Annotated in this window: 104 protein-coding genes, 1 tRNA gene and 5 pseudogenes (1 of these 110 cut by a window edge); 61 read left to right on the top strand and 49 right to left on the bottom strand. The window is 69.9% G+C overall.

All coding sequences use genetic code 11. The features are described 5' to 3' along the window. Positions 1-1180, top strand: partial view of an amylo-alpha-1,6-glucosidase gene (locus tag ACFY10_RS48350; protein ID WP_390671786.1) — the 3' portion only. The gene continues 557 nt to the left of window position 1, outside the view; the window shows 1180 of its 1737 coding nt (coding positions 558-1737); its start codon lies off the left edge, out of view; it ends in the stop codon at positions 1178-1180. A gap of 146 nt (positions 1181-1326) precedes the next feature. Continuing rightward, complete coding sequence (locus ACFY10_RS48345; protein ID WP_390671845.1) at positions 1327-3105, top strand: RICIN domain-containing protein; 1779 nt, start codon at positions 1327-1329, stop codon at positions 3103-3105. Between the two features lie 62 nt (positions 3106-3167). On the opposite strand, the gene ACFY10_RS48340 is transcribed toward ACFY10_RS48345, so the two are convergent. Beyond that, the gene (locus tag ACFY10_RS48340; RefSeq protein WP_390671844.1) at positions 3168-4169 is read right to left on the bottom strand and encodes a glycoside hydrolase family 43 protein; all 1002 of its coding nucleotides are present in this window, start codon (positions 4167-4169) and stop codon (positions 3168-3170) included. A gap of 68 nt (positions 4170-4237) precedes the next feature. Then, positions 4238-4969 carry a TetR/AcrR family transcriptional regulator gene (locus ACFY10_RS48335; protein ID WP_390671785.1) on the bottom strand — a complete coding sequence of 244 codons (732 nt, stop codon included), beginning with the start codon at positions 4967-4969 and terminating at the stop codon, positions 4238-4240. Positions 4970-5181: 212 nt separating this feature from the next. On the opposite strand from ACFY10_RS48335, the gene ACFY10_RS48330 reads away from it, so the two are divergent. Further along, positions 5182-7005, top strand: a complete 1824-nt coding sequence (locus ACFY10_RS48330) for a glycoside hydrolase family 15 protein (protein ID WP_390671784.1) — start codon at positions 5182-5184, stop codon at positions 7003-7005. Here the strand turns inward: ACFY10_RS48330 and galE are convergent. The 7 genes from galE to iolC form a co-directional block, all read right to left on the bottom strand. Next, entirely contained in the window at positions 6953-8053 is a 1101-nt protein-coding gene (galE, locus tag ACFY10_RS48325; protein WP_390671783.1) for a UDP-glucose 4-epimerase GalE, read from the bottom strand. The two genes, ACFY10_RS48330 and galE, sit on opposite strands and share 53 nt — an antisense overlap. A gap of 95 nt (positions 8054-8148) precedes the next feature. Then, the gene (locus tag ACFY10_RS48320) at positions 8149-8934 is read right to left on the bottom strand and encodes a GntR family transcriptional regulator (RefSeq protein WP_390671782.1); all 786 of its coding nucleotides are present in this window, start codon (positions 8932-8934) and stop codon (positions 8149-8151) included. 35 nt (positions 8935-8969) lie between these two features. Then, positions 8970-10463 carry a CoA-acylating methylmalonate-semialdehyde dehydrogenase gene (locus ACFY10_RS48315; RefSeq protein ID WP_390671781.1) on the bottom strand — a complete coding sequence of 498 codons (1494 nt, stop codon included), beginning with the start codon at positions 10461-10463 and terminating at the stop codon, positions 8970-8972. Between the two features lie 29 nt (positions 10464-10492). Next, positions 10493-12370: a 3D-(3,5/4)-trihydroxycyclohexane-1,2-dione acylhydrolase (decyclizing) gene (gene iolD / locus ACFY10_RS48310; RefSeq protein ID WP_390671780.1), complete on the bottom strand. Its 1878-nt coding sequence runs from the start codon at positions 12368-12370 to the stop codon at positions 10493-10495. Then, positions 12370-13260 (bottom strand): 5-deoxy-glucuronate isomerase, encoded by an 891-nt coding sequence (iolB, locus tag ACFY10_RS48305; RefSeq protein ID WP_390671779.1) that lies wholly within the window; start codon positions 13258-13260, stop codon positions 12370-12372. Before iolB ends, iolD begins: the two co-directional genes overlap by 1 nt. A gap of 30 nt (positions 13261-13290) precedes the next feature. Continuing rightward, complete coding sequence (locus ACFY10_RS48300; protein WP_390671778.1) at positions 13291-14178, bottom strand: deoxyribose-phosphate aldolase; 888 nt, start codon at positions 14176-14178, stop codon at positions 13291-13293. 12 nt (positions 14179-14190) lie between these two features. Continuing rightward, positions 14191-15153 (bottom strand): 5-dehydro-2-deoxygluconokinase, encoded by a 963-nt coding sequence (iolC, locus tag ACFY10_RS48295; protein ID WP_390671777.1) that lies wholly within the window; start codon positions 15151-15153, stop codon positions 14191-14193. 294 nt (positions 15154-15447) lie between these two features. On the opposite strand from iolC, the gene ACFY10_RS48290 reads away from it, so the two are divergent. The 5 genes from ACFY10_RS48290 to ACFY10_RS48270 are packed head-to-tail and all read left to right on the top strand — an operon-like array spanning position 15448 to position 20426. Then, the gene (locus ACFY10_RS48290) at positions 15448-16467 is read left to right on the top strand and encodes a sugar ABC transporter substrate-binding protein (RefSeq protein ID WP_390671776.1); all 1020 of its coding nucleotides are present in this window, start codon (positions 15448-15450) and stop codon (positions 16465-16467) included. Continuing rightward, positions 16467-17543 (top strand): ABC transporter permease, encoded by a 1077-nt coding sequence (locus tag ACFY10_RS48285; protein WP_390671843.1) that lies wholly within the window; start codon positions 16467-16469, stop codon positions 17541-17543. Before ACFY10_RS48290 ends, ACFY10_RS48285 begins: the two co-directional genes overlap by 1 nt. A gap of 5 nt (positions 17544-17548) precedes the next feature. Further along, a complete protein-coding gene (locus ACFY10_RS48280; RefSeq protein WP_390671775.1) occupies positions 17549-18460 on the top strand; it encodes an ATP-binding cassette domain-containing protein in 912 nt (303 codons plus the stop codon). A 1-nt stretch (position 18461) separates the two neighbouring features. Next, the gene (locus ACFY10_RS48275; protein WP_390671774.1) at positions 18462-19364 is read left to right on the top strand and encodes a sugar phosphate isomerase/epimerase family protein; all 903 of its coding nucleotides are present in this window, start codon (positions 18462-18464) and stop codon (positions 19362-19364) included. Between the two features lie 24 nt (positions 19365-19388). Then, positions 19389-20426, top strand: coding sequence for a Gfo/Idh/MocA family protein (locus ACFY10_RS48270; RefSeq protein WP_390671773.1), 1038 nt, complete (start codon positions 19389-19391; stop codon positions 20424-20426). On the opposite strand, the gene ACFY10_RS48265 is transcribed toward ACFY10_RS48270, so the two are convergent. The 6 genes from ACFY10_RS48265 to ACFY10_RS48240 all read right to left on the bottom strand — a co-directional run bounded on the left by ACFY10_RS48265 (position 20407) and on the right by ACFY10_RS48240 (position 26503). Next, on the bottom strand, positions 20407-20850 hold the full coding sequence (locus tag ACFY10_RS48265; RefSeq protein ID WP_390671772.1) for a GNAT family N-acetyltransferase: 444 nt from the start codon (positions 20848-20850) through the stop codon (positions 20407-20409). The genes ACFY10_RS48270 and ACFY10_RS48265 overlap by 20 nt on opposite strands. 42 nt (positions 20851-20892) lie before the next feature. Further along, positions 20893-21903 (bottom strand): Gfo/Idh/MocA family protein, encoded by a 1011-nt coding sequence (locus tag ACFY10_RS48260; protein ID WP_390671771.1) that lies wholly within the window; start codon positions 21901-21903, stop codon positions 20893-20895. Next, positions 21900-23276 (bottom strand): protoporphyrinogen/coproporphyrinogen oxidase, encoded by a 1377-nt coding sequence (locus ACFY10_RS48255; protein WP_390671770.1) that lies wholly within the window; start codon positions 23274-23276, stop codon positions 21900-21902. The genes ACFY10_RS48260 and ACFY10_RS48255 overlap by 4 nt, the downstream gene beginning before the upstream one ends. Positions 23277-23437: 161 nt before the next feature. Further along, positions 23438-24442, bottom strand: coding sequence for a Gfo/Idh/MocA family oxidoreductase (locus ACFY10_RS48250; protein ID WP_390671769.1), 1005 nt, complete (start codon positions 24440-24442; stop codon positions 23438-23440). Positions 24443-24546: 104 nt separating this feature from the next. Further along, positions 24547-25323, bottom strand: coding sequence for an SDR family oxidoreductase (locus ACFY10_RS48245; protein ID WP_390671768.1), 777 nt, complete (start codon positions 25321-25323; stop codon positions 24547-24549). A gap of 16 nt (positions 25324-25339) precedes the next feature. After that, positions 25340-26503: a phytanoyl-CoA dioxygenase family protein gene (locus ACFY10_RS48240; RefSeq protein ID WP_390671767.1), complete on the bottom strand. Its 1164-nt coding sequence runs from the start codon at positions 26501-26503 to the stop codon at positions 25340-25342. Between the two features lie 139 nt (positions 26504-26642). Between ACFY10_RS48240 and ACFY10_RS48235 the strand changes: the two genes are divergently transcribed. Next, the gene (locus tag ACFY10_RS48235) at positions 26643-27674 is read left to right on the top strand and encodes a LacI family DNA-binding transcriptional regulator (protein WP_390671766.1); all 1032 of its coding nucleotides are present in this window, start codon (positions 26643-26645) and stop codon (positions 27672-27674) included. Positions 27675-27682: 8 nt separating this feature from the next. Continuing rightward, entirely contained in the window at positions 27683-28294 is a 612-nt protein-coding gene (locus ACFY10_RS48230; protein WP_390671765.1) for a poly-gamma-glutamate hydrolase family protein, read from the top strand. A gap of 215 nt (positions 28295-28509) precedes the next feature. On the opposite strand, the gene ACFY10_RS48225 is transcribed toward ACFY10_RS48230, so the two are convergent. Beyond that, positions 28510-29667 (bottom strand): Gfo/Idh/MocA family protein, encoded by a 1158-nt coding sequence (locus ACFY10_RS48225; RefSeq protein WP_390671764.1) that lies wholly within the window; start codon positions 29665-29667, stop codon positions 28510-28512. A gap of 122 nt (positions 29668-29789) precedes the next feature. Between ACFY10_RS48225 and ACFY10_RS48220 the strand changes: the two genes are divergently transcribed. Then, positions 29790-30794 (top strand): LacI family DNA-binding transcriptional regulator, encoded by a 1005-nt coding sequence (locus tag ACFY10_RS48220; RefSeq protein ID WP_390671763.1) that lies wholly within the window; start codon positions 29790-29792, stop codon positions 30792-30794. Here the strand turns inward: ACFY10_RS48220 and ACFY10_RS48215 are convergent. Next, the gene (locus ACFY10_RS48215; RefSeq protein WP_390671762.1) at positions 30784-31128 is read right to left on the bottom strand and encodes a cupin domain-containing protein; all 345 of its coding nucleotides are present in this window, start codon (positions 31126-31128) and stop codon (positions 30784-30786) included. The genes ACFY10_RS48220 and ACFY10_RS48215 overlap by 11 nt on opposite strands. Before the next feature lie 127 nt (positions 31129-31255). Here ACFY10_RS48215 and ACFY10_RS48210 point away from each other — a divergent pair, with 127 nt between their 5' ends. From ACFY10_RS48210 to ACFY10_RS48195, 4 genes are read left to right on the top strand one after another with little or no spacing between them, the layout of a single operon-like run. Beyond that, the gene (locus ACFY10_RS48210; protein ID WP_390671761.1) at positions 31256-31768 is read left to right on the top strand and encodes a hypothetical protein; all 513 of its coding nucleotides are present in this window, start codon (positions 31256-31258) and stop codon (positions 31766-31768) included. A 49-nt stretch (positions 31769-31817) separates the two neighbouring features. After that, positions 31818-32411, top strand: coding sequence for a hypothetical protein (locus tag ACFY10_RS48205; RefSeq protein WP_390671760.1), 594 nt, complete (start codon positions 31818-31820; stop codon positions 32409-32411). Positions 32412-32437: 26 nt separating this feature from the next. Continuing rightward, positions 32438-33304, top strand: coding sequence for an intradiol ring-cleavage dioxygenase (locus tag ACFY10_RS48200; protein WP_390671759.1), 867 nt, complete (start codon positions 32438-32440; stop codon positions 33302-33304). Next, on the top strand, positions 33301-34383 hold the full coding sequence (locus ACFY10_RS48195; RefSeq protein WP_390671758.1) for a maleylacetate reductase: 1083 nt from the start codon (positions 33301-33303) through the stop codon (positions 34381-34383). The genes ACFY10_RS48200 and ACFY10_RS48195 overlap by 4 nt, the downstream gene beginning before the upstream one ends. Positions 34384-34472: 89 nt before the next feature. Here ACFY10_RS48195 and ACFY10_RS48190 read toward each other — a convergent pair whose 3' ends face one another. Both ACFY10_RS48190 and ACFY10_RS48185 read right to left on the bottom strand, forming a co-directional pair. Further along, on the bottom strand, positions 34473-35948 hold the full coding sequence (locus ACFY10_RS48190) for an MFS transporter (protein ID WP_390671757.1): 1476 nt from the start codon (positions 35946-35948) through the stop codon (positions 34473-34475). A 62-nt stretch (positions 35949-36010) separates the two neighbouring features. Beyond that, positions 36011-37210, bottom strand: a complete 1200-nt coding sequence (locus ACFY10_RS48185; protein WP_390671756.1) for a sensor histidine kinase — start codon at positions 37208-37210, stop codon at positions 36011-36013. A 293-nt stretch (positions 37211-37503) separates the two neighbouring features. Here ACFY10_RS48185 and ACFY10_RS48180 point away from each other — a divergent pair, with 293 nt between their 5' ends. The 10 genes from ACFY10_RS48180 to ACFY10_RS48135 all read left to right on the top strand — a co-directional run bounded on the left by ACFY10_RS48180 (position 37504) and on the right by ACFY10_RS48135 (position 47107). Further along, positions 37504-38007, top strand: a complete 504-nt coding sequence (locus ACFY10_RS48180) for a MarR family winged helix-turn-helix transcriptional regulator (protein WP_390671755.1) — start codon at positions 37504-37506, stop codon at positions 38005-38007. Between the two features lie 175 nt (positions 38008-38182). Beyond that, positions 38183-38833: a GntR family transcriptional regulator gene (locus tag ACFY10_RS48175; RefSeq protein WP_390671754.1), complete on the top strand. Its 651-nt coding sequence runs from the start codon at positions 38183-38185 to the stop codon at positions 38831-38833. Positions 38834-38897: 64 nt separating this feature from the next. Then, on the top strand, positions 38898-39647 hold the full coding sequence (locus ACFY10_RS48170; protein ID WP_390671753.1) for a PIG-L deacetylase family protein: 750 nt from the start codon (positions 38898-38900) through the stop codon (positions 39645-39647). Further along, entirely contained in the window at positions 39644-40348 is a 705-nt protein-coding gene (locus ACFY10_RS48165; RefSeq protein ID WP_390671752.1) for a 4-carboxy-4-hydroxy-2-oxoadipate aldolase/oxaloacetate decarboxylase, read from the top strand. The genes ACFY10_RS48170 and ACFY10_RS48165 overlap by 4 nt, the downstream gene beginning before the upstream one ends. Further along, complete coding sequence (locus ACFY10_RS48160) at positions 40345-41457, top strand: 4-oxalomesaconate tautomerase (RefSeq protein WP_390671751.1); 1113 nt, start codon at positions 40345-40347, stop codon at positions 41455-41457. The genes ACFY10_RS48165 and ACFY10_RS48160 overlap by 4 nt, the downstream gene beginning before the upstream one ends. Then, entirely contained in the window at positions 41454-42404 is a 951-nt protein-coding gene (locus ACFY10_RS48155) for a VOC family protein (RefSeq protein WP_390671750.1), read from the top strand. Before ACFY10_RS48160 ends, ACFY10_RS48155 begins: the two co-directional genes overlap by 4 nt. A gap of 117 nt (positions 42405-42521) precedes the next feature. Further along, positions 42522-43847, top strand: a complete 1326-nt coding sequence (locus ACFY10_RS48150; RefSeq protein WP_390671749.1) for an MFS transporter — start codon at positions 42522-42524, stop codon at positions 43845-43847. 89 nt (positions 43848-43936) lie between these two features. After that, on the top strand, positions 43937-44722 hold the full coding sequence (locus tag ACFY10_RS48145; RefSeq protein WP_390671748.1) for an alpha/beta fold hydrolase: 786 nt from the start codon (positions 43937-43939) through the stop codon (positions 44720-44722). A gap of 131 nt (positions 44723-44853) precedes the next feature. Continuing rightward, positions 44854-45603 (top strand): PP2C family protein-serine/threonine phosphatase, encoded by a 750-nt coding sequence (locus ACFY10_RS48140; protein ID WP_390671747.1) that lies wholly within the window; start codon positions 44854-44856, stop codon positions 45601-45603. Positions 45604-45733: 130 nt separating this feature from the next. After that, positions 45734-47107 carry an MFS transporter gene (locus ACFY10_RS48135; RefSeq protein ID WP_390671746.1) on the top strand — a complete coding sequence of 458 codons (1374 nt, stop codon included), beginning with the start codon at positions 45734-45736 and terminating at the stop codon, positions 47105-47107. Between the two features lie 259 nt (positions 47108-47366). Here the strand turns inward: ACFY10_RS48135 and ACFY10_RS48130 are convergent, their stop codons facing one another. The 3 genes from ACFY10_RS48130 to ACFY10_RS48120 are packed head-to-tail and all read right to left on the bottom strand — an operon-like array spanning position 47367 to position 49833. Further along, positions 47367-48305, bottom strand: a complete 939-nt coding sequence (locus ACFY10_RS48130; RefSeq protein ID WP_390671745.1) for an alpha/beta hydrolase fold domain-containing protein — start codon at positions 48303-48305, stop codon at positions 47367-47369. 36 nt (positions 48306-48341) lie between these two features. After that, positions 48342-49415: a M56 family metallopeptidase gene (locus ACFY10_RS48125; RefSeq protein ID WP_390671744.1), complete on the bottom strand. Its 1074-nt coding sequence runs from the start codon at positions 49413-49415 to the stop codon at positions 48342-48344. Positions 49416-49419: 4 nt separating this feature from the next. Further along, complete coding sequence (locus ACFY10_RS48120) at positions 49420-49833, bottom strand: BlaI/MecI/CopY family transcriptional regulator (protein WP_390671743.1); 414 nt, start codon at positions 49831-49833, stop codon at positions 49420-49422. A gap of 187 nt (positions 49834-50020) precedes the next feature. Here ACFY10_RS48120 and ACFY10_RS48115 point away from each other — a divergent pair, with 187 nt between their 5' ends. Beyond that, a complete protein-coding gene (locus ACFY10_RS48115; RefSeq protein WP_390671742.1) occupies positions 50021-51436 on the top strand; it encodes a glycosyltransferase in 1416 nt (471 codons plus the stop codon). Then, on the top strand, positions 51433-52212 hold the full coding sequence (locus ACFY10_RS48110; RefSeq protein ID WP_390671741.1) for a polysaccharide deacetylase family protein: 780 nt from the start codon (positions 51433-51435) through the stop codon (positions 52210-52212). The genes ACFY10_RS48115 and ACFY10_RS48110 overlap by 4 nt, the downstream gene beginning before the upstream one ends. 19 nt (positions 52213-52231) lie before the next feature. On the opposite strand, the gene ACFY10_RS48105 is transcribed toward ACFY10_RS48110, so the two are convergent. Beyond that, complete coding sequence (locus ACFY10_RS48105; RefSeq protein ID WP_390671740.1) at positions 52232-52810, bottom strand: TetR/AcrR family transcriptional regulator; 579 nt, start codon at positions 52808-52810, stop codon at positions 52232-52234. A 215-nt stretch (positions 52811-53025) separates the two neighbouring features. Between ACFY10_RS48105 and ACFY10_RS48100 the strand changes: the two genes are divergently transcribed. Both ACFY10_RS48100 and ACFY10_RS48095 read left to right on the top strand, forming a co-directional pair. Continuing rightward, on the top strand, positions 53026-54477 hold the full coding sequence (locus ACFY10_RS48100) for an MFS transporter (protein WP_390671739.1): 1452 nt from the start codon (positions 53026-53028) through the stop codon (positions 54475-54477). A gap of 117 nt (positions 54478-54594) precedes the next feature. Further along, positions 54595-54668 (top strand) — tRNA-Pro (locus ACFY10_RS48095). 1612 nt (positions 54669-56280) lie between these two features. Here the strand turns inward: ACFY10_RS48095 and ACFY10_RS48090 are convergent. Next, positions 56281-57969, bottom strand: coding sequence for a PucR family transcriptional regulator (locus tag ACFY10_RS48090; RefSeq protein WP_390671738.1), 1689 nt, complete (start codon positions 57967-57969; stop codon positions 56281-56283). A gap of 361 nt (positions 57970-58330) precedes the next feature. Between ACFY10_RS48090 and ACFY10_RS48085 the strand changes: the two genes are divergently transcribed. Then, positions 58331-59122: an IS5 family transposase gene (locus tag ACFY10_RS48085; RefSeq protein ID WP_390671737.1), complete on the top strand. Its 792-nt coding sequence runs from the start codon at positions 58331-58333 to the stop codon at positions 59120-59122. Here ACFY10_RS48085 and ACFY10_RS48080 read toward each other — a convergent pair. Next, entirely contained in the window at positions 59079-59627 is a 549-nt protein-coding gene (locus ACFY10_RS48080) for a hypothetical protein (RefSeq protein WP_390671736.1), read from the bottom strand. The two genes, ACFY10_RS48085 and ACFY10_RS48080, sit on opposite strands and share 44 nt — an antisense overlap. A 245-nt stretch (positions 59628-59872) precedes the next feature. Here ACFY10_RS48080 and ACFY10_RS48075 point away from each other — a divergent pair, with 245 nt between their 5' ends. From ACFY10_RS48075 to ACFY10_RS48060, 4 genes and pseudogenes are all read left to right on the top strand, one after another. Further along, positions 59873-61141, top strand: a complete 1269-nt coding sequence (locus ACFY10_RS48075; RefSeq protein WP_390671735.1) for an aspartate aminotransferase family protein — start codon at positions 59873-59875, stop codon at positions 61139-61141. Beyond that, positions 61138-61633, top strand: a pseudogene (locus tag ACFY10_RS48070) (FAD-binding oxidoreductase); the annotation flags it as partial. The gene ACFY10_RS48075 and the pseudogene ACFY10_RS48070, both read left to right, overlap by 4 nt. A gap of 218 nt (positions 61634-61851) precedes the next feature. Then, a complete protein-coding gene (locus tag ACFY10_RS48065) occupies positions 61852-62724 on the top strand; it encodes a LysR substrate-binding domain-containing protein (protein ID WP_390671734.1) in 873 nt (290 codons plus the stop codon). 73 nt (positions 62725-62797) lie between these two features. Beyond that, positions 62798-63856, top strand: a complete 1059-nt coding sequence (locus ACFY10_RS48060) for a tartrate dehydrogenase (RefSeq protein ID WP_390671733.1) — start codon at positions 62798-62800, stop codon at positions 63854-63856. A gap of 354 nt (positions 63857-64210) precedes the next feature. Here ACFY10_RS48060 and ACFY10_RS48055 read toward each other — a convergent pair whose 3' ends face one another. Then, positions 64211-65833: a PucR family transcriptional regulator gene (locus ACFY10_RS48055; RefSeq protein ID WP_390671732.1), complete on the bottom strand. Its 1623-nt coding sequence runs from the start codon at positions 65831-65833 to the stop codon at positions 64211-64213. 277 nt (positions 65834-66110) lie between these two features. On the opposite strand from ACFY10_RS48055, the gene solA reads away from it, so the two are divergent. The 8 genes from solA (at position 66111) to ACFY10_RS48015 (ending at position 75009) form a co-directional block, all read left to right on the top strand. Beyond that, positions 66111-67247, top strand: coding sequence for an N-methyl-L-tryptophan oxidase (gene solA / locus ACFY10_RS48050; protein ID WP_390671731.1), 1137 nt, complete (start codon positions 66111-66113; stop codon positions 67245-67247). A gap of 120 nt (positions 67248-67367) precedes the next feature. Next, complete coding sequence (locus ACFY10_RS48045) at positions 67368-68048, top strand: haloacid dehalogenase type II (protein ID WP_390671730.1); 681 nt, start codon at positions 67368-67370, stop codon at positions 68046-68048. Positions 68049-68169: 121 nt separating this feature from the next. Beyond that, a complete protein-coding gene (locus tag ACFY10_RS48040) occupies positions 68170-69189 on the top strand; it encodes an ABC transporter substrate-binding protein (protein WP_390671729.1) in 1020 nt (339 codons plus the stop codon). Positions 69190-69196: 7 nt separating this feature from the next. Beyond that, positions 69197-70153: an amino acid ABC transporter permease gene (locus ACFY10_RS48035; protein WP_390671728.1), complete on the top strand. Its 957-nt coding sequence runs from the start codon at positions 69197-69199 to the stop codon at positions 70151-70153. Continuing rightward, positions 70150-70917: an amino acid ABC transporter ATP-binding protein gene (locus ACFY10_RS48030; RefSeq protein WP_390671727.1), complete on the top strand. Its 768-nt coding sequence runs from the start codon at positions 70150-70152 to the stop codon at positions 70915-70917. The genes ACFY10_RS48035 and ACFY10_RS48030 overlap by 4 nt, the downstream gene beginning before the upstream one ends. Positions 70918-71251: 334 nt before the next feature. Then, entirely contained in the window at positions 71252-72532 is a 1281-nt protein-coding gene (locus ACFY10_RS48025; protein WP_390671726.1) for an NAD(P)/FAD-dependent oxidoreductase, read from the top strand. Positions 72533-72572: 40 nt separating this feature from the next. Next, entirely contained in the window at positions 72573-74024 is a 1452-nt protein-coding gene (locus tag ACFY10_RS48020) for an NAD-dependent succinate-semialdehyde dehydrogenase (protein WP_390671725.1), read from the top strand. Position 74025: 1 nt separating this feature from the next. After that, positions 74026-75009: a D-2-hydroxyacid dehydrogenase gene (locus tag ACFY10_RS48015; protein WP_390671724.1), complete on the top strand. Its 984-nt coding sequence runs from the start codon at positions 74026-74028 to the stop codon at positions 75007-75009. A 161-nt stretch (positions 75010-75170) separates the two neighbouring features. Here ACFY10_RS48015 and ACFY10_RS48010 read toward each other — a convergent pair whose 3' ends face one another. The 3 genes from ACFY10_RS48010 to ACFY10_RS48000 form a co-directional block, all read right to left on the bottom strand. Then, positions 75171-76202, bottom strand: a complete 1032-nt coding sequence (locus ACFY10_RS48010) for a carboxylesterase family protein (RefSeq protein ID WP_390671723.1) — start codon at positions 76200-76202, stop codon at positions 75171-75173. 58 nt (positions 76203-76260) lie between these two features. Then, positions 76261-76674, bottom strand: coding sequence for a hypothetical protein (locus tag ACFY10_RS48005; protein ID WP_390671722.1), 414 nt, complete (start codon positions 76672-76674; stop codon positions 76261-76263). Positions 76675-76763: 89 nt separating this feature from the next. After that, positions 76764-76904: a hypothetical protein gene (locus ACFY10_RS48000; protein ID WP_390671721.1), complete on the bottom strand. Its 141-nt coding sequence runs from the start codon at positions 76902-76904 to the stop codon at positions 76764-76766. On the opposite strand from ACFY10_RS48000, the gene ACFY10_RS47995 reads away from it, so the two are divergent. Then, positions 76898-77107, top strand: a complete 210-nt coding sequence (locus tag ACFY10_RS47995; protein ID WP_390671849.1) for a hypothetical protein — start codon at positions 76898-76900, stop codon at positions 77105-77107. The two genes, ACFY10_RS48000 and ACFY10_RS47995, sit on opposite strands and share 7 nt — an antisense overlap. A gap of 104 nt (positions 77108-77211) precedes the next feature. On the opposite strand, the pseudogene ACFY10_RS47990 reads toward ACFY10_RS47995, so the two are convergent. The 3 genes and pseudogenes from ACFY10_RS47990 to ACFY10_RS47980 form a co-directional block, all read right to left on the bottom strand. Further along, positions 77212-77439: pseudogene (locus ACFY10_RS47990) on the bottom strand (NAD(P)(+) transhydrogenase (Re/Si-specific) subunit alpha); the annotation flags it as partial. 112 nt (positions 77440-77551) lie between these two features. Further along, positions 77552-78544 (bottom strand): alpha/beta hydrolase fold domain-containing protein, encoded by a 993-nt coding sequence (locus ACFY10_RS47985; protein ID WP_390671720.1) that lies wholly within the window; start codon positions 78542-78544, stop codon positions 77552-77554. 163 nt (positions 78545-78707) lie between these two features. Beyond that, entirely contained in the window at positions 78708-79631 is a 924-nt protein-coding gene (locus ACFY10_RS47980) for an SDR family oxidoreductase (protein ID WP_390671719.1), read from the bottom strand. A gap of 139 nt (positions 79632-79770) precedes the next feature. Between ACFY10_RS47980 and ACFY10_RS47975 the strand changes: the two genes are divergently transcribed. Both ACFY10_RS47975 and ACFY10_RS47970 read left to right on the top strand, forming a co-directional pair. Beyond that, positions 79771-80388 (top strand): TetR family transcriptional regulator, encoded by a 618-nt coding sequence (locus ACFY10_RS47975; RefSeq protein ID WP_390671718.1) that lies wholly within the window; start codon positions 79771-79773, stop codon positions 80386-80388. 312 nt (positions 80389-80700) lie between these two features. Continuing rightward, a pseudogene (locus ACFY10_RS47970) lies at positions 80701-81067 on the top strand (transporter); the annotation flags it as partial. Positions 81068-81105: 38 nt separating this feature from the next. Here the strand turns inward: ACFY10_RS47970 and ACFY10_RS47965 are convergent. The 4 genes from ACFY10_RS47965 to ACFY10_RS47950 form a co-directional block, all read right to left on the bottom strand. Further along, a complete protein-coding gene (locus ACFY10_RS47965) occupies positions 81106-81666 on the bottom strand; it encodes a dihydrofolate reductase family protein (protein ID WP_390671717.1) in 561 nt (186 codons plus the stop codon). Between the two features lie 61 nt (positions 81667-81727). Next, the gene (locus ACFY10_RS47960; RefSeq protein WP_390671716.1) at positions 81728-83224 is read right to left on the bottom strand and encodes an MFS transporter; all 1497 of its coding nucleotides are present in this window, start codon (positions 83222-83224) and stop codon (positions 81728-81730) included. A 75-nt stretch (positions 83225-83299) separates the two neighbouring features. Continuing rightward, positions 83300-84637, bottom strand: coding sequence for an RNA polymerase sigma factor (locus ACFY10_RS47955; protein ID WP_390671715.1), 1338 nt, complete (start codon positions 84635-84637; stop codon positions 83300-83302). Further along, positions 84574-84906, bottom strand: a complete 333-nt coding sequence (locus tag ACFY10_RS47950) for a YciI family protein (RefSeq protein WP_390671714.1) — start codon at positions 84904-84906, stop codon at positions 84574-84576. The genes ACFY10_RS47955 and ACFY10_RS47950 overlap by 64 nt, the downstream gene beginning before the upstream one ends. Before the next feature lie 333 nt (positions 84907-85239). Between ACFY10_RS47950 and ACFY10_RS47945 the strand changes: the two genes are divergently transcribed. Then, on the top strand, positions 85240-85902 hold the full coding sequence (locus ACFY10_RS47945; RefSeq protein WP_390671713.1) for a transposase family protein: 663 nt from the start codon (positions 85240-85242) through the stop codon (positions 85900-85902). Further along, positions 85899-86078 (top strand): transposase family protein, encoded by a 180-nt coding sequence (locus ACFY10_RS47940; RefSeq protein ID WP_390671842.1) that lies wholly within the window; start codon positions 85899-85901, stop codon positions 86076-86078. Before ACFY10_RS47945 ends, ACFY10_RS47940 begins: the two co-directional genes overlap by 4 nt. A gap of 1294 nt (positions 86079-87372) precedes the next feature. On the opposite strand, the gene ACFY10_RS47935 is transcribed toward ACFY10_RS47940, so the two are convergent. Continuing rightward, positions 87373-88515, bottom strand: coding sequence for an IS4 family transposase (locus ACFY10_RS47935; RefSeq protein WP_390671712.1), 1143 nt, complete (start codon positions 88513-88515; stop codon positions 87373-87375). A 919-nt stretch (positions 88516-89434) separates the two neighbouring features. On the opposite strand from ACFY10_RS47935, the gene ACFY10_RS47930 reads away from it, so the two are divergent. Then, complete coding sequence (locus tag ACFY10_RS47930; RefSeq protein ID WP_390671711.1) at positions 89435-89935, top strand: hypothetical protein; 501 nt, start codon at positions 89435-89437, stop codon at positions 89933-89935. A gap of 111 nt (positions 89936-90046) precedes the next feature. Here the strand turns inward: ACFY10_RS47930 and ACFY10_RS47925 are convergent. The 5 genes and pseudogenes from ACFY10_RS47925 to ACFY10_RS47905 all read right to left on the bottom strand — a co-directional run. Further along, positions 90047-90133, bottom strand: a pseudogene (locus ACFY10_RS47925) (hypothetical protein); the annotation flags it as partial. 5 nt (positions 90134-90138) lie between these two features. Beyond that, positions 90139-90519: an IS3 family transposase gene (locus ACFY10_RS47920; protein WP_390671710.1), complete on the bottom strand. Its 381-nt coding sequence runs from the start codon at positions 90517-90519 to the stop codon at positions 90139-90141. Between the two features lie 81 nt (positions 90520-90600). Continuing rightward, positions 90601-90786 (bottom strand): hypothetical protein, encoded by a 186-nt coding sequence (locus tag ACFY10_RS47915; RefSeq protein WP_390671709.1) that lies wholly within the window; start codon positions 90784-90786, stop codon positions 90601-90603. Positions 90787-91300: 514 nt separating this feature from the next. Further along, positions 91301-92662, bottom strand: coding sequence for a LuxR C-terminal-related transcriptional regulator (locus tag ACFY10_RS47910; protein ID WP_390671708.1), 1362 nt, complete (start codon positions 92660-92662; stop codon positions 91301-91303). A gap of 259 nt (positions 92663-92921) precedes the next feature. Then, positions 92922-93509, bottom strand: coding sequence for a TetR family transcriptional regulator (locus tag ACFY10_RS47905; RefSeq protein ID WP_390671707.1), 588 nt, complete (start codon positions 93507-93509; stop codon positions 92922-92924). Between the two features lie 284 nt (positions 93510-93793). Here ACFY10_RS47905 and ACFY10_RS47900 point away from each other — a divergent pair, with 284 nt between their 5' ends. Further along, on the top strand, positions 93794-94957 hold the full coding sequence (locus ACFY10_RS47900) for an IS701 family transposase (protein WP_390671706.1): 1164 nt from the start codon (positions 93794-93796) through the stop codon (positions 94955-94957). Between the two features lie 75 nt (positions 94958-95032). Here ACFY10_RS47900 and ACFY10_RS47895 read toward each other — a convergent pair whose 3' ends face one another. The 3 genes from ACFY10_RS47895 to ACFY10_RS47885 are packed head-to-tail and all read right to left on the bottom strand — an operon-like array spanning position 95033 to position 97326. Beyond that, entirely contained in the window at positions 95033-95791 is a 759-nt protein-coding gene (locus tag ACFY10_RS47895) for an SDR family NAD(P)-dependent oxidoreductase (RefSeq protein ID WP_390671705.1), read from the bottom strand. Between the two features lie 60 nt (positions 95792-95851). Continuing rightward, positions 95852-96706, bottom strand: coding sequence for an NAD(P)H-binding protein (locus tag ACFY10_RS47890; protein WP_390671704.1), 855 nt, complete (start codon positions 96704-96706; stop codon positions 95852-95854). Next, positions 96703-97326 carry a ScbR family autoregulator-binding transcription factor gene (locus ACFY10_RS47885; RefSeq protein ID WP_390671703.1) on the bottom strand — a complete coding sequence of 208 codons (624 nt, stop codon included), beginning with the start codon at positions 97324-97326 and terminating at the stop codon, positions 96703-96705. The genes ACFY10_RS47890 and ACFY10_RS47885 overlap by 4 nt, the downstream gene beginning before the upstream one ends. A gap of 78 nt (positions 97327-97404) precedes the next feature. Between ACFY10_RS47885 and ACFY10_RS47880 the strand changes: the two genes are divergently transcribed. Beyond that, on the top strand, positions 97405-98427 hold the full coding sequence (locus ACFY10_RS47880) for a ScbA/BarX family gamma-butyrolactone biosynthesis protein (protein WP_390671702.1): 1023 nt from the start codon (positions 97405-97407) through the stop codon (positions 98425-98427). 90 nt (positions 98428-98517) lie between these two features. On the opposite strand, the gene ACFY10_RS47875 is transcribed toward ACFY10_RS47880, so the two are convergent. The 4 genes from ACFY10_RS47875 to ACFY10_RS47860 all read right to left on the bottom strand — a co-directional run bounded on the left by ACFY10_RS47875 (position 98518) and on the right by ACFY10_RS47860 (position 103521). Continuing rightward, positions 98518-99735: an MFS transporter gene (locus tag ACFY10_RS47875; protein WP_390671701.1), complete on the bottom strand. Its 1218-nt coding sequence runs from the start codon at positions 99733-99735 to the stop codon at positions 98518-98520. A 125-nt stretch (positions 99736-99860) separates the two neighbouring features. Next, entirely contained in the window at positions 99861-100457 is a 597-nt protein-coding gene (locus ACFY10_RS47870; protein ID WP_390671700.1) for a TetR/AcrR family transcriptional regulator, read from the bottom strand. Positions 100458-100508: 51 nt separating this feature from the next. Beyond that, positions 100509-101783 (bottom strand): GNAT family N-acetyltransferase, encoded by a 1275-nt coding sequence (locus ACFY10_RS47865; protein WP_390671699.1) that lies wholly within the window; start codon positions 101781-101783, stop codon positions 100509-100511. A gap of 73 nt (positions 101784-101856) precedes the next feature. After that, positions 101857-103521 carry an FAD-dependent oxidoreductase gene (locus tag ACFY10_RS47860; RefSeq protein ID WP_390671698.1) on the bottom strand — a complete coding sequence of 555 codons (1665 nt, stop codon included), beginning with the start codon at positions 103519-103521 and terminating at the stop codon, positions 101857-101859. 318 nt (positions 103522-103839) lie between these two features. Here ACFY10_RS47860 and ACFY10_RS47855 point away from each other — a divergent pair, with 318 nt between their 5' ends. From ACFY10_RS47855 to ACFY10_RS47805, 11 genes and pseudogenes are all read left to right on the top strand, one after another. Next, positions 103840-104595, top strand: coding sequence for an SDR family NAD(P)-dependent oxidoreductase (locus ACFY10_RS47855; RefSeq protein WP_390671697.1), 756 nt, complete (start codon positions 103840-103842; stop codon positions 104593-104595). Positions 104596-104674: 79 nt separating this feature from the next. After that, the gene (locus ACFY10_RS47850; protein ID WP_390671696.1) at positions 104675-105586 is read left to right on the top strand and encodes a zinc-binding dehydrogenase; all 912 of its coding nucleotides are present in this window, start codon (positions 104675-104677) and stop codon (positions 105584-105586) included. 201 nt (positions 105587-105787) lie between these two features. Further along, a complete protein-coding gene (locus ACFY10_RS47845) occupies positions 105788-106306 on the top strand; it encodes a flavin reductase family protein (RefSeq protein WP_390671695.1) in 519 nt (172 codons plus the stop codon). Between the two features lie 8 nt (positions 106307-106314). After that, entirely contained in the window at positions 106315-107751 is a 1437-nt protein-coding gene (locus ACFY10_RS47840) for an FAD-binding oxidoreductase (RefSeq protein WP_390671694.1), read from the top strand. Positions 107752-107776: 25 nt separating this feature from the next. After that, positions 107777-108979, top strand: a complete 1203-nt coding sequence (locus tag ACFY10_RS47835; RefSeq protein WP_390671693.1) for an acyl-CoA dehydrogenase family protein — start codon at positions 107777-107779, stop codon at positions 108977-108979. 57 nt (positions 108980-109036) lie between these two features. Continuing rightward, positions 109037-109585: a cupin domain-containing protein gene (locus ACFY10_RS47830; protein ID WP_390671692.1), complete on the top strand. Its 549-nt coding sequence runs from the start codon at positions 109037-109039 to the stop codon at positions 109583-109585. 8 nt (positions 109586-109593) lie between these two features. Next, complete coding sequence (locus ACFY10_RS47825; protein WP_390671841.1) at positions 109594-110979, top strand: class II 3-deoxy-7-phosphoheptulonate synthase; 1386 nt, start codon at positions 109594-109596, stop codon at positions 110977-110979. Then, a pseudogene (aroH, locus tag ACFY10_RS47820) lies at positions 110976-111332 on the top strand (chorismate mutase); the annotation flags it as partial. The gene ACFY10_RS47825 and the pseudogene aroH, both read left to right, overlap by 4 nt. A gap of 77 nt (positions 111333-111409) precedes the next feature. Further along, entirely contained in the window at positions 111410-112597 is a 1188-nt protein-coding gene (locus ACFY10_RS47815; RefSeq protein ID WP_390671840.1) for a prephenate dehydrogenase, read from the top strand. A 64-nt stretch (positions 112598-112661) separates the two neighbouring features. Further along, positions 112662-113969: a 3-phosphoshikimate 1-carboxyvinyltransferase gene (gene aroA, locus ACFY10_RS47810; protein ID WP_390671691.1), complete on the top strand. Its 1308-nt coding sequence runs from the start codon at positions 112662-112664 to the stop codon at positions 113967-113969. 5 nt (positions 113970-113974) lie between these two features. Next, positions 113975-114070: chorismate synthase (locus ACFY10_RS47805; RefSeq protein ID WP_158716507.1), on the top strand; the 96-nt coding region annotated here is incomplete at its 3' end.

Below are 114070 nucleotides of genomic sequence, written 5' to 3'. Positions count from 1 at the left end.
CCGCCCGCCGTACACGACCTCGGCGGCCTTCGAGGACATCGTGGAGTCCGCGCGGCGCGCGTTCGCGGACTTCGTCGACGCGGTGGCCCCCTGGCGCTCGTCCGCCACACCGGCCGCCGAACTCGCCGCCTACGTGGTGTGGTCGGCGACCGTACGGCCGACCGGGCTGGTCACCCGGCCCGCCGTGCTGATGTCCAAGCACTGGATGGACAAGGTCTGGAGCTGGGACCACTGCTTCAACGCCCTTGCGCTGGCGCCCGGTTGCCCCGAACTGGCCCTCGACCAGTTCGCCCTGCCCTTCGACCACCAGGACGACAGCGGCGCCCTGCCCGACTCGGTCACCCACTCCGAGGTCCTGTACAACTTCGTCAAGCCGCCCATCCACGGCTGGGCCTTCGGCCACCTGCGCCGCCGCCTGCCGACACCTCCCGATCAGTCCCAACTGGCACAGGTGTACGCCATGTTGGAGCGCTGGACCGACTTCTGGCTCACCGCACGAAGAGCCCCCGACGCCGAACTGCCCTACTACCAGCACGGCAACGACAGCGGCTGGGACAACGCCACCACCTTCGACCCCGAGCGGGTGGTCGTCACCGCAGACCTGGCCGCCTTCCTCGTGCTCCAGCTGCACGAACTCGCCAGCCTGGCAGGGGAGTTGGGCAAGGAGGACGAGGCACGCCGGTGGACGGCCGCAGCGGAGCAGACGCAGACGGCGCTGCTCGACCAGCTGTGGACCGGCGACCGGTTCGTCGCCCGAGGAGTCGCCACCGGGAACACCTGGAGCAGCGCCGGCCTCCTCGACCTGATGCCCGTCGTGCTGGGCGAGCACCTGCCCGCCGAGGTCAGCAGCGCACTGGCCGACCACATCAAGGCCCACCTGACGCCGTACGGCCTGGCCACCGAACTGACCACCTCGCCGCACTATCTCGCCGACGGCTACTGGCGCGGCCCGATCTGGGCCCCCGCCACCGTCCTCGTCGAGGACGGCCTGCGCCGCGCCGGCCACCAGCGCCTCGCGGACGACATCAGCGCCCGCTTCCGCGCCCTGTGCGAGACCCACGGTTTCGCCGAGAACTTCGACGCCCTCACCGGCACGGGTCTGCGCGACCGCGCCTACACGTGGACCGCCAGCAGCTACCTCCTGCTCGCGGAAGCACACGCCCACCGAGACGGCCGCTGAACGGCCGCCTCCCACACCGCCCCGGGACCGCACGGGCCCGGTGATCCTCATCCCCCACCAGGAGCCGCACAATGAACTCGCCCACAACACCCCCCAGACTCACAACCCGCACCAGGCGCCGAGCCGTCTCCTCCGTCGCCGTCCTCATGGCCGCCCTGGCCTCGACCCTGATACCGGCCGCCCCCTCCCGGGCCGCGGACACGAGCGTCACCGTCGACTTCGCCAACGCCGGTGGCGCCCCCACGTACCGGGCCTCCGGAATGATCTACGGCATGACGCCGAACGGCTCGCTCCCGCAGGACCACTTCTTCAAGGACATCAAGTGGCACTTCATGCGGGCCGGCGGTGCCCAGCTCAACAGCGGCGGCTACGCCACCAGCCTGGCCGACTACCAGACCCGCTGGAACGCGACCCTGGCGCAGTACAAGCGCACCGCCGCCCTCGGCGGCACCTTCGTGCTCCTGCCGCACGACCTGTGGGGCGCCGACAGCACCACCCACGTGGGCTGGCCCGGTGACAACGGGAACTGGACGCAGTTCGACAACTTCGTCACTCAGCTCATCAACGACGTCAAAGCCAACAACATGACGGTCCAGTGGGACCTGTGGAACGAGCCCGACGGCAGCGGCTTCTGGGGCGCCTCGCAGGCGCAGTACCTGCAGATGTGGTCGCGGTTCCACGCCCGCGTCCGGGCGGCGTTCCCGGGCCAGCTCATCGTCGGCCCCAGCATTGCCGGCCAGCCCACCTCCTCCAACAGCTGGTGGACCACGTATCTCAACTACGTCAAGGCCAACAACGTCGCCCCCGACATCTACAGCTGGCACGACGAACCCGCCGACCCCGTCCCGGGAGTCTCCAGCGCCAACTCCACCCTCGCCTCCGCGGGGCTGACGAACACCCGCCCGTACCAGATCAACGAGTACGCCGCGCTCTCCCAGCAGAACCCCGGTGGCGGCGCCTGGTTCATCGGCCGCCTGGAGCGGGCCGGCGCCGACGGTCTGCGGGGCAACTGGGCCTCCGGCACCGCTCTGCACGACGACGAGGCGAACCTCCTCACCAAGAACAGCGCGGGCCAGTACCTGCCCCTGGGCGAGTGGTTCATGTACCGCTACTACGGCTCCCAGACCGGCAACATCGTCAACCTCGTCCCCGGCTCCGGCACCGACGGCCTCGCCACCAAGGACAACACCGCGAAGAACGCCAAGGTGCTGCTCGGCAGCAACGGCAACACCGGCAACGTCGCCGTCAACCTCACCGGCCTCAACGCCACCTCGGTGGTGGAGAACGGCCAGGTCCGCGCGGTCGTCCAGCGCGTCCCGTACAACAACGGCGCCGCGGTGGCAGGCCCGGAGACGATCTCCGACACCACCCTGAACGTCAGCAACAACGCGGCCTCGGTGAGCCTCCCCTGGAGCAACGCCAAGGACGGCTACACCGTCACCCTGCTGCCGCCGTCCAACACCACCGTCTCCACGGTCGCGGTCAGCGAGAACAGCGGCCAGTGCCTGGACGACACCAACCTGAGCACCGCCAACGGCACCCAGTACCAGCAGTACCTGTGCGAGGGCGGCTACCAGCAGATGCTCGACCTCAAGCCGGTCAGCGGCAAGACCAACACGTACACGGTCGTCAACGAGCTGAGCGGCAAGTGCCTCGACGTCTCCGGGGCGTCCACCGCCGACGGGGCGGCCGTCATCCAGTACACCTGCAACGGCGCCACCAACCAGCAGTTCACCCTCAACCCCGTCACCGCGCTCGGCAACAGCAAGGACTACCAGCTGGTCGCCGTCCACAGCGGCAAGTGCGTCGACGTCTCCAACGTCTCGACCACGCCCGGCGCGCTGATCCACCAGTGGACCTGCGATGCGGCGAGCGCACTGAGCACCAAGAAGAACCAGATCTGGCGGCTCGTCGGCAAGAGCTGACGGCTCGTCTCGGACCCGTGGCCGTCCGGCGTCGCTGCCGGACGGCCACATGTGTTGCGCCGTCATCCGCCGCCGTCGAGGTCGGTGCGTTGCCGGAGCACCCGCAGCTCGTGGCCGAGGAGCTGCATCTCGTACAGCTTCCCGCGCGCGTTCTCGAACGGGCGGTGCAGGACCATCATCAGCCGGTCGTCGAAGGTGCGGAAGAGCATGCCGTGACCGCTGTCGTCGCGCACCAGCGGCCGGCGCTGCTGCCACGGCCCGGTGATCTCTCCGGACTCGGAGACGGCATAGGTCTGCACATAGCCGCCGCTGACGGTGCCGTCCTTGCCGGCCACGTTCTTCTCGTACGTCGACCACAGCATGAGCAGCGACCCGTCAGGGGTGCGGTACAGCTGGGGGCCGTCGGTGATGTAGGGCGCAAGCTGGTGCGGGACGCCGCTCGGGATCTGCTCGCCGATCCAGAACGCGTCCGAGGCCTTGAACAGGAAGACCGGATCTCCGACGGTTCCCGTCAGGTCCGGGGCCAGCCGGATCGCCTCCATGGTGCCGTCGACTGTCTGCAGCCACTCGTGCGCGTACACCATCCAGGGCTGCCCGGCCGGGTCGACATGGAGCGTGCCGTCGAGGGTCATCAGGTTCTCGGGCGGGGTGGGGCGTGCGGGGTCGACGGCGGTGAAGGGACCCAGCAGCGAGTCGGACACCGCGGTGATCGTGCCGCGCAGGTGGTTCGGGAGCTGGAACGGCGTGCCCCATGGGCCCGCGGATGGCACCGGAAGCGGCTTGTCCTGGTTGTGGAGCGTGGTGAACAGGTAGTACCGGCCGCCCAGTTCGTGGACCTCCGGTGCCCATCCGCCGTCGGTCGCCCAGATCCCGCTCTGCTCGGCGGCGCGGAAGACCACCACGGGGCGCATCCAGTCGCGCAGGTCGTGGCTGCGGTAGACCATCGTGCCGGTGCCGTCCACGCCCGATACGGACGGGTCGTTGGAGGTGTAGAGGTAGTACGTGCGGGTCGCCTTGTCGGCGACGACGAACGGGTCGTGCAGCGGCATGTCGGGGAGGCGCATCAGCTCGGTCTCAGGCACCGTCGAAGAATACGTACCGGAAGATGCATCGGGCGGGGCCTGCGCGGGTCCTACCTGCCGGCGGTCTCCCCGAACCGGTCGAGCAGCGCGTCCAGGCCGGCGGTCAGGCCCTCCGGCCCGCCCGGCTCGGTGAGGGCGGGGGCGGCCCTCCGGAGCCCGGGCAGCTCCTGGGGCGGCATGCGGTGCAGGCCGAGGCGGAAGGCCGGGTCCTGCTCGTCGGGGTTGTCCACCATCGGCCGCAGCTCCACGGACACATAGCCGAGCAGCCACGCGGTGAAGGCCCGGAAGACGGCGGCCGTACCGGCGTCGTCGAGGCCCGCCTCCCGGAGCAGGGCGATCACCCTCTCGTGGTCCTTCAGCACGGCGAGCGGGCGACGCGCGAGCGGGACGGCCAGCATGCGGGTGGTGAGCAGCGGGACCGCCTGCGGGTGGGCGAGGCAGACGTCGTACGTGGCCCGGGCGATGCGGTGGAGCTCGGCCCGCCAGGCGGGCGCAGTGTCCGTCGAGCCGGCTTCGGCGCCGACGGCCAGGCGCTCCTCCAGCTCGAGATACAGCGCTTCGACCAGGCCGTCGAGGAGAGCGTCCTTGCTCGCCGCATACCGGTAGAGCGCCATCGCCTCCACCCCGAGCTCCGCGCCCAGCCGGCGCATGCTCAGCGCGGAGAGGCCTTCGCGGTCCACCAGATCCAGGGCGGCGGCCAGCACGCGCTCACGGTTGAGCCTGCCGTAACGCCCGCGGTCGCTGGCACGACGTGCCGGGCCGGGTTCCGAGCCATTCGCCATTGCGCCTCTCCTCGCCGTGCGACCAGGACCTTCATCGTCAAACACCGTCCGTATACGACGTAAACACCGATGCTACTCGCAAGGGGAGGGCCTTCCGCCCTTTTCCGTGCCGTCGCCTTGGCCGCGTGTCCCTGAAGGGGGGCGGGGTTGACGTGGGGTGCCCGTGAGGCGAATATGTACGTATACGCCGTAAATATACGGTTTTGGTGATTATGAGTGCTCTCATCGAGGACTACGCCCTCATCAGTGACCTGGAGACCGCCGCCATGGTCGGCCGGGACGGCTCCGTCGACTGGCTGTGTCTGCCCCGATTCGACTCGCCGGCCTGTCTGGCCGCGCTGCTGGGCACGCCGGACAACGGATTCTGGCGGGTCGCCCCCGTCGGCAGCGGCCCCTGCACGCACCGCTCGTACCGGCCCGACGCACTGGTCCTGGACTCGCGGTGGGAGACCGCGACAGGGACCGTGCGGGTCACGGACTTCATGCCGCCGCGAGGCGGGCTGCCGTGTCTGGTCCGCGTCGTCGAGGGTTTGTCGGGTGCTGTGTCCATGCGCAGCGAGCTGCAGCTGCGCTTCCACCAGGGTCGGGTCGTGCCCTGGATCCGGGCCGTCGACCAGTGCGCGGTGGCGGTCGCCGGCCCGGACGCCGTCTGGCTGGGTGCCGACGGGATCGTGCGGGCGCTCGACGGCGTCGAGGCCACGGTCTACGACTTCACCGTCCCGGCCGGACGGCGGCTGGCGCTCACCCTGGTGTGGTCGCCCTCGCACCTGCCCGAACCGCCCACGCCGCTGAGCATCCCGGCCGAGACGCTGCTGAAGGAGACCGCCGACTTCTGGCGGAGCTGGACCGCCCAGTGCCACTACGAGGGCCCGTGGCGGGACGCCGTGATGCGATCCCTGATCACCCTGAAGGCCCTGACCTACGCCCCGACGGGCGGCATCGTCGCCGCACCGACGACCTCCCTGCCCGGATGCATCGGCGGCGAGCGCAACTGGGACTACCGCCACTGCTGGCTGCGCGATTCCACCTTCGCGCTGACCTGTCTGCTGCGCAGCGGCTACCGGGAGGAGGCGACGGCCTGGCTGGACTGGCTGGTGCGGGCCATCGCCGGAGCTCCCGCCGATCTGCAGACCGTGTACGGCGTCGGCGGGCAGCGCCTGCTGCCGGAGACCGAGGCGTCGTGGCTGCCCGGCTACGAGGGCTCGCGGCCCGTCCGGTTCGGCAACTCCGCGGCGAACCAGTTCCAGCTGGACGTCTACGGCGAGGTCCTGGATGCCTTCTGCCTGTCGCTGCGGGCCGGGATCCCCATGCCGGCCCACGTGTGGAATCTGGTCGAGGCGATGATGGGCTATCTGCAGCGGCACTGGCGGGAACCGGACCAGGGGCTGTGGCAAGTGCGGGGCCCCCGGCGGCAGTTCGTGCACTCCAAGGTCATGGTCTGGGTGGCCGCCGACCGCGCCCTGCGGATGGGGGAACTGCTCGGCCGCAACGGTTCCTCCGGGGAATGGCGCGCCATGCGGGACGAGGTGCACCGCCAGGTGTGCCGGCAGGGATGGGACGCCGGTCGGCGGTCCTTCGTGCAGTCCTACGGCTCGCCGGCCCTGGACGCCTCGGCGCTGCTGATGCCGCGGCTCGGCTTCCTGCCTGCCTCGGACGAGCGGGTGCGCGGCACCGTCCGCGCGATGCGGCGGCTGCACCACGGCGGCTTCGTACGACGGTACGCACCGGTCGCCGACGGCGTGCACGCCGTCGACGGTGTGCACGGTTCGGAGGGCACGTTCGTATCGTGCTCCCTCTGGTACGCCGACGCCCTTGCCGCCACCGGCCAGGTCGCAGAGGCCCGTGACGTGTTCGAGCGCGTGCTCGCCGTCCGCAACGACGTCGGTCTGCTCTCGGAGCAGTGGGATCCGGACGCGGGCCGCCAACTGGGCAACGCGCCCAAGGCCTTCAGCCACATCGCCCTGGTGGAGACGGCGTTCGCCCTCAGCCCTTCGGGCCCGGGCGCCGTGCGGAACCCGCGTAGCCGTGCGGGTTGAGCTGCTGGAACCGCCAGGCGTCCCGGCACATGTCGGAGAGGTCACGGGTGGGGCGCCAGCCCCAGGCGCGGGTGACGGCACTCGGGTCGGCGACGAGTGAGGCGACGTCTCCGGGGCGGCGGGGCACCATCTGGTACGGAACGGCTCGGCCGCACGTCTCGGAGAACACGGCAACCACGTCGAGGACCGAACTGCCCTGCCCCAGGCCGATGTTGTACACATGCATGCCCGGTTCGTCGGCGAGGTGATCGAGGGCGACGCGGTGCGCCTCGACGGTGTCCATGACGTGAATGTAGTCGCGGATCGCCGTGCCGTCGGGGGTCGGATAGTCCGCGCCGAAGATGCGCAGGCGCTCCCTGCGGCCGACGGCGACCTGGGCCACGTAGGGCATGAGGTTGTCGGGGACGTCCTGCGGGTCCTCGCCGAGCAGGCCGCTGGGGTGCGCGCCGGCCGGATTGAAGTAGCGCAGGCACAGCACGGTGTACTCGGGGCGGTGGCGGCAGACGTCGGCGAGGATCTGCTCGCAGAGCCACTTCGAGGCCGCGTAGGGATTGGTCGGCCTGGGCGGGGTGGCCTCGTCGAGCAGGCCGGGGCCCGCGTCGCCGTAGATCGAGCAGGAGGAGGAGAACACGAGCCGGTGCACTCCGTGCTCGTGCATCGTCCGCAGCAGTGCCGTGGTGCCGCCCACGTTGGTGTCGTAGTACTCGACCGGCCTCGCGACCGATCCGCTGACCGACTTGAGCGCGGCGAAGTGCATGACGGCGTCGACCGAGTGCCGGTCGAAGACGGCCGACAGGGCGCGCCGGTCCCGTAGGTCCAGTTCGTAGACGGCCCCGACGAACCGGCCCGCGATCCTCTCCACCCGGGCGAAGACGTGGGGCGTGCTGTTCGCGTAGTCGTCGACCACGATCACCTCGTAACCGTGGTCGAGGAGCTCGACACAGGCATGGCTGCCGATGAAGCCCGCCCCGCCGGTGACAAGGACGGTGGACGGGGCCCACGAGGACCCCGCCCCCGGGCGCGCATGCGCTCGCCGCTCCTTCTCCACGGTGCCTCACCGTACCTGAGGAGGGTAACGCCGTATGTTTACGACGTACATCTACGACTTTGCGCCCCTTGCCGTCCAGAGTCAAGCGGACGGGGTCATGGCCTGACCAGGAGCTGGAAGTCGAACGCATACCGCGACGCCCGGTAGATGTGCGTCCCGTACTCCACCGGCCGGCCGGTGTCGTCGTACGCGGTGCGCTGCATGGTCAGCAGGGCGGCACCCTCCTTCTCGTCGAGGCGTGCGGCCTCCTCGGCGGTGGCGGAGCGGGCGCCGATGGTCTGGCGGGCGCTGTGCAGGGTGATGCCGGCGGTGCGCATCATCCGGTACAGGCCGGTCGACTCCAGGCGGGCGGTGTCCAGGTCGAGGAGGGTCGCGGGCAGGAAGTTGCACAGCAGGGCGACTGGCTGGCCGTGGGTGAGGCGCAGCCGTTCCAGGACGATCACCTCGCTGCCCTCCGCGATGCCGAGCGCGGCCGCGACGTCGGGGGACGCCGGCTCGCGCTCGTTGCGCACCACCTGGGTGGTCGGGCCCTGCCCGGCCGACTCCAGGTCGTCGTAGAGGCTGGAGAGCTCCAGCGGGCGCTTGACCTGGCTGTGCACCACCTGCGTGCCGACCCCTCGGCGGCGCACCAGCAGCCCCTTGTCGACCAGGGACTGGATGGCCTGGCGGACCGTGGGTCTGGACAGGCCCAGGCGCGTGGAGAGGTCGATCTCGTTGCCCAGGAGGTTGCCCGGGGCGAGGACCCCGTGCTCGATCGCCGCCTCCAGCTGCTGGGCCAGCTGGTAGTAGAGCGGCACCGGACTGCCCCGGTCCAGGGCGAAGTCCAGGGATTCGAGCGCGGGGGCGTTCGCGGCACGGGTCGCGCCACGGGTCTTCGCCATGGACGTACCTCCCTCCGTAGAAGACTGACGAAGCGTCAGGAGTGGCTGGGGAAACCGAGGTTGATGCCCGCGTCGGCCGGGTCCGGCCAGCGCGTGGTGATCACCTTGCCCTGGGTGTAGAAGGCGATGCCGTCGTTGCCGTACACATGCAGGTCGCCGAAGAGGGAGTCCTTCCAGCCGCCGAAGGAGTGGTAGCCGACGGGCACCGGGATCGGCACGTTCACGCCGACCATGCCCGCCTTCACCTCCAGCTGGAAGCGGCGGGCGGCGCCGCCGTCCCGGGTGAAGATCGCGGTGCCGTTGCCCCAGCGGGAGTCGTTGATCAGCTTGATGGCCTCGTCGTACGACTCCGCGCGGACCACGACCAGCACCGGGCCGAAGATCTCGTCCTGGTACGCGTCCGCCGTCAGCGGCACCTTGTCCAGCAGCGATACGCCGAGGAAGAAGCCGTCCTCGTGGCCGCCCACCGTGTAGCCGGTGCCGTCCACCACGACCTGCGCGCCCTGCTCGGCGGCGCTCGCGACGTACGACGCCACCTTGTCGCGGTGCTCGCGGGTGATCAGCGGGCCCATCTCGGAGGACGGGTCGTTGCCGGGGCCGATCTTCAGGTTCTTCGCGCGCTCGGCGATCTTGCCGACCAGCTCGTCGCCCGTGTCGCCGACCGCCACGACCACGGACACGGCCATGCAGCGCTCGCCCGCCGAACCGTACGCCGCGTTGATCGCCTGGTCGGCCGCGAAGTCCAGGTCCGCGTCCGGCAGCACCAGCATGTGGTTCTTGGCGCCGCCCAGTGCCTGCACGCGCTTGCCGTGCTCGACCGCCTTGAGCTGGATGTACTTGGCGATCGGCGTCGAGCCGACGAAGGAGACCGCCTCGATGTCCGGGTGCTCCAGAATGCGGGCCACGGCGACCTTGTCGCCCTGCACGATGTTCAGGACGCCGTCCGGCAGGCCCGCCTCGGCGGCCAGCTCGGCCAGGCGGAAGGAGGCCGACGGGTCCTTCTCGCTCGGCTTCAGCACGAAGGTGTTGCCGCACGCGATCGCCAGCGGGAACATCCACATCGGCACCATCGCCGGGAAGTTGAACGGCGTGATGCCCGCGACCACGCCCAGTGGCTGGCGGATCGAGGCGACGTCCACGCGGGTGGAGACCTGCGTCGACAGCTCGCCCTTCAGCTGCACGCTGATCCCGCAGGCCAGCTCGACGATCTCCATGCCGCGCGCGACCTCGCCGAGCGCATCGGAGTGCACCTTGCCGTGCTCGGCGGTGATCAGCTCGGCGATCTCGTCGCGGTGGGCGTCCAGCAGCTCGCGGTACTTGAACAGGATCGCGGTGCGCCTGGCGAGGGAGGACGTGCCCCAGGTTTCGAAGGCGGCCTTCGCGGAGGCTACGGCGGCGTCCACCTCGTCGACGGTGGCGAATCCGACCTGCTTCTCCTGCGCGCCGGTGGCCGGGTTGTACACGGCGCCGTGGCGGCCGGAGGCGGACTCGACGGGCTTGCCGCCGATCCAGTGGGTGATGGTCTTCATGGTGCAAGGGCCTTTCGGGTACGGGGAGTTCAGAGGTGGCGGCGCTGGTCGGCGACCTGGCGGTCGTACTGCTCGCGGGCCTGTACGGCGGCCTCGCGGGAGGCGGTCTCCGCGACCGGCACGTCCCACCAGGCCTCGGCCGGGGGAGCGGTCGCGGTGGCGGTGTCGGTCTCGACGTAGACGCAGGTCGGGCGGTCCGAGGCGCGGGCCGCGGCGAGCGCCTCGCGCAGCTCGCGCACGGTCTTCGCGCGCAGGACCTCCATGCCGAGGCTGCCCGCGTTGGCGGCCAGGTCGACGGGGAGCGGGGCGCCGGAGAAGGTGCCGTCGGCGGTCCGGTAGCGGTAGGCGGTGCCGAAGCGCTCGCCGCCGACGTACTCGGAGAGGCCGCCGATGGAGGCGTAGCCGTGGTTCTGGATGAGCAGGAGGTTGACCGGCAGGCCCTCCTGGACGGCGGTGACGATCTCGGTCGGCATCATCAGGTAGGTGCCGTCGCCGACCAGGGACCAGACGGGGGTGTCGGGGCTGGCCTGCTGGACGCCGATGCCGGCCGGGATCTCGTAGCCCATGCAGGAGTAGCCGTACTCCAGGTGGTACTGGCGGGGGCTGCGCGCCCGCCACAGCTTGTGCAGGTCGCCGGGGAGCGAGCCGGCCGCGTTGATCACCACGTCTTCGTCGCCGACGACCGCGTCCAGGGCGCCGAGCACCTGGGTCTGCGTGGGGACGGCGTTCTCGTCGGCTGCGGTGAAAGCGGCGTCAACCACCTGCTCCCAGCGCTCCTTGCCCGCGCGGTACTCGGCCTCGTAAACCGAGTTCACACGATGGTCCGAGAGCGCCTCTGTCAACGCTGTGAGCCCCGCACGCGCATCGCACACGACCGTCCGCGCCGCCAGCTTGTGCGCGTCGAACGCCGCGATGTTGAGGTTGACGAACCGGACGTCCGGCTTCTGGAACAGCGTGTTGGAGGCCGTGGTGAAGTCCGTGTAGCGGGTGCCGACACCGATCACCAGGTCGGCCGTACGCGCGATGTCGTCGCAGACCGCCGTGCCGGTGTGGCCGATGCCGCCGAGGTCGGCGGGGTGGTCGTACCGCAGCGAGCCCTTGCCCGCCTGGGTCGAGGCGACCGGGATGCCGGTGGCCTCCACCAGCGCCTTGAGCGACTCCTCGGCCTTGCTGTGGTGGATGCCGCCGCCCGCGACGATCAGCGGGCGCTCGGCGGCCCGGATCGCCGCCACCGCCTCCGCCAGCTCGAACGGGTCGGGCGCGGGACGCCGTACGTGCCACACGCGCTCGGCGAAGAACTCCTCCGGCCAGTCGTACGCCTCGGCCTGCACGTCCTGGGGGAGGGCCAGGGTGACCGCGCCCGTCTCGGCGGGGTCCGCGAGCACTCGCATGGCGTTCAGGGCGGAGGGGATCAGGGCCTCGGGGCGGGTGATGCGGTCGAAGTAGCGGGAGACCGGGCGCAGGGTGTCGTTGACGGACACGTCGGCCTCGCTCGGGTGCTCCAGCTGCTGCAGCAGGGGGTCGGCGGCGCGGGTGGCGAAGTAGTCGCCGGGCAGGAGCAGGACCGGCAGGCGGTTGATCGTCGCCAGGGCGGCGCCGGTGACCAGGTTGGTGGCGCCGGGGCCGATGGACGTCGTCACGGCCTGCGCGGAGAGACGGTCGAGCTGGCGGGCGTAGCCGACGGCCGCATGCACCATGGACTGCTCGTTGCGGCCCTGGTGGTACGGCATCGCGTCCTCGCCCGCTTCCACCAGGGCCTGGCCGATCCCGGCAACGTTGCCATGACCGAAGATGCCCCAGGTGCCCGCGATCAGCCGGTGGCGCACGCCGTCGCGCTCGGTGTACTGGACGGACAGGAAACGCACCAGGGCCTGGGCGACGGTCAGGCGGCGGGTGGTGGTGCTCATCAGGACTTCTCCGGGGCCGTGTAGAGGGGGAGGCGGGGGTCGACCGGTTGGTCGGGCCAACTGTCGCGGACCCAGGCGTGATCGGGGTGGTCGCAGATCAGCCAGGCGCGCTCGGGCTCGGGGCCCGCCATGACGTTGAGGTAGTACATGTGGTGGCCGGGCACGGCCATGGACGGCCCGTGCCAGCCGTCAGGGATCAGCACGACGTCGCCGCCGCGCACCTCGGCCAGCACATCGGTGTTGCGGCCCTGCCCGGAGGGGGAGACGCGCTGGTAGCCGAGGCCCGGGGTGCCGTCGTGGTCGGCGAACTCGAAGTAGTAGACCTCTTCGAGGACGGACTCCTCGCCGGGCCGGTGCTCGTCGTGCTTGTGCGGCGGGAACGACGACCAGTTGCCGCCGGGCGTGATCACCTCGACCGCGATGAGCTTGTCGCACTCGAAGACCCCTGCCGCGCCGAAGTTGTTGACCTGGCGGGAGGAGTTCCCGGTGCCGCGCAGCTCCACCGGCACCGACGAGGCGGGCCCGTAGCGGGCGGGCAGGCGGCGGGTGCAGCGCGCGCCGGTGAGCGCGAACCGTCCGCCGCCGGCGGACGTGACCGTCGTACGGGCGTCCCTGGGCACGTACGCGAAGTCGCTGACACCGGTGAACACGCTGTCGCGGCCGGTGAGTTCGAAGGTGTCGTGGCCGAAGTCGTCGGCCGCCGCGACCGTGCAGCCGCCGCTCAGCGGCAGCACGATCCACTCGCTGTCGCCGGTGTCGAAGGTGTGCGTGCCGCCCGGCGGGAGCTCCAGGACGCGCAGGCTGGAGTAGCCCCAGCCGGCCTTGTCGGGCGTCACCTCGACGACGTACGGGCCGCCGAGGGCCTTGCCCGCGGGAAGGTGGTATGTCATATAGCACTCCTCCGAGTCACAACAAGAACGTCACAGCAGACCCACGGCCGTGTCGACCGCCGTTTCCACACTGCCCTCGGCCGGGTAGAGCAGCGACCGCCCGACGACCATGCCCTGCACGGTCGGCAGCCGGAGGGCCTTGCGCCAGCGCTCGTACGCCCCCTCTTGTTCCGCCGCGGACTCGCCCACCTCGCCGCCGAGCAGGACGGTCGGCAGCGTGGAGGTCTCCAGGACCTCGCCCATGTCGTCCGGGTCGTCGGTGACGGGGAGCTTCAGCCAGGTGTAGGCGGAGGTGCCGCCCAGGCCCGCGGCGATCGCGATGGACTTGGTGACGGCCTCGGCGGACAGGTCGTTGCTGACCCTGCCGTCGATCCGGCGGGAGATGAACGGCTCGACGAACAGCGGCAGCCGGTGTGCGGCCATGTCGTCGATCGCGCGCGCGGTGGACTCCAGCGTGGTCAGCGAGCCCGGGTCGTCGTAGTCGATACGGAGCAGCAGCTTGCCCGCGTCGAAGCGGAGCCGGGCGATGTCCTCGGCGCGGTGGCCGGTGAAGCGGTCGTCCATCTCGAAGACCGCGCCCGCCAGGCCTCCGCGGTTCATCGAACCCATGACGACCTTGTTCTCCAGCACCCCGAGCAGGAGGAGGTCCTCCAGGATGTCGGCGGTGGCCAGTACCCCGTCCACGCCCGGCCGGGACAGCGCGGTGCACAGGCGCTCCAGCAGATCGGCGCGGCCCGCCATGGCGAGCCGCCGGTCGCCGACGCCGAGGGCGCCGCGGGCCGGGTGGTCGGCGGCCACGATCATCAGGCGGCCGCTGTCGCCGATGAGCGGACGGCGGGTGCGCCGGGCGGCCGCCTCGGCGACGGCCTCGGGATGGCGGGCCCTGACCGAGACGAGGTCGGGGATGCTGATGGTCAAGGAAGGCTCCGTTCAGGGAGTGGCGCGCGCGAGGAGGTCGGCGACCTCGGCCTCGGTGGGCATCGCGGAGGAACAGGCGAGACGGGAGGCGACGAGGGCGCCGGCCGCGTTGGCGTACCGCATGATTTCGGCCAACTCCCAGCCGGACAGCAGCCCGTGGACGAGGGAGCCACCGAAGGCGTCGCCCGCGCCGAGACCGTTGGCCACCTCGACGGGCACCGGCGGGACCTCGGCGGTGGTGCCGTCGCGGTGCACCGCGAGGACGCCCTTGGGGCCCTGTTTGACGACCGCCAGCTCCACACCGGCCTCCAGCAGCGCCTCGGCGCAGGCCCGGGGCTCGCGGACGCCGGTGGCCACCTCGCACTCGTCGAGGTTGCCGACCGCGACCGTGACGTGCCGCAGGGCCTCTGTGTAGTACGGGCGGGCCTCGTCCGGGTGCTTCCAGAACATGGGGCGCCAGTCGAGGTCGAAGACCGTCGTACCCGCCTTGTCGCGCGCCTTGAGGGCGGCGAGCGTGGCGGAGCGGCTCGGCTCCTCGCTCAGGCCGGTGCCGGTGATCCAGAAGACCCGGCTCGCCCGGATGGCGAAGTAGTCCAGCTCCTCGGAATGTATCTCCAGGTCAGGGGCCTTAGGCTGCCGGTAGAAGTACAGAGGGAAGTCATCCGGAGGGAAGATCTCGCAGAAGGTCACCGGTGTCGGGTACGCGGCGACGGGCGCAACCCAGCGGTCGTCGACGCCGAACTCCTTCAGCGCCTCGTGCAGATAGGCGCCGAAGGGGTCGTCCCCGGTGCGGGTGATCACCGCGGTGTTCCGGCCGAGCCGGGCGGCGGCGACCGCCACGTTGGCGGCCGAACCACCGAGGAATTTGCCGAAGGTCTCGACCCGGGCCAGGGGTACCCCCGACTGCAAAGGGTAGAGATCGACCCCGATACGGCCCATAGTGATCAAGTCGAAGGACTGGTCTGACTCGGCCATGCGCGACGCTCCTCGATCCGGGCTGGGGGATGCGGGTCCCAGAGGGCCTGCCGCCTCCCAGGTGTAGGCCTCGGAGGGCGACGCTGTCAATAGTTTGTACTTACATTCGGACTAGCTCGTGAAATGATGTCTTAACAAAGTATTGACAGCGAGCGCGGCCAGGGGTTTGATCCCGTCCCAGGCCGACCGCCGCGTTTGCGGCAGACGACCCGGGCATGCCAAGATCCCGGGCCCTGGATCTTCGTGATCCCCCTCTCCCTTTCCCCCGCAACGCACAGTGAGGTGCCAGGAAAGATGGACCGCTCTTCTCACCCCCGCTCCCGCAGATTCGCCCCCGTCGTCGCGGTGGCTGCGGCGGCTGCCCTGACCCTCGCCGGCTGCTCCAGCAGCTCCGGGGGCAAGAAGTCCGAAGAGGGGGGAGCCAACGCCTCGGCGGGCAAGGCCACCACGCCTCGGATGACGGTCGCGCTGGTCACGCACCAGTCGCCCGGTGACACCTTCTGGGACATCGTCCGCAAGGGCGCCGAGGCCGCCGCGGCCAAGGACAACATCAAGCTGATCTACTCGGCCGACCCGAACGCGGGCAACCAGGCCACCCTGGTGCAGAACGCGATCGACCAGAAGGTCGACGGCATCGCGATCACCCTCGCCAAGCCGGACGCCATGAAGACCGTCGTCGGCAAGGCTACGTCGGCGAACATACCCGTGGTGGGCCTCAACTCCGGTGTGAGCGACTGGAAGAAGCTCGGCCTGATGGAGTTCTTCGGCCAGGACGAGAGCGTGGCCGGTGAGGCGTTCGGCAAGAAGCTGAACGACCTCGGCGCCAAGCACACCGTCTGTGTCGTCCAGGAACAGGGCAACGTCGGTCTCACCCAGCGCTGCGACGGTGTGAAGAAGACCTTCTCCGGCAAGACCGACGTCCTCTACGTCAACGGCACCGACATGCCGTCCGTGAAGTCGACGATCACCGCCAAGCTCAAGCAGGACTCCTCCATCGACTACGTCACCGCACTCGGCGCCCCGTACGCGCTGACCGCGGTGCAGTCGGTCTCGGACGCCGGCAGCAAGGCGAAGGTCGCCACCTTCGACCTCAACAAGGACCTGACGACCGCCATCAGCAAGGGCACGATCCAGTTCGCGGTGGACCAGCAGCCGTACCTCCAGGGCTACCTGGCCATCGACTCGCTGTGGCTCTACAAGAACAACGGCAACTACATGGGCGGCGGTGAGCAGCCGGTGCTGACCGGTCCTGCGTTCGTCGACAAGAGCAACGTCGAGGCCGTCTCCAAGTTCGCCGCGAAGGGCACTCGGTGATTGGTATGACCCAGCATGCTGAGCCGGCGGTGACCTCACCGCCGGCCTCCGGCCCCAAGCAGACCGACGGGCGCACAGCCGAACGGCCGCTGGTGGTCAGGCTGTTGGCCCGTCCGGAGGTCGGCGTCTTCCTCGGCGCCGTCGCTGTCTACGTGTTCTTCCTGATCTCGGCGCCGCCGGTGCGCGACGCGAGCTCGATGGCGAACATCCTCTACCAGTCCTCCACCCTCGGCATCGTGACCATCCCGGTCGCCCTGCTGATGATCGGCGGCGAGTTCGACCTGTCGGCCGGCGTCGGGGTGATCACCTCGGCGCTCACCGCGAGCATGATCAGCTACCAGCTCACGATGAACGTCTGGGTCGGTGTCATCGCCGCCCTGGTCGTCTCGCTGGCGATCGGCTTCTTCAACGGCTGGATGGTGGTCAAGACCGGACTGCCCAGCTTCCTGGTCACGTTGGGCACCTTCCTGATCCTGCAGGGCGTGAACCTCGCGGTGACCAAGCTGGTCACCGGCAACGTCGCCACCGACGACATCAGCAACATGGACGGCTTCGACCAGGCCAGGAAGGTCTTCGCGTCGTCCTTCGACATCGGCGGCGTGCAGGTGAAGATCACCGTGTTCTGGTGGCTGCTGTTCGCGGCGATCGCCACCTGGGTGCTGCTGCGCACCAAGTACGGCAACTGGACCTTCGCGGTGGGCGGCAACAAGGACAGCGCCCGGGCCGTCGGTGTGCCCGTCGCCTTCACCAAGATCTCGCTGTTCATGCTGGTCGGCTTCGGTGCCTGGTTCGTCGGCATGCACCAGCTGTTCTCCTTCAACACCGTGCAGTCCGGCGAGGGCGTCGGCATCGAGCTGATCTACATCTCCGGTGCGGTGATCGGCGGCTGCCTGCTGACCGGCGGCTACGGCTCGGCGATCGGCCCGGTCTTCGGCGCGTTCATGTTCGGCATGGTGCAGCAGGGCATCGTCTACGCCGGCTGGAACCCCGACTGGTTCAAGGCCTTCCTGGGCGTGATGCTGCTCGGCGCCGTCCTGATCAATCTGTGGGTCCAGCGCACCATGACCCGGAGGTGAATCCGATGACAGACAAGAACAGCGGAACTCACGGAGCGATCCTCCAGGACGCCGCCCCGGAGAAGGACGGCGTGATCGTCGAACTGCGCAACGCGGGCAAGGCCTACGGCAACATCCGCGCCCTGCACGGCGTGAGCCTGCAGGTCCGACCCAGCCAGGTCACCTGCGTGCTGGGCGACAACGGCGCCGGCAAGTCCACCCTGATCAAAATCATCTCCGGGCTGCACCAGCACACCGAGGGCGAGTTCCTCGTCGACGGCCAGGCAGTGCGCTTCACCACCCCGCGTGACGCCCTGGACAAGGGCATCGCCACCGTCTACCAGGACCTGGCGACCGTCCCGCTGATGCCGGTGTGGCGCAACTTCTTCCTCGGCTCCGAGATGACCAAGGGCCCCTGGCCCGTCCGCCGCCTCGACATCGAGAAGATGAAGAAGACCGCGGACGAGGAACTGCGCAACATGGGCATCGTCCTGGACAACCTGGAACAGCCCATCGGCACCCTGTCCGGCGGCCAGCGCCAGTGCGTGGCCATCGCCCGCGCCGTCTACTTCGGCGCCCGGGTCCTGATCCTGGACGAGCCCACCGCGGCGCTGGGTGTGAAGCAGTCCGGTGTGGTGCTGAAGTACATCGCCGCGGCCCGCGACCGCGGCCTGGGCGTCATCTTCATCACCCACAATCCGCACCACGCCTACATGGTGGGCGACCACTTCAGCGTGCTGCGCCTGGGCACCATGGAACTGTCCGCCGAGCGCGCCGACATCACCCTGGAGGAGCTGACCAACCACATGGCGGGCGGCGCCGAACTCGCCGCGCTCAAGCACGAGTTGTCCCAGGTACGCGGCGTCGACGTCGAGGAACTCCCCGAAGAGGCCGACCTCACCGTACCCGTGGCGAAGACCCCGGAAGGAACCTCCTGACATGGCAGGTGCTCTGGACCGCATCCGGGTCGGGTCGGCCCCCGACTCCTGGGGCGTCTGGTTCCCCGACGACCCCCAGCAGGTGCCCTGGGAACGCTTCCTCGACGAGGTCGCCGAGGCCGGCTACTCGTGGATCGAGCTGGGCCCCTACGGCTATCTGCCGACCGATCCGGCCCGCCTCACCGACGAGATCGGCAAGCGTGACCTGAAGGTCTCGGCGGGCACGGTCTTCACCGGCCTGCACCGCGGCCCCTCCGTCTGGGAGTCCACCTGGGAGCACGTCAGCCAGGTCGCCGCGCTCACCCAGGCGATGGGCGCGAAGCATCTGGTCGTCATCCCGTCCTTCTGGCGGGACGACAAGACCGCCGAGATCCTGGAGCCGCCGGAGCTGACCGGCGAACAGTGGGCGTATCTCACCAAGGGCATGGAGCGGCTCGGCCACGAGGTGAAGGAGACGTACGGCCTCGACATCGTCGTGCACCCGCACGCCGACACCCACATCGACACCGAGGACCACGTCGAGCGCTTCCTCGACTCGACCGACTCCGAACTCGTCAACCTCTGCCTGGACACCGGGCACTACGCCTACTGCGGCGGCGACAGCGTCAAGCTGATCGAGACCTACGGCGAGCGCATCGGCTATCTGCACCTCAAGCAGGTCGACCCGGAGATCCTCGCGGACGTGGTCAGGAACGAGACCCCGTTCGGGCCGGCCGTGGCCCAGGGCGTGATGTGCGAACCACCGTCCGGTGTACCGGAGTTGGGTCCGGTGCTGGAGTCGGCGCAGAAGCTCGGCGTGGAACTGTTCGCGATCGTCGAACAGGACATGTACCCGTGCGAGCCGGACAAGCCGCTGCCGATCGCGGTGCGCACCCGCAAGTTCCTGAGATCCTGCGGCGCCTGACCCTCCGAAGGGGGACGAACGACCATGGCTCGGCAAGGAACACTGCAAGTCGCGGTCGTCGGCACCGGCAAGATGGGCGCCGACCATGTCCGCCGTATCCAGGAGGTCACCAGCGGGGCCAGGGTGACCGCCGTCGTGGACGTCGATGCGGAACGCGCCAAGGACGTCGCGGCCCGCATCGACGGCTGCACCGCCTACACCGATCCGGCCGCCGCGATGGCGGCGGCCGACGTCGACGCCGTGCTGATCGCCTCCCCGGGGCCCGCCCACGAGGCGGCCCTGCTGACGGCGTTCGAGCACGATCTGCCGGTGCTGTGCGAGAAGCCGCTCACCCCGGACGCGGCCTCCGCGCTACGGGTGCTGGAAGCGGAGCAGAAGCTGGGCCGCCGCCGGGTCCAGGTCGGCTTCATGCGGCGCTACGATGCCGAGTACCTCAGACTCAAGTCCCTTCTGGAAACAGGCCAGTTGGGCCGACCGCTGATGCTGCACAACCGGCACCGCAACCTCGCCTCCCCGCCCGGCTGGCGCAGCGAGATGCTCATCAACGACTCCGTCGTGCACGAGATGGACGTGACGCGCTGGCTGCTCGGCCAGGAGATCACCGCCGTCACGGTGCTGCGCCCGACGCCGTCCGCGAACGCACCGGACGGCGTGCAGGACCCGCAGTTCGTCGTCTTCGAGACCGACGGCGGCGCGATCGTCGACGTCGAGATCTTCGTCAACTGCGGCTTCGGCTACCAGGTCCAGGCCGAGGTGGTCTGCGAACGCGGCACCGCCCGCATCGGCGACGGCCACGCCATGGTCACCAACATGGCCGGCCGCTGGGGCGGCACCATCACCCAGGACTACATCGAGCGCTTCGCCGACGCCTACGACCGCGAGGTCCAGTCCTGGGTCGACGCCACCCGCCGCGGCGAGGTCATCGGCCCGAGCGTGTGGGACGGCTACGCGGTGGCGGCGGTGTGCGAGGCGGGCGTGCGGGCGCTGGAGGAGGGCGGCCGGGTGGAGGTCGAGCTGGTCGAGCGGCCGGCAATGTACGACATCAGCCGATCTCCCGGCTGAACACGACCCGGTCCTCGCCGGGGCCGTTGTAGTCCTGCGCCACGCGGACGTCGAAGCCGAGGCTGCGATGGAAGGCCACGGACCCCTTGTTGCCGAGGCTCGTGATCGCCTTCAGCCGGACAGCCCCCTGCCGCCGCGCGGCCTCGGTGAAGGCGGCGTACAGCTCGCGTCCCAGACCGCTGCCCCGGGCGTCGTCCCGCGTCGCGATCAGATGCACATATCCGGTGCGGCCGGGGGTGACGAAGCCGATCAGATAGCCGAGAATGCCGTCGTCGGAGCGAGCGACCAGACAGGTCTCGCCGAACTCCTGCACCAGGGCCAGAAGATGGAGGCCGCGCAGATCGCGCTCGCCCCAGTAGCGGGCGTGGTCGGCGAGGACCTGCTGGAGGTCGCTGACATGGGCGGGTGCGATGCGTACGGCCATGGCGTCGATCATCGCAAAGCCATGGCCGTGTCCGGCGTCCGCCTACACCCGCGGCCGCGGCTCGAACCCCGCCGCCCGATAGCTCTCGTCGATCAGCCTCATCGTCGCCACCGCGTCGTCCGCATCCAGCGGCAGCGGAGCGCCCGTCCGCACGCGTGCTGCGAACGCCTCCAGCTGGTAGGTGTACGACGAGCGGGTGCCGAGACGCTCCGTCCGTTCGCCCTGCGCGGTCCGGATCACGATCCGGTCGTCCATCTGGGGGAGAACGAAGTTCGGTGCCAGCGCCTCGCCCCGGCTGCCGACGATCCGGCAGCTCATCTCCAGCCTGTCGTACGCCATGTGGCAGCGTGCGGAGCCGGTGGCGCCGCTGGGGAAGGCCAGTTCGGCGTCCAGCCATTCGTCGACCCCGGGGGCGCCCGCCCGTTCGCCGCCCTGCGCCGAGACCAGCCGCGGGGCGCCGCCCGCCCAGGGGGCCAGCATCCGCAGCGCGTGCAGGCTGTAGCAGCCGAGGTCCATCACGGCGCCGCCGGCCAGCGGCAGCGACCAGCGTGGGTCGGTGTCGGCGGGGGCCGGGATGGCGACCATCGTCTCCACCCGCTGCAGATCGCCCAGTTCGCCGCCGGCCAGGAGCTCGTGCAGGCGCCGGGTGACGGGGTGGAAGAGGTAGTGGAAGGCCTCCATGAAGACCGTGCCGGCCTTCGCGGCCGCCTCCCGCACCTCGGCGGCCTCCTCGGCGTTGCTCGCCGACGGCTTCTCGCTCAGGACGTGCTTGCCGGCCGCCAGGGCGGCGAGGTTCCACGGGCCGTGCAGGCCGTTGGCGAGCGGGTTGTAGACGACCTCGACCTCGGGGTCGGTGAGCAGGGCGGCGTAGGAGTCCGCGACCCGCTCCACGCCGTGCTCGGCGGCGAAGGCCTCGGCGCGGGACCGGTCGCGGGCGGCCACCGCGACCAGGCGGTGGCCGGTGGTGCGGGCCGGGTCGATCAGGGCGCGTTCGGTGATCCGGGCGGCGCCCAGGACGCCGATGCGCAGGGGTTCGCGGACCGGTTCGCTCATGACGGCCGTACCTCCTCGATTCGTTCGGGCAGGGTCAGTGTGCCGCCGGCGGGCGGGAAATGGCGGCGGGCCAGGTCCTGGGCGTGGGCGATGGCGCACTCGATCAGTTCGAAGGCGGGCAGGCCGCCGACGTAGTAGGTGTGGTCCCGGCCCTGCAGCGCGTCGAGCCGGTCCAGGACGCCGTCCGCGAGGTCGTCGCCGGCGAAGTGCGGCATGAATGCCCACCGGCGGTGCAGATGCACCTCCTCCAGCCGCCCGCCGAGCTCCGCGACGTCGTCGCGCAGCAGCGCGGTGACGTCCTCGGGACGGCCGTAGGAGTAGAAGGTCCGCACGTCGCTGCCCGGGTAGCGGTGGTGGTACGACACGCAGTGACCGGTCGCCTCGCGGGTCGCGGTGTGCCGGTCGAGGAAGTAGAAGGCGTCCTCCGGCAGGCCGGACGCGGTGGCGAGGGTGGTGTGGTAGGCGTTGGAGCGGATCCGCCCGGCGAGGTCGCGCTCCTGCTCGGTGGCGTCCATGACCGGCAGGATTCGGTCCAGGGCGACGGCGAGCACCAGGTCGTCCGCGTCCACCGGGCCGGAGTCCGTGTGCACCCGCACACCGCCCTCGTGCCGTTCCACCGACTGCACGCGCACCGCGCACCGTACGTCCTTCAGCTCCTCGGCGACCCGGCGCCACAGGGTGGCGAACCCGCCCGTGACGGTGAACGCGCCCGCATGGCCCAGGAGTTGGGGTCTGCGGGAGAGCAGGCCGGTCATCTCGGCGTACTTGACGAAGTACAGCGCGGGCATCTGGTCGTCGAGATAGCCGTACCCGGCCGCCGTGTATCCGGTGCCGAACGACTCGGCCATGGACTGCAGACCGTGCTCGGCGAGCCAGTGGGTGACCGGTGCGGCCAGGGCCCGCGCGGAGTGGGCGAGCCCGGGTTCGGCGATCCGCGGGAACTCGCGCTCGCGCAGCGCCCGGTAGCGCGCGAAGGCCTCGTCGCGCAGGAACGCCATGGCCTGGGCCGTGGCGCGCCCCTCGGCGTCGAGGACGCGATAGCGGCTGGTGCGCTCCGTCTCCACGTCCAGTTCGGCCATCAACTCCGCCGTCCGCTCGTACTGGCTGGTGCAGATGTGCCCGCCCAGGTCGTACGCCCGGCCGTCGAGGTGCACGCTGCGGCACTTGCCGGCCACCGTTTCCTGCTCCTCCAGCACGGTCACCCGGTGCCCGGCCCGCTCCAGTTCACGGGCGGCCGCCAGACCGCTCGGCCCAGCGCCGACGACGACCACCGTGTGGGGGGTCGCGGCGCTCGTCGGGTGGCGTAACTCCCCGCTGGAGACGGCGGGTTCGCGGGTGGCGCCGTAGGACCCGGGTATCTCTTCGGCGTTCATGGTCGTCGCTCCTCGGTCGTTCGTTCGGTCATGGCGATCTCATGGTCGTACGCGGAGATCTCCTGGCCGTTTCGGACCGGGCGACGTGGTGGTCGACACACTCGTGCTCCGGGCGCCGGAGGCCGCCCAGCACCCGGAGCACGAGAGACTGCGGCCGCCGCTCAGGCGGTGCGGACCTCGGCGATGGTCACCGGGCGGTGCTCGTGCAGCGACAGCGTGCACGCGTCGGCGATCCAGCCGGCCTCCAGGGCGTCCGCGACCGTGCAGGGCGAGGGGCGGGTGCCGGCCACGACCTCGGTGAACGCGGTGAGTTCGGCCCGGTAGGCCTCGGTGAAGCGGTCCATGAAGAAGTCGTGCGGGGTGCCGGCCGGGAAGGTCACGCCCGGTTCGACCGAGCGCAGCGGCAGCTTGTCCTCCAGGCCCACGGCGATGGAGTCGGTAAAGCCGTGGATCTCCATGCGGACGTCGTAACCCCGGGCGTTGTGGCGGGAGTTGGACACCACCGCGATCGTGCCGTCGTCCAGGGTGAGGATCGCTCCGGTGGTGTCGGCGTCGCCCGCCTCCTTGATGTACTCGGCGCCCCGGTTGCCGCCGACGGCGTACACCTCGACGACCTCGCGGCCGGTCACCCAGCGGATGATGTCGAAGTCGTGGACGGAGCAGTCGCGGAAGATGCCGCCCGAGGCGGCGATGTATCCGGCCGGCGGGGGCGCCGGGTCCAGCGTGGTCGACCGTACGGTGTGCAGCTTGCCCAGCTCGCCGGCCTGCACAGCGGCGCGGGCGGCGACGAAACCGGCGTCGAAGCGGCGGTTGTAGCCGATCTGGATCGGCACGTCCGTGCCCTCGACGGCCTTGAGTACCTCGACGCCCTCGGCCATGGTCTTGGCGACGGGCTTCTCGCAGAAGACCGGGATGCCGGCCTCGACCCCGGCCAGGATCAGCCCAGGGTGGGCGTCCGTCGCGGCCGCGACCACGATGCCGTCCACGCCGGCCGCCAGCAGGGCCTCCGGTGAGTCCACGACCTCGCCGCCGAACCGCTCCGCCGCGGACTTGGCGGCATCCGTGAACGGGTCGGTGAGCACGAGCGACTCGACCGCGTCGAGTCCGGAAAGGGTCTCGGCGTGGAAGGCGCCGATGCGGCCGAGGCCGAGGATTCCGATGCGCATGAGCTCCGCTGCTTTCCTTGTGTGTGGTTGCTGTCCCTTGCCGGGGCTCCGCCCCGGACCCCGATCGCCCTTCGGGCTCGCCCTCAATCGCCGGACGGGCTGATTCAGTCCAGGCCGCCCAGTACGTTCTGGTCCCAGTCGATCACCGATCCGGTGACCACGCCCGACCGATCCGACAGCAGGAAGACCACGAAGTCCGCGATCTCGTCCGGCTGGCCGAGCTTGCCCATCGGCAGCTTCGCGGCGGCCTCCTCGCGCCAGTCGTCGGCGGCGTCGTGGAAGGTCTTCTGGGTGACGTCCTCGCCCTCGGTCGCCGTCCAGCCGATGTTGAGGCCGTTGATCCGCACCCGGTCCCAGCGGTGCGCGTGCGCGGCGTTGCGGGTCAGGCCGACGAGGCCCGCCTTCGCGGCGACGTACGGCGCCAGGAACGGCTGTCCGCCGTGCGCCGAGGACGTGATGATGTTGACGATCGTGCCGGGCGCCTTGCGGGAGAGCATGTCGGCGACGGCGGCCTGCATCGCGAAGAACGGCGCCTTGAGGTTGATCGCGATGTGCTGGTCGAACAGCTCGGGCGTGGTGTCCAGCAGCGTGCCCCGGGAGGTCAGGCCCGCGGAGTTGACCAGGCAGTCGATCCGCCCGTAGGCGGCGACGACGTCGCCCACGGCGGTCCTCGCCTGCTCGGCGTCGGACAGGTCGGCGCGGACGAACATCGCCTTGCCGCCCGTGGCCGTCAGCTCGGTCACCAGCGCCTCGCCCGGCGCCGGACGCCGCCCGGTCACGGCCACCACCGCGCCCTCGCGGACCGCGGCCCGCGCGACGGCGGCGCCGACGCCCTGACTGCCGCCGTTGACGAGGACGACCTTGTCGTCGAGAAGTCCCATGACTTTCCAGGTCCTTTCAGCTTTCCCGGCGCTCGGCGCCGGCCCGCAGCTCGTCCCGAAGAGCCTCGGGAGTCCATGCCTCGCGCAGCGCGCGCCGAACGACGTCCGCCTGCGCGGGCGGGGCGAGGCCGTCGACCGGAGGGTCGCTGTCGAGGTTGGTGGGGAACGGGTAGCCCTCGGCGCTCGCGGCGATCACGTTCTCCAGCCACTCCTCGCCGACACCCTCGCTGCTGCGCCTGAGCAGCACGGGGAAGACGGCGTTGGCGACGGCCTCGCGGTCCACCGTCTCCATGGCCCGCCCGAACGCGGAGGACACCTGCAGCAGGTTGGCCGTGCGCCGGATGTCCGCGGAGCGGTTGGTGCCGGCCGCGTGGAACAGCGCCGGGTTGAAGAAGGCCGCGTCGCCCTTGGCGAGCGGGAGCTGGACGTGGTGGGACTCGAAGTAGGCCTGGAACTCGGGCAGTCGCCAGGCCAGATAGCCGGGTTCGTACTGCTGCGAGTACGGCAGGTACTTCGTCGGCCCGGACTCGACGGGCATGTCGCAGTGCGCGACGGCGCCCTGGAGGGTGAGCACGGGGGAGAGGACGTGCACATGGGCCGGGTAGGCGGCCGCGGCCTCGTTGCTGAGGAAGCCCAGGTGGTAGTCCCGGTGCACGGTCTGCGCGGCGCCGCCCGGGTTGACCACGTTGACCTGCGAGGTGACCTGGTAGCCGGGGCCGAGCCAGGCCGCCGAGACCAGCGCCAGGATGTCGTTGGCGTAGTAGTCGGCGAACGCCTCCGGGTCGTACAGGGCCGCCTTCTCCAGCGCGTTCCACACCCGGTCGTTGGCGCCCGGCCTGGCGAAGTGGTCCCCGGCGTTCGCCCCCGAGGCGCGCTGCTCGGCGATCAGGGCGTCGAACACGGTGCTGAGCCGGTCGACGACGACCGGGTCGGGGAACGCGCCCCGGAAGACCACGATGCCGGGCCCCTCGGTGAGGGCGCGGACGAGTTCGGCCCGCACGGGGCGCCGCTCGGCCTTGCGCAGCCGCTCGCTGTCATAGATCAGGACGCCCTGCTCCACCGCGCAGGCGTGCGGGTACTCCGTGAGATCCGTGGTCCGCTCGACCAGCTCACGGAAGCCGGCCAGGTCGCAGTCCCGCTCGGACAGCCAGGCACGGCGATCCGCGGAGATGGAGGACATCGTCGTCCCTTCGGTCGGAGGGGCCACACAGGGCTCGGTGACAGGGCCGGGCCGCGCTGTCATTCTTGTCAGTACAAACCCGTCGAACAACCAGCAGGCGGCCATCAAAAACCCCTCAAGGAGCCCGAGGAGCGACCGTATGGGCCATCCCTTCCCGATCCGGGAGATCGCACGTCAGGCGGGCCTGAGCGAGGCCACCGTCGACCGGGTCCTGAACAGCAGGGGCGGCGTCCGCGAGAGCACCGCACGGGAGGTCCAGCAGGCCATCGCCGACCTGGACCGGCAGCGCACCCAGGTCCGGCTGGTCGGCCGCACCTTCATGATCGACATAGTGATGCAGACGCCGGACCGGTTCTCCACCGCCGTCCGCGCCGCCCTGGAGGCCGAGCTGCCCTCCCTGCACCCGGCCGTCGTGCGCTCGCGCTTCCACTTCCGCGAGACCGGCCCGGTGCCGGAGCTGACCAGGACGCTGGACCGGATCGCCCGGCGCGGCTCACAGGGCGTGATCCTCAAGGCCCCGGACGTCCCCGAGGTCACGGCCGCCGTCGGCCGCCTCGCCGAGGCCGGCATCCCTGTTGTCACCCTGGTCACCGACCTGCCCGCCACGGCCCGCCTCGCCTACGTCGGCATCGACAACCGGGCCGCCGGCGCGACCGCCGCGTACCTCATGGGCCAGTGGCTGGGCGAGCGCCCCGGCAATGTGCTCACCAGCCTCAGCAGCGGCTTCTTCCGCAACGAGGAGGAGCGCGAGATGGGCTTCCGCAGCGCCATGCGCACCCGTCACCCGGACCGCAGGCTGGTCGAGATCGCCGAGGGCCACGGCTTGGACGCCACCCAGTACGACCTGGTCCGCGCCGCCCTCGAACGCGACCCGGACATCCGCGCCGTCTACTCGATCGGCGGCGGCAACAACGCCACCCTGCGCGCCTTCGAGGACCTGGGCCGCGAGTGCGCGGTGTTCGTGGCGCACGACCTCGACCACGACAACACCCGCCTGCTGCGCCGGCACCGCCTGTCCGCCGTCCTCCACCACGACCTGCGCCAGGACCTGCGCGAGGCCTGCCACATCGTGATGCGCGCCCACGGCGCCCTGCCGCCCGCCGGCCCTACGCTGCCGTCGGCGATCCAGGTGGTCACGCCGTACAACATGCCACCGCAGGCGACGAGTTGAGGAGACGGGTGACGACACGCATCGAGCAGGTCGAGATCGAAGGCGTACGGCTGCTCGCCACCCTCACCCCGGGTGGCGACACCGGAGTGCTCGCGCTGCACGGCAGCAACGAGGGCGGTACGGCCGAACTCGCCCGGTCGGTGGGCGAGTTGTGCGACGCCACCAGCCTGGTCTTCACCCAGCCGGGCGTGCCGGAGCCGGTGCACATCCCGTCGCCGCGCATGGCGGTCGAGCACTGCGGGCTGCTGCGGGACTTCCTGGCGCAGGTGACGGTGGTGGTCTCCCTGCACGGCCACATGAGGCCCACGGCACCACGGTCGATCTTCCTCGGCGGGGGCAACCGGCCGGCCGCACGGCTCCTCGCCGACGAACTCGACGCCCTGCGGCCGGAGTTCGAGGCGGTCACGGACCTCGACGAGATCCCGGTGTCCCTGCGCGGCCTGCACGCCCGGAACCCGGTGAACCTGACCCGCGGCGGGGGCGTCCAGGTCGAGCTCCCGCTCGCGGCCAGGACCCGGCGGCCGGGCTGGGCGCCCGGAGCCCCGGACACCCCTCCGCAGTCCGTCGTCGACGCCCTCGCCAAGGGCGTGGAGTCGCTGGCCGCTATGACGGAACGCTGAGAGCCGGTGGCTGAACCCCGGCCGGGCGCCCGCCGCCTGGCACGCACTCCCCCACTGCCTTTAGGGCGTGGGGGGACCCCCAGCCGCGCTGCCGAAAGGCCCTGGTAGCTCCGCTACGAGGACCTTCCGGCGCCTTGCGATCGCACGCTCCCCCACTCTCGGCTTCGGTCGAGCGGGGGGACCCCCATGACGACGTGCGCTCATCCGGCCGGGGTTCAGCCACCGGCTCTGACCCAGGACCCGCTCTCCGCCGACCGCACCATCGCCTCCAACACGACGGCACTGTGCACGGCGTCCGGGAGCGTGGCCCCGTACGGCTTGCCCTCCGCGATGGAGCGCAGGAAGCGGTAGGCCTCGATCACCTTCAGGTCGTCCATGCCCATGGCGTTGGCCGCGCCCGGCTGGAACGCTGCGAACTCGCCGTCGCCCGGGCCGACGTACACCGTGCTGACGGGCTGGTCCTGGTAGCTCGTGCCGCGGCTGACGCCCAGCTCGTTCATGCGGCGGAAGTCCCAGGAGACCGCGCCCTTGGTGCCGTGCACCTCGAAGCCGTAGTTGTTCTGCTCGCCGACCGAGACCCGGCAGGCCTCCAGGACGCCGCGGGCGCCGGAGGCGAAGCGCAGCAGGCAGCTGACGTAGTCCTCGTTCTCGACGGGGCCGAGTTCGCCGCCCGTGGCACGCGTGTGCCCGGCGGTGGCGCCCGTGGGCCGGGCCCGCTCGGGGATGAACACGGCCGTGTCGGCGGTGAGCGACGCGATGTCGCCGAGCAGGTGGCGGGCCAGGTCCGCGCCGTGCGAGGCGAGGTCGCCCAGGACGCCGCTGCCGCCGCGCTCCTTCTCGTAGCGCCAGGTCAGGGCGCCCTCGGGGTGGGCGGCGTAGTCGCTGAAGAGGCGGATGCGCACGTGGGTGACGGTGCCGATGGCGCCGGAGGCGATCAGCTCGCGGGCGGCCTCGACGGCGGGCGCGTTGCGGTAGTTGAAGCCGACGGCGCCCTGGACGCCCGCCGTGGCCACCGTGTCGGCGACCGCCCGGGCGTCCGCCGCGCTCAGGCCGACCGGCTTCTCGATCCAGATGTGCTTGCCCGCCTGCGCCATGGCGACGCCGATCTCGCGGTGCAGGAAGTTCGGGGCGGTGATGCTGACCGCCTGGACGCGAGGGTCGTCGACCACGTCCCGCCAGTCCCGGGTGGTGGCGGCGAACCCGAACTGCGCGGCGGCCTCCTCGGCCCGGCCGGGCACCTCCTCGGCGACCGTGATCAGCTGCGGGCGCAGGCCGAGCTGCGGGTAGTGGTGCAGGACGCGGGCGTACGCCTGGGTGTGCACCCGGCCCATCCAGCCGAACCCGACGACGGCGACACCGAGCGAATCCACCATGACAGCCCCTCTTTGGACCGGTCCACAATCTGTCCAGGCCACCCTGAAGCCCCTGTTCCGCCGCTGTCAACCCTCTCCCGTCCCTTTGACAAGGAGCCGAGACTCATGGAACGGTCCAGGACATGAAACCGCCGACCATCCGCGACGTGGCCGAGCAGGCCGGGGTGTCCAAGTCGCTGGTCTCGCTGGTGCTGCGCGGCTCCGAGCAGGTGCGGCCCGAGAAGCGGGAGGCCGTGCTGCGGGCGGTGCGGGAGCTCGGCTACCGGCCCAACGCCGCCGCGCGCAGCCTCAGCGAACAGCGCACCCGCACGGTCGGCGTGCTCCTCAACGACCTGCGCAACCCCTGGTTCGTCGACCTGCTCGACGGCCTCAACTCGCTGCTGCACGACAACGGGCTGCGGATGCTCCTTGCGGACGCCCGCCTCAACCGCCGCACTGGCCAGGACCCCACGGACCCGCTGCTGGACCTGCGGGTGGACGGCCTGGTCGTCGTCGGCACCCTGCCCGACCCGGCCGCGCTCGGCACGGCCGCCGACCGGATCCCGGTCGTCGTCGCGGGCGCCCGCGAACCGGCCCCGGCGGGCGTGGACGTCGTGGCGGGCGACGACGAGCGGGGCGCCCGCCTGGTCACCGAGCACCTGATCGGCCTCGGCCACCGCCGTATCGCGCACATCGCGGGCTACGGCGCCGTCGGCGAACTGCGCCGCCGCAGCTTCGAGGCGACGATGCGCGCACACGGCCTCGCGGACCAGGCCCTGGTGGAGGCCGGCGACATGACCGAGGAGGGCGGCTACCGCACCACCGTCCGCCTCCTCAGCCGCCCGGACCGGCCCACCGCCCTCTTCGCCGTCAACGACATCGCCTCCGTCGGCGCGCTCTCGGCGGCCGAGGAGCTCGGCCTGCGCGTCCCGCACGACGTGTCCGTCGTCGGCTACGACAACACGAGCATCGCCCGTCTGCGCCACGTCTGGCTGACCACGGTCGAGACCGGCAGCCACGAGATCGGCCGCCGCGCCGCCCGCTGCCTCCTGGACCGCTTCGAACGCCCCGGGGGAGCGGGCCAACTGCACCTGACCGCACCGACGTTGGAGATCCGCGGCACGACCGCGGCCCCGGTCACAGGTTGATCGCGTACGCCTTCCGCAGCGTCTCGTGCACCGTCCACGTCGTACGGTCGCCCTCGCGCAGGACGGCCAGGTCCCCGGGCCCCACCGTCAGCGTCGGCCCGCCCTCGACCTCGATGGTCGCCGAACCGCTGATCACGACGAACAGCTCGTCCGCCTCGGTGTCGGTGACGACGCCCGGCGTGATCTGCCAGACCCCGCGGATCTGCCGGCCGTCCGCCGACTCCCACACCACCTTCCCGGTCACCTCCGGCGTCCCGGAGACGATCTGCTCCGGGTCCAGGGGCTCGGGCTCGAGCTCGGCGTCGGGGATGTGAAGAACGAAACTGTGGGTCATGCGCCGACCCTAACGAGGCCGCCCGCCGGCCGTGCATGGACACTGTGTGCGACATCAGCCCAGGTGGGAGGACATATCGTCTGGTCGCGACTGGCGGCCCGGCAGCTGCCGGGTGATCGTGGAGGACATGGCGCAGACCACGACGACCCGCACCGAGCCACGGCAGCACGACACCCGCGAGGCCGTCCTCTTCGGCGGTGTCTACGGCGCCGTACTGGCCTGCTCCATGGTCGCGGCGCTCAGCCAGTACGGCCACACCTCCCGCGTCAGCCGCCGCTACGACGCCCTGTGGCTGCTGGTGACCGCGTGCGCCTCCGCCCTCGCCCACGGCTACGCCCACTACATCGCCGAGCGCGCACCGCACCGCCGCTGGGACGCCCTGCGCGCCCTCGCCGACGAGTGGCCCCTGGTCACGGCGGTGCTGCCGACCGTGGCGGTCCTTGCGGGGGCGGGCTGGGGCTGGTGGCCGGCGGACGGGGTGGAGGATCCGGCGTTCATGCTGAACATCGCACTGTTGTTCGGCCTGGGTCTGGTCACGGCACGCCGGTCGGGACGCTCCTGGGCCGTGGCCGTGGGCATCGGCCTGGTCGACGCGCTGCTCGGCGTCGTCGTGGTCGTCGCGAACGCGGTCATCAAGTGACGCCTCCCGGGGGCCATTTGATGACCGTCCTGTCGTAGGGTCATACCTCGTGGGTACGGACATCGACGGTGTCATCGAAAGCCGCACGCCCGACGGGCACTGGCGGTTCACGGCCGATCTGCTGGACTTCGAGCCGCCCAGGGACTACGTCTCCTGGGAGTGTCTCTTCGGCGTCCGCGGGGCGGGGGACGTGGAACGTCCGCTCTTCGCCGGCCGCGGGCTGCCGGACGGGATCTCCGATCCGGTACGGGAGTCGGGCATCGGGGACTTCCAGCACGACCACACCTACGCCACCTGGGCCGAGGTCGAGGCGGTCGACTGGGACGCCCCGCTCGCCCACAGGCCGGCCTGGAACTGGGCGCTGCGGGCACAGCCGGACGGTGAGGAACTCGTTCGGGTGACTCCCAGCCTGCGCGCGGCGGCCGCCGACACGTTCGGCGGAGACCTGCTCCTGGCACCGCCCGAGTGGCCTCCCGGCGCCGAGGTGCGCCTGGACGGCGTGGCGCACCGGCCGGTGATCCTCACGGCGCGGATGCTCGCCCCGCCGGACGAGGGATGCTGGGCACAGGTATGGAGCGCCATGCGGGACCTGGCGGCCAGGTACGGCGGCGAGCACGTGCGGCTCGTCGTCTGGTTCGGCTGATCCGCGCACCGGCGAAGGGAGCCGACATGACCACCGACGCCACCGCCAGGACGGTCACGGACGAGGCGGTGACCAGCCTCGACGGCACCGCCGACCCGCGCCTGCGCGAACTGCTGACCGGCCTGATCCGCCACCTCCACGCCTTCGCCCGCGAGAGCCGGCTGACGCAGCAGGAGTGGGAGCGGGCGATCGGCTTCCTGACGGCGACCGGGCAGATGTGCACGGACACCCGGCAGGAGTTCATCCTCCTGTCGGACGTGCTCGGCCTGTCGATGCTCGTCGAGACCATCAACGGCGACCGCGTCGCCGGAGCCACCGAATCGACGGTCCTCGGCCCCTTCCACATGACCGAGTCCCCGGCGCGCGAACCCGGCGCGAACATCGATCTGGTGGGCGGCGGCGAGCCGTGCGTGGTCAGCGGCCGGGTGCTGTCCCGGGACGGAACTCCGCTGCCGGGCGCGGTCGTTGACGTCTGGCAGGCCGACGGCAACGGCTTCTACGACGTCCAGCAGCCGGAGGTCCAGCCGCCGGGCAACGGGCGCGGGCTGTTCACCGCGGATGCCGAGGGCCGTTTCTGGTTCCGCACGTGCGTGCCGAGCCCGTACCCGATCCCCACGGACGGACCGGTCGGCGGCCTCCTGCGCGCGACCGCCCGCCACCCCTACCGGCCCGCGCACATCCACTTCATCGCCTCGGCCGAAGATCATGTCCCGGTGACCACGCACATCTTCGTCGCGGGCAGCGACTACCTCGACTCGGACGCGGTCTTCGCCGTCAAGCCGAGCCTGGTCCAGGAGTTCACCGAAACGGACGATCCTCCTCAGGCCCGGGAATTCGGCATCCCCAACCCGTTCCGCCACGCCCGCTTCGACCTCGTACTGGAGCACTCGTGAAGCACCACCTCGACTTCTCCTACGAGTCCCGGCCCGTGCGGGTCGTCTTCCGGCCCGGGGCCGCCACGACCGCGACGGCCGACGAGGCCGCGGCGCTCGGCCTGCGGCGGCTGCTGGTGGTGTGCGGCAGCCATGGCGCCGCCACCGCACGCGCGGTCGCCGACTCGCTGGGCCCCGCCTGCGCGGGCCTGCACGACGGCGCCCGCATGCACGTGCCCGTCGAGGTCGCCGACCGGGCCGTCGAAGCGGCCCGTGCGGCGGGGGCCGACGGCTGCGTGGCCGTCGGCGGCGGCTCCTCGATCGGCCTGGGCAAGGCGATCGCCCTGCGCACCGGCCTGCCCCTGATCGCCGTGCCCTCCACCTACTCCGGCTCGGAGATGACCCCGGTCTGGGGCCTGACCGAACACGGCGCCAAACGCACCGGCCGCGACCCCGTCGTCCTGCCCCGCAGCGTCGTCTACGACCCCGAGCTCACCTTCTCGCTCCCCGTCCCGCTCTCCGTCACCAGCGGCATCAACGCGATCGCCCACGCCGTCGAGGCCCTGTACGCCCCCGACACCTCACCCCTGATCGCGCTGATGGCCCAGGAGGGCCTGCGGGCCATGGCAGGCGCCCTCCCGGCGGTGGCCGACGACCCGGACTCCGTCGAGGCCCGCGGCCGCGCCCTCTACGGCGCCTGGCTGTGCGGCTCCTGCCTCGGCGCCACCACCATGGGCCTGCACCACAAGCTGTGCCACGTCCTCGGCGGCACCTTCGGCCTGCCGCACGCCGAGACCCACACGGTGGTCCTGCCGTACGCCCTGGCCTACAACGCGCCCGCGGCCCCGGACGCGGCCGCCGCCGTGGCCCGCGCCCTCGATGCGGACGACGCCCCGCGCGCCCTGCGCGAGCTGGCCGGCCGCCTCGGCGCACCCCGCACCCTCGCCGAACTCGGCCTGAAGGAAAGCGACTTGGCAGTGGCGGCGGCGCAGACCGCGGGCCAGGCCTACGCCAATCCCCGCGAGGTCACGGCCGACGGCGCGCTCGCCGTGCTGCGGGCGGCGTACGAGGGTCACCCACCGGCGACTGTGAACGCCTGAGCCGCTCCACGTAGGTCCACGGACGACAGGCGTCCGCCTCCCGCCGGAGCGGGAAGACGGCCGCCTGTCGCAGGGCGGTCGGCCGGGCGTTATGCCTTCGCCGTGACGGCCTCGGGCTGCTCGTCCGTCTCGGCGGCGGTCTGGGCGGGTGCCTGGCGGCGCGGGATGAAGCAGGCGACGAGGAAGGCCAGCAGGGCGGCTCCGGCACCGATGGCCATGACGACCTTGAAGCCGTTCTCGGACGGGAGGGCGTGTCCGCCGAAGTCGGTGGTCATCTGGGCCAGGATGACGCCGGCCAGGGCGCTGGCGAACGACGTGCCCAGGGACCGCATCAGGGTGTTGAGGCTGTTCGCGGCACCGGTCTGGGACGGGTCGACCGCACCCATGATCAGGGCGGGCAGGGCGCCGTAGGTGAAGCCGACACCGGCGCCGATGATGCAGGAGACCAGGATGAGGTGCCAGACCTCGCTCATCAGGACGATGTTCAGGGCGTAGCCGGAGGCCACGATCAGGGCCCCGATCATCAGCGTGACCTTCGGCCCCTTGGCCTGGGTGACCTTCGCGGACGCTGCCGACATGACCATCATGACCAGGCCCTGCGGGGCGAGCACCAGGCCGACCGTCAGCATGGACTTGCCCAGGCCGTAGCCGGTCTGGCTCGGCAGCTGCAGCAGCTGCGGCAGCACCAGGGACATCGCGAACATCGAGAAGCCGAGGGCGACCGAGGCCAGGTTGGTGAAGAGCACCTGCGGCTTGGCCGTCGTGCGCAGGTCGACGAGCGGCTGCTTGGCCCGCAGCTCCCACCAGCCCCAGGCACCCAGGATCACGACGGCGCCGGCGCCCAGACCGAGCGTGGTGCCCGAAGTCCAGCCCCAGTCACCGCCCTTGGACACGGCCAGCAGCAGCGAGACCAGACCGGCGGACAGGCCGAGCGAGCCGACCAGGTCGAAACGGCCACCGGTGCGCACCTCGGACTCGGGCACGATCAGCAGCACCAGCACGAAGGCGACGGCACCCAGTGCGGCCGAGGTCCAGAACAGGATGTGCCAGTCCCACTTGTCGGCGATGAACGCGGCCGCCGGCAGACCCAGCGCACCGCCCACACCGAGCGAGGCGCTCATCAGCGCGGTGGAACCCGCCAGCCGCTCGGCCGGCAGCGCGTCCCGCATGATGCTGATGCCCAGCGGCACCACGGCGGCCGCGAGACCCTGCAAGGCACGCCCGATGATCATCGGGACGAGGGAGTCGGCCAGGGCGCAGACAACGGAGCCGGAGACCAGCAGCACGATGCTGACCATCAGCATGCGCCGCTTGCCGATCATGTCGCCGAGCCGGCCGACGACCGGGGTGGCCACCGCGGCCGCGAGGAGGGTGGCGGTGACGGCCCAGGCGGTGTTGGAGGCCGAAGCGTTCAGCAGGGTGGGCAGCTCCGGGACGATCGGGATGACCAGGGTCTGCATCAGCGAGACGACGATTCCGGCCAGGGCCAGCACCGCCACCACGGCGTTCGGCTTCGGCGGGGCGGATGTCCCCGCGGAAGCGGGTCGGGTCAGGGCGTCGGACATGGCAGGGCCTCCGGCAAGGGCTTATTGCTTGACTTACGCAAGCATAAGCAGAATTGATTGACTTAAGCAAGTGGATGCTTGGGGTGTGCCCGGAGCGGCAGCTCGGCGACGACTTCGAAGCCGCCCCGGGGCCGAGGACCGACGCGGAGACGACCGCCGACCGAACGGGCACGCTCGCGCATGCCCACGACGCCGTAGCCGCCGCCCGGGGGAGCGGGCAGGGTCCGCGTCCCCCCGCCGTCGTCGGCGACCGTCACTGCCAGCCGGTCCTCGGAGTACACGAGCCGCACCTCGGCTTCGCGGGCGGCGGCGTGCTTGGTGACGTTGGTGAGGGCTTCCTGCACGATGCGGTACGCCGTGAGGTCGGCGCCCGCGGAGAGCGCGCCGGGCTCGCCCTCGGTGGTGACGGTGACTTCGAGCCCGGCGTTCTCGAACGAGGCGGCCAGCTGGGGGAGTTGGGCCAGCCCCGGCGTGGGCTCCAGGGGTTTGTCCGCATCGCCGTCCTGCCGCAACAGACCGACGGTGGACTTGAGTTCACGCAGCGCGGAGGCGGTGGTGCGGGTCAGGTCGCAAGCGATCCGCGAGGCCTCACCGGGCCGGTCCGGCAGCTGCCCGGCGACGGCGCCGGCCTGGAGATTGGCGAGGACCAGATGATGGGCGACGACGTCGTGCAGATCACGCGCGATACGCATCCGCTCCTCGGCGACCCGGCGCCGGGCCTCCTCCTCCCGGGTCCGCTCGGCATGCTCGGCCCGCGCCTGCACGGCATCCAGATAGGCCGCACGCAGCCGGGTCACCGTGCCGAGCGAGGTCGGCAACAGCAACCAGGCGGCGGGACCGAGCAGTTTGAGGACGAGCGGTTCGCCGGCGGGGCCGCTCAGCAGCCCCGTGCCGACAAGCACCGCGATGCCGCTGAAGGCAAAGGTGTTGGCGGTCTTCCGGTCGGTACCGACGGCCAGCGAGTACAGCGCGACCATGAGCGGCCCGAGCAGCAGGACGGTGAGGAGATAGCCGAGCGCGGAGGCAGCCGTGGCGCAGACGAGGATGACGACCACGGTCGTACGGGGCCGGGAGTGCCTCCACAACAGGGCCACGCAGGAGATTCCGGCCAGCAGCACACCGGGCCACCAGGGGGCACCGAGCTCCTGGCCGGGAAGGGTGATCAGGCTGCCCGGGAAGGAACAGGCGAAGAGAGCGGCAACGACAACCGCGTCGACGGGGCGGGGACGTCTGCGAGGCGGACGTAGCAGATTGTCGATCATGGAAACGGGGTTCCTGTCCAAGTGCCGTGCGGGGAGCGCCCCCAAAGGGGCGTGGGATGAGGGGTGTCACCGGGTCCGGCGCCGGACGGGGGGAGTGTTCCGGCCGCCGGACCCGGTGACTGCGCCGTTCCCCGTCCCCACGGAGTCGGCGCGCAGGGGCCGCCTCCGCTCGGTGCGGCCCCGGTCTGGGTGCTGACTGGCTTGCTTGACTTAGGCAAGCATGGTCACGTTACTTAAGTCAAGCAACCATCTGCATATTGCTTAAGTTAGGCAAGTAGATTTAGGGTGGCGGTATGGCCCCACAGCGATCCGTCCCGGCGCCCGTCTCGGCGAACGTGCACGACATCGAGCGGGCGCTCACCCGCGTCGCGTACCTGGCCGGCCGCGCCCGGCAGCACGAGCGCCTGATGTCCGTGGCCGGACTGGCGCTCGACCGGGCCGCCGTGATGATCCTTCGGCACATCGCCGAGAGCGAGCCGCTGCGCCCCGGGGTGCTGGCGGTCCGGCTGTCGGTGGAGGCCTCCCATGTCACCCGGCAGCTACGGCAGTTGGAGCGCGGCGGCTACGTGGTCCGCATCGCCGACCCGGACGACCGCCGGGCCCAGCGCGTCCAGCTCACCGACGCCGGCCTGGCGGCGGTCGACCGCATCAGCGAGGCGGGCCGCCGGGGCCTGGAGGTGGCCCTGGCGGACTGGTCGGCGGAGGACCTGGAGCAACTCGCCGCGCTCTTCCACCGGTTGGTCGACGACTTCATCGCCCACGCCGAGGATCCCTTGCCGGTGCCGCCGGCCGTTTGATCGGCTCTGACGTGCAGCCGGGCCCGCCCCTTCGTAGGGGCGGGCCCGGCTCGTCCTGTCGGGGGGCCTGCTCGTCCCGGTGTCGAGCTCTGCGCGCAATGAGGCGGACAAAATTGTTGACAATCTTGTTTGGCTAGATTTAGGTTCGACAGGCACTCACTCAGGGAGGGCAACGATGCCGAAAGAAGCCCGTCCGAGCACCGGAGAGCAGGCCAAACAGCATGCGCTCGCGCAGCTGCGGCAGGCGATCCTGCACGGCGAGATGGCACCGGCGCAGCGGCTGGTGGAGAACGAGCTCGCCGAGCAGTTCGGTGTGACGCGGGCCAGCATCCGCGCGGCACTCATCGATCTGGAGGCCCAGGGCCTGGTCGAGCGGATCCGCAACCGCGGTTCGCGGGTGCGGGTGGTGACCGTGGAGGAAGCGGTCGCCATCACCGAGTGCCGCATGGTCCTCGAAGGGCTGTGCGCGGCGAAGGCCGCCGTCGCCGCCAGCGACGAGCAGCTCGCCGAGCTGACGGAGCTGGGCACGGCGATGACCAAGGCCGTGGCCGACGGTGAGCCGGTGACCTACTCCGAGCTCAACCAGGAGCTGCACGCCAGGGTGCGCGAGTTCTCCGGCCAGCAGACCGCCGTGGACCTGCTGGAGCGGCTCAATGCCCAACTGGTGCGCCACCGCTTCCAGTTGGCACTGCGCCCGGGGCGTCCGCAGCACTCCCTGAACGAGCACCTGGAGATGATCGAGGCGATCAGGGCCAGGGACCCGCAGGCGGCCGAGACGGCCGTCCGCGCCCACCTCACCAGCGTGATCGAGGCGCTGCGCGACTGACAGCCGCGCGGCCGAGAGCCGCTGACAGGGCGGGCGCCAACCTGTCACCAAGGAGACTGCAGCAATGACCCAGGCCAATGCGCCCGCCACCCCACGTTCCACACTCGTCGTCACCGCGCACGCCGGGGACTTCGTGTGGCGGGCGGGTGGTGCCATCGCCCTGGCCGCCGCCCGGGGGGAGAAGGTCACCATCGCCTGTCTGACCTTCGGCGAGCGCGGCGAGTCCGCCAAGGCGTGGCGCGAGGGCAAGAAGCTGGACGAGATCAAGGCGATACGCCGGGACGAGGCCGAGCGTGCCGCCGCCACCCTCGGCGCCGAGGTCCGCTTCTTCGACGCCGGCGACTACCCGCTGGTCGCCACCGCCGAGCTGACCGACCGGCTCGTCGCCGTCTACCGCGAGACCCAGCCCGACGTCGTGCTCACCCACCCGGTCGAGGACCCGTACAACGGCGACCACCCGGCCGCCAACCGCATGGCGCTGGAGGCCCGGGTCCTCGCGCAGGCCATCGGCTACCCGGGAGAGGGCGAGATCATCGGCGCCCCGCCGGTCTTCTACTTCGAGCCGCACCAGCCCGAGATGAGCGGCTTCAAGCCCGAGGTCCTGCTCGACATCACCGAGGTGTGGGACACCAAGCGCAAGGCGATGGAGTGCCTCGGCGCCCAGCAGCACCTGTGGGACTACTACACCGACCTGGCCGTACGCCGCGGCGTCCAGCTCAAGCGCAACGCCGGCCCCAACCTGGGCCTGGCCCACAAGACCATGGCCGAGGCGTACATGCGTCCCTACCCGCAGATCGCGAAGGAGCTGGCATGAGCGGCGTCATCGTCACCGACCCGCCGAAGGCGGACCTGAAGGACGTCGAGGCGCTGGCCGGCTTCGGGGTGGCGACGGTGAGTGAGGCGATGGGCCGCACGGGCCTGCTGGGTCCGGAGATCCGGCCCGTCCAGCAGGGCGTACGGGTCGCGGGCACCGCGGTCACCATACTGAGCTGGCCCGGCGACAACCTCATGATCCACGCCGCCGTCGAGCAGTGCGGCGAGGCCGACATTCTGGTCGTCACCACCACCTCGCCGTGCACGGACGGCCTGTTCGGCGAGCTGTTCGCGACCGCGCTCAAGCAGCGCGGGGTGCGCGGCGTCGTCCTGGGCACCGGTATCCGCGACACCCAGGAGCTGCGGGACATGGGCTTCGCCGCCTGGTCCCGGGCGGTCTCCTCGCAGGGCACGGTCAAGGCCACCGGCGGTTCGGTCAACGTGCCGATCGCCATCGACGGCCAGGTGATCCGCCCCGGCGACGTGATCCTCGCCGACGACGACGGTGTCGTGGTCGTACCCCGCGAGCGCGCCCGCGAGACGGTCGAGAAGTCGGAGGCCCGCGAGGCCAAGGAGGCCGCCACTCGCGCCGCCTTCCTCGACGGCCAACTCGGCCTGGACCGCTACGGGTTGAGGGACACCCTCAAGCGCCTCGGCGTCGAGTACAAGACGTACGAGGAATACGCGGGGGAGCGGTCGTGACCCGTGTGCCCGAGGAGGTGCGCTGCCTGCTGATGCGGGGCGGCACCTCCAAGGGTGCCTACTTCCTGGCCGACGACCTCCCCGCCGAACCGGCCCTGCGCGACGGCCTGTTGCTGCGCATCATGGGCAGTCCCGACGAGCGGCAGATCGACGGCCTGGGCGGTGCGCACCCGCTCACCAGCAAGGTGGCCGTGGTGTCGGCCTCGGACGATCCGCGCGCCGATGTCGACTACCTCTTCCTCCAGGTCGTCGTCGACCGGCCCGAGGTGAGTGACCGTCAGAACTGCGGGAACATCCTCGCCGGCATCGGCCCGTTCGCCGTCGAGCGCGGGCTGGTCCCGGCGGGGGAGGCGGAGACCTCCGTCCGCATCCGCATGGTCAACAGCGGCGACTACGCGACGGCGACCTTCCCGACCCCGGGCGGCCGCGTCGACTACACGGGCGACGCCGAGATCTCGGGAGTGCCGGGCACGGCCGCACCGGTGGTCATCGAGTTCCCGGCAGGCGCAGGGAAGTTGCTGCCCACCGGCAACGTCCGCGACGAGATCGACGGCGTGCCCGTGACCTGCGTGGACAACGGCATGCCGACGGTCCTCATCGCCGCCTCCTCCCTCAAGGTCACCGGCTACGAGGCGCCCAAAGACCTGGAGGAGGACCTCGCACTCGCCGACCGGCTCCGCGAGATCCGCCTCGCAGCGGGCCACCTGATGGGCCTCGGCGACGTCTCCGACACCACCGTGCCCAAGCTCACCCTGCTAGCCCCGCCCCGGGACGGCGGCGCGGTCACCACCCGCACCTTCATCCCGGTCCGCTGTCACACGTCGATCGGCGTGCTCGGCGCGGCGAGCGTGGCCGCCGGCCTGCGGATCGAAGGCAGCGTGGGTGCGGAGCTTTCGGAGGTCGATCCCGACAGCGACCGGATTCGCATAGAACATCCCACGGGATTCCTGGACATCGAAAGCAGCCTCGGAGCCGCCCCCGACGGCCTGCCCGCCGCCCGCCGCACCGCCGTGGTCCGTACGGCCCGCAAGATCTTCGACGGCACCGTCTTCCCCCGAGCCGCCGAGACGGCACCGATCCCCCCGCAACCCCAAGGAGGTCAACGATGACTCCGCCGCTCGGCGACATCGCCCACATCGGCCACGCCCAGCTCTTCACCCCGGACCTGGACGCCAGCGTCGCCTTCTTCACCGACTACCTCGGCCTCACGGTCAACGGCCAGCACGGCGACACGGTCTACCTGCGGACCTTCGACGACTACGAGCACCACAGCCTGGTCCTCACCGCCCGCGAACAGCCCGGCCTCGGCCGGCTCGCCCTGCGCACCTCCAGCGAGGACGCCCTCCACCGCCGTATCAAGGCGATCGAGCAGGCGGGCGGCAGCGGCAAGTGGGTCGAGGACGAACCCGGCCTCGGCAAGCTGTACTTGACGACCGACCCGGACGGCCACGAGCACGCCCTGTACTGGGAGAGCGAGCACTACCGGGCCCCCGAGGGACTGCGCCCGGCGCTGAAGAACCAGCCACAGGCCAAGCCCAACAGGGGAGTCGGGGTCCGGCGCCTGGACCACATCAACTTCCTCGCGGCCGACGTGCTCGCCAGCGCCGAGTTCCAGGAACACGTGCTCGGGGCCCGGCCCACGGAACAGATCCGGCTCAACTCCGGCCGGATCGCGGCGCGTTGGCTGAGGTACACGAACAAGTCGTACGACGTCGTCTACACCGAGGACTGGACCGGCTCGACCGGCCGGCTGCACCACATCGCCTTCGCGACCGACACCCGCGAGGACATCCTGCGCGCCGCCGATCTCGCCATCGACGCCGGTGTGTTCATCGAGACGGGCCCCCACAAGCACGCCATCCAGCAGACGTTCTTCCTGTACGTCTACGAGCCGGGCGGCAACCGCATCGAGCTGTGCAACCCGCTCACCCGTCTCGTCCTCGCGCCCGACTGGCCGCTGATCACCTGGACCGAGGAGGAGCGCAAGAAGGGGCAGGCCTGGGGCTTGAAGACCATCGAGTCGTTCCACACGCACGGGACGCCTCCGGTCGCCTGACAGCCCTGTCGCCCCGGCGCAGCTTGATTGTCGATGAGATTGTTGACAAAAACGTTGACGAATCTGATGGAGGGTCCTTAGCGTCGGGGCACCCTGTTCCACGAGAGGAAAACAAGGATGTCCTCCTCCCCCTCCCTGACCGCTCGCGGCAGCAGACTGGCCCTCCTGGTCGTCGGTCTGTGCTGGCTGGCCGTGCTCTTCGACGGCCTCGACATGTTCATCTACGGCTCGGTGCTGCCGCACCTGCTGGAGACGAAGACCTTCGGCCTCACCCCCGACACCGCCGGAGACCTCGGCAGCTACGCCACCTTCGGCATGCTGGTCGGCGCCCTGACCGCCGGCACCGTCGCGGACCGGATCGGCCGCAAGAAGCTGATGGTCGCCTGCGTGACGCTGTTCTCGCTGGCCTCCGGGATCTGCGCGACATCCGGCAGCGTCGAGGTCTTCGGCCTCGGCCGGACCCTGGCGGGCGTCGGCCTCGGCGGTCTGCTGCCCACCGCGATCAGCATGGTCTCCGACTACGCCCCGCGCGGCCGCGGCGCCATCGTCATCGGCATGCTGATGACCGCGCACCACGCGGGCGGCATCCTCTCCGCGTACGTCGCCAAGTGGCTGGTGGACCCGGTCGGCTGGCGCGCGGCCTTCTGGGTCTGCGTCATCCCGCTGGTCTTCGCCCCGGTGCTCGCCAAGTTCCTGCCCGAGTCGCTGAGCTTCCTCGTCGCCAAGGGGCGGAGTGAGGAGGCGCAGGCGCTGGCCGGCCGCTACGACGTCGAGCTGCCCGCCGCGACGGGCAGGAAGACGGCCGCCGACCGCTTCGGCGCGCTGGTCAACCTGTTCCGCGGCGGCGAGTGGATCCAGACCCTGCTGTACTGGTTCGCCTCCTTCGGCGGACTGCTCCTGGTCTACGGCGTCGCCACCTGGCTGCCCACCCTGATGCGCACCGAGGGCTACGAGCTCGCCAACGCCCTGACCTTCGTCGTCGTCTTCAACCTCGGCGGCATCGTGGGCATGCTGGCCGCGGGCCGGGCGGCCGACCGTTTCGGTGCCCCGCGCATCTCGGCGATCTGGTTCGCGCTGACCGCCGCGGGTGTCTACCTGCTGAGCGTCCACATGCCGATGGGCGTGACCACCCTGGTCGTCTTCCTCACCGGCGTGTTCCTCAACAGCGCCCAGACGATGGTCTACGCAACGGTCTCGATCCGCTCCACCCCGGACAGCCGCGCAACCGCCGTCGGCTGGACCTCCGGCATGGGCCGCTTCGGCGCCGTCTTCGGCCCGTGGCTGGGCGGCCAGCTGCTCGCCGCGGGCAACGGCGACTTCGGCTTCACCGCCTTCGCGCTCGCCGGCCTGTCGTCCATGGTCTTCATCGGCATCGCGGCACTGCGCAGCTCGAAGCCCGGCGCGCGCAGCAGCACCGACCAGGAGCTGGTCGCCGCCCACTGACCAGCAGTCGTACTCGGTCACCGGGGCGAGGACGGACGCCGGCCGCCGCAGCGGATGCGGGGGCCGGCGTCCGGCGTCACGCTCGGAGTATGAGCGAGCGGTGGGATGTCCGCCGTGCGGGCCCGGAGGAGGCGCCGCACCGGGTGCTGATGATTCCGGGCGGGCTGTGCTCGACCGAGTTCTACGCGGACGTGATGGCCGAACCCGCGCTGGCGGGACTGGGGTTGGTCGCGGTCACGATGCCCGGGTTCGGCGGCACCACGGCGCCCGAGGACGTGAGCATGGAGCACTACGCCCGGCTGATGGCGGACTTCGCCGCCGAGTCGGGCTGCGACGTGGCCGTGGGGCACAGCCTCGGGGCGAACGTGGTGATCGAGATGGCGGCGGCGGGCCTGTTCCGGGGGCCGCTGGTGCTGCTGTCCCCGACCTTCTCGCGCGGGGACGAGGCGAGGTTCCTGGCGGTGATGAACACCATCGGGCGGGTGCCCGGGCTCGGCATCGCGAGCTGGACCGGCATGCTGAAGCTGCTGCCGAAGGCCATGAAACGCGAACTTCCCGCGCAGCGCGCCGAGGCGCTGGCCGCGGACATGGCCGCCAACGATCCGGCCACCTGCCGCCGGATCGTCCGGCGCTACTACGAGTACCTGGACCGGTATCCGTCACTGGTCCCCCGGCTGTGCGAGGCCGCCGTCCCGGCCTGGGTGGTGCGCGGCGACCACGACGAGATCGGACTGACGGACGGCGAGCGGCGCGGCCTCGAGGCCTGCCCGCAGGTCCGCACGGTCACGGTGCCCGACGCCGGGCACGCCGTCCTGGTCGAGCAGCCCGCACACGTCGCCGACGTGATCGTGGACGCGGTCGCCGCGACCCGCTGAAGCCCGCTGCGGCCGGGGCGGCCGGCGGTCCGGGCGAGGGCTTGTGACCAGTGGAAATGGGGAGGTGCTCCTAGACTTGAGGGAGCCCGTCCGCCAGTGGTGTGTCCGGTACGGGAAGGCGGTGGCGCTCGATGCAGTACGTCGCGGTGAGTGCGCTGAGCCATCCCGGGCTGCTGCGCGAGCGGAACGAGGACAGCCTCGTCGTCGGACCGTGGACCCTGTGCGCCACCGTGACCGAGAGCCCGCAAACCCTGGTCTTCCCGCTCGGGACGCCCTTGGTCGTCGCCGTCGCCGACGGGCTCGGCGGACATCCCGGCGGCGACGTGGCCAGCGCCCTGGTCGCCCGCCGGATCGCGTCGATCGGCCTCGCCCTGGACAGCGAGGAAGCCGTCCGCGCCGTCCTCTACGCCTGCAACCGTGCCGTGTACCAGGCCGCAGGCGAAGGGCAGGAGAGCGAGCTCGCCGCCATGGGCACGACCGTGGCCGGCGTCGTCGTACAGCCCGACTCGCTGCTGGTGTTCAACGTGGGCGACAGCCGGGTCTACGCCGCCTCCCGCGACGGGCTGCGCCAGGTGAGCGTCGACGACAGTCCACCGCTCGCACCCGGGCAGCGCACCACGTCCCTGGTCACCCAGTGCCTGGGCGGCACCCCCGCCTACCGCGCCGTCCGCCCCCACGTGACGGCGACGTCCCTGACGCCCGGCGACCGTTACCTCATCTGCACGGACGGCCTGACCGATCCGCTGACGACGGACGTGCTCGAGGAACTGGTACGAGAGCACGACGACGGCCGGGCGGCCTACGAGCTGTGGAAGGCCGCCATCGCGGCGGGCGGCCCCGACAACATCACGCTGGCGGTCGTACGCGTCTCGGACGACTAGGCAGCTCCGGCAACGCGGCCGACACGACGCCCGCGGCCGCACGTCCTCTTGACATGCCCGCGACGGGCTAGCACGCTCACCGCAGCCCGTTGATTGGTTCAGAGGTTCAACCAGCCGGCCGGGAGCCGTCATGGCCGCACACGAGCACGCCGTCAGCCCCGAACCCTCTGTCAGCCCCGAAACAACACCCCGGCACCGCCGCCGCGCCGTGGTCGCCAGCACCGTGGGCACCGCGATCGAGTGGTACGACTTCTTCCTCTACGGCACCGCCGCCGCCCTGGTCTTTCCCCACGTGTTCTTCCCCGGTGCGCAGCCGTACACCGGAGTGCTCGCCTCGTTCGCCACGCAGTTCGTGGGGTTCGCCGCGCGCCCCCTGGGAGCCGCCGTCTTCGGGCACGTCGGAGACCGGATCGGCCGCAAGTCCACCCTCGTGACCACGCTCGTCCTGATGGGCCTGAGCACGTTCCTCATCGGCCTCCTGCCGAGCTACTCCGCCATCGGTCTCGCCGCACCCGTACTGCTGGTCCTGCTGCGGGTCGTCCAGGGCATCGGCGTCGGCGGGGAGTGGGGCGGCTCGGTCCTGATGGCCATGGAATGGGGCTCCGAGCGCCGCCGCGGGCTGATGGCCAGCTGGCCGCAGCTCGGAGTGCCGCTCGGTCTTCTCGCCTCGACCGGCATGGTCAAACTGATGAACGCCGCATCCGGCGACGGCTTCGACAGCTGGGGCTGGCGGATCCCCTTCCTCGCCAGCGTGGTGCTGATCGGCATCGGGCTCTATGTGCGGCTGCGCGTCCTGGAGAGCCCGGCCTTCGCCGCGGTGAAGCAGGAGCGCGTCCTGGTGCGCCGGCCCGTCTGGAGCGTGCTGCGCCACCAGCCGCTCACCGTGCTGACCTCCGCCTTCGTCCGGATGTCGGAGCAGGCCCCCTTCTACCTCTTCATCACCTTCGTGCTCACCTACGGCACGAAAAAGCTGGGCCTGCCGAGGGGCGACCTGCTGAACTACACGCTCGTCGCGGCGGCCGTCGGGCTCGTCAGCGTCCCGCTGTTCGGTCACCTCTCCGACCGGTTCGGACGACGCCGGATCTACGGCATCGGCATCTGCTGCACCGGCCTGTTCGCCTTCCCCTACTTCGGCCTGCTGAACACGGGCAGCTCCGGGCTCGTCCTGCTCGCGATCGTGCTCTCCCTGGTCTTCCACGACATCCAGTACGGCCCCCAGGCGGCACTGATCGCCGAGGGGTTCGGCACGAACGTCCGCTACAGCGGCGCCGGGCTCGGGTATCAGCTCGCCTCGGTCATCGCGGGCGGACCGGCGCCGCTCATCGCCACGGCGATCCTCCAGCACACCGGTTCCAGCACCTGGATCAGCTGGTACATCGTCGGCTGCTGCGCCGTCGCCATGATCGCGCTGCTGGCCATGCCACGCCGGGCGCCCGCGGCCGCCGCCGCGCGGCGTGCGGTTCCCGCGACCACCGACGCCGCAGCCTCTCCGGGGGAGTCCTGACTGGACAGGCGGCCCTGGTCGTCCGAGCCCATCTGGCCCTCGATCCGGCAGCATTGGGCGGCGCGGACGCCTTCACCGCGGACGTCGACACCACGCTGAGCGCCCTCAAGGGCCTGCCGGTCGCGTATGGCGCCGACGGCGTGTGCCAACCCGGCGAGCGCAGTGCTGGGGCGCGGGTCCGTATCAATGTGCGGCTCCGCCGCGTGGGCGCGACGACCACGCACAACCCGCAGTCGCCCACAACAGGCGGGCCTGGTTCCTAGGCGCCCTCGACCGCCTGCCGCACATGACGAGCGATCAGGGCGTAGGTGTTCCTCGCCCGTTCGTCGTCGGAGGTGTCATAGCCGTGGTCGGCTCCTGGCACGTCCTGGTGTGCCGCCAGTGCTCCCGCCCTCCGCAGCCGGTGTGCGTAGGCCACGGCCTCGGCCTTGAGCAGGTCGAATTCGGCCGTGACGACGAAGGCCGGGGCGAGGCCCTTCAGGTCCGCGGTGTCCGACGGATGGGCGGGCGAGACGAGCCGGTCGGCGCGCTGCTTCACCTCCGGTACGTACGAGGTGTCGAAGACGTCGGCCATCCACGGCCGTAGCACTGGCTTGGCAGCGGCGGCCCGCTTGTCGCGGGCGTTCGTCACCAGATCCAGCGGCGGATAGTGCAGCACCTGCAGGGCGATCGACGGCCCGCCCTCCTCCAGCGCCTGCCTCGCCACGGCCGCCGCCAGCCCGCCACCGGCACTCTGCCCGCCGACGGTCAGCCGACTGCCGTCCCAGCCGTGCCCGGCACCGTTCTCGGCGACCCAGCGGACGACCTCGTACGCCTGCCGGGGCGGGGCCGGGAACGGGTGCTGCGGGGCGACGACATAGTCCACGTTGATCACGACCACCCCGGCTTCGGCGGCGAGGAAGCGGCACAGAGGGTCGTCCAGCTCCGTGAGTGTCATGACGTACCCGCCGCCGTGGAAGTTCACGTGGACGGGCGGCGGAGTCGGTCCCTCGACCGTCGGCCGGTACACCGTCGCCCGGGCCGGGGCGATCGACGTGGGGATCGTCAACTCGGTGACGACACGCGGGTATTCGGGGAACCGCGCGTGCGACGCGGCGGCGGAGCCGCGCCCGCCGGAGCGCCGGTCGGCCAGCTGCGTCAGGCGTTGCAGTGTCTTGGCGACGAAGGCGGCCACCGCCGGCCGGGCCAGGAGGGACATGAGGCTCCGTTCGCTGGAACTGCTGTGGCGGGGAAGTCAGTGCCGGGGCGTGCCCTGCCCCGGCGGGCTGTCCGGCCCGTCGGGGCAGGGCCGCTCCTGTGCCCCGGGCCGGTCGTGGTCGCAACAGCGACCGTGTCCGTGCTCGTGCTCGGGCAGCGGATCCGGTGCGGTCGATGCCGAGGCGGCCTTGGCATCCGCCGTGCATGCCGCGTGCTGCGCGCTCTCGATCATCTCCTCGCTGTCGGACGCGGCGTTCGCCAGGCTCGTACAGCACAGGACGAGCAGCAGCGCGCCCCCGACGAACGGCAGGGCCCGGCGTCGGGGAGGCGGGGCGAGCAGTGCCCGCACCCGCTGCGGCACGGCGCCGCCGGTCGCGGCCAGGGCGGCGTCGCGGGGCGGATGTGCGGCGGAGGCGAGGGCGGCCCGGCCCACTGCGCGGGCGACGGTTCTGCGGTCGCCGACGTGTGCCGCCGCCTCCTCGTCGGCCCAGCGCTCCAGGACGAAGCCGCCCGCGTCGGCGAGTGGACGCAGCAGCGGATTGACGGCCGCGGTGAGCCGCCACAGGGTCTGGAAGAGATGGTGTCTGCGGTGCAGATGCGCCCGTTCGTGGGCCAGCAGGGCCTCGCGCTCGCCATCGGTGAGGCAGCGGAGCATGCCGCGTGAGACCACGATCCGTCCGGGCGCCCCGGGCAGCGCGAAGGCGTCGGGCGACGGGTCGTCGAGGACGGCCAGTTCGGTGTCGCCGGGCAGGTGCCGGCACTCGCGACGGGCCCAGCGCAGGTGCCGTACCTGCCGTACGGCGGCGGCCCCGAGCCCGGCGCAGGAAGCGGCCAGGGCGAGGGCGGCCACCGTCGCGACGGTGAGGTAGACCGGGTCGTCGGCGCGCAGTGCCGACGCCGACCACCGGCCTTCCTCGGCGACCTCGGGGATCTGCGCGAAGCCGGCGAACGCCAGCAGGGCCAGCGACCCCAGCCAGCCCAGCGCCGTCACCAGCGCGGCGCACGCCAGCGCCCAGGCGGCCGGGCGCGGAGCCAGCCGCCGTGCCGGACGGGGGACGAGCACGGCGAGGACGACGGTGACCAGAAGGGGGACGTAGACGCTGATCCGCACCGGCTCACGGCTCCTTGCCGGCGGGACCGGAGTCCTGCCCGGTGTCCTGGTCGGCCAGCAGCCGGTGCAGCAACTGCTCGTCCTCCTGGGACAGTTCGGAGACGAAGCGGCTGAGCACCGCCTCGCGGTCGGAACCGTGCTCGAGGAGTGCGTGCATCTGCTCGGCGGTGTGGGAGGCCTCGTCCCGGACGGGGGCGTAGGCGTAGCCGCGGCCTGCCCGCTGCCGGACGAGCATGCCTTTTTCGTACAGCCGCGACAGGATCGTCAGCACGGTCGTGTAGGCGAGATCGCCGGGCAGCCGGTCCCGGACCTGCCGTGCGGTCAGCGGCTCCTCGGCTCCCCACAAGGTGGCGAGCACCCCGCTCTCCAGTTCACCGCGCGCCCGCCTGCCGGATGCCTCGGCCTCCCGGTCGTGCACTGTTCACCCCACCGTCCTTCGTTGCTCGGTGGTACAGCCTATCCGCCGGACCACTACGACATGTAGGACATGGGTCGGACCTCCCGATGCCCGGCTTCCCGGGGTTACCTACTACAACTTGTACGAGATTACCTACTACATGTTGTAGAGTTTCGCCGCCTCACTCCACCTGCGGAGGAACAAGCCCATGCCCCACCTCGGAAGTACGGTGCATCTGCGTGCCCTCGCGGCCGCCGCCCTCAGCCCCCGGCCTGCGGCGACGCCCCGCCGTACGGCACCGGCCGAACGTGTCGTGATCGTCTCCGCCAGCATCGGAGCAGGCCACGACGGCGCCGCGCACGAGCTGCACCGCCGCCTGCGGGCGGCCGGCGTCACCGTAGACCGTTACGACCTGCTCGACCTGCTGCCCGCCCGGGTCGGCCGGGCCGTCCGCGACGGCTACCACCGGATGCTCGTCCGGGCGCCCTGGGTCTACCAGCGCATCTACAGCAGCACTGAACGCGCCGGTGGCGGCGGCCCGCTGGCCCGCGCCCTGCTGCGCACCGCCGAGGACCGCATGCTGCGCGCCCTGCCCGCGGACACGGGCGCCGTCGTCTCCACCTATCCCGGGGCCAGCCGGGTGCTCGGCAGGCTGCGGCTGGCCGGCCGCCTCGACGTGCCGGTGTTCACCTACCTCACCGACTTCTCGGTGCACCCGCTGTGGGTGGCTGACGGCGTGGACGTCCATCTCGCCGCCCACGCCGTGCCCGCCGCGCAGGCCCGGGCCCTCGGCGCGGGCGACGTCCGGGTGGGCGGGCCGGTCGTCGACCCGCGCTTCCGGCCCCCGCAGGAGGCCGAACGCAGCGCCGCCCGGGCGCGGTTCGCACTGCCCGCCGCCGCCCCGCTCGCCCTGCTGGTCGCCGGTTCCTGGGGCGTCGGCCCGGTCCGGCAGGTGGCCCTGGAGCTGCGGGACTGCGGAGCGGCCGTGCCGGTCGTGGTCTGCGGCCGCAACGAGGCGCTGGCCCGGCAGCTGCGGGAGGACGGCATCGAGCACGCCTACGGCTGGGTCGACGACATGCCCGGTCTGATGCACGCCGCCGACGTGCTCGTCCAGAACGCCGGCGGACTGACCTCGCTGGAGGCCTTCGCCGCCGGCCTGCCCGTCGCCAGCTACCGCTGCATACCGGGCCACGGACCGGCCAACGCCGCCGCGCTGGACGAGGCGGGCGTCGCCGCCTGGATCCAGGACGCGGCCGAACTCAAGGACGTCCTCTGCGACTTGATAGACGGCCCGCGCGGCCTGCTGCAACGCGAGGCGGGGCTCGCCCTGTTCGCCGCCGCCGGCCGGGGACCCGCGGACGCGATAGCCCGCGCCTGTGGCGACGGCGTGCCGCTCCCCGCCCCGCTCGCCCCTGCGCCTTCCGCCGTACGCAGGACCCGAACCCGTCCGGCCGTACGACGGCTCGCCGCCACCGCGGCAGCGGCCTGCACCGTCTGGGCGTGCGCGGTCGGCACCGCGGTCGCCACCACCGACACCGGCACGGGCGTGATGCACGCCATCGGCCGCAGCCTCGACCTCGACGACCCGCCGCACACCCATCACCCGGAGGGCCACCGCTCGTGAGCGCCGCACAACTGCTCCGCACGACCGCCCGGGTTGCCCTCCCCGTACTGGCCGCCGCTCACGCGGCCCCGGTGCTGTCCACCTTCGGCCCACTGCGCAACCGCGCGATGCCCCGCCTCGCCGGCCGGGGCCGCGCCGACCACGTCGCGCTGACCTTCGACGACGGGCCCGACCCGCTGTCCACCCCGTTCTTCCTGCGTGCCCTGGAGGACCGGAAGGTCACCGCCACCTTCTTCCTCCTCGGCCGCCAGGCGCGCCGCTCGCCCGGCCTGGTCCGCGAGATCGCCGCCGCCGGGCACGAGATCGGCATCCACGGCTGGCTCCACCGCCCCCTGCTGCTGCGCGGCCCGCGCGCCACGTACGACGACTTCGCCCGCGCCCGCGACACGGTCGGCGCCCTCACCGGCCGCACCCCGCGCCTGTTCCGGCCGCCCTACGGCGTGATGTCCACCGCCGCCCACCTCGCGGCCCGCCGCCTCGGCCTCACCCCCGTGCTGTGGACCGCCTGGGGCGAGGACTGGACCGCCCGGGCCACCCCGGAATCCGTCCACCGCACGGTCACCCGCGACCTGGACGGCGGCGGCACGATCCTGCTGCACGACTCCGACTGCACCTCCGCTCCGGGTGCCTGGCACTCGGCCCTCGGCGCCCTGCCGCGGATCCTCGACACCTGCGAGGAGCGGGGCCTGTCGGTCGGGCCGCTGCGGGAGCACGGACGCCCCGGGGCAGCGGTCGTCGCGCCGCGCACCCGCGAAGCGGACGGCCTCCGGCGCTGACGGTCGCCGCGGCGACCGGTCAACGCGCGGCGCGGACCCCGTCCAGGGCGATGGCCAGCACCCGGTCCCGCTGGGCGTCGTCGACGAAGACCGTCCCGGTGACGCCCGAGACCAGCCGCAGCAGGTCGCCGATGTCCATGTCCTTGCGCGCCACGCCCTCCTCCTGTGCCCGCTCGAACAGCGGACCGCCCGCGGCGTAGAGCGAGTCCCGGCACGCGTCGAAGATCTCGGACTCGCCGTCGAGGGCCTCGCGGATGGCCCGCTTGGTCACCATGTAGCCGGTGAACCTGGCCAGCCAGGAGGTGAGGGCCTCCCACGGTTCCAGCTCGGCGACCTCCTCGGCGACCCGGACCAGCTCGTTGACGTCCTCCGCGTACACGCTCTCGAACAGCTCACGGCGGGAGGGGAAGTTCCGGTACAGCGTGCCGATGCCCACGCCCGCGCGGCGGGCGATGTCCTCCAGTGACGCGTCGGCGCCGTGCTCGGCGAAGGCCTCGCGGGCCGCGGCCACCAGGGCGTCGTAGTTGCGCGCCGCGTCCTTCCGGTGCGGTCGGCGGGACGCCACGATCTCGCGGACGGGGAACGGCTGAGCCGGCACTGCTGCCTCCCGGGGTCGGTACGGGTTGAACCGGAGGTATGCCTCCGCTACAGTGGAGGTATGCCTCCACTTTAGCAGTGCGAGGCACCCACCACCTTTCCGCGACCGCTCACCGCGGCCGTCGGCGTGCCCGATTCCGCCCACCGGCGCTCCGGGCCCGCACGACCGTGGCCCGAGAACCTCGGCCGCACCCCGCTCGTTCGGAGAGGCCCTTCATGCCCCGCAAGTCCACGCGTCTCACCTTCGCGGTCCTCGCGACCGGCGCCGGTGTGTTCGCCATGCTGCAGTCGCTGATCGCGCCGGCCCTGCCGACCGTCCAGCACGCACTGCACACCTCGCAGTCCACCGCGACCTGGGTGATGACGGCCTATCTGCTGTCCGCCTCGGTCTTCACCCCGATCCTCGGCCGCGTCGGCGACCTGATCGGCAAGAAGCGCACCCTCGTCGCCGTCCTGCTCGTCGTACTGGCCGGCTGCCTGGTCGCGGCGCTCGCCCCGACCATCGGCGTACTGATCGTCGCCCGTGTCGTCCAGGGCGTCGGCGGTGCGCTCTTCCCGCTCTCCTTCGGCATCATCCGAGACGAGTTCGCCCCCTCCGAGGTCCCCGGCAGCATCAGCAACCTGTCCGCCGTGATCGCCGCGGGCGGCGGCGTCGGCATCGTCGCGGCCGGCCCGATCGTGTCCGCGCTCGACTACCGCTGGCTGTTCTGGATCCCCGTCGCCGTCGTCGCGGTCACCACACTGATCGCCCTGCGCTACGTCCCCGAGTCGCCCAACAGGGCCGAGGGAAGCGTCAGTTGGCTCGGTGCCGGTCTCCTCTCGGCATGGCTGGTCGCCCTGCTGCTGCCGCTGAGCCAGGCGAGCAAGTGGGGCTGGGGTTCGGCCCGGGTGATCGGCCTGTTCGCCGCGGCCGTCGTCCTGTTCGCCCTGTGGCTGCTGGCCGAGGCCCGCTCCCGTACCCCGCTGATCGATCTGCGCGTGATGCGGCTGCCGGCCGTGTGGACCACCAACACCGCGGCCCTCCTGTTCGGCGCGGGCATGTACGCGCTCTGGTCCTTCCTGCCCGGCTTCGTGCAGACGCCGAGCTCCGCCGGATACGGCTTCGGCGCGAGCGTCACGGCCTCCGGACTCCTCATGCTCCCGATGCTGGTGGCGATGTTCTTCTCCGGCATCCTGAGCGGCCGTCTGGAGCCTGTGGTCGGCGCGAAGGCCCTGCTGACGACCGGTGCCGCGCTCGGTGCCCTCGCCCTGGGCCTCCTCGCCCTCTGGCACGACCAGCAGTGGCAGGTCGCCCTCGTCTCGGGCGTGTTCGGCCTCGGCATCGGACTGGCCTTCGCCTCGATGGCCAACCTGATCGTGGGCAGCGTCCCGGCCTCCCAGACCGGCGCCGCGACCGGCATGAACGCCAACATCCGCACCATCGGCGGCTCCATCGGCGCCGCGGTGACCAGCGTCCTGGTCACCGGCCACCTCCAGCCGTCCGGCCTGCCGTACGCCTCCGGCTACACGCACGGCTTCACCCTGCTCGCGGTGCTGTGCCTGGCGGCCGCGCTGGCGGCGCTGCTGGTGCCGACGGCACGGACGCGGCGCCTCGACCGCCCTGCACCCGCGGGCGGCGACCCGGCGTACGCAGAGCCGCAAGCGGTCGCGCCGGCCAGGCGCGGCTGACACCCGTGGGCCGACCCGCACCGCCGGGTCGGCCCCGCCGACCGGCCGACGCGAACACCGGTGCACGTACGGTAAGGTTGACCTGCGCGATCACGCGGTTCACCGCGCGAAACGCACCGGGACGTGGCGCAGCTTGGTAGCGCACTTGACTGGGGGTCAAGGGGTCGCAGGTTCAAATCCTGTCGTCCCGACTTTACGAAGTCGCAGGCCAGGGGCCGTTTCAGAGGAGATCTGAAGCGGCCCTTTGGTCATTCGTGGGGACCACTTGGGGACCAAGGGTGCCTGACGGGGGCTGTGGCACACTTTGACCCGGTCAAGGTGCGCCACGGGGCGGACGGTAAGGCGCAGAGCGGGCGGTTCGTGGAGTCGTCTATGTGTTTCCGATGACCTCGCACGTGGAGTGCCTGGCGATTCTTGAGCCCGCAGTAAAGGGCCCCTGACCTGCTATTTCTTTTGAATTGGCCGGGACGGTCGGGCGCGCTCGACCTGTTCCGCAAAGTACATGACGTGAGGCGCGTCGTGCGCTCACGAACGCCGCTGACCTACCGATTCATGACGCCGTGCTGGGATGGCGGGTGAATCTCCTGTGCTGCAACCCGGACGGCGGCAGGTCGTCTCGACGCTGAGATGACGCTCATTCTGACGGGGTGTCACCTTGCGGCCGGACCCATCGAGTGATCTTCCACCGCCTTGACCCATCGGCGCCTGGCGCGCCCGAACCGGCGTCGCGTGCTCGAGGGCCGCAGGGGCATTTCGACAACAAGAACATGTACCTGCTCGGCCTCGGCGCCTTCAATGGACGACCGCGCCCCCTTCGGCCGGGCGGAGTCGGGAGCCCGCCCCGAAGTGGTCACCGTGCCCTACCCGGAGCCGGGCCGGGCATGTGGTCCTGGCAGCGGCAGAGGCCGGACTGTGCCTTCGATTTGACGGTGACGGGACGAGATTCGGGACGCCGCACGCGTGGCCAAGTCGGTGGAGGGCATGCCGTCCGGGGAGGCCCTGGAGCCTGGACGGATGTGGGCCTTCCTGCACGCGCCCGCGCTGCCGGGCAGCTGGGTGTCGCAGGGCATGCATCTTGCTGATGCAGAACCTCGTAGTCTGCCTGGCTTCCGCCCTAACATCATCACCGCAGGCGTTGCCCTCGTCCTCACGCTGGGGGCTTCCCTCTACGCCGCGACAAAGACCTCGGAGGCCCTGTGTCGACGCCAGGTCGCTGCCCACGCCCGCCATTACCGCCACGGCCCGCCCCAGAGAGGGATCCAAGCCCTCCTAGTGGCTCGGCACGCAGCCTTGGCCAGGTATGCGGCCCACTACCGGACCGGTGACTCGGGCGCGAAGAGGGTCTTCGGCTCGGCGCGGGCGTTTCGTCAGCGGATGTAGACGGCGATAGCGGCGTTCCGCTCGTCGTGGGTGCGTTGGGCTGTGCGGTTCAGCGCGAAGTAGCGCAGGGCGGCGAACTCTGACTCGACCCAGTTCAGCCATGAGCCTGTAGGCGCCAGGAAGACCACTTCGACGTCGTTGTCGGTGGCCCAGGTGCGGACTTCGGCGTGCCGGGTGACGAAGCCGGTGATGCCCCCGTCGGCGGGAACGTCCGGGCGATCAGGCGGATGTGTTCGCGCAGCCGCTCACTGACAGCCCTCGGGCGTCCTCCGCTCCAAGTTGGGTCCAGTGCATCGAACCCCCGCTCGGTGAAGGCGTGGACGATGTCGCGGACGGGTCCGTTCGACCCTGTCGAGGGCGCTTGAAGCCGGATGGCCAGACCGCGGTTCATTCGTCATGTGCGGACCGGTTCGTCCTTCCGGCTCACTTGGCCCGTAGGACGTCGAGCGCTGTGAGTGCCACATGTAGTTCGGTGCGGTGTTCGCCGGACTCGAGATCGCAGTCGAGTATCCGCTCGATGCTGCGCAGACGTTGGTAGACGGTCTCGCGGGACAGACCGCCAGATCGGGCTGCCAGGGTCTTGTTGCCTGCCGCGTCAAGGTAGTGGCGCAAGGTCGTCAGCAAGTCCGTCCCGTGGCGGGCATCATGGTCGAGGAGTCGGCCGAGTCGGCGCTCGGTGAAGTCCTGGATCCGGGTGTCTTCCTGGAGAGCGAAGAGCAGGCGGCGCAGGCCGATGTCGGATGGCTCGTGGTAGGAGCGTCCCGGCGGGAGCTGCTGGCCGGGCTCGGTGGCTTCGGCGACGCGGGTCGCCTCGCGGAAGGATCGGGCGACACCGAAGAGGTCTGTCGCCTCGCTGCCTGCGCTGACGGTGGCCCCTGGCGCCAACTCGAGTACGGTGCAGCTCAGGTGTTCGACTACGGGTCGGCAGGGCTGGCCGGGGCGCAGGGGTAGGAGGATGCCGAGGCGCGTGGGGCCGAGAACGCCGACGAGGGCCTGTGTCCCTTGCTTCCTCAGCTCTTCGCAGAGGAGTGCCTCGCTTTTCGTCGCGTCGGTCTCTTGAGGGAAGTCCGCGAGCACGGCCATGAAGCTGCAGTCCTTGGTGGGCAGACCCAGTGCGGCGACCCGGGCAGCGGCATCCGCAGGAGAGTGGTGACGTTGTCCGACGAGGTCGCGCAGGAGGTTGCGGTGTGCGGTGCGTTCCCAGGGCACGGGGTGGATGACCCGGGCGATGGTGAGGGCCATCGCGGCTCTCTCCAGCACCGTCACAGCCGTGGGGCCGAATGTCGAGGGGGTGGTGGTCTGGCCTGGCGGGGCGGGCAGCATGACCACCCGGCCCCAGCGTTCCCGCTGGTACTCCACGGATGTCACGAGCCAGCCGCCGGGTCCGGACACGGATGTGTGGCCGACGGGAGGTGTCGCGCGTGAGCGCCGTTCCCAGTCGCTGAGTGCTACCTCGACGGTGCCTGCGGAGGGCGCGCAGATCAGTGCCTGGTGGACCAGGTTCTCCAGTACGACCGTGTGGCCGCTCATCTCAGCGGCGGCACCTACGACCTCCTCGGGCTCAGCGCCGCGCAGGGTGAGGGCGGTGAACGCCTCGTGGATGCGCTGGGTCCGGCGCATCTCCTCGGCCTGGTTGCCGAGGATGAGAGCGTGGACGACCTGTGTGACCTCAAGGAAATTGACGTCCTTTGCCAGGGTCACGAGAGGGAGCCCGCGGGTTTCGCAGGCATGGACCAGGGCCTCGGGCGGGCGGTGGTAACGGCGGACCAGTTCGATGACGAGGGCCGCCGCGCCGATATCGGCCAGTTCGTTCACGTAGCGGCGTACGCCGGCCGGCTCATCGGGCAGGGGCATGCCGGTGGTCAGGACGAGCTCGCCGCCCTTGAGGAATGAGGCAGGGTCGGTCAGCTCGGTCATGTGGACCCAGCGGACAGGGCGGTCGAGCCGGTCCACTCCGGTGACGACCTGTGGCTGTCCGGCGGACAGGACGGGAAGGGCCAGTACGTCGGCCACGGTGAGCGGATGGCCGACGGCGGCCATGTTCGGGCCCGGCACGGAGGCGTCAAGACCGGCGGTGACGGGCCTTGGAGCCGTGTGGCGTTTCTCGCGCATGGGACCTCCCTGGGTGCTCCGTCACCCTGACAAGCGTCACTGACCTGCGCAAGAGCCCTGGAAAAGCCGCTGTGAGCAGGACGAGCGGGGCATGAGTAGCTGTTGTCGTTCCGATCTTGAGGGGTGTGCGTCGAACGGGAGTCCCGATCGGGTGGTTGCCGCCGGCTACGGGCATGAAGGCAGGGCCTCTTGGTAGCTCGGGGTTGCGAAGCCAACCGAGATCCAGGAGACCCTGTTGCCGCAGTTCTACGTGCTCGCGCCGGTGGAGTCCAACTCGGTTGCACCGTCGTGTGATTGTGTCGCTCACCGGTTCGGGAATGCGGCCGATCACCCGGAACGTGTTCGGCGGTATCCCTCGGACATGACGGACGCGGAGTGGGCCGTGGTCCGGCCGCTGCTGCCGGTGCCGGGCTGGCTGCGGGGCCGGGGCGGGCAGCCGGAGGCGTACTGCCACCGGGCGATACTCGATGCGATCCGCTACCTGGTCGACAATGGCATCAAGTGGCGGGCGATGCCCGCCGACTTCCCGCCGTGGGACCGGGTCTACGCGTTTTTCCGCCGCTGGCGCGACCACCTGCTGGTCAAGGAGTTCCACGACCGGCTGCGCGCCACGGTCCGCGAGGAGCTGGGCCGCGACGTGGAGCCGACAGCCGGGGTGATCGACTCGCAGTCCGTCAAGGCGGACGCCGTCGTCGGCTCCGCCAGCCGCGGCTTCGACGGCGGCAAGCTGGTCAACGGGCGCAAGCGGCACGTCGTGGTCGACACCCTCGGCCTGCTGCTGGGCGTGATGGTCACCGCCGCGGACACCGGCGACCGCGCAGCCGCCCACGTGCTGCTGCGGCAAGTCGCCGATGCACACCACCAGTTGGAGCTGGTCTGGGCCGACGGAGGCTACACCGGCAGCCTCGTCGCCTACTGCCTCACCGTGCTCGCCCTGGTCCTGGCGATCGTCAAACGCAGCGACGACATGTGCGGCTTCGTGGTCCTGCCCAAGCGGTGGATCGTCGAGCGCCTCTTCGCCCACCTGATGCGCACCCGCCGCCTGGCACGCGACTACGAACGCCGCACCACCAGCGCCGAAGTGATGATCTACTGGTCGATGATCCTGCTCATGACCCGCCGCCTGGCCCGGCCGCACCCTGCGCGGGCGTGAACCGGCCCGGCGCGGGCTCGGCCAGCCAACCGCGCGCGACCAGGCGTTTCGCCTTCGACCGCAGTGCCTCCACCCGAGCCGGCACCACGTCCATGCCGAACGCCGCGGCCATCTCCTGGCAGGTCAGCGGCCCTTGACCTCGCCGGGCCCGGTCCGCGAGCGCCTGCAGAATGCGCTGGTAGTCCACCGACAGCACCGACCAGGCCAGCCCTTCACGCCACACCGGCACCTGCGACTTCGACTTCGCCGCAGTCGGCGCTGACGATGCCTCCTCGGCCTGTCCCATGGCCGGCGCTGTCCCATCGGCCTGGACGTGGCCTTGCCCGGGCTCGTCCACAGGAGCCAGAACCTCGCCGACCCGCGAACGGGCGATGGCCCACTCCCGCCATTCCCGCTCGGCCACGGCCAACTCGGCCTGGATGCGGTCGGCTTCTTCCCTCAGCCCATCCACGCGACGGCGGGCCGCGACCTCGCGCTGTTCCAGCAGCCCCACGACCGACGGCATCCACGACCTCCACCGGAGCGACGACACGACACGCCACCACTCCCACGGGAATGTCCGCCCCACGCCCGACCAGTGAAAACGCAGTCCTCAAGTCCGGAAAGACAACAGCTTCTGAGGCCCGGTGCGGCTGACACAACGTCCAGATGCCGCGGCGCGGCCGGACAGATCGAGCGTTGGCGTCATCGAGGTCCGCGGAGATGCTCGACCGGACCGGAGCCAGACCGACGACCCGCCGGGAGACGAACATGACTGCACTGTCGCCGCACCTTCGCCAGGCCACGCCCGTGGTGGCGGTCCGGGGAGAGGGCGTCCACCTCTACGGCGATGACGGCCGCCGCTACCTCGACTTCACCGCCGGCATCGGCGTGACCAGCACCGGGCACTGCCACCCCAAGGTCGTGGCGGCTGCCCAGGAACAGGTGGGCACCCTCGTCCACGGCCAGTACACGACAGTCATGCACCAGCCGCTGCGGCGGCTTGTCGACAAGCTGGGCGAAGTCTTGCCCGAGGGGCTCGACAGCCTGTTCTTCACCAACTCCGGCAGCGAGGCGGTGGAGGCGGCGCTGCGGTTGGCCCGGCAGGCCACCGGCCGGCCCAACGTCCTGGTATGCCACGGTGGCTTCCACGGTCGTACGGTGGCCGCCGCCTCGATGACGACCTCCGGCACCCGCTTCCGGTCCGGCTTCTCCCCGTTGATGAGCGGTGTCGTCGTCACCCCCTTCCCTTCGGCCTTCCGCTACGGCTGGGACGAGGAGACCGCGACACGATTCGCCCTGCAGGAGCTGGACTACACACTCCAGACGATCTCCTCGCCTGCTGACACGGCCGCGGTCATCGTCGAGCCGGTGCTCGGTGAGGGCGGGTACGTGCCCGCGACCCGGGCCTTCCTGGAGGGCCTGCGGGAGCGGGCCGACCGGCACGGCTTCCTGCTGATCCTCGACGAGGTGCAGACCGGAGTGGGCCGCACCGGCCGCTTCTGGGGACACGACCACTTCGGCGTCACACCCGACATCCTCATCACCGCGAAGGGCCTGGCCAGCGGCTTCCCGCTGTCAGGTATCGCCGCCTCCGACGAGCTGATGGCCAAGGCGTGGCCGGGATCGCAGGGCGGTACGTACGGCGCCAACGCCGTCGCCTGCGCCGCGGCCTGCGCCACCCTCGACATCGTCCGCGACGAGAAGCTCGTCGAGAACGCCGAGGCGATGGGCAAGCGCCTGCGCCAGGGCCTGGAGGCGGTGGCCGACCGGACCCCCGGCATCGGCGACGTACGCGGCCTCGGGCTCATGCTCGCCACCGAGTTCGTCACCGAGGACGGCGGCCCCGACCCCGAGACCGCCGCCCGCGTGCAGCGGGCCGCCGTCGACCAGGGACTGCTCCTGCTGCTGTGCGGCGCCTGGAACCAGGTCGTGCGCATGATCCCTGCGCTCGTCATCGACGAGGTGGCGGTGGACGAGGGTCTCCAGGCGTGGGCGAACGCAGTGGAGGCCGGCACATCGGGAGCGGCGCGGCGATGACGGACACCACCACGGCCCTGGAGTCGCTGGTCGGGCGGCTCACCAAGACCACTCCCGGCCTGCGGGTGGAGACCGGCCCGGGCTCCACCGGCCTCCATGCCTCCAACTACCGGGTGCCGCCACGGGCCGTGGTCTTCCCCCGCAGTGCCGCTGACGTGGTCGCGGTGCTGCGCGCGTGCCGCGAGGCGGGCGTCCCGGTCACCGCGCGCGGTGGCGGCACCAGCATGGCGGCAACGCGGTCGGGCCGAGTGCCGTCCTCGACTTCTCCCATTATTTGAGCCGGATCCTGGACATCGACCCGATGACGCTTACCGCGCGCGTTGAGACAGGAGTGATCCTGGACGTGCTGCGCAGCGCACGGCCCTGCACGGGCTCACCTTCGGCCCCGACCCCTCCTCGCACAGCCGCTGCACCCTCGGCGGCATGATCGGCAACGACACGTGCGGCAACCGGTCGGTGCTGCACGGGCGTACCAGCGACCACATCGCGGCGTCGATGACCTCGCATGTGGAATGCGTGGCGATTCTTGAGCCCGCGGCAAAGGGCGTCTGACCTGCTGCTCTTCTGACTTCCAGGTTGCGGGCGGGCGCTTCGGGGACAACCACGGTCAGTGCATCGCTGGTCCGTACTTCTTCGAGGCTGTCTTCACGCAACCATGGTTGGGACCAATTGAGTCGTTGGTTGATTTCTTGAGGGGCAGAGGGCGCGTCATGGACATTCGGCAGCTGGAGTACTTCCTTGCGATTGTTGATCGTGGGGGGTTCAACCGTGCGGCGTCGGCTCTGTACGTGTCGCAGCCGTCGCTGTCGCAGGCCGTGCGGGCACTGGAGCGTGATCTCGGTTCCGAGCTGTTCCATCGCATCGGGCGCAGGGCAGTGCTGACGGAGGCCGGAAGGGCCCTGATCGAGCCTGCCCGGGAGGCCGTACGGAGTCTGCAGACGGCGCGGGCGAGTGTCGCGGCGGTGCACGAGCTACGTGAGGGGCGCCTGGACGTGGCGTCCGTGCCGTCGCAGGCGGTGGAGCCGCTGACGAGTTTGGTGAGTGCCTTCAGCCACCGGTACCCCGGCATCTCCGTGGTCATCAAAGCGGCGTTCACCTCGCGTGACGTGATCGACATGGTGCGTACGGGTGCCGTGGAACTGGGGCTTTTGGCGTCCGCCGGGCCGCTCTCCGACAAGGAGGTCGTCTCCCATGCGCTGGAGCGCCAGCGCTTTGTGCTGATGGTGCCGGCCGGCGGCCCGTTCGCTGATCGGACGGCGGTGGAGTGCCGGGAGCTTGCGGGACAGCGGCTGATCGTCGGGCAGCCGGGTACCGGGATGCGCGCCTACGTCGACGCGCTGCGGGAGCAGGGCATCGAGTTCACCGTCGCCGCCGAGACCGAGCACCGGGTGTCGCTCATGCCCCTGGTACTGGCCGGGGTCGGGCTCGCGGTGATCATGGATTCCTGGCGGGACCTCGCCCGGAGGCTGGGCGCCCGCGTCCTGGACATCGAGCCGGAGACCGGCTTGGACATCGCGCTCGTCAGCCGCCGCGGCAGCCTGTCACCGGCAGCCGCCGCGTTCGTCTCGGCCGCCGGCAGCTGATAGGCACCGCTTATTAGGGATATCCGCTTTGCGTCTTGGACGCTCCGCGGACTGCCTTGCTGCAATCGACGGCATGACGACGAACCACCGCATTGCCCTGATCCCCGGCGACGGCATCGGCGCCGAGGTACTGCCCCCAGCACAGCAGGTGCTCGATGTTCTCGGCCGCCGCCACGGCTTCAGCCTGTCCTACACGTCGTACGACTGGTCGTGCGAGCGGTACCTGCGGGAGGGCGCCATGATGCCCGCCGACGGGATCGACCAGCTGCGCGACAAGGACGCGATCCTGCTGGGCGCCGTCGGCTACCCGGGGGTGCCGGACCATGTCTCGCTGTGGGGGTTGCTGATCCCGATCCGGCGCAGCTTCCGCCAGTACGTCAACCTCCGGCCCGTCCGTGTCTTCGCAGGCATCGACAGTCCGGTGCGCGGCGCACGGCCGGGCGAGCTCGATCTCGTCGTCGTGCGGGAGAACGCCGAGGGCGAGTACAGCGAGATCGGCGGACGGCTGAACCAGGGCACGTCCGAGGAACTGGCCGTCCAGGAAGCGGTGTTCACCCGGGCCGGGGTCACCCGTATCGCCGACTACGCGTTCTCGCTCGCCGCCCGCCGCCGAGGGAAGCTCACCTCCGCCACCAAGTCCAACGGCATCATTCACACCATGCCGTTTTGGGACGAGCTGATCGCCGAGCGGGCCGCCGAACACCCCGGCGTCACCTGGGACCAGGAGCACATCGATGCGCTGGCGGCCAAATTCGTCCTCGACCCCGCCCGCTTCGACGTCGTCGTCGCCTCCAACCTCTTCGGCGACATTCTCAGCGACCTCGCGGCCGCGGTCGCCGGATCCATCGGCATCGCCCCGGCGGCCAACCTCAATCCCGAGGGTGACTTCCCCTCGATGTTCGAGCCGGTGCACGGCTCCGCGCCCGACATCGCAGGCCAGGGCATCGCCAACCCGCTGGGCGCGATCTGGTCCGCGGCCATGATGCTCGACCACCTCGGCCATCCCGCTGCGGCCAGGGACATCACGGACGCGATCGCGTCGGTCCTGGGCAAGACCGATACCCGCACACCGGACCTCGGCGGAACCGCGAGCACCGCCGAGTTCACCGACAAGCTGATCGAGCTCCTCTGAGCCTTCTTCTTCCGCGGTGGGCGGCAGGGACGACGCCGCCCACCGGTCACCGGGCACTCCTACGCGACCTCTGCCCTTTTGCGAGCCGCGTCCCACCGGCCCTCGCTCGTGGCGAGCACCCACCCTGGCGCCCCGTGCGCCGACGGCGTGAACTGCTCAGCGACGAAAGAAGCTCTCGCTCAGCCGCGGCACACCGATCTGCACGCGTCTCACGAGGCTGCCCCGGTGCCGCCCAGTCCCGCTCGAGCGCCCTGGCCATGACATGAACTTGGGGTCGGACACGACGCACGTACACAAGGCGTCTCCCGGGCACCGGTCGCTGCAAGGCGACGCGGGTTACGGCCGACGTTCTCGTCATACGCCGGGAACAGTTGCTTCTCCGGCGTCCAGAACCAGCACCGCGACGTGCAGGGACGTGCGCTCCAGACCTGATTCCAGGTCGCAGCCGAGGAGCCGTTCGATGGTGTGGAGGCGCTGGTAGTACGCCTGCCGGGACATGCCGACGCGTTTCGCCGCGACCGACTTGTTCCCGGCCGCCGCCAGATAGGCGCGCAGTGCCGGGAGCAGATTGCCGCTGTTGCGGTCGTCGTGCTCGATGAGGCGGGTCAGTTGCCGTTCCGCGTACCGCTGAAGACGGGTGTCCTCGCGCAGGACGCCCAGCAACTCCGGCAGCCGGACGTCGGCGGGGACGTAGAACCACCGCTCCGGGGAGGCCGGTGTGATGGCCTCGGCCGTCTGCTCCGCCTCCTGCCACGACCGGGCGATCCCGCCGAGGTCGGTCACCCCGGGGCCGACGGCGACGACGGCCCGCGGTCCGAGCTCCTCCCGGGTCAGACGGCCGATCTGCTCGGCGACCGGCTGCCAGGCGCTCGCCTGTGCCAGAGCCATGAGTACGCCGATGCGGCCAGGGGCAGTCTCGCCGACCAGGGCGCGGACACCGGTGTGCGCCAAAGCCTTCGCGATCCGTTCGTCGAGGTGCTCACCATCGGTGCCGGTGTACGGGTGGCGGATGACCACGGCGAAGAGGCGGTGTCCGAGAGTGGGCAGTCCCAGTGCCTCGGCGCGGGCGCGGGCGTCCGCCGGGGACCGGAAACGCCGTTCGTACAGGTCCCGCAGTACCGAGCGGTGGGCCCGGCGGTCCCACCAGGCATGCCCGGCCAGACGGGCCATGGTCAGCGCGACCGCTGCACGTTCCAGCACCAGGACGTGTTCCGGGTCGGGCTCGGCGTTCAGCCGGTCCTCGAGCAGGACGAGCCGCCCCCACGGCCCGTGGTGGTCCTGCACCGGCGCGATCAGCCACCCCTCAGGGCCGCTCGGCGTGATCCTCTCCGGCGTCGGGGCGGCCCGCGAACGCCGCGACCAGGCCGACACCACCGGCTCGTACGGCCGGCCGAGCAGCTCGCACATCAGGACCCGGTGGGTGAGGTCCTCCAGCACCACGGGGGCTCCGGTGAGCTCCGCGGTGGTGTGCACCAGTTCCTCGGGGTCCGCGCCCCGCAGTGTCAGGGCGGTGAAGATGTCCTGGATGTCCCTCCCGCGGCGCAGCAGGGCCCCCTGGGCGTCGAGGATGAGTGCGTGCACCGTCTGCGTGACGTCGATGAACCGGACGCCACGGGCCAGCTCGACCAGCGGCACGTCACGGGCGCGGCACGCCGCCACCAGTTCGTGGGGCACCTTCCCGTACCGGTAACCGAGCTCCACGATCAGGCCGGCCGCGCCGACGTCCGCGAGTTGGTCGACGTAGCCGCGCAGCTCGGAGGCGTCCTCGGGATGCGGCATACCGGTCGTCAGTACCAGCTCGCCGCCCTCCAGGAAATCGGCGGGGTTGAGCAGCTCGGTGACATGCACCCAGCGCACCGGGCTGTCCAGCTGGGACTCGCCGGCCAGCACGCGCGGCATCCCTTCGGCGAGCACGGGCAGGCGCAGTACCTCCCTGAGCGTGGGGAAGTGCCCGGGTGCAGGAGGTCTGGGCGGCATAGGGGGTGCTTTCATCCGAGGGAATCGGGCTCACCTTCGCACCGGCCACTCATCGTGACAAGAGGAGGACCGTCATTTGGGCAGCCCGGTCGTCCGCAGTGACAGACCGTCTCGAGAAGGTCCCAAGGCGGAACACAGTGTGGGTTGACCTGCAAGTTCCACCGGGCGGAAAGTGAACGGCATCCCCAGCAGGGTCCGAACTGGAAAGGTCCGCACGGTGTCCGCACCGTGCTGGGAGCCGACTGCCACCCACCACACCATCGAGAGGAGCGACCTCATGCGCATCCCGAAGCGCGTCGCCGTGATCGGTGCCGGCAGCATGGGCAGCCAGGCCATGTGGCGACTGGCCGCCCGCGGAGCCGAGGTCATCGGCTACGACCGGTACGCACCGGGTCACGACCGCGGCGCGGCCGGGGGCGAGAGCCGCATCTACCGAGCCGCCCACCTCGGCGAGCCCGCGTACATTCCTCTGCTGCGGCTCGCGGACCGGATGTGGGAGCAGCTCCAGACGGAGACGGGCCGGTCGCTGCGACGCCGCAGCGGCAGCCTGGTGATGGGAGAGGCCTCCTCACCGTCCATGAGCCTCCTCCTCTCCACCAGCGCAGCCCAGGGGCTGGATCACGAGGTACTTGACCGGGAGGAACTCGCCCGCCGCTACCCGCAGCACCGGCTCCCGGACGGACACACCGCCGTCCTCGACCGGTTGGGCGCCGTCATCAGGCCGGAGGCGTCGATCCAGGCCGCCGCCGGCCGTGCCGAGCAGCTGGGCGCCCGGCTGCACCGCTACACCACGGTGCGCGAGGTCGTCCCCGCGGCGGGTGGCGGGGTGCGGGTCGTCACCGACCAGGGCACCGACCACGTGGACGCCGCCGTGGTGACCGTGGGCCCCTGGATCAACACCCTGCTCCCGGACCTCCCCCGGACCATCGACGTCCGCCGGGTGATCTGCTCCTGGCACCTGCCCACCCGCCACGACTGGTTCGCGGGCGGTGCCCCTCCTTTCGTGCGCGCCGCACCCCACGACTGCTTCGGAATCCCGTCGCCCGACGGCATCTCCGTCAAGCTCGGTCTCTCCTTCAAACACCATGCGCCGGTGCCCGAGCCCGAACGGCTCGACCGCACGGTCCGCCCCGAGGAACTCGGCACCTTCCGCGAGCTCATCGATGAACTCATGCCCGACCTGAACCCCGACCCCATCAGGATGTCGGCCTACATGGAGGGCTACACGCAGTCCGGAAACCCGCTCGTCGGCCATCTCCCCGGCGAGGACGACATCATCGTCATGGCCGGGTTCTCCGGCAGCGGCTTCAAGATCTCGCCCGCGATGGGAGAGATCGCCGCCGACCTGGCACTCGACGGCACCACGCAGCACCCCGTCGGCTTCCTCGCTCCGGCAGGAGTCGGCGCCGCCTGATCCCCGGCGACTGTCGGCGTCATCAGCCCCACACTCCCGACATCTCTGTCGTGAGCATGCCCGAAAAGGGTCCGCGTCGGCCCTGCCCAGTTCCCCGCAGCAAGAAAGTGGAGCACTTCCATGCCCGTTCCCTCGTTCCAGTTCCGCCCGAAGTACGTCTCGTTCGACTGCTACGGCACCTTGATCGAGTGGCCGATGACCCCCATCACGCGTGAACTCGTCGGCGACCAGATCCCGGCCGAGCACTGGGACCAGTTCGTCAAGGAGTTCCGCGGCTACCGCTACGACTCGGTCCTTGACAAGTACTACCCCTACGAGCAGACGCTGCAGGCCGCCTTCGAGGGGGTCTGCCGCAAGTGGGGCGTGAAGGCTGCCCCGGACGCAGGCAAGCGGTTCGCTGACGGCGTGCGCAGCTGGGGCCCGCACGCGGATGTGCCGGAACCACTGAAGAAGATGGGCGAGAACTACAAGCTGGTGATCCTCTCCAACGCCGGCGACGCCTTCCTCGAAGAGAGCGTGCCCCGGCTCGGGGCGGACTTCCACGCGGTTTTCACCGCGGAGCAGGCCGGCTACTACAAGCCCCGGTACGCAGCGTTCGAGTACATGCTCGACCAGCTCGACGCGTCCCCCGAGGACTTCGTGCACGTCTCCTCGCACACCCGCTACGACCTGATGCCGATGCACGACATGGGTTTCCGCAACCTCGTCCTCCTCGACCGCGGCTACGACCCGGTCACCCACGGCTACGACTACGTGACCGTCAAGTCCCTCGACGAGCTCAACCAGATGCTGGGCATCTGACGCGCTACGACCACGTCCCACCCCCCGGCCCGATCCACGCATCGTCCCCCGCATCACGGGCTCCCCGTATCCCTCGCATCACAGGCTCCCCGTATCCCCGCGTTCCCCAGGAGGCATCGCCATGGAAAACAACTTGACAGGCCGCAGAACCGTACGCCGCACCGCAGGCGCCGTGGCTGCCGCCATGCATGTCAACAGGCAGTTGAGCATCTCGATCGTCACGACCGCCCTGGCCCTCGCGCTCGCCGCATGCGGCGCGGGCGCCGCCGGGCAGAACGTGGGGGCGAAGAGCACGGCACAGGGCGGAGGATCCGGCCCGTCCGCCGAGCACACCGACGACATCTCGGTCGGTGTGAAGCCCGACCAGAACGCGGTGAAGCTGCTGCCCGCGGCGGTGAAGGCCAAGGGCACGCTCTCGGTGCCCATGGACCTGTCGTACCCGCCCACCACGTTCATGGCATCGGACAACAAGACCCCGATCGGATTCAACCCGGACATCGCCCGGCTGATCGCCGCCAAGCTCGGCCTGAAGCTCCAGATCAACAACGTCAAGTTCGACACCATCATCACCGGACTGCAGGCCAACCGGTACGACTTCACCGCTTCCACCATGGGCGCCACGACGGACCGGCTGAAGGCGCTCGACATGGTCGACTACTTCAAGGCCGGGACCGGAGTGTCCGTCCCCTACGGCAACCCGCAGAAACTGGGCACCCACACGCTGTGCGGGCACCACGTCGGTGTCACCTCGGGCAGCACCCAGGAGCTGCAGTGGCTGCCCCAGCTGTCCGAGCAGGACTGTACGAGCAAGGGCAAGCCGGCCATCAAGGCCGTGACCCTGCCCAGCGTGAACGACGCTCTCACCCAGCTGGTCTCCAAGCGGATCGACGCCGTGATGTACGACTTCATCGCGCTCGAGTGGGCGGCCGCGCAGCAGCCCAAGACGTTCGACATCCTCAAGCCCCTGGTGACCACCAAGCCCGTGACCGTCGCCCTGAAGAAGGACTCCCCGCTGACCCCCGCGGTGAAGGCCGCCCTCCAGTCGATCATCGACAGCCCCAAGTACGCCCAGGCGCTGGGCCGCTGGGGGCTCCAGGACCTAGGGATCAAGACCGCGGCCGCGGCCGTCCCGCAGGACTGATACGCCGATGGACGTGATCGAGACCACGACGACCAGGAGCGGACCGGTGCCACAACTACGGGCCGAAGAGAAGAAGCGGATCACGCCGAAACGTCCGCGCGACTACGTCGCCTGGGCCGTGGCCATCGCGATCGTCGCCGGTCTGGTGTGGACCGCGGTGACGAACGAGAACTATCGCTGGCCCGTGGTGTTCAGCTACCTCACCACGCAGACCATCCTCAACGGCCTGCTGGTCACGCTTCTTCTGACCGCGGCGAGCATGGGTCTGGGCACGCTCCTGGGGCTGGTGCTGGCGGTGATGCGCATGTCGCACCAGCGGCCCGTCTCCGGGCTGGCCCAGCTCTACATCACCTTCTTCCGCGGCACCCCGGTGCTCGTGCAGCTGGTCTTCTGGTTCAACATCGCGGCGCTGTACCCGAACCTCTCGATCGGCGTCCCGTTCACCGACATCTCCACGCCGGTGAACGTGAACGCGATCATGACGCCGATGACCGCGGCCATCGTGGGGCTGACACTCAACCAGGCCGCCTACATGTCCGAGATCATCCGCGGCGGGTTCGCCTCGGTCAGCCGCGGACAGCACGAGGCCGCGGAGTCCCTGGGCATGTCGGGGTTCACCAAGCTCCGTCACGTGATCATCCCGCAGACCATGCCGGCGATCATCCCCGCCACCGGCAACCAGGTGATCGGCATGCTCAAGGAGACTTCGCTGGTGAGCGTGCTCGGAGTCGCCGATCTTCTGCAGAGCGCCCAGGCGATCTACGCCCGCACCTACCAGACGATTCCGCTGCTGATCGTGGCCAGCCTCTGGTACCTGATCATGACGCTGGTGCTGAGCGTGCCGCAGTCCATGATCGAGCGCCGTTTCTCCCGCTCGACCCGGGCACGGCTGACCCCGGCCGCCACCTCGGCCGAGCCCGGGGCCGGTCAACCCGTTCCCACCACGAGGGAGTCCCTGCTGTGAACCCGGACGGAACGATCGTCGCACGCAAGCTGTGCAAGAGCTTCGGACGTCACCAGGTCCTGCGTGACATCGACCTGACCGTCGCGGCCGGGGAGATCTCCTGCATCATCGGACCGAGCGGCTCGGGCAAATCAACCCTCCTTCGGTGTATCAACGGGCTGGAGACCGTCGACCGCGGAGTCCTGCGGGTCAACGGAGAGGACTTCGGCTACGTCGAGAAGGACGACGCCTACCACGCCGTCCGCCCCAAGCGGCTGGCCGAGCAGCGCGCCCGTATCGGCATGGTGTTCCAGCAGTTCAACCTGTTCCCCAACATGACCGCCGAAAGCAACGTCATGTCCGGACCGGTGCTGGTGCAGAAGAAGAACCGCGCCGCCTGCCGGGAGCGGGCACAGGAACTGCTGGCCAGGGTCGGCCTGGATGGTTGCGGCCACAAGTACCCCGCCCAGCTCTCCGGCGGCCAGCAGCAGCGTGTGGCCATCGCCCGCGCGCTGGCGATGGAACCCACCATCATGCTGTTCGACGAACCCACCAGCGCGCTGGATCCCGAGCGCGTGGGCGAAGTACTCGCCGTCATGCGCGACCTCGCCGGCAACGGAATGACCATGCTGCTCGTCACCCACGAGATGGCCTTCGCCCGCGAGGTGGCCGACGAAGTGCTCTTCATGGACGAAGGCATCGCAGTCGAACGCGGCGACGCACGCGAAGTGCTGGCCAACCCTCGCGAGAAACGAACCCAGGCCTTCCTCGAAAGGGTGCTGTAGAAGCGGCTTGGACACGCGGAAGCGGCTGTGCCAGCAAGTCCGGAGAAGTCGCCGGCCGGCCGCGGGTGACCCAACTTCCGCCCCTGCCCGTCCGCGTCTTCAACACCTCCGGTTCGACGCAGAACTGACCGTCACCGTCGTCAGCGCGCCCCCTCATCGCCTCCGTCCGCAGACTCGGTGGCAACAGGACAGTCAGCAGTCCTGCCCGCAGCACCCCCACCCCAGCCTTGCCGCCGGCCCGGCCCGCGCAGGCGCTGACAGCGCGACTGGCCCCGCCCCCCCGGTGTGGTGCCAGGCCACCCCCCACTTCGAAACTCCCCGCTAAGGACCCGACATGAAGACGATTCCCTACTGGATAGAAACCGCCGGGGCGTTTCCCGACCGATCCGGCAAGCCGCTGACCGAGGACACCGACCTGGTGGTCATCGGCGCCGGCCTGACGGGTCTGTCCACGGCTCTGCACTCCGCGCGCAAAGGCGCCCGCGTCACCCTCGTCGAGAAGGGCCAGATCGGCTCCGGAGCCTCCGCCCGCAACGGCGGCATGGCCAACCTGGGCTTCACCATCGGCGTGGGCCAGGCCATCCGCCGCTACGGACTCGAACGGGCCCGCGAGATCTACAACTCCTACGGCGAGGCCGTGGACACCGTCGAACGGCTCGTGAACGAGGAGTCCATCGACTGCCAGTTCCGTCGCGTCGGACGCCTGGGCGTCGCCTCCCGCCCCGCCCACTTCGAGAGCAAGAAGACCCAACAGCGCGCTCTGGCCAAGCACTTCGGACACGAGACCACTCTGATCGGCAAGGCCGAGCTGCGTTCCGAGATCGGCTCCGACACCTACCACGGTGGCCTGCTCGACCCGTTCAGCGCGGCCCTGCACGTCGGCCGATTCGTGCGCGGCATGGCCGAGGCCTGCGAGCGCAGCGGTGTCGAGATCCACGAGCGCAACGCGGCCGTCGGCGTGCGGCGTACCGCCGCCGGACGGTTCGAGGTCAGCACCGAGCGCGGTGTGATCCGTGCCGGGCAGGTCATGATGGCCACCGACGCCTACACCGACAGGAACTTCCCCTGGCTGCGCCGCCACCAGGTCTGCGTGGGCAGCTTCATCATCGTCACCGAGCCGCTCGGCGAGGAACTCGCCCGGGACATCATCCCCAAGGCCCGCCTCATCGTCGACTCCAACCAGGTCTGCCACTACTTCCGGCTCACTCCGGACAACCGGCTGTTGTTCGGCGGCCGCGCCCGCTTCGCGCCGTCCGACCCCACCTCGGACAAGAAGAGCGGGGCCGTCCTGTTCCGTGAGATGTGCGGGATCTTCCCCCAGCTCTCCCGCACAAAGATCGAGTACGTGTGGGGCGGCTCCGTCGGCTTCGCCATGGACCGCATCGTGCACGCCGGGCAGACCGACGACGGCGTCTACTACTCCATGGGATACGCCGGCCACGGCGTGCAGATGGCCACCCACATGGGGCAGGTCATGGCCGAGGTGATGGACGGCCACCCCGAGGTCAGCCCCGTCCGCGACATCGCCCCACCCCGCATCCCCCTCTATAACGGCACCGCCTGGTTCCTGCCCTTCGCGGGCGCCTACTACAAGACGCTCGACCGCATCCGCTGACCGGTCGGCAGGCTCTCTACACCTACGAGGAGATACCACCATGACTGTCGTCCGTGATGTTCCCAAGCAGCTGTTCATCGGCGGCGATTGGCAGGACGCGGAGTCCGGCAGGACCCTGTCCGTCGACAACCCGGCCACGGGCGAGGAACTGTGCCAGGTCGCCGACGCCTCACCCGGCGACGGTCGGCGTGCCGTCGAGGCGGCGGTCGCCGCGCAGGCCGCCTGGGCCGCCACCCCGCCGCGTGTGCGCAGCGAGATCCTGCGCCGCGCCTACGACATCATCATCGCGCGCACCGAGGACCTCGCGCTGCTGATGACCTTGGAGATGGGCAAGCCCCTGGCCGAGGCGCGTGCCGAGGTCGCTTACGGAGCGGAGTTCTTCCGTTGGTTCTCCGAGGAAGCCGTGCGTATCGACGGCGGCATGATGACCGCCCCCGACGGCAAAAACCGTCTGCTGGTCACCCGTCAGCCCGTCGGCCCCTGTCTGCTCATCACCCCCTGGAACTTCCCCCTGGCGATGGGCACCCGCAAGATCGGCCCCGCCATCGCCGCCGGCTGCACCATCGTCCTCAAACCCGCCCCCCAGACCCCCCTGACCAGCCTCGCACTGGCTCAGATCCTCACGGAAGCGGGTCTGCCGGCCGGTGTGCTGAACATCGTCACCACCTCCGACGCCGCCGGCGTCGTCGAACCCCTCCTGCGCGGCGGGAAGATTCGCAAGCTCTCCTTCACCGGCTCCACCCAGGTCGGCCGGATCCTGCTGGCCCAGTGCGCCGACACCGTCATCCGCACCTCCATGGAACTGGGCGGCAACGCCCCTCTCGTCGTCTTCGACGACGCCGACCTCGACGTGGCCGTCGAGGGCACCATGGTCGCCAAGATGCGCAACATGGGCGAGTCGTGCTGCGCGGCCAACCGCATCTTCGTCCACACCTCCGTCGCCGAGGAGTTCGCCTCCCGCCTCGCCGCCCGCATGTCCGCCCTCACCGTCGGGCCCGGCACCGAACCCGGCACCGATGTCGGCCCCCTCATCGACATCGCCGGCCGCAGCAAGGCACACGACCTGGTGCGGGACGCCGTCAAGCGCGGTGCCGCCGTCCTGACCGGCGGTGAACTCCCCGAAGGGCCGGGCTGCTTCTACCCGCCCACCGTCCTCACCGGCATCGCCCCCGACTCCGCGATCATCGACACTGAGATCTTCGGCCCCGTCGCCGCGATCCGCACCTTCGAGACCGAGGACGAGGCCGTCGCCGCAGCCAACGACACCGAATTCGGTCTGGCCGCCTACCTGTTCACCCAGAACCTCGACCGTGCCCTGCGCGTCGCCGAACGCCTCGAAAGCGGCATGATCGGCATCAACACCGGACTGGTCTCCAACCCCGCCGCGCCCTTCGGCGGCGTCAAGCAGTCCGGCTTGGGCCGCGAAGGCGGACGCGTCGGCATCGACGAGTTCCTGGAGTACAAGTACCTGGCCGTCCCCGTCGGGGCCTGACATGCGCGACCGACTCGTCGTCCTCTACCGCGGCAACCGGCCCCCCGCCACCGCACGCATCGAAAGCCTCGCGGACACCGTCTACGCCACCGAGGAGGAACTGCCCTACCTCCTCCCCGGCGCCGACGTCCTCCTGGCCTGGGTGACCATCACCCCGGCCATCCGGGAGGCTTGGCCCGATGATCCGCAGAAGGCGCCCCGCTGGGTCCACGCGTCCTCTGCGGGCGTGGACTCCTTCCTGTTCCCCGCGCTGGTGGACGAGCCGCGCGTTGTCCTGACCAACGCCCGCGGGGTCTACGAGCAGCCGACCGCCGAGTACGTCCTGGGCCTGATCCTCGCCCTCGCCAAGGACTTCCCCGGCACCTGGGAGCACCAGCGGCGCCGCGAGTGGCGTCCGCGCCCCAGTGACGGCATCACCAGACGCACCGTGCTGGTCTGGGGGACGGGGCCGATCGGCCGGGCCATCGCCCGGCTGCTGCGTGCCGTCGGGATGCGGGTGAGCGGTGCGGGCCGCAAGTCCCGCACGGGCGACCCCGACTTCGGCACGGTCCACGGTGCGACGACCCTGCGCTCCGCCCTGACGGAGGCGGACTACGTCGTCCTGGCCGCCCCCCTCACCCAGGACACCCGGGGCATGGTCGACGCACCCGTGCTGGCAGCCATGAAGCCGGGGGCGCGGCTGATCAACGTAGGCCGTGGCGGACTCGTCGACGAGGAGGCGCTGGTCGACCACCTCGCCGCAGGACGGCTCGCCGGCGCGGCCCTGGACGTGTTCGCCCAGGAACCGCTGCCTGCCGAATCACCCCTGTGGAACATGCCCGGCGTGATGATCTCCCCGCACACGGCGGGCGAGACCACCAGCGAGCGGGAGGCGCTCGTCGAGGTGTTCCTCGACAACTTCGCCCGCCACCTCGAGGGCCGGCCGCTGCGCAACGTGGTGGACAAGCGGCGCGGATACGTGGTCGACGACACGCACCCCGCCTGAAGGCGAGCAGCACGTGCCCCGGTCGGTAACTCCTACCGGCCGGGGCGCGTGCTACCCGACTTTCCCTCGCCTGCTTTCTGGCGGCGACGCCGAGCAGTACGGATGGGACCGGGCGGCAGCCGCCCGGTCCCATCGCCTCAAACCGCGTCGCTGAGCTGGGTCTATGAAACGGTCAGGTAGATCTTGCGCACGGTTTCGATGGTCTTCCAGACCCCGACGAAGCCCGGCTTCATGACAAAGCTGTCCCCTGCCTTGTAGACCACCGGCTCGCCGCCTTCCGGCGTGATTTCGATGACGCCGGAAAGGATGTGGCAGAACTCGAAGAGCTCGCCCTTGATCGAGCGCGTCTCGCCGGGCGTGGCTTCCCAGACGCCCGTTTTGATCGTTTCCCCGTGGGCGGCGTCCTGGGCCCAGGTCTTGTAAGTCGGGTTGCCGGAAATCAGGCGTTCCGGCAGCGGGCCGGACTCCTGGGGTGCGAAGGCGGGGTTGCGATCGATGGTCTTGAGGAGCGACATGCTTTTCCTTGAGTGGATTTGACAACGACGTAGATCGGGAGCGGACATACCAGGTGTCACCGGGCCGAGTTCGACCAGACCCATCGCGCATCTCGGAGTAGGGCCTGACGGCTGCCGCCACGGTCTCGCGTGCGGTGTGAACCGCCGCCATGGTGGTTGTGACGGCGTGTCGATCACCGAAGGCGACCTGATGGGCGGCCTCGGCCAGCACCGGATTGACCGTGCCGGGCATGATGTGACCACCACGACGTCGCCCGTGGCGGCCATGCGGCGGGCGTCGAAGTCGCTGCCCGAACCCGAGCTGAACGCTCCGCCGTGCAGGTACACCACGACCGGCCGCCGCTCAGCACGATTCCGGCGGGGGCGGGTGACGTTGAGGTAGAGACAGTCCTCGGAGGAATGCGCGGCGACGCCACCGGTCTCGTCCAGTTGCGCGCAGGCCGGTCCGGGCTTGCTCGCGTCCCGTACCGCCGTCCAGGGACGAGGACGGACCGGCGCCCGCCAGCGCCTGACCCCGGTCGGCGGCTGGGCGTAGGGAATGCCCTGATAAAGCTCCGTGAGCCCCGTCGCGACTCCGCGCACCGGCCCCAGATCGGTGCGCACCACCGGGCCGCCCCCGCCCGCCCCGCCCGTCGTGACCGACGCGCCGACCGCCGGGACGCTCAGGGAGATCGTCATCAGGGCCGTCAGGACCCATACCGTCCTGGCCGTCCGCCGCCTTCGTCCCCCGCCCGGCTCAGCCATCGCCCGACACCAGCCAGCTCTTCAGCAGGCGGGTCCACTTGCGGTTGGAGGTGGTCTCCAGGAACGTCTTGTGATCCACCATCAGGTAGATCTCGCCGGCCGTGACCGTTTCCATGATGAGCGGCCTGCCCGAGTTCAGCAGCCCGCCGACGAACCGTCCGTACAGGTCGGTGTACTCATTGGCCACCGATCTCACGTCCTCCGGCCGCAGCACGAGATCGGACCCACCATGCCAGCCGCCGATCACGAGGCGGTCGGGATGGAGCTCCACCCGCCCGGTCCGCGGGAACAGCACCCGCTGGTCCACCCCCGCGGCGATCCGGTGACCTCGCTTGCGCCCGGCGAGCTCCTCGGCCGGGGAACCGACGTACGAGCCCGCCGCAAGGGGAGCCTTCGATTCGCTCATGATCCCAGGATCCCGCCACGCCCGGTACGCACACAGCCTCCAAAAGTAGGCAACGCGACAGACTTTGGTCGGCCGCTACGGCTCTTGCCTCAGGCCAGGGGAAAGACAGTGTCGGCGAGGCCATCATCGACACCCTCCTGGAAGTCCTCGATGAGCACGCGGACGATCCACGGATCGCGGCGGCGCTGCGCGAAGCACGTGGCGAACCGGTCCGGGAGTATGGGTGACAACGGTCTCTCCCGACTGGCGCCGGGAGGCTGAGTTCCAGAACTGCGGGCGTACCGTGCGGGTGCACGTCCCCTGGGACTGCGACGGCAACGAGTTGCACACCTACTGGCACAAGCACGGCCGCGATCGTGACCGGTGGTGCCGGTCGTTCGTCGACCTGCTGGACACCCGGCGGGTGGCGGCCGGACCGGCGGCCAGAGCATGAGCCGCACCGTCGTCCCGCTGACCAGCACCACGTTGGGCTAGGCCGCCGCGGCGTTCCTGGCCCGTCGGGACCTGGAACCGGCACCGCCCGGCGCTGCGCTCGTCCGTCGACGGGCCGTTGACCCGGAAGACGATGTCGGCGCCCCACGCCTCTTCGCCCGTGCCGATCCGCGCTCCGACCTCGGCGTACGACTCGTCGGCGAAGGCGGAGAGTGCTCCGGCCGCCGACTCGATCACTACGTCGTACCCGAGTCCTGCGAGCTGTTTGACGGTGGCCGGTGTCGCGGCGACGCGCGTTTCCCCTGCGGGCTCGCAAGGGACTCCAATGCGCATGGGAGTACTCCAATTTCGTTTCGGATGCGCCGCCGAGCCGAGCGCGGTGTGGCAATCGGCTCGGAGGCGCTGTCGGGATTCCGCACCGGGGGCAGGCCATCAGACCTGCCTGTTACTGAGCAGTCGGCGTTGCCGGGGCCTTCGTGAAGTGCCGGACGAGGTAGTCGTTCATGGTGTGGTGGAAGCTCGCCGCGAGGTGGGACTGCGGGGCGAACATGTCGAAGGCGTGGTAGGCGCCGGGGTAGAGGTGCAGCTCGACGGGGACGCCGTGGGCGCGCAGGCGCGCGGCGTAGTCGAGGTTCTCGTCGCGGAAGAGGTCGAGTTCACCGGCGCCGATGAAGGTCGGGGGCAGGCCGGCGAGGTCGCTCGCCCGGGAGGCGGCGGAGTAGGGCGTGACGTCCTCGGTGCCGGCGCGGTCGCCGAGGATCGCCTGCCAGGCCAGGAGGTTGGTCGAGCGGTCCCAGATGCCGATGTCGGTGATCTCGCGGCTGGAGTCGGTGGTGTTGCGGTCGTCGAGCATCGGGTACATCAGCAACTGGAACAGGGGGGTCGCCGCGCCGCGGTCACGGATCAGAAGGGCGGTGGCGGCGGCGATGCCTCCGCCTCCGCTCTGGCCGGCCAGGCCGATCCGGGTGGGGTCGAGGCCGAGGTCGGTGGCGTTGTCGCTGATCCACCGGTAGGCGGTGTATCCGTCCTCGGCGGCGCCGGGCGCGGGGGTTTCCGGGGCCAGCCGGTAGTCGACGCTGACAATGGCGCAGCCGAGTGCCGCGGACAGCGGCTTGAGCCAGGGTGTGTCCTGGGCTGCGAAGCCGAGCACCTGCCCACCGCCGTGGAACCACACGAGGACCGGCAGCGGTCCGGGCGCGTTCTGCGGACGCAGCAGGACGATGGGGACGTCGGGGCCTTCGGCGCGCGGCACCTGGATCTCGTGGGCGGTGACGGTGGGCTCGTCGGGGATGGTGGCGGCGATGGATTCGGCGAGCGCGCGGACGGCCTGGCGGGTGCCGGTGATATCGGTCAGGTCGAAGACGCCGTTCGGGCCGATAGGCATGACCTGGAGTGCTGCGGCCAGTTCGCTGTCGATCGCGGGACGGGAGCGGGGCATGGTTCTTCCTTCCAGGGGTGGGGTCTGTGTCAGGGGCACGAGAGCGTGGTCAGGCCGTCGGCGCGGGGAGGTGATCCCCGCACCCCAGGTCTTCGAGCAGGCTGGGGTGGCTGGGGACCAGCCACGCAGGGCCTGGATGGAGCGGGATGGAGATGGGACGGGGTCAGGGTGTGGTGGTGGCCGGGGCGTCGAAGTAGTGGCCCTGGCCGAGGTCGTCGATGAGGCCGGGCTGGACGGGCTTCCAGCCGAGGAGGTCCTGGGTCAGCGTGCTCGAGGACGGGTTGTCGGCCTGGGCGTGGGCGCTCAGGAAGCCGAAGTGGGCCTCGGCCTCGGTCGGCGGGATGCTGACCACGGGCAGGTTCAGCCCGCGACCGATGCCCTCGGCGATCTGGCGGAAGGTGATCCCCTCGTCGTCGACGGCGTGCAGCCGTGACCCCGCCGGCGCGGATTCCAGCGCCAGCCGGTACAGGCGTGCCGCATCCAGGGTGTGCACGGCGGGCCAGCGGTTGGCCCCGTCGCCGACGTAGGCGGCGACGCCCTTCGACCGGGCGATGGAGATGAAGGTCGGGATGAAGCCGTTGTGGTCGAGCGTGCTGTGCACGGTCGGAGTGAGCCGGACGACGGACGAGCGGACGCCGCGTTCGGCGAGTGCGACCACCGCGTTCTCGGCGTCGATCCGCGGCCCCGCGTCGAGCGCGTAGGCCTCGGTGAGGGCGTCCTGCAGTCCCGCGAAGGCGAACAGCACTGTTCCGGACGTGGTCACCAGAGGCTTGCCGGTGCCGGCGAGCGCGTCCCCGAGCGCCTCGATGGCGCGCAGATCCGCTGCGACCGCGCCGTCGAAGTCGCCCGCGAACATGGCGTCGTGCTTGAAGGCCAGGTGGACGACGCCGTCGGCTGCGGCGGCGGCCGCGGCGAGGCCGTCGAGATCATCGAGGTCGCCTCGGTGCACCTCGGCACCGGCAGCCGTCAACGCGGCGGCGGACCTGTCCGAACGGGCCAGGCCGACGACCTGGTGCCCCGCTTCGAGGAGTTCGGGGACGACGGCGGAGCCGAGGTGTCCGGAGGCTCCGGTGACGAATACGCGCATGGTGTGTGCCTTCCTGCTGCGGGTTCCCCACCGGGGGCGGAGAGCCCTGATGTCAGTTCGTGACATCACCGTAGCACCGATGTCAGAGCCTGTCATCACTCTGATGTCAGATCCTGTCATCGCGGTGTAGGATCGGAGCATGAGCCGATGGAAACCCGACGCACGAGGCCGCCTGGAGAAGGCGGCGCTGGAGCTCTACAACCACAAGGGCTTCGACGCCACCACCGTCGCGGAGATCGCCGCCGGCGCCGGCGTCACCGAACGGACCTTCTACCGGCACTTCGCCGACAAACGGGAAGTCCTCTTCCTCGCCAACCCCCTCGCCGACATCCTCGCGGGCGCCGCGGCCACCGCCCCCGTCCCGCTCCCGCCGCTCGAGGTGGTCACCCACGCCCTGACCGAAGCCGCTCCCGTCTTCGAAGAACGCGGGGACCTGGCACGGCAACGCCAGGCCGTCATCGCCGCCAATCCCGAACTCCAGGAACGCGAACTGGCCAAACTCGCCGCACTCGCCGCCACGCTCGCCCAGGCGCTGCGCGAACGCGGTCTGGAGACCACCACCGCAGCACTCGCGGCCGAAATCGGGATCGCCGCGTTCAAGGTCGCCTTCGAACGCTGGGTCAACGACCCCGACCGACACCCCCTCGTCCAGCACATTCGGGAAACCCTGGATGCCGCCAGGCACCTCACCGCACCCGCCGAACATGCCGCCGCGACCGACGACGTGAGCTGCACAGGCCAGGAAAACGTGGCATGAATGCGGTGGGCACTCTGAGCAAGGGGCCCGCGGTGGCTTTGTTCACCGCTTGCGCCAGCAGTTGGCCTTGGCTGCGGGAGGCACTGCCAGCCACGCCGTGTTCGATGTTCATGAGAAGCGACAGCACGTCGGTGCCGCCCCTATGGCGGAGGCGTCGCCGGGCAAGGGCGACCGACGGGTTGCCAGGCGCTGACTCCAGCGGGCAGATCAAAGGCAACAGCACTGTTGCATGGCTGACGGGGCTTTCACCGCTCTCACCTGGATAGTTCCGTCACCGGGACAGTCGACTACCTCTCACAAGATGGCGGAAGAAAGCGCGGCACTGATCCGGGGGTCATTCACCAGGGCCTCTACTACATGGCGTGGCTCATGGCCCACAAGGACGCCTTCCGGAACCTGGTCCGCGACCGATTCGGGGCGTCGGCCGCGTCCCAGATCCTGTGGAGCGCACCCCGGCTGATCTGTCTCGCCGGCAACTTCACCCGCTACGACGCGCACGCTGTGCGTGAGCACCGGCGCTCGATCGATCTGGTCCGCTACCGGTACTTCGGCAACGACCTCATCGGCCTTGAGACCGTGGCGTCCTTCACCGGGCATTTCGGCCACGGTCCGCCGACGCGCGGCCGGAGCAAAGTCTGCCCGCAGGCAGGACGGAACCCTGGCGGAGCTGGCCGAAGCAGCTTTCCGCCTCTTCGCCAGCTGTTTGCCGGGTGCTTCTTACGATCCCGTGGCAGCCTCGTGAGGTTGGCGCGGCACGTAGGTGAGGATGACCGATCCGTTTTGCAACCGCTTCTCGTCGGTGAGCCTAAGGTGCAGCACTGCGGTGTCCACGTGTTCGAAGAGCCGTCGCCCTGAGCCGGCCACGACGGGCATGTACCAGAAGCGGAACTCGTCGATCAGGTGGTCTTGGATGAGTGTGGCGTCGAAACGAGTGGTGCCGTACTTGATGAGGTCCTTGCCTGGCTGCCTCTTCAGCTTCGCGATCGCGCCGGACGGGTCGGGACCCAGCAGGGTGGCATTCCATGTCGTCTCGGCCAGTGATCGAGACGCGACGTACTTGGGCATGGCGTTGATGCGGTCGATGTAGGGGTTGCCGGTGACGTGGCCCCAGTTGGCGAAGAAGGTCTCGTAGGTCATCCGGCCCATGACGAATGCCTCGTAGTTGTCGAGCTGTTGAAGCGACCACGCCGACGACTCGGCGTCGAAAAGGGCCCAGCGTTCAGGGGCTTCGATGACGCCGTCCAGCGTGACGAGCGTCGACTCGATGAGTCTGCGCACCGTAGTTCTCCCTGCTTTGAGTGGATGAGGCGTGCATCCGCCTCAGCGATGGCCGCGATGGTCAGTCGGCGGGGGCGGGTTCTGGGACTTGGCTTTGCAGGACGGTGGTGGCCTGGGTGATGTCGGTGCGCCGGATGAGGAGGAACGCGATGGGGATGGCGGCCAGGGCGATGAGTCCGCAGACCCAGAAGGCGGTGTGGAATCCGCCGGTGAGCGCCTCGGTGATGGCGTGGCCCCGGGTGTGGAGGTCGTGGGTGCGTGTGGCCGCCACGGTGGAGGCGACGGCGATCCCGATCGCGCCGCCGAGTTGCTGGGATGAGTCGATGAGGCCGGCGGCGACTCCTGCGTCCCGTTCGGTGACGCCGACCAGGGCTCCGATCGATACCGGGATGAAGATCCAGGTGACGGTGCCGGTGAGGAAGAAGGGGCCGGCCAGGTTCGTCCAGAAGCTGCCGTGGGCGGGCGCCTGGGTCGCCCACAGGATCCCAGCGCCGGTCAGGGTCAGTCCGGCCGCCATCACCACTTTGATGGAGGTGCGGGTGACGAGCATCTGCGCCGGCCCGGCCAGGACTACTCCGGTCAGGCCGACGGTGAGCCAGGCGAGGCCGGTGTTCATCGCCGAGTAGCCGAGTACTTGCTGCATGTAGAGGGTGCCGATGAAGATGTACCCGTAGAAGCTGGCGCCGAGCAGGAACCCGACGGCGTTGGACCCGGCGAGGGTGCTCAGCCGGAACAGCCGCAGCGGCAGCAGCGGCGCTTGTGCCCTGGCCTCGATGGCCACGAACGCGGCCAGCAGCGCCGCCGACAACGCGAGCAGGGCCACGGTCCGGGTCGCTGTCCACCCGGCGGTCGGCGCCTGCGAGATGGCGTACACCATGATCACTAGAGCGGCGGTCACCGTGATGGCGCCGAACGGATCGTAGCGGCGGCGTGCGCCCCGCAGCCTGCTTTCCGGCACTACACGCCTGGTCAGGAGCAGCGCGGCCCCGCCGACGACCACGTTCAGGTAGAAGATGTATGGCCAGCCGGCGTACCGGGTGAGGGCGCCGCCGGCCAGCACGCCGGCGGTCGCGCCGCTGGCGCCGATGGCGCCCCACAGGCCGAGTGCCTTATTACGCTCGGCGCCCTCGGTGAACATGTTCATCACGATCGACAGCGCGGCGGGCAGCACCACGGCGGCGCCCAGGCCCTGGACGCCCCGAATGATGATCAGGAAGATGCCGTTGGTGGCCAGCGCGCAGGCCAGCGAGGCCGCGGTGAACAACGCCAGCCCGGCTGTGAACACGCGCCTGCGCCCGAGCAGGTCAGCGGCTCGGCCGCCCAGCAGCAGGAACCCGCCGAAGGTGAGTGCGTACGCGGTCACCACCCACTGCAGGTCCGCCTGTGCGAAATGCAGCTCGGCGCCGATCGTCGGCAACGCGACGTTGACGATCAGCATGTCGACCGCCGTCATGAAGTACGCCACGGCGAGCAGCGAGAACGCCCGCCACCGGTGCACGTGGCCCGATGGCGCGGCCTTGCCGCCGCCCAAGTCGTTGCTGGGGTCTACCGCGGTCATGATTGCCTTCTCTCCTGGGCTGATCGGTGATCTCAGGAGGAAGACGAATGGCGGGCGCCGAAACCGGACACGCCTCTAGGAGATTTTCAGGCTCTCGATCCGCCGCTCGAAGGCTGCGCGCTCGGCGGTGCTGCGGGCCAGCGCGATCGCGTGCTCGTAGTACTCCCGGGCTGCGGCGTGGCGGCCGGCCCGCCGTTCCAGGTCGGCAAGGGCCGCCCAGTAGAAGGGGTATCGAGACAGCTTGGGCTCTTCCGCCAGGGCGATCAGCTCGCGGCGGCCCTCCTCGACGCCGTCCCGTTCGGCCACGGCCAGCGCACGGTTGAGCGCCACGATGGGGCTCCGGGACTGTTCGGCGAGGACCTGGTAGAAGGCGATGATCCTGTCCCAGTTTGTCTCCGGGATCGAAGGCGCGATCGCGTGCTCGCAGGCGATGCCGGCCTCCAGATGCCAACGGGACATGTGATCCCCGGTGGCCGCGTGGGCGAGATGGATCAGACCACGCTCGATACGCGCCCGATCCCAGCGGCTCCGGTCCTGGTCCTCCAGGGGGACGAAGACACCTCGCTCGTCCATGCGTGTGGACAGACGGGCAGCGCCGAAACAGAACAAGGCGGCCAGAGCGTGTACGTCCGGATGCGCAGTCGCCTTGGCCTGCAGCAGCAACTCGGTGAGGCGCAGAGCGTCGTTGCACAGAGAGGGACGTACCGGGTCTTGAGGGTTGCTGCCGTGATAACCCTCGTTGAACAGCAGGTACAGCGATCGCAGGACCGAGCCCCGCCGGGTGTCGATGTCGGGCAGTTCGTCCACGTCGGGCAACCGGCCCAGCTCACGCAGGTGTCCGCGACCGCGATGCAAGCGTCGATCGATGGTCTGGGTGTCCACGAGGAACGCCTGACCGATCTCCTTCGGTGACAGACCACACAGCCACCGCAGGATCAGGGTGACGTGCGTCTCGCGGCTCAGGCCGGGGTCGCACACAGCGAACATCATCGCCAGCTGGCTGGTTCCCTCGGCAGCCGGAGCCAGGGCCGCCTCGATGGTGTCCGTCAGCGCGTTGGTCGTTGCCAGTTCGGGCAGGAAAGAGCGGCGTCGCTGTTCTCGGCGGATGATGTCGATCGCCCGGTTGTGGGCTGTCCGGATGATCCATGCCTTCGGATCCTGCGGCAGCCCGAAACGCCACGCCTGCATGGCGCTCACCAGCGCGTCTTGGACGACGTCCTCGGCGAGCGGGATGTTCGAGGGGCCCAGGACCCTGATCAACGCGCTGACCAGGTGCGCATACTCCCTGCGGAACAGGTCCTCGACCAGCTCCACAGACGAGAGCGCCTCACGCCCTTCGTTCACCAGCCTCAGATCCGATAATCCTGGACTGGCCGTACCTCGACGGACCCGCCGAACTCGTACGTCGGGCACCCGCGCGCGACCTCGATGGCGTCTTCCAAAGAGGCCGCCTCGAAGATCATGCTGCCGGTCACCAGATCCTTCGACTCGGCATACGGTCCGTCGGTGACCAGTTCGCGATCGCGGACCGTGGCTCCCGGACCATCGAGCGCGGTTCCGACGTTACGCCTGCCCTGCCCGGCCAACTCCTCCGACCAGCGATACCACTTCTCGACATGAGCCTGAAGCTCGGACGGCGACAGGTCAGGACGCGAAACAGCACCCCCGCGAAAGATCAACATGAACGTGCTCCGCGGGACCCGGTCCTCGCCCACAGGTTCCGACATCACGGCCTCCACGCATCCGCCGCCAGGCGCGCTCGAACCCAGCGCCCACCTGGGCCTGGCCCCAACGCCACACCAACAGCAACAAATCCAGCTCGAAAGCATTCCACACATCACATCGTCCTCAAGAACGGACTGGCCGGCGCATGCTGCTGCGTGCCCGCGCCTCACCGCTGCCCCGCGGCTAGGTCACCGCGGCGATGTGAAGTTCACCGCCCGCCCGTGACCGTGCCGGAGGAGGACCGGGGCCGGGCGTAACCGGAGGGCACCCGACGGCTGTTGAGTTTTCGTGTGAAGAAAAACAACCACGCCGCCGAGGGCCCTGACGGCCTTGTCTACACCGCCCGCCTGCCGCTGCCGAGCGCCACCTTGAACTACCTCGCCGACCTGATATGCAGCCACATGAAGAAGATTCGCTCGCCGTGGCGGGCCCCGCCCGCCGGGAAGATCGCCACTATCGTGCTCGCGGTGCTGCGCTGTGACCAGCGGCCAGGCGACCTGGCCGGCGGCAACGGCATCCACCGCACCCCCGTCACCTGGCGGGTGCGCGAGGTCGTCGGCCTGCTGACCGCCCGCGTCCCCAGGCTGAACCGGGCCCTGAAGAAGATCGCCCGAGAGGGCGGCGGCATCGTGCTCATGGACGGCTCGCTGATCCGCACCCGGCGGCGCACCGGGAAGGACAACCGCAAGAACTACTCCGGCAAGAGTAAGTGCCATGGTCTGCTCGTGATCGCGCTCACGGACGATCGTGGCCGCCTGCTGTGGGTATCTGTGGCCCGACCCGGACGCACCTCGGAGATCACCGCCTGCCGGCATGAGAAGCTCATCGCCAAGCTGCGGGCGGCCGGCCTCGCAGCCATCGCCGACCTGGGGTTCGTCGGCCTCGACGACAGTGATCCCGACGCCCGCCCGGCGATGATCACCGCTACAAGGGCGCGAAGAACCGGCCCCTGACCTGCGGGCAGAAGCTGTCGAAGAAGGCCCTCGCCGTCGTCCGGGCCGTGGTCGAGCATGGCTTCGCCCACCTCAAGAACTGGCGCGTCCTCGGCAAGGTCCGCACCGACCCGAAGTGGGCCACCGCGCTGGTCAGGGTCCTGCTGGTCCTCACCAACTGCGAAGTCTCCCGGTGACCGACGATCGTCAGCCAAGTCACCCGCCCGTGACCAGCACAAGCATCCCGAGGCCCGCGCACACCAGACCTCTCACCTGCAACTTCACGATGCACACCACTCACTGAGTTCCGGCTTCCAGCGCGAGCCCGCGTGGCGGGCGAGGGCGGCGATGAGTGCCTGGTGCTGCTGCTCGGTCATTGGACCGAGGGCGCAGAGCGGCCAGCGCCCTGCCGTGCCTTGAGAGGAGCGAGGGTGCACCATGCCCGCGGGTCTTGTGGAGCTGATCTGCAGCCCCTTTCCCGCGGGCTGGATGTGCAGCGCGTCGAAGCTGGGGCCCAGCGGAATTCCGCGACGTGCTCCAGCGTGACGGCCGTTGCGAGGTTCCAGCCGTACCTCCGGCGCCCCGCGGGGCTGTCGGCGGGCGTGGAATGGCGCGGGTCAGTGGTGGTGATTCCGGCAGCGTCGACGCGAAGTGACCATGGGCGCCCGTCCTCGATCGCATGCCGATGCTGTCGCCAGTTCAGGGTGGCCGCCCGGAGCTTCCGTCCGTACAGGAGGTGAAGCAGGACCACATAGACCACAGAGCCACAGATGGGGATCCAAAGGTCTTCGTTGTATGGGTTTCCCTCGATCGCCACCACCGTTACTCCTGTGCACGCGTAGAGAGGCGGCAACAGGAGGACGGCTGGGAGAAGCCAGTGGCGTATCAGGGGTCGGCGATCGTGTGTCGCGTAGGTGGAGATGGGTTCGTGCCCGGTCCAGGCGATTTCAACGGTGAACGGCGGTTCCCGACGTTTGCCTGGTCGAACAGACCGACCGAGCAACAGCGGAAGTTCAGTCCCTGAGGGGAGCGACTCAGGCGACATTCGAGGTTGGCAAGCCACATGTGCATGCGCCCCGCAGACGCCGCCTGATCACGGACGCAGTCACTGCTCCCGCAGACGACTGCTGACTCGATCTACTTTTGCCGAGAAGAGAGGGCTTCGGCATCCCCTGGCACACCGTGCATGCCGTCTTCACCGGCTGAAACCGCAGCCGGTTTCCTTCAGCCTCCGCCCCACCTGATCACGACTGGAGACAGGCCCTAGCAGCAATGCTGTTGCTTTACGCGTTCGCGGGTTGGGGTCGTTGGATGCGGACTGCTCGGGTGCCGGTGCGGGTGGGCTGGGGCCTGGTGTGGTGTTCGGCCCGTTTGAGCCAGTAGTTGGACATCTTGCGTTTGACGACGCGGGGTTGGCTGCGCAGGCGTCTGTGCGGCAGGAGGCGTTCGAGCAGGTCCTGCTGGAGCAGGACGAGCGTTGTGACCAGCAGGTCAGGGGGAAAAGCTGCCCGGCGTGACGGTCACGCTGCGCCGGGCGGAGCGCAATGTTTCGGTGAAGGAGATCCGGTCCGGGTCCAGGCCCCGGGTGGCGGCGGTTCTCACCATCAGTTCGCGCAGCGCGTGGTGGACCAGCAGGTGTGCCCAGATCTGTTGCAGGACGCCGTCGGGGGTCTTGCTGCTGAGGACAACGCGGGCTCCGCGTTGATGGGTCTTGAGCTCGGCGAAGACGGCTTCCGCCTCCCAGCGCTCTTGGTAGAGCGCGGCCAGCTGGCGGGCGGGATAGCGGCGGGCATCCAGCAGGCTGGTCACCAGCCGGTAGTCCTCACCCTCACGGCCAGTGCCGTTGAGCTGGTAGGCCACCACCCGCACTGCGACGGGATCAGTGTGAGCGCGATCGGTCTGAGCGTGGATGCGGGAGATCCAGGAGCCGTCCCGCAACTGCCGGTCGACGGGCAGGATGCGGTTGGCGGGCACCCGCCACAGCAGATCGGCGCCGCTGGCGGTGAAGGCCCGCCACAATGGCACGCCGAGGAACTCCCGGTCGGCCAGGAGGAGTTGGCCCGGTCCGCAGGAGCGGGGCAGGCGGCCGACCAGAGTGACCTCGCCGGTGCGGCAGCCGGCCAGCTCGGCGTCCAGGACGAGATGGGTGCCCACCTCGATCAGGCAGGCCATCCGCACCTGGGGAAAGGAGGACTTGTCGTGGCCGCGGCTGTTTCCGGGGCGTCCGAAGGCGGCCTCATTCGCCACACTGTCGGCCACGTCCCAGCAGGTGGCGTCCACCGCCAGCAGCCGCAGCCCGCGCCAGAAGCAGCCCGGGGTGGCCTGGGTGCCCATCGGCTTGGCGGTCGTGGCGAACAGCACCCGCAGCGGCTCCGGACCCAGCCGCTGGCGGGCCCGAAACAGTGACGACTTCGCCGGGATGTGCCACTCGCCCAGCAGGCCCCGGCCCCGCAGGCCCTCGACCAGGTGCCGCATCACGTCCAGATACGGCGCCGGGGAGAACAGGGCCAGCCCGAGCACGAAGTACACCACCAGTCGGGCCGGCAGCAGGCGTCTGCGCTGCTCCGCACGACCGCATGCGGCCACCACACGATCCACCAACCCGGACGGATACACCCAGGTCAGCAGCCCCAAGCCCGATAACTCACCGACGTCTGCAGACACCCGCACCACCCCCGGGAGCACTGCACAGCAGCGTACGCCCACGAGCTATTGCAATGGCATTGGCCCTAGCAGGGTGCTGGTCGGCCTCGGGGTGCCGGCGGCTTCAAACGACCTACCCGACGGCGAATTGGCTCCGCCTCGGCCCTCCGTCGGCCGGGCACGGAGCGTCTTCGCCAGGGGCTTGCGCAGATTGTCGGGAAGACTGCCGAGAGCGGGCTTTCCGGCATGACGCAGCGGGTGACCATCTGGGGCGTTCCCGTCCCGAAGGGCAGGCCGCCTGCGGAGTGGTAGCTGACGAGTGTGCCCCAGAGGGAGGATGTCGCCCTCGGGGCAACGGTACGTGTGCGGCAGTGTCCGCGGTTGTCCAACCGGTGGATCCTGGCCACGGTGTCGGCACGTCTCACGGAGCGCCCGGCGGTAGAGCTATGACCGCGAGTGGGGACCAGTTGGGGACCGCACGGCGTGCGCGATGGTGCACGAGGGAGCCTTCAATACACGTCCTGCGTCCCGATTAAGTCGGATATGTCTATAAAATACCCTCGACACTCAATCCTGGGGGTCAAGGGGGCGCAGGTTCAAATCCTGTCGTCCCGACGGTGTTCACCAGCGGGTTTGCCGACAACGGCAGGCCCGCTGGATGCGTTCGGGTGACACGTGATGGCGGCCTGATGGCAACCGGGGAACGCTCAGCGGCAGGTCTCAGGCCGCCCGGTTTTCTGATGCCCGACCGGTCTGACTGAGGTGTTTACGGTCGGCGCGTGTGGGGCCTTGTCGATGGCGGTGACGGCGTCGCAGGCGGACGTGTTTCGGCAGGCTAGGAGCGTTCGACATCATCCGCCTGACCGGGTTCGACAACGACTATCAGAACCTGCGGGAAGGGATTTCCGCCTTGGAGATCGAGAAGCGGGAGCCGTTGCTGCTGACGCGTCTGCTACAGGACCTGCGGCGGATGACGATGCTGCTGACTGAGGTTCCCACTCTGGTTATCGATGACGCCGCGGACGAGGCGCCGTTCCACGTCAACGTACCCAAGGGCGGAACGAGACGCGGAAGGGGTCCCGGCACGGCGCTCAACCACCTGGTGTCGAACCTGTTGGATCTGTTGCCCCAGGCTCAGTACGTCGGCTACACGCCAACGCCGTTCGCGCGAGCACTGATCGACCCGAGTGCCGCGGCGAACCTCTTCCCCCGTCACTTCATCGTGTCGTTGCCCTGGCCGGACGGCTACATGGGAATCGAGGATCCGTACGACTTTGACTCCGAAGTTGCGGTCGAACAACGGACGTTCGCCAACTCGCAGCAAACGGCTCATGTGCGCGCCGCCGGGGGCAATGACGGCCTTCGCCAGAGTCTGAGCTGCACCGAGTTTCGTAGCGGCGATCTCGTGTGATTCAGGCGGCGTTCGAAGGTGCCAAGGATCGGTAATGAGCCGCCTCGAAATCTGGCGCCACAAGGTCATCTCCAGGGCGTCCAGGGGAAGATCGGTGTGCATGTGCATTCCGAGCTGCCATCCATCGAGCATCCGCGAGAAGACCTCGGGGACGAACGCAACGTAGACCCAGCCGGACCAGGTCCGGACATAGGTCAGGTCGGCTACCCACAGCTGGTTCGGCCGGTTGCTGTGAACTGCGGTTGACCAGGCCCGGAGGGCGCGGGGAGGCTGGCTCGGGGCACCGTGGTCCGGCGCCGCAGGCCGCGGATGAGGCCTTCCAGGCCGTCTCCGCGCATCAGCCGTTCGACGGTGCAGCGGGCCGAAATGACTCCCTCGCGCCGCAGCTGGCTGTGGACCCTACGGGCGCCAGAGGTCTCGCCGGACGCGGCGTGCACGGTGCGGATCTTGGTCAGCAGTTGTTCGTCGCGCAGGCGCAGAGCGGACTTCGGCCGCCTGCGGCGGGCGTTGTGTGCCGAGACCGACAGGCCGAGTTCCCGGCAACCCGACTCGACCCCGAAGCCGTCGCGGCGGTGGTTGATCACCGCGTCGGCCTCGTGCGCGGCTGGTCGAGCTCCTTCGTAAAGAACACACTGAGGCGGCTTTGAGGATCTCGTTCGCCCGCCTCAACTCGGGTTCTTCTCTGTGGAGTTGGGCGAGCTCGCTCTTCTCCGCTGTGGTGAGCAGATCGGGCCGTCGCCCTGGTCGGCCTCGGCCTGGCAGACCCATTGCCGCAGGGCTTCCTTGTGAATGCCCAGGTTCCGGGCGATGCAGGCATCGGACCTGTGCTCTCCCATCTGCCGAGCGATCATGCCTAGCTTCAGGGTCGCTACAACATCCGGTTCAGCTCACCCTGACCGACGGGTTGCAGGAAAGGCCGGCGTCCGAGTAGAGGTACCGGCCTTTCCGACGTCGTGGCGTTGCCTGCCCATACCCAAGTGGGGAGCTCTCCCGGATATCTCGCACGGAGACTTGCACAGGGTCCTCGTTAGCTTCATCCCGAGAAGGAGACGGGGTCGGAGCTGGGCAGTGGCGTGGAGAAGGCCGATCGGTACGCTTTGGGCATCAGCCAACAGGCATTCCCCGAGCGCATCGCGAACATCGTCCGCCCGTCGTGGATCATCGAGAAACGGCTCTGCCTCGAGCGCGGGCACTATCTTCGTCGAGGGACGTCTCCAAGATCCTTACCGGCCACGGTCCGGACAACCTGGCCAGCCTCCTGAGTGTCGACATCAACACCCTGCGAACAGTGGGCCACAGCAACATTGCAGCTGGCCCCGGCAAGATCGATAGACTCTGCAACAGCCCTGGCCGCACAGTGGATTTTCACGCTGCTCCTCTCCTGCGGAGTCCCTCATCCTTGTGTGGGCCGGTATCCGGACGGGGGTTCGTTGACGGGGAAGGCGTGCGGACGATTCGTATCAGGTCGTTTCGGGAGCGGACCGACAGCGCCTGGAAGACCTTGCGCAGGTGATAGTTGACCGTGTGAGGTGACAGGTAGAGGCGCTCGGCTATTTCCTTGTTCGTCAGTCCGTCCGCCGCGAGTTCGGCGATCACAATCTGTTTCTCTGTCAGCTGGTGCCCAGAGGGCAAGGCGTACCGGCTGCTCAGATGTGTGACGGCGCTAGAGGCCCGACCCAGGTCGGACACGGCGGTGCTTTCGCTCAGCTGATGCGTTGTCATGAGCCCTCGCACCGGCCTGGCCATGACGTGGAACGCTGAGTGACGGCCAGGTGAGTCAGGCGCTTCCGGTGCTGCCGTGAACCGCCTTGCCCTGTACTGATCAATCTGCTCGCGCACCGCAGCTCGTCCCGTGGCTGGAACCGAGTTGCGGATGACGCGCCGGAACAGTTCGTTCGTAAACCGTACGTCGTCCTCATCGTCGCTCAGGAGGCCGGCGATCACGGCCTCCTGGAGATCCGGCAGAAGGCGCGACGGCTTCACCCCCAGGACCTCGGCGAGTTCCGCGAACGTCAGGCGTGTGCCCGGGACCGAGGCGACGGAGAGCATATGGGCGCACGAAGGTGAGCAGTCCTGGAGATATCGCCGCACCAGTCCATCGAACTTCTCAGGGACGGCGGGATGCACGAGGCGGGCGACCGCGCCGACTTCCAGCTGCTCCTCGTCCAGGAGGCCTTCGACGAGCACTTCCAGGGCCTGCGGGTGGCCGGATACCGAGGCCACCATGCGGGTGAGCGCGGCGTCCGGTTGCACACCGAGCAGGTCGTGGGCCATCTTCTGGATCGCCTGGTCGTCCAGTGTTCCCAGTCGGAACAACCGATGAGATCCCGCAGTGGAAGCCAGGGCGATGTCCAGCGGGCTGTTGGGTCTGCCCCATCGCCGGCTGGTGCACCACACGGTCGGCACGCTTGCGGCCTTCATGTGTATGTTCGCGAGTAGTCGCACGTCGGACTTGTCCGAGCAGTGGATGTCGTCCAGGAGGACGACGAGAGGGCCGTTGAACTCCTCGTGGTCTTCGTACAGGCTGCGGACGACCGTGGCGCCGGATGCCTCTGCCAGGGCTCCGGCCTCGGCGAGTAGGCGGGATCTGCCCACGCCGGGTGTCCCTTCGAATGAGATGTGCAGGCTTCCCGCATGGTGCCGGGCGCGGATCGCGTTGTGAACAGCGGAGATCTCGGCCGGTCGACCGTGCAAGGGGCGGGTCCCGGCCGCCAGCACTGCTTTCACGTGTGGGTCACCTTCTGTCGAGAGGGGCTGGACGACGGAGTGGGGAGAACTGGGTCATGGGGCCAGTGCTCTGATCGGCCGAGGAGCGCCAGGGCGGTCGTCGTCTGTGACGACGCCGGCGGCCACCCGAACGGCCGTGCGACGGCATCGTTGCCGATTGAACTGTCGCCCGGGGCGCGAGGTGGCGCAAGCACGGCGATGCACGTCGTGCCTACTAGTCCAAGTCATGCCTACTAGGCCAAGTCGCCGGCCAGCCGGGTTAATCGGAAGGCATTGCGCCGTACAGAAGCAGGTCCCATGTCCGCGCTGCACGGCGGACCGCCGTCGAGTCGCCGTCCGCGTCAGGGGCGGTGCAGCGGACGTACTCCTCAATGCCCGTAATGAGGAACTGTACCGACTCGGCGAACGCCGCCGGGATGACCTCGCTGCGCAACCGTCCTTCCTCGTGTGCCCTGTTGAGCAGCTCGGTCATGTAGGTGAGCCAGGCGTTCGTCCACGCGCTGTGTATCGAGCGTTCTCGCGTCAGCCGCGCGGCCGCCCGAACCATGGTGCACTCCTCCAGGAGTCGGGCGATCGACAGAGTGAGCGAACGTGCCTTGGCAAGGGGGGAGACCGTGAGTTCGGCGACGCATCCCGTGACGTGCTGGGCCAGTTGGATGCCCGACGACTCCACGGCGTCCGCCAGATCCGGCTTGGTGGGGAAGTGGAAGGTCAGAGCGCCCATAGAGATGTCGGCGGACTTCGTGACGCACGTCAGGGGGGTGCCGGCATACCCGTGGCGGTCGAACTCGTCGGCGGCGGCCTCCAGGATCAGGCGTCGTGTCCGTACCGCTCGTACCTGCTTCACTCCGACCTTCTCCTGCAATGGATGACTGTGCGGGCCCAGCCCCGGACCAAGGCCACCGCGGTACGTGCGTGTGACGGACTCGTGGCGAGATTCCGAATACTGAGACAAAACCTTCCATCTCCTCGTCGTCCAAGCAAGGCCAGACCTGCCCTGCAGGGAGGGAACGACCGAAACCGATCTCAAAAGAAAGAGAATGTTTGCTATGTTTTTCGGGTTGCGGAGCTCACCGACGCTTCAAGGGGGAGAGATACACCATGCTCACTCAGTGCATCGCAGGTTCACCGTTGACCTGCAGCAGGCCGCTGGCCGACTTCGTTGAGACCGTCTTCGGAAGTCTGCCTCGTGTCGATCAGCGACGCTGGGCCGATGTGTACCTGCGCGGCCTGCTGAGCACGCCGGGCCGCAAGACGATGAAGCGGCTCGCACGGCAGGTTTCGTGCGAGCCGAGTGCCGCGCAAGCGCTGCAGCAGTTCATCACCTCGAGTCCTTGGGGCTGGAGCGAACCGCGTGCCGTTCTTGCCCGCATAGCGGCCCGCAGGTTGCCGGAGTGCGCGTGGGTCACCGGGACGATCGTGTCCGAAAAGCGCGGGCACCGCTCGGTCGGTGTTCACCGGCGTTTCGTACCCGAGCTGGGGGCCACGGTCAACTGCCAGGTCGGGGTAGGCATGTTCCTCAGTTCGGAGGCCGAGGCGATCCCCGTGGACTGGCGCCTCGTGCTGGACACGGCGTGGAGCGGTGACGCCTCGCTGCGGCGGCAGGCGAGAATTCCCGACACGGTCGGGTCCGGCTCGACATGGGATCAGGCGCTGGAGATGGCGGAGACTGCCGACGCGCTGCAGTGCTTGGAGGGAGCGCCGCTCGTTGTCGACCTGACAGCTACCGGGGACCCGGCCCACTTCACCGGTTCCCTTGCCCGCGCCGGGAGGGAGTTTCTCGTACGGGTACGTCCCGACCAGCCCGTGCTGGAGGCTGCTCGCAGGATGGTGCCATCGAGGGGTGTTACGTCACCTTCCTTGATCTCGACGGCCGAGCGGCTCATCGAGGAGGGCGAGGCGGGGCAACGCCAGGTGTCCCAAGCGCAGTTCGCCGATGGGGCGGGACGCGTGCGACTGCGCTCCGCGATGGTTCACCTGCCCGGAGTGGAGGACATCGCTCCCGGTGCAGGGAACCCCGTCCACCGGCTGCTCGCCTTGAGCGCTGCTGATGGGCGGACCCCGCCCCAGTACTGGATCAGCGCGCTGCGCCGACGAGGTGTGAGGGATGTGCTGTCCCTGGTGCGTCGACAGCAGGTCGTGCAGTCCACCGTACGCACCCTGGGGGACGACTTCGGGCTGACGGACTTCGAGGGGCGGTCCTTCCCCGGTTGGCACCATCACATGACGATGGTGTCCGCTGCGTACACGTACAGCCTGCTGTCGCCGCGTACGGCGGTGCGCCTCAGCGCGTGACGGGACAACTGCGGGCAAGGGAGCGCAGCGGTGGGGCGGGTCGGCACGGGTGGGTCAGGGCGGCGGTGCAGGAACTCAGGCGGCAGTCCAGCCTCCGTCCACCGCCATGGCTGTGCCGGTAACGAACGAGGCCCGCCTGCTGCACAGCCAGGCCGCGGCTTCGGCGACCTCCTCCGGCGCTGCCATCCGCTTCTGGGTGGAGCGGTGGACGAAACGGTGCTCCAACTCCGGTGCCCTGTCGAGGACTTCCTCCATGAGCTCGGTCCTGACACTGCCCACAACCAGAGCGTTCACCCTGATGCCCTGTTCCCCGTACTCGGCCGCCGCGGCACGGGTCAGCCCCAGCACCGCGTGCTTGGCGGCGACGTACGGGGCCCCGGAGCCGGGGGCTTGAACGCCCGCCACGCTGGAGGTGTTCACAATCGAGCCGCCGAGCCCGTCGGCCAGCATCGCCGGTATCTGGCGGCGCAGGCAGTTCCACACGCCTCGGACGTTCACGTCCATGACACGGTCGAAATCGGCCGGGTCGGTCTCGTGCAGCAGGCGCCCGACCGACGCCCATCCCGCGTTGTTGAACGCCCCGTCCAGCCGTCCGAACCGTTCCACCGCCGTGGCCACGGCGTGTGCGACGTCCTCCTCCCGCACCACGTCGCCGGCCGCGGCCACTGCCGTTCCCCCGCTCTTGGTGATCTCCTCCGCCAGGTCACGCAGGCGCTCCTTTCGCCGGGCCATCAGCACCACGTTGGCGCCTTCCGCGGCGAAGAGCCGGGCCGCGGCGGCGCCGATGCCGCTGGAGCAACCCGTGATCATGATGGTCTTGCCGTGCAGAGTCATGCGTCTGTCTTTCTCTCCATTGATATGCCTCGACCCTGTTGGTCGCACCGCGTCATGCCCTCAACGGAACGCGGCGAGATGCCGGCGGGCCCAGGCCTCGAACGTGGCCGGTGGACGGCCGGTCACTCGCAACACGTCCTGCGTGACGGACACCTTCGCGCCGGCGGCCTGGCGGCCAGCGCTCTCCAGCAGTGCCTGGGCGAGGGGGCGCGGATACCGCGCGCTCCACCGGTCCAGCGCATGCTGGTCGGTCAACTCCTCATGTTTCAAAGAAAGTTGGAGGAGATCGGCGAGCTGTGCCACCTGCTCTCGCGCCGAGACGGCTGTCGGCCCGGTCAATGCGTATACGCGGCCGGCATGCCCGGTGCCGGTGAGGGTGCGGGCGGCGACCTCCGCCACGTCCGCAGGGTCGATGCAGGCGTTCGGGGCATCGCCGTAGAGGGTTGCCACGGGCTCACCGGCGCGCACGGCGCCCGCCCACGCCAGGCAGTTGGACATGAAGGCCCGCGCTCGCAGGAACGTCCACGTCATCCCCGACGCCTGCCAGAGCTGTTCACACTCCCGCTGCCAGCGAGTGACGAGGTCCTGTGCGCCGGGATCGGTGACCGCGAGGGCCGACAGTTTCACCACATGGCGTATCCCGGCAGCCGTTGCCGCAGACAAGAGGTGCTCGTCATGGCGCGGGTTCGCGGGGTCGAAGGTGGCGACGAAAAGGGTGTCTGCCCCCTCCAGAGTGCGGGCCAGTCCGTCGCATACGTCGAAATCCGCATGGACCAGACGGCCGTGCACACCGAGGCGGGCAGCCCGCTCGGGAGACCTCGTCAGGGACAGGACGTCATGGTCGGCGGCCAGAAGTGCGGTGAGGCGGCGGCCGACGGTTCCGCCGGCACCGGCGACTGCGACGCACAGGCTCACGTCGTATCACCCCTCCCCGGATCCAGGTCGATCCGCGCGATCGTCTCGGGCTGGGCGATCCCGGGTAGGAGCGTGCGCCACATGCGTACGGTGCGCTCTGGCAAGTCCCTGCGGTTGCTCACCAGTTGGGAGTAGAGCTGGATGCCGGTGCACGCGCCGACCAGGAACTCTGCGATGTCCTCGGAGCGGTTTCCCGGCAGCAACTCGCCCTTTTCTTCAGCGTCTTGGAGGCACTGGGTCATTATTTCCTTCCAGCCCAGGTAGGAAGAGGGGTCCTGGACACCGAAGCTCCCCTGTTCCACGGAGAGGCGCACTCCCGCGCGCAGGAGTGGGTTCACCTGCAGTTCGCACGCCCACACGAGGGTGATGTCGACCAGTCGTTGCAAGCCTTGGGAGGCCAACTTCGGCTGGATCTGCTGCGGTTGGGCGCTCATGATGGCGAGGGCCAGGCCCTCCTTCGACTTGAAGTGGAAGTAGAGGGCGCCGGCGGTGACTGCGGCCCGCTCCAGGATGCGGGTGATGCTCGCACCCGCATAGCCGTACTCGTCGAATACCTCGGCTCCCGCGCGCAGTAGTGCCTCGCGGGTGCGCAGAGCGCGCTCCTGGGGCAAGCGCGTCATCGGCCCGCTCCGATACATCGCGTCATCGCCACTCCTTGACCCATCCTCGACAGAAAAAAGAACGTCCTTTATGTTTACATGCAACTGATCACATCGTCCAGCGGCAGTCGGTGTGTCTCTCGCACTGACCGCGCTGTCGCGGATCTCGCTTGTATGGGAGTGGCGTTGTCCAAGTCATGCACCCTCGTTCCCGCTGTTCAGACCTCACCCAGAGTGGCGCAGCAGTCGGTTCACAAACTGAATGCCGCGGAGGTGCTTCTGACGGGATGGCGGCGCACCGCCGACGACCGGTTCGTCGTCACCGCCCGGTGGCCGCCCGACCACGACTTCTATGCCGTACGCGAACACCGTCACGACCCGCTGTTACTCAGCGAGACTATTCGCCAGACCTTCCCGTTGTTGGCCCACGAGGCGTACGGCGTACCTTTCGGTCACCATCTGGTGTGGGACAGCTATGCCTGGTGCCTGAACCCCGAACTGCTGCACGCTGACGGCTCGGCTGTGGACCTCGAACTCCGCGTCGTGGCACGGGACGTGGTGCGCCGCAGGGGAAGCGTCGCGGTGCTCGCGCTCGCGTACGACGTCGTGCGTGACGGAATTCCCCTGGCCACGGCCACCAGCCGCTTCACGATCCAGGTCCCGGCCGTGTACCGGCGGTTGCGCGGCGACCACGGTGACCCGGCCACCATACAGCCGATACGCGTGCCAACCGCGGCCCGGGCCCAGAGTGTGGGCAGGCAGGACGCCGGTGATGTCGTCCTGGCGCCCACCGACGTTCCGCAGCGCTGGCAGTTGAGGGTCGACACCGACCACTCGGTGCTTTTCGATCACCCCGTCGACCACGCCCCGGGCATGCTGCTGCTCGAGGCGGTGAGGCAGGCGGCCCACGCTGTTTCGGGCCGGGCGCCGGTAAGCGTGATCGCGATGGACGTCCGGTTCCACCGGTATGCCGAACTGGACACCCCAAGTTGGGTGGAGGCGCGGCGGACCGGAAGTGACGCCGCGCACCGTCCTCGCCTGGCCGTCACCTGCAGCCAGGAAGGCAGCGAGCTGTTCTCCTGCACGGTCACACTGGATGAGGAGCCCCAGAAGCACGAGTAGTCGGCGTCGAACCTGGTACGTGACTTCGCAGTACGCCGTACGCACGAAACGGGCGGCCGGCAGGATGCCGTACGCCCGTTTCGTGCGTGCTCAGACCTGTTCGGTCTGCTTGCCGGACGTGCTGTCACCGGCTGCCACGGCGGCCTCCGCCGGTTCCGGGACGGCCGCGGGGGCGGAACGGCGGGCGAGGTCGGGCAGGACGGTGGCCAGGCCGGCCAGGGCCATGATCGCGCCCAGCCACAGCGGGGCGCGCAGACCCCAGGTCTCGATCACGACGGCGCCGATGGAGGAGCCGAGGATGATGCCGAGGGTGATGAAGGAGGAGTGGACGGTGTTGACGAGCGGGCCGGCGTTGCCGGTGCGCTGGACGCGGGTGGCCATGGCCGGGTTCATGGTGACGCCGACCAGGCCGATGCCCATCATGCAGACGACGGCCGGTGCCGGCAGGTCGGCGAGCAGGGCGAAGCCGGTCAGGAACACGGTGTTGAGGACGAGGCCGACGGCGAGGACGGGGACGGTGTGGCGGTCGGCGAAGCGGCCGACGACGTTGTTGCCGACGACGGTGGCGGCACCGTAGGCGATCAGCAGGACGGGGACGGTGCCGGTGGAGAAGCCGGTGAGGTCGGTGAGGATGGGGTTGAAGTAGCTGAAGGCGGAGAAGGTGGCGCCGATGATGAGCGTGCTGGTGGACAGCACGAGCCACAGCTTGGGCTTCTTGAAGACGCCGATCTCCTGGCGGAAGCCGCCGCCGCCCTCGGCGCGCTCGATGCGGGGCACGCCGAACAAGGTGGCCAGGGCGGCTAGCACGGTGATTCCGGTGATGGTCCAGAATGCCGCGCGCCAGCCGAAGTGCTCGCCGACCAGGGTGGAGATGGGCAGCCCGAGCAGGGTGCCGAGCATCAGGCCGTTCATCGCGACCGCGATCGCCCGGCCGCGGACCTCGGGGCGGGTGATCTGGGCGCACATCGAGATGCCCACGCCGAAGAAGGCCTGGGAGGCGATGCCGGTGATGATCCGCGCGGTCATCATGGTGGCGTAGCCGGTCGCGGTGGCGGCCAGGACGTTGCCCGCCAGGAAGATGACGAACAGCACCATGAGTGCCGTCCGCGGCGGGAGTTTCATGAGCGCCACGGTGAGGAACGGCCCGCCGGCCGCCATGGCCACCGCGAACGCGGTGATGAGGTATCCGATCTGCGGGATGGTGGCGTTCAGGCCGTCGGCCATCTGCGGCATCAGTCCGGCGACCACGAACTCGCTGGTCACCATGGCAAAGATGCCGAGTGCCAGGACGTATACGGCACGGGGCACGTTCGGTCTCCTTAGGGGGTCGACGCCGACCGGCGTGGGGGCCGGGTGACGTGGCGGTGAAGAGTTATGGATTAGTCAGTTCAAAACTTGGGCATGGGTAAGCGTCGCCCGGGGCGGTGCGCGGGTCAGTGGGTGAGTGCGTCGAGGGTGACTTCGGCGATCGACTCCAGTGCGGCCCGATCGGCGCCGCCCTGGCTCGAGATGCGCATGCCGCCGATCGCCGCGTTGATGAAGCGGGCCAGTGCTCCGGCGTCCCGCCGGGAGGTGATGCTGCCGTCCCGGCGGCCCTCCTCGATCACCGCGCGCAACACCGCGAGCCTGCGGGCCGTGTCACGCTCCAGCATTCCCGCCGCCCGGCTGTCCCGTGCGGCCAGTTCGACCGTGGTATTCACGGTCAGGCAGCCCAGGCTGCGGCCACCGGCCCGGTGCTCGGTCTCGCCGTCGACGACCATGGCGAACAGGGCGCGGATGCGGTCCGCGGCACTGTGCTGGGCGTCCTCCAGGAGGGCCAGCTGGGCCGTGGTCATGGTGTCGATGTAGTGGGCCAGTGCGCGCTCGAAGAGGTCGTGCTTGCTCTTGAACGTGTTGTAGATGCTGCTGCGCCCCAGCCCGGTGGCTTCGCACAGGTCCTGAGTGGAAGTGGCCTCGTAGCCCTTCTCCCAGAACGTGTGCATCGCCGCGTCCAGGGCCCGTTCCTCGTCGAACATCCGTGGTCGGGCCATGAGTTGACCGTAACACGTTTTGAATCGACCAGTCCAATAGCTGGAGTGTTGTCACGGAGCCCCCGCCTGGTAGCGCGCTCCCAGTACGGCTCGCGGCGACCACGGCCGGCGTCCGGTGCGGAACATCGCGTCCGCCCGCGCGAGCGCACCGGGCCGCAGCTCCTCGATACCGCCGAGCACCGACAAACGCGTGGCTGAGTCGTCCCCCAGATACAGGGAGCTCAGGTCCCGTACGTCGATTCTGAGATCCGGAGCACGTGTGGTCCGGGTGCAGGAGGCACCGTCACGCGCGCCCTCCAGCAGCCAGGTGCCTGCCCCGTACCCGGCGGCGTCGGCCACCTCCAGCACCAGACTCGCCTCGATACCGTAGGTGCGGGCAGACAGAGCGCGGGGTGTGTCGAGGACGCGCAGCCACATGTAGTCGCTCAACGCGCTCACGCGGGCCGCCCGCGGGTCGCCCAGCCACAGCGGGAGCAGCGTGTCGGGGGAGCGATACGGCAGGTGGACCGTGGTAACCCAGTCGACCGTCACTGCGTAGCGCAGCAGAGCCGCCTCCGCCCGCGGGGACGCGGTGATCAGATCGCGTATCCACAGGGGCGACTGCGGCAGCATGTTGCCCCATGTCTCCTCGGCGTTGAAGCAGAGCAGGCCGTCCGCCTCGCCCGAGTCCGCGTCGAAGTGCAGGGCGAAGAAGGGCTCGGACCGGCGGTCTCCGGACCCCGTGCGCTGCCCGGTGGCCTCCTGCCACCACAGCTCGTCGCGGCGCAGCGCCCCGGGCTGGCCGGCGCGCAGTCGCTCGTACACCCCCGGCGCGGCCTTGAGGTATTCGCGGGCGTCGACGAGCAGCACACCGGAGGTGTCGGCGGTCCGCCGAGGATCCAGGCGGGCCCGGTGCACGTCGATCTCGAACCAGGCCATCGCCGTCGCGGGACCGAAGCCGTAGCGGCCGTAGAGGGGGTACTGCGCGGCGTCGAGAACGGCGACCGGCTCCCCGCGCTCGAAGGCGCCCCTGAGGTCCATGGCCACCATCCTGCTCAGCAGTCCGCGGCGGCGGTGCGTGCCCGCCACGCTGACCTTCGAGATGGCCGACGCGGGGAGGAAGGCGCCGCCCGGTACGGTGATTTCCTGGGCGGAGCTTCGATAGGTGCCGACACACCGGTCCATGTCGAAGGCCCCGATGAGCCGGTCCCGCGCTGTCGTCGACCGTATCGCCTCGACGCTGCTCTCGGTGTACGGGCGCAGGTACCCGTTGCCCCAGGTGCGGGTCCAGGCGGGAAGGTCGTCCTCGGTGACGGAGCGTATGTCGATCACCGCTGTATCGGTCATTGCTGCTCAACCTCCGGTCGGCTCGGTGAGGCGGCACGCCAGTCGGAGGCCGTGCCGCCTCACCGGTGCTGCGTCAACGGCTTGTTGTGATGGACAGCGAGTGGCGGAAGTAGTCGGTCGGGTCCCAGTGGCGCTTGATCTCCTGCAGCCTGCGGTAGTTGCCCTTGTAGAAGAGCGCGTGCCAGGGGATACCGGACCGGTTGTGGCGGGGGTCTGCCATGTCCGTGTCCGGGTAGTTGATGTAGCAGCCGTCGGTCACGCCGTCGGTCTTCGGAACGCCTTCCGTCTCGGCGAAGACGTCCTCGTACCAGTCCCTGATCCACTGCATGTACCGCTCGTCGCGCTGCTTGTCGGACCAGATGTTCTGGAAGATCACCTTGAAGACGGAGTCACGCTGGGCGCTGGCGGTCGCGTGCGGTTCGACGCCGTTGATCAGGCCGCCGAAGGAAAGAAGGACCAGCGTGGTGTCCGGGTTGTCCAATGCCGGGTCGGACAGGGAGCGGTAGAGGGACGCGACCTGATGGTCCGTGAAGTTCTTGCGGAAGTAGGCCGACTTCAGCCCCACGCGCGCGATCGGATTGGCGCCCACCGGGTCCGGGGCGCCCAGCATCCGCGCCGCCGCGAGCCACGGCAGCTCGGCCGGGCGGAAGTAGTTGGGCATGGCGGCCAGTTCGCCGCTGGGCCGGTCCATCGGCACCGGCTCGACGCCCGTTCCGTCGAGCAGCTCCTCCAGGTACGACTCCAGCAGCGCACGGGAGTTGGGAATGGTCGCGTCGATCTGGGTGTAGAGGCTGAGTCGGCCGAACGCCTTGGCATTGACGTTGAACAGGCTGCTCAGGTGGCGGTACTCGTCGTCCGGGCCGCTGTGCCGCTCGTGCCAGGAACCGAAGTTCTTCAGCAGTCGGCCGAACGAGGCCTCGTCGAGCTGCTCCCAGCGGAAGTCGACGGCGCTGACCCACACCCGGGACGGAGGGTTGACCAGCTGATCGCCCGGCCGGCTGCCGGTGGCTTCCGGTGAGCGGAACCAATAGCGGGTGGCCAGGCCGAAGTTGCCGCCGCCACCGCCAGTGTGGGCCCACCACAGGTCGCGGTTCGGGTCGTCCTCCTCCCGCGTGGCGACGACTGTGCGCACTTTGCCCTTGCCATCGACGGTGACGACCTGCACCGCGTAGAGGTGGTCGACCACCAGGCCGTAGGCCCTGGAGAGCATTCCGTATCCGCCGCCCGACACATGCCCGCCGGCCCCGACGCTGTGGCAGACACCGCCGGGGATGGTGACGCCCCAGCCCTTGTAGAGAGCCTCGTAGACGTTGTAGAGCCGGGCGCCCGCCTCCACATAGAACGCGCGAAACTTCGGGTCGTAGCCGACGCCGGTCATCTCGGAGAAGTCCAGGATGACCTCCACCTCGGGGTTGCAGGTGAAATCCGCGACACAGTGCCCGCCGCTGCGCACCGACACGCGCTTGCCGGAGTGGAACGCCTCGCGCAGCGCTCTTTCAGCATCGGCCGCGGAGCGGATCATCTTGATGTACTCGGGGCGGGCGACGAACCGCTTGTTGATGCCCGTGGTCAGCAGCTCGTAGCGGGGGTCGTGCGGAGACACTTTCGCACCGACGGAGGAGTGGGCACCGGTTTCGGCTGCTGCGGTGGCCGGCGGAGCGGCCGCCAGTGCCGCGGTACCGACCGCTGCCGCGCCGCCCGCCAGGACGGACCTGCGGCCGAGATGTGCTGATGACATGGTTCCACCTCTTGGGCTGTGACGAGGGCGAGCGGATCGCTTTTCCGGGCTCGTTCCGTGCGTTTTCATCGGCCGACCGCCGGTTTTTCCTTACGCTTTTTCGTCGAAATAATGGCCCGCACATCCGGATTGGGAAGACGCCGGGCACGGGCCACGGCCGGACGGGGCACGGGAAGAGGCTAGGACGCGCCCGACCGTAAATCCACTAGTGGTGTGAGTAGTTGAAGGGCTACTCGCCTCTACCGGGCCGGGTAGAAAACGCCGGAATGGAAGATTCCCCTTGATGGGCGTTCTATGCCGACCCTAAAGTCTGGGCACATGGACATCGTCAGGAATCTTGCAGGAAAAACGGCTTTGGTCACCGGAGGAAACCGGGGCATCGGAGCCGCGATATCGCGTCGGCTCGCCGCGCACGGGGCCGATGTTGCGCTGACCTTCGCCCGGAACAAGGATCAGGCGGAGACCGTCGCCGAGCAGATCCGCGCGGCAGGAAGCCGCAGCCTGGCGGTCGCTGCCGACGCCGGCGACGCGGCGGTCGTGCAGACGGCCGTGGACGAGGTGGCCCGCGAGTTCGGGCGCATCGACATCCTGGTCAACAATGCCGGCTACATGGACATGTCGATGGCGGCCCTGGAAGAGGTGTCGCTGGAAATTCTGGACCGCACGCTCAACGTGAACACGCGCGGCGCCTTCCTGACCGCCCAGGCCGCCGCGCGGCACATGGGCGAAGGCGGGCGGATCGTCAACATCAGCAGCTGCCTCGCCACCCATGTGCCTGGACCCGGCATGACGGTGTACGCCATGAGCAAGGCGGCCATCTCGGGCCTCACCCTCGGGCTGGCGCGCGACCTGGGGCCCCGTGGGATCACCGTGAACCAGGTCGCACCGGGCTCCATCGATACCGACATGAACCCGGCGGACGGACCTTCGGCCGACTACCAGCGATCGCAGAACGTCTTCGGCCGGTACGGCACAGCCGACGAGATCGCCCACACCGTGGCGCACCTCGTGTCACCTGAGGCGGCGTTCGTCACCGGAGCTTCGGTGGCGGTGGACGGGGGATCCAACCTCTGACCGAGCGGACGTCGCGCCGAGTCATCCGCACCACCGGGCTCCTGTCCGGTACGTCCGCCTTACAGAAGTGGGTTGAGCCATGCGAGCTCTTGTCATCGATCACTCCGCACCCGGCGGACTCCGTCTCGCCGATGTGCCCGACCCGGTGCCGGGACCGGACGAGATCCTGGTCAGGACCGCCGCGACCTCCCTCAACTACGGGGAACTGCCCAAGACCGGCAATGCCGCCGCGACCGAGGGCACCGTCCCGGGCTGGGACGCCGCGGGCACGGTGGAGCGGGCAGCCGCCTCCGGGGCCGGGCCCCGGGCCGGTGACCGTGTCGTCACCTGGGGATGGGCCGGAGGCTGGGCGGAGCTGCGCGCTGTGCATGTCGGTGAACTCGCCGTGCTGCCGGACGAGGTCGACTTCGTCCGGGCGGCGGCGCTGCCCGTGGCGGGGCTCACCGCCCTCCGCGCGCTGCGCCGGGCCGGTGTCAGACCCGGTCATCGCGTCGCCGTCACCGGTGCTTCGGGCGGTGTGGGGCATTTCACGGTGCAACTCGCCCGGCTGCAGGGCGCGGAGGTGGTCGCCGTCGTGGGCGACCCGGCCCGGGGAGCGGGACTCGCGGAACTCGGGGCGCAGCGCGTGGTGACGAAACCCGAGGAGATCGGGGATCCGGTCGACGTCCTGCTGGACAACGTCGGCGGCCCGCTGCTCGGCGCGCTCCTCGGGCACATGGCCGAGGGTGGCACGGTGATCTCCATCGGAGCGGCGTCGGGGCAGGACACCCCGCTGGCGCCCTACCAGCTGGTCGGAAAGAGGCTCACCCTTGTCGGCCACCAGGACGGCGGACGCAGCGCCGCCGACCTGGACCACCTGGCCCGTCTGGTCGCCGACGGACGGCTGAAGGTGAGCGTAAGCCGGGTGGCCGACTGGCAGGAGGTCGGCGAGGTGGCGGACGACGTCGTCGGCCGCCGCGTGCGGGGCAAGGCGGTGCTGACCCTGTCCTGAGGCCGTCCCCTTTCACTGAAGCGCGTCGCCGTATTCCCGGCGGCGCGCTTTTCCCGTGTTCCGGACCCCGTCATTCCGTAAATGCTCTACTCGAATGAGTAGGGCAAGTAGCAGGAGAATTACCCGAGTTATCAGTGGTAATTTCTGCTGTGGATTAACTAGCGTATTTCCCGGAGCGTCGAGAGAATGAATCGAGGGGCTGTGTCCACGACGGCTTACAGCAATCCGCACCGAGTCGATGTCCGTGATCCGGTGCCCGAGGAAGCGGATCTGCGCTCAGCCATGCGCCTGTTCCCGACCGGCGTCGCCCTGCTGTGCACCGGCACCGGCGAGAAGGCCGTGGCAATGACCATCAACGCACTCATGTCCGTGTCGTTGACTCCGCCGCGCATCCTGGTCAGCGTGCTGAACACGGCACGCGCCCACCCCGTTCTGTCCGCCAGCCGGTCCTTCACGGTCCATCTCCTCAGCGAGCGACAGGCTGCGACCGCCGGGCAGTTCGCCTCCCAGGAGAAGCCGCGTGGCACGGCCCTGGAGAACCTGGTGGAACAGGACGTCCTGCCAGGCGCCCTGGCCACGCTGTGGTGCTCCGTGGAACAGGTCATCGAGGGCGGGGACCACGGCCTGTTCCTGAGCAGGGTCGAGTCGATCGAACACGGCGAAGAAGACGGCGAGCCCCTCATATTCCACCGCGGAGCTCTCGGATCCAAGCAACGGTGAGGTGTCCCTTGTCTGTTCTCCCTGCAGGAATTCCGGCCGACGCGGTAAAGGCGGCCGGTGAGAAGTCGAGTCCCCTGCCGCCCGGCGCGAACGTCAGCATGTTCACCCCCCGCGACGTCTACGGCATCGTGCGGCCGCGCACGGTCGACGAAGTACGTGACACAGTAAAGGCCTTCGCTCGTACCGAGGGCGGCCCCCGGCTGCAGGCCCTGAGCACCGGCCGCAACTGGGGCCTGGGCTCCCGGGAACCGGCCCGGGACTCGGTGGTGACCCTGGAGCTCCAGGCGCTCGACGCGGTCCGCGACCTGGATGCCGAAGGCGGCTGGGCCATTGTGGAACCGGGAGTCACCCAACTGCGTCTGGCCGAGCTGCTCGCCGACACCGGCCGGACCCTGAACGTGACCGCCTCCTCCGGGCACACCAGCGTGCTCGGCAACATCATCGACCGGGGCGTGGGCCTGCGCCGGCAGCGCACCCTGGACCTCGCCGGCCTCGAAGTGGTCCTGTCTGACGGCGAGTTGATACGCGTCGGTTGGTGGCCGGACGGCGAGCACTCGGGGGCGGTGAACCCACAGGGCCTCGGTCCGTCACCGCTCGCGCTGTTCACCCAGTCCGACCTCGGCATCGTGACGGCAGGTGTCGTACGGCTGCTGCCCCGCCCAGAGGACCAGCGCGTGCTGCGCCTCGGATTCGCCGGCGACAAGCTGGTGGAGGTCATCGACGAACTGCGGCGCTGGACGGCACAGGGACTCGTGTCCGGTGTCCTGAAGGTCTATGACAACGTCTCCACCGAGTCGTACGGCGGCGTCGCCGACGCGTACACGACCCATCTGTGTGTGAGCGGCACCGAGCGGTCTGTGGCCGCAGTCACCCGCGTCATCCAGGAAGAGGCCGAGCGCAGCGGGCTGTTCACCCGCGTCCTGCGCTCGGACGAACATCCCCCCGCACCGGACGACCTGGTCGCACGCGCGGTGGAGAGGCTCTACGCCGGTGACCCCTCGCGGAACGAGGCCATGCTCAAGTCCGCCGTCGGCCAGCACGCGGCGCGAGTCGACGCCGAGGGCGGCGGATGGCTCTTCTTCCTCCCTCTGATCCCCTTCACCGGCCGCGCGATCGCCCGCGCCCAGGAGCTCCTGGCTCAGGTCCACGCCGAAACGGGAGTCCGAGCCGGCTCCACCATCAACGCCCTGGACCCGGATGTGGTCGACCTAGTGGTCTCCTTCCGCTTCCCCCGTACCGAACACGACGCCGAGCAGGCACATCGGGCGCTCGACCGGACGTACGAACTGTTCGCCGATGCCGGCTTCCACCCCTACCGCCTCGACTCCGATCACCACCAATGGGTGGACCGGCTTTCCCCCGACCCCGCCGCGCGGGCCTTCGTTCGCCGACTGAAGCAGATCCTCGACCCCCGCCAGGTGATCGCACCCGGCCGATACGCCTGACCCGTCCCACACCACCGGAGGCACAGTGACCATCGCATGGCCGCAAAGCGCGGACGAGTCCGCCCAGACTCCCAACACCGCGGAGGACATCCTCCGTCACGCCCGCGAGGCGGTGCCGTTCCTGAGGGAGTGGGCCGCCGACATCGAGGCGGCTCGCCGACTGCCCGAGGACGTCGTCGACCTGCTCCGGCGGAACGGTGTGTTCCGTGCCGCCGCGCCCAAGGACCGGGGTGGACCGGAACTGACGTCCATACAACAGACCGAACTCATCGAGACGTTGGCCACCGGGGACGTCTCCACTGCGTGGTGCGCCATGATCGGCATGGACTCTGGCATCTACGCGGGCTACCTCGAGGAGGAGGCCGTCCAGGAGTTCTACGGCGACCTCGACACCCCGAACTCCGGCTGGATCCACCCGCAAGGGCGGGCCGAACGCGTGCCCGGCGGTTACCGGGTGTCCGGGCACTGGCGGTTCGGCAGCGGCTCCACCCACTGCGACGTACTGGTCGCGGGATGCCAGGTGTTCAAGGACGGCCAGCCCGAAACCGACCCGGTCACCGGCGACCCGGTGCACTGGCGCGTCATGGTGGCCCGACCTGATCAGTACGAGATTGTGGACACCTGGTTCACCACGGGGCTTGCCGGCAGCGGCAGTCGCGACTACAAGGTGACCGACCTGTTCGTGCCGGAGCAGCATTCCTTCTCGTTCCATGTGCCGCGGCGCACGGGCCCGCTGCACGCCACGCCCGACGCGATCCTGCGCAAGATGTCCGGTGTCCCCCTGGGCCTGGCGCGCGCCGCCATCGACCATGTGCGGGACCTCGCCCACAGCCGGGTGGACCGGGAGACAGGGACGCCGTGGACGCAGAACCCGCGGGTGCAGTCGACCCTCGCCCGGGCAGAAATGGAGTTGAACGCGGCGCGCGCCGCCGTCTACTCCGGCCTGCAGGAGCAGTGGGCGGCCCTGGAACGGGGCGACGAGACCACCGCTCGACAGCGCACCGCCACGGCGCTGGCCCGTTACCACGCCTTCCGTACTGCGCGGAACATCGTCACTGTCCTGTTCGACCTGGTGGGAGGCTCTTCCATCTACCGCGAGAAGTCCCCGCTGGACCGCTGGCTGCGCGATGCCAACACCATGTGCCAGCACGCCGTGGCCCAGGAGTCGATTCTCGAACTCACCGGGCAGGTTCTGCTGGGCGGCGAGTCCCGCAGCCCCTTCTTCTGACAGTTGTCCGGCTTCCCAGCACATACAAGGCTGCCAAGAACCTCTAAGGACAGGACTGTGTCGCAGAGCACCACCTCCCAGCCGCAGAGCCACGAAGAACACGGCCACCACGAGCACGGGCAGCAGCCGGTCCGGGACATCGTCCACGTCCCGGCCGGCGAAGGCCGGTCCGTGTGGCTGAGCGGCGATGTCTACACCGTAAAGCTGACGCACGAGGAATCCGGCGGTTCCCTGACCTTTCTGGAGGCCTCTGTTCCGCCTGGCGGAGGACCGCCGCTGCACATCCATGCAGACGCGGACGAGGCGTTCTACCTGCTCTCGGGCGAGCTGGACATCACGGCCGGGCCGCACACCTATGCCGTGCGGCCCGGAGACTTCGTCTTCATTCCCAAGGGCACCGCCCACCGCTTCCGCAACAACGGCATCCACACCGCGCGCCAGCTGCTGCTGTTCAGCCCCTCCGGAGTCGACCGCTTCTTCCTGGAGGCGGGTTCGACGCCGGTCCCGGGTACTCCACCCCCGCCCCCCGAGGCCGAGGATCTTCCGCGGGTCGTCGCCATCGGGGAGCGGCATCACCTCTTCCAGGCCGCGGAGGAACCACGGTGACCACTCCGCTGCTCTCTCCTGCTCGGGTATCTGAGGACTCCTGGCGAGACCTGCCCGCGGCGCAGCAGCCCGAGTACCCCGACACCGAGGCTCTGCGCGCAGTGATCGCGGACCTCGAGTCGTATCCGCCGCTCGTCTTCGCGGGCGAGTGCGATCAGCTGCGCGCCCGGATGGCGGCCGTCGCCAAGGGAGAGGCGTTCCTCCTCCAGGGCGGCGACTGCGCCGAGGCCTTCGACGCGGTGTCCGCCGACCACATCCGCAACAAGCTCAAGACCCTGCTGCAGATGGGCGCCGTGCTGACGTACGCCGCCTCGGTGCCGGTCGTGAAGGTCGGCCGTATCGCCGGCCAGTACTCCAAGCCGCGTTCCAAGGGCACCGAGACGCGCGACGGCGTGACGCTGCCGACGTACCGCGGCGACTCGGTCAACGGCTTCGACTTCAACGAGAAGGCCCGGGTCCCGGACCCCGAGCGCCTGAAGCGGATGTACAACGCGTCCGCCTCCACGCTCAACCTGGTGCGCGCCTTCACCACGGGCGGTTACGCGGACCTGCGCCAGGTGCACGCCTGGAACCAGGACTTCGTGAAGTCCTCCCCGTCCGGTCAGCGCTACGAGCAGCTGGCCCGCGAGATCGACAACGCGCTGAACTTCATGCGGGCCTGCGGCACCGACCCGGAGGAGTTCAAGACCGTCGAGTTCTACTCCTCGCACGAGGCGCTGCTGCTCGACTACGAGTCGGCGCTGACCCGCGTGGACTCCCGCACCGGGCAGCTGTACGACGTCTCCGCGCACATGGTGTGGATCGGCGAGCGCACCCGGCAGCTGGACGGCGCGCACATCGAGTTCGCCTCGAAGATCCGCAACCCGATCGGCATCAAGCTCGGCCCGACGACGACGGCCGAGGACGCGCTGCAGTACATCGAGCGCCTCGACCCCGACCGTGAGCCGGGCCGGCTGACCTTCATCGTCCGCATGGGCGCCGACAAGGTCCGCGACAAGCTCCCCGAGCTGGTCGAGAAGGTCACCGCCTCCGGCGCCACCGTGGCCTGGGTGACCGACCCGATGCACGGCAACACCTTCGAGGCGGCCTCCGGCCACAAGACCCGCCGTTTCGACGACGTGCTGGACGAGGTCAAGGGCTTCTTCGAGGTCCACAAGGGCCTGGGCACCCACCCGGGCGGCATCCACGTCGAGCTCACCGGTGACGACGTCACCGAGTGCGTGGGCGGCGGCGACGAGATCTTCGTCGACGACCTGCACCAGCGCTACGAGACGGCCTGCGACCCGCGCCTGAACCGCAGCCAGTCCCTTGACCTGGCGTTCCTCGTCGCGGAGATGGGCCCCGGACCGACCGCGCCGCGCAGGTTGCCCGAGCAGTTCGGGGGGCGAATATGACGGTGCGGGCAATCCGCGGCGCCATCCAGGTGGAGTGGGACGAACCGGGAGTGCTGCGCACTCAGGTAGGACTGCTGGTCAAGGAACTCATGGCACAGAACGACCTGGCGCCCGAAGACCTGATCAGCATGGTCTTCACTGCGACGTCCGACCTGGTCAGTGCGTTCCCTGCCGAAGCCGCGCGGGAACTCGGCCTGGTCGACGTCCCCTTGATGTGCGCACGGGAACTGGACGTGCGGGGCGGCTTGCCGCGCACGGTGCGGATCCTGGCGCATGTTGACACGGCTCGGCCTAGGGCCGACGTCCGGCACGTCTATCTCGGAGGTGCCGCCGTGCTCCGCAAGGATCTCGCGCCGCCGACGGGAAGCTCCGCTCCGGCCGATGGCACGGCCACCGGGCGCTTCGGCCCGGCTGAGAGGGGGAGCCGGTGATCCGCACGCTGGCCATCGTGGGGACCGGGCTGATCGGAACGTCGATCGGGCTGGCAATGAGCCGTCATGGCACAGCCGTTCACCTTCTGGACCGGGACGCGTCGGCGGCCCGTACCGCGGCGGCTCTCGGTGCGGGAGTCACCGACGCCCCGGCCGGGCCGGTCGACCTGGCGGTGATCGCCGTCCCGCCCGGCGCGGTGGCCGGCGTCCTGGCGCAGCAGTGCGCACGGGGGCTGGCCCGGAGCTACACCGACGTGGCGAGCGTGAAGGCGCTCCCGGCCCGGGAGGTCAGTGGCAGCATCTCCGATGCCTCGTGCTACGTGGGCGGCCACCCCATGGCCGGACGGGAGCGGTCCGGCCCGCTGGCGGCGCGAGCCGATCTCTTCGAGGGCCGCCCATGGGTCCTCACCCCCTCGTCGGAGGTCGCGCAGACAGCGCTGAACCATGTGCTCGAACCGGTCGCCCAGTGCGGTGCGGTTCCGCTGGTCATGGACTGCGAAGGGCACGACCGGGCTGTCGCGCTGACCTCGCATGCGCCGCACGTGGTAGCGAGTCTGATGGCCGCCCGACTCGAGCAAAGCCCGCAGGACGCTCTACGGCTCGTCGGTCAGGGACTGCGTGACGCCACCAGGATCGCCGGTGGCGACGCCCACCTGTGGGCCGACATTCTGCGCAGCAACGCCGAGCCTGTGGCCCGAGTGCTTCGCGAGGTCGAGAAGGACCTGGCGACGCTGCTGATCGCGCTGGAGGAGCTGGCGGAGGACGGCGGTCCTCCGGGCCCGGACATGCGCCCCATGGTGGACCTGCTGGAACGCGGAGTTGCGGGCCTGCGTGGTATCCGTCCCGCGCCCGCCCGGCGGACCGCCGGGCGGCGCCCGTTCAGGGTGCCCATCGACGAGAAGCCCGGAGAGCTGAGCAGACTGCTCGACACCATCGCCGAGCACGGCGTGGGCATCGATGACGTGATCACAGGTGTCGACGCGGAACAGGACCGGATGACGGTCGAGTTCGCCGTCCCTGCCATCTCCGCCCAGCAGTTGCACCGCCTGCTGACGGAGCGTGGCTGGCAGGCCGAGGACACGTCCGTTCCGTCGCAGCGGCACCGGCAGCCGTCCCGTGTGGACCAACTGTGGGAAGAGGAGGTCGTGCAGGAGACACGTGCGGCCTCCCTGCCCAGCCTGCCGTAGGACCCGCATGTCGCACGACCTGTATGCCGTAAGACGCACGTCGCGAGAGCCGAGGGGAACCGAGTTGACCGCAGCCGAAGTGTCCGTCCCCGTACTGAACGCCCGGATACCCGGATCCAAGAGCCTAACCAACCGGGCGGTGCTGATCGCCGCCGGGGCCCGCGGCACCAGCCGGGTACGGGCACCGCTCGTCAGTGACGACACGATCGCCTTTCGGAACGCGTTGACGGAATGCGGTGTCCGTGTGGAGAGCAGCCCCCTGTCCGAGTTCTGGGAAGTTACCGGAACCGGCCGCGGACCGGTCGGCCGGGCGCGTCTGTGGTGTGCGGACGCCGGCACGGCGGCCCGCTTCCTGCCGCCATACGTCGCCACCGGCCGGGGCACGTTCCTGGTCAACGGCTCCTCGCAGCTGCGTGCCCGTCCCCAGCGACCGCTGCTGGAAGCGCTGCGCAACCTCGGTGCCGATGTCGAGACGAGCCCGGGGGACGGACTGCCGCTGCTCGTCCGTGCCGACGGCCTGACCGGAGGCGAAATCACCGTGGACTCGTCACTGAGCAGCCAGTACCTCAGTGGCCTGCTCATGGCGGCACCGCTCATGGAACACGGGCTGGTGGTCCGGGCCGAGGCCCTCGTCAGCAGCCCTTACGTCGACATGACGGTGACGCTGATGCGCTGCTTCGGGGCCCGCGTCGACGAGCGGCCGGACGGCAGCCTCCGCGTCGAGCCGGGCGGGTACACCGCCACAGACGTGGTGATTGAGCCGGATGCCTCGACCGCCTCCTACGTCTTCGCGGCCGCGGCGGTCACGGGGTGCACGGTGGCCGTTCCTGGTCTCGCCGCGGGCAGCCCGCAGGGCGACCTACGGTTCGCCGATGTGCTGGAAAAGGTCGGGGCGCGGGTGGCGGTGACGGACACGGCGACGAGCGTGACAGGCACGGCGCGGTTGCGCGGGGGCTTCGCCGTCCACATGGGCGACATCTCCGACACGTTCATGACACTCGCAGCTATCGCCCCGCTGGCGGATGCGCCCGTCACGATCCATGGCATCGGACACGCAAGGCTGAAGGAGTCCGACCGTATTGCCGCGGTCGCGCAGAACCTTCGGGCCTGCGGCATCGAGACGCATCAGGGTGACGACTGGATCACCGTCCACCCGGGTGAGCTGCGCCCGGCACGCATCGCCTGTCACCGCGATCACCGCATCGCGATGGCGTTTTCCGTCCTGGGCCTCGCCGTGCCCGGCTCGATCACTCTGGATGATCCGCAGTGCGTGGCGAAGACGTTCCCGGACTTCCACACGGAGATGCGGCGTCTCTTCCCCGCGTATGAGCATCCCTGCGCAGTGGGCGAGACGGCTGAGGAGGACCGGTGAGTTCCGTGAGCAGGCTGCGTTGGCTGACCGCGGGGGAGTCCCACGGTCCCGCACTTGTCGCGACGCTGGAGGGGCTTCCCGCCGGCGTGCCGATCACGACG

Source organism: Streptomyces sp. NPDC001401 (genome assembly GCF_042895385.1).
In the GTDB taxonomy this organism is placed as follows: domain Bacteria; phylum Actinomycetota; class Actinomycetes; order Streptomycetales; family Streptomycetaceae; genus Streptomyces.
Note: the sequence above shows the minus strand (reverse complement) of the source record. Positions and strands in the feature narration are given on the sequence as shown.

Coding starts and splice junctions, on each gene's coding strand:
- ACFY10_RS48345 (WP_390671845.1), top strand. CDS start 1,327: ATGGCCGCCCTGGCCTCGACCCTGATACCGGCCGCCCCCTCCCGGGCC.
- ACFY10_RS48340 (WP_390671844.1), bottom strand. CDS start 4,169: ATGCGCCTCCCCGACATGCCGCTGCACGACCCGTTCGTCGTCGCCGAC.
- ACFY10_RS48335 (WP_390671785.1), bottom strand. CDS start 4,969: ATGGCGAATGGCTCGGAACCCGGCCCGGCACGTCGTGCCAGCGACCGC.
- ACFY10_RS48330 (WP_390671784.1), top strand. CDS start 5,182: ATGAGTGCTCTCATCGAGGACTACGCCCTCATCAGTGACCTGGAGACC.
- ACFY10_RS48320 (WP_390671782.1), bottom strand. CDS start 8,934: ATGGCGAAGACCCGTGGCGCGACCCGTGCCGCGAACGCCCCCGCGCTC.
- ACFY10_RS48315 (WP_390671781.1), bottom strand. CDS start 10,463: ATGAAGACCATCACCCACTGGATCGGCGGCAAGCCCGTCGAGTCCGCC.
- iolD (WP_390671780.1), bottom strand. CDS start 12,370: ATGAGCACCACCACCCGCCGCCTGACCGTCGCCCAGGCCCTGGTGCGT.
- iolB (WP_390671779.1), bottom strand. CDS start 13,260: ATGACATACCACCTTCCCGCGGGCAAGGCCCTCGGCGGCCCGTACGTC.
- iolC (WP_390671777.1), bottom strand. CDS start 15,153: ATGGCCGAGTCAGACCAGTCCTTCGACTTGATCACTATGGGCCGTATC.
- ACFY10_RS48290 (WP_390671776.1), top strand. CDS start 15,448: ATGGACCGCTCTTCTCACCCCCGCTCCCGCAGATTCGCCCCCGTCGTC.
- ACFY10_RS48280 (WP_390671775.1), top strand. CDS start 17,549: ATGACAGACAAGAACAGCGGAACTCACGGAGCGATCCTCCAGGACGCC.
- ACFY10_RS48275 (WP_390671774.1), top strand. CDS start 18,462: ATGGCAGGTGCTCTGGACCGCATCCGGGTCGGGTCGGCCCCCGACTCC.
- ACFY10_RS48270 (WP_390671773.1), top strand. CDS start 19,389: ATGGCTCGGCAAGGAACACTGCAAGTCGCGGTCGTCGGCACCGGCAAG.
- ACFY10_RS48265 (WP_390671772.1), bottom strand. CDS start 20,850: ATGGCCGTACGCATCGCACCCGCCCATGTCAGCGACCTCCAGCAGGTC.
- ACFY10_RS48260 (WP_390671771.1), bottom strand. CDS start 21,903: ATGAGCGAACCGGTCCGCGAACCCCTGCGCATCGGCGTCCTGGGCGCC.
- ACFY10_RS48255 (WP_390671770.1), bottom strand. CDS start 23,276: ATGAACGCCGAAGAGATACCCGGGTCCTACGGCGCCACCCGCGAACCC.
- ACFY10_RS48250 (WP_390671769.1), bottom strand. CDS start 24,442: ATGCGCATCGGAATCCTCGGCCTCGGCCGCATCGGCGCCTTCCACGCC.
- ACFY10_RS48245 (WP_390671768.1), bottom strand. CDS start 25,323: ATGGGACTTCTCGACGACAAGGTCGTCCTCGTCAACGGCGGCAGTCAG.
- ACFY10_RS48240 (WP_390671767.1), bottom strand. CDS start 26,503: ATGTCCTCCATCTCCGCGGATCGCCGTGCCTGGCTGTCCGAGCGGGAC.
- ACFY10_RS48235 (WP_390671766.1), top strand. CDS start 26,643: ATGGGCCATCCCTTCCCGATCCGGGAGATCGCACGTCAGGCGGGCCTG.
- ACFY10_RS48225 (WP_390671764.1), bottom strand. CDS start 29,667: ATGGTGGATTCGCTCGGTGTCGCCGTCGTCGGGTTCGGCTGGATGGGC.
- ACFY10_RS48220 (WP_390671763.1), top strand. CDS start 29,790: ATGAAACCGCCGACCATCCGCGACGTGGCCGAGCAGGCCGGGGTGTCC.
- ACFY10_RS48215 (WP_390671762.1), bottom strand. CDS start 31,128: ATGACCCACAGTTTCGTTCTTCACATCCCCGACGCCGAGCTCGAGCCC.
- ACFY10_RS48210 (WP_390671761.1), top strand. CDS start 31,256: ATGGCGCAGACCACGACGACCCGCACCGAGCCACGGCAGCACGACACC.
- ACFY10_RS48200 (WP_390671759.1), top strand. CDS start 32,438: ATGACCACCGACGCCACCGCCAGGACGGTCACGGACGAGGCGGTGACC.
- ACFY10_RS48190 (WP_390671757.1), bottom strand. CDS start 35,948: ATGTCCGACGCCCTGACCCGACCCGCTTCCGCGGGGACATCCGCCCCG.
- ACFY10_RS48185 (WP_390671756.1), bottom strand. CDS start 37,210: ATGATCGACAATCTGCTACGTCCGCCTCGCAGACGTCCCCGCCCCGTC.
- ACFY10_RS48180 (WP_390671755.1), top strand. CDS start 37,504: ATGGCCCCACAGCGATCCGTCCCGGCGCCCGTCTCGGCGAACGTGCAC.
- ACFY10_RS48175 (WP_390671754.1), top strand. CDS start 38,183: ATGCCGAAAGAAGCCCGTCCGAGCACCGGAGAGCAGGCCAAACAGCAT.
- ACFY10_RS48170 (WP_390671753.1), top strand. CDS start 38,898: ATGACCCAGGCCAATGCGCCCGCCACCCCACGTTCCACACTCGTCGTC.
- ACFY10_RS48165 (WP_390671752.1), top strand. CDS start 39,644: ATGAGCGGCGTCATCGTCACCGACCCGCCGAAGGCGGACCTGAAGGAC.
- ACFY10_RS48155 (WP_390671750.1), top strand. CDS start 41,454: ATGACTCCGCCGCTCGGCGACATCGCCCACATCGGCCACGCCCAGCTC.
- ACFY10_RS48150 (WP_390671749.1), top strand. CDS start 42,522: ATGTCCTCCTCCCCCTCCCTGACCGCTCGCGGCAGCAGACTGGCCCTC.
- ACFY10_RS48145 (WP_390671748.1), top strand. CDS start 43,937: ATGAGCGAGCGGTGGGATGTCCGCCGTGCGGGCCCGGAGGAGGCGCCG.
- ACFY10_RS48140 (WP_390671747.1), top strand. CDS start 44,854: ATGCAGTACGTCGCGGTGAGTGCGCTGAGCCATCCCGGGCTGCTGCGC.
- ACFY10_RS48135 (WP_390671746.1), top strand. CDS start 45,734: ATGGCCGCACACGAGCACGCCGTCAGCCCCGAACCCTCTGTCAGCCCC.
- ACFY10_RS48130 (WP_390671745.1), bottom strand. CDS start 48,305: ATGTCCCTCCTGGCCCGGCCGGCGGTGGCCGCCTTCGTCGCCAAGACA.
- ACFY10_RS48115 (WP_390671742.1), top strand. CDS start 50,021: ATGCCCCACCTCGGAAGTACGGTGCATCTGCGTGCCCTCGCGGCCGCC.
- ACFY10_RS48100 (WP_390671739.1), top strand. CDS start 53,026: ATGCCCCGCAAGTCCACGCGTCTCACCTTCGCGGTCCTCGCGACCGGC.
- ACFY10_RS48090 (WP_390671738.1), bottom strand. CDS start 57,969: ATGCGCGAGAAACGCCACACGGCTCCAAGGCCCGTCACCGCCGGTCTT.
- ACFY10_RS48085 (WP_390671737.1), top strand. CDS start 58,331: ATGACGGACGCGGAGTGGGCCGTGGTCCGGCCGCTGCTGCCGGTGCCG.
- ACFY10_RS48080 (WP_390671736.1), bottom strand. CDS start 59,627: ATGCCGTCGGTCGTGGGGCTGCTGGAACAGCGCGAGGTCGCGGCCCGC.
- ACFY10_RS48075 (WP_390671735.1), top strand. CDS start 59,873: ATGACTGCACTGTCGCCGCACCTTCGCCAGGCCACGCCCGTGGTGGCG.
- ACFY10_RS48065 (WP_390671734.1), top strand. CDS start 61,852: ATGGACATTCGGCAGCTGGAGTACTTCCTTGCGATTGTTGATCGTGGG.
- ACFY10_RS48060 (WP_390671733.1), top strand. CDS start 62,798: ATGACGACGAACCACCGCATTGCCCTGATCCCCGGCGACGGCATCGGC.
- ACFY10_RS48055 (WP_390671732.1), bottom strand. CDS start 65,833: ATGCCGCCCAGACCTCCTGCACCCGGGCACTTCCCCACGCTCAGGGAG.
- solA (WP_390671731.1), top strand. CDS start 66,111: ATGCGCATCCCGAAGCGCGTCGCCGTGATCGGTGCCGGCAGCATGGGC.
- ACFY10_RS48045 (WP_390671730.1), top strand. CDS start 67,368: ATGCCCGTTCCCTCGTTCCAGTTCCGCCCGAAGTACGTCTCGTTCGAC.
- ACFY10_RS48040 (WP_390671729.1), top strand. CDS start 68,170: ATGGAAAACAACTTGACAGGCCGCAGAACCGTACGCCGCACCGCAGGC.
- ACFY10_RS48035 (WP_390671728.1), top strand. CDS start 69,197: ATGGACGTGATCGAGACCACGACGACCAGGAGCGGACCGGTGCCACAA.
- ACFY10_RS48025 (WP_390671726.1), top strand. CDS start 71,252: ATGAAGACGATTCCCTACTGGATAGAAACCGCCGGGGCGTTTCCCGAC.
- ACFY10_RS48020 (WP_390671725.1), top strand. CDS start 72,573: ATGACTGTCGTCCGTGATGTTCCCAAGCAGCTGTTCATCGGCGGCGAT.
- ACFY10_RS48015 (WP_390671724.1), top strand. CDS start 74,026: ATGCGCGACCGACTCGTCGTCCTCTACCGCGGCAACCGGCCCCCCGCC.
- ACFY10_RS48010 (WP_390671723.1), bottom strand. CDS start 76,202: ATGACGATCTCCCTGAGCGTCCCGGCGGTCGGCGCGTCGGTCACGACG.
- ACFY10_RS48005 (WP_390671722.1), bottom strand. CDS start 76,674: ATGAGCGAATCGAAGGCTCCCCTTGCGGCGGGCTCGTACGTCGGTTCC.
- ACFY10_RS47985 (WP_390671720.1), bottom strand. CDS start 78,544: ATGCCCCGCTCCCGTCCCGCGATCGACAGCGAACTGGCCGCAGCACTC.
- ACFY10_RS47980 (WP_390671719.1), bottom strand. CDS start 79,631: ATGCGCGTATTCGTCACCGGAGCCTCCGGACACCTCGGCTCCGCCGTC.
- ACFY10_RS47975 (WP_390671718.1), top strand. CDS start 79,771: ATGAGCCGATGGAAACCCGACGCACGAGGCCGCCTGGAGAAGGCGGCG.
- ACFY10_RS47960 (WP_390671716.1), bottom strand. CDS start 83,224: ATGACCGCGGTAGACCCCAGCAACGACTTGGGCGGCGGCAAGGCCGCG.
- ACFY10_RS47950 (WP_390671714.1), bottom strand. CDS start 84,906: ATGTTGATCTTTCGCGGGGGTGCTGTTTCGCGTCCTGACCTGTCGCCG.
- ACFY10_RS47915 (WP_390671709.1), bottom strand. CDS start 90,786: ATGATCGCTCGGCAGATGGGAGAGCACAGGTCCGATGCCTGCATCGCC.
- ACFY10_RS47895 (WP_390671705.1), bottom strand. CDS start 95,791: ATGACTCTGCACGGCAAGACCATCATGATCACGGGTTGCTCCAGCGGC.
- ACFY10_RS47885 (WP_390671703.1), bottom strand. CDS start 97,326: ATGACGCGCTTGCCCCAGGAGCGCGCTCTGCGCACCCGCGAGGCACTA.
- ACFY10_RS47880 (WP_390671702.1), top strand. CDS start 97,405: ATGCAACTGATCACATCGTCCAGCGGCAGTCGGTGTGTCTCTCGCACT.
- ACFY10_RS47870 (WP_390671700.1), bottom strand. CDS start 100,457: ATGGCCCGACCACGGATGTTCGACGAGGAACGGGCCCTGGACGCGGCG.
- ACFY10_RS47865 (WP_390671699.1), bottom strand. CDS start 101,783: ATGACCGATACAGCGGTGATCGACATACGCTCCGTCACCGAGGACGAC.
- ACFY10_RS47860 (WP_390671698.1), bottom strand. CDS start 103,521: ATGTCATCAGCACATCTCGGCCGCAGGTCCGTCCTGGCGGGCGGCGCG.
- ACFY10_RS47855 (WP_390671697.1), top strand. CDS start 103,840: ATGGACATCGTCAGGAATCTTGCAGGAAAAACGGCTTTGGTCACCGGA.
- ACFY10_RS47850 (WP_390671696.1), top strand. CDS start 104,675: ATGCGAGCTCTTGTCATCGATCACTCCGCACCCGGCGGACTCCGTCTC.